The sequence below is a fragment of the Streptomyces sp. NPDC046870 genome (genome assembly GCF_040704595.1).
Classification (GTDB): Bacteria; Actinomycetota; Actinomycetes; order Streptomycetales; family Streptomycetaceae; genus Streptomyces; species Streptomyces argyrophylli.
Genome location: NZ_JBEYXM010000004.1, coordinates 1 through 115,031, shown reverse-complemented (window position 1 = coordinate 115,031; position 115,031 = coordinate 1). Strand labels below are relative to the sequence as shown.

Here is a 115,031-nt window from a genome sequence, read left to right as displayed (position 1 = left end):
TGCCGGTGGAGGCGGGGCCGGGCGGTGCGCCGGTGCCGCCGCAGTTCGTGAACACCGGGCTGCCGGAGTTCGCCCGGTGCCTGGCGCTGCTGGGCCGGATGTGGCGCCTCAGGTACGGGCTGAACCAGGAGCAGGCGGGCCGCTGGACCGTCGACTTCCAGGCGCAGCTGGCCGCGCTCGACCCGGCGGCGCTCGGTTCGCCGGAGAGCTGGTGGTCGGTGCTGCTGGAGCAGATGTGGGACGGGCTGTTGTAGCCCGGCCGCTGCCCGGTCGCCGGGTGTGATCCGTCGGGCCCCGCACGTGCGCGTGCGGGGCCCGACGCGTTGTCCGTGCGGGCGCCGGTGCGTGTCCGTGAGGGGGCCGTTCGGGGTGGTGGCGTGACGTGTCTGCGGAGTGTCGCGTTATGAACCCTTACTTCCCATCCATCAAGATATGCACGAAATCATCCTGTCGTGCAGGTTCGGTGGAGAGGGGTCCCCAGGGTGAGCAGCGCATCGATGCCACCGCACGGCTTCGCGACCGTCCGGGGGCGTGGCTACCGTCCCGACCAGGTCGAGGCGTTCCTGGAGGCCCTGTCAGAGGACCGGGACGCCGCCTGGGAGCGCGCCGCCCGGCTGACCGTGCTCGCCAAGGACATGGGGGCGGAGGCCGCGCTGCTGCGCGAGACCGTCGCCGAGCTCCCGCCGCAGACGTACGAGACGCTCGGGGAGGGCGCCCGCAAGCTGTACCAGTGCGTGCTCGACGAGGCGGCGGACCTGCTGGAACGCACCCGGCGCGAGGCCGCGGAGGAGGTCGCGCGGGCCGAGGCGGACGCCGAGCGCGTCCTGCGGGAGGCGCGGGAGGCGGCGGACGCGATCCGCGCGGAGGCCGACGAACGGGCCCGCCAGTGGCTCCTCGCCGTGGAGACCGAGGTCGAGGGTATCCGCGTGGGGGCCCGGCGCGCGGTGAAGTCGCAGCGCATGGAGGCGCTGGCGGAGTTGCGTGAGGCGCGCCGGCGCACCGACGGCATGCTCGCCGAGCAGTCCCAGAAGCTCGCCGCGCGCTGGGCCCGGGCCGAGCGGGAGGAGGCCGACCGGATGGCGGAGCTGGACGCCGGGTACGCCGAACGCACGAGCCGGGCCGAGGCCGAGCTGGCCGAGGCCGAGCGTGCCCTCGCGGAGGCCGAGGAGTACGAGCGCCGTTCCCCGGAGGAGGCGAGCGCGCGTGCCGAGGAGATCATCGCCGAGGCGCGCGCGCAGGAGGAGCGCATCGCCGGGGAGACGGAACGGGTGCTGCGCGAGCACGGCGAGCTGTGGGACGACATGCAGGCGCACATGGACTCCGTGCGCGAGACCCTGATCTCGCTGACCGGCAGGGTGGTCCTGGAGTAGCCGCGGCCCGGCGCACGCGAACGCGCCGGGCCGCTGTTCCGTCAGCTTCCCTTGCGCACCGCGCCCGCCAGGATCCAGCCCTCCACCGCCTCGTACTGCTGCCGCTGCCGCTCCGCCTTCGCGCGGCCCGACAGCACCGTGCCGAGCCAGCCGAAGAAGAAGCCGGCCGGGATGGAGACGATGCCGGTGGTGGTGAACGGGAACCAGTTGAAGTCGGCGCCGGGGAAGGCGGAGACGGGCGACCCGGAGACGAGGTTGGTGCCCGGCATGAGCAGCAGCACGGTCAGCGAGCCCCCGATCAGCGTGGCCAGCAGCCCGCCGCGGGTGTAGCGGCGCCAGAAGAGGCCGTAGACCAGGGCGGGCGCGAGGGCGGAGGCGCCCAGGCAGAAGGAGAGCGTGACCAGGGGCTGCAGGCTGTGGTGCTGCACCAGGGTGGCGAGCAGGATCGTCGGCACCCCCGTGGCGAGCGCGGAGACGCGGGCCAGGGTCATCTCGCGGCGGGGCGGCATCTCCTGCACCCGGGCGGCGAACACGTCGTGCGCGAGGGAGTTGGCGCAGGCGAGGATCATCCCGGCCACCGAGGCGAGCAGGGTCAGGAAGAGCGCGGTGGTGACCAGGGTGAACAGGAGGCTCTCCGCCGCCGACACGTCGGCGCCGAACACCGCGCGCGAGCCCATCAGGTACGCCGTGTTGCCCTGCGGGTCGGCCGTGGCGATCGCCGTACGTCCGAGCAGCGCCGTGGCGCCGAACCCGACCACCGTGATGACGAGGACGAACAGGGCGACCAGGGAGACCGCCCAGGACATCGAGCGGCGCACCTGGCGGGCGCTGGAGGCGGTGTACATGCGCATGGTGATGTGCGGCAGGCAGGCGCCGCCGAGGACGACGGTCAGCTGTGAGGCGATCATGTCGACGCGGCCCCTGGGGGTGGTGCCGAACTCCAGTCCGGAGCGCAGGAAGTCGGGTCCGGCGCCACTCTGCCGTGCGGCGGCGGTGAACAGGGCGCCCGGGTCCCAGTCGAAGCGGCGCAGGACCAGCAGGGCGAGCACGGCGCCCGATCCGACCAGCAGCACGATCTTCAGGATCTGGATGAGCGCGGTGCCCTTCATGCCGCCGATCGCCGCGTAGGCGATCATGAGCAGGCCGAGGCCCACGACGCATCCGGTCTTCAGGGACTCGTTGGTGAAGCCGAGGATGAAGGCCATCAGCTGTCCGGTCCCGGCCAGTTGGACGAGCATCAGCGGCAGCAGCGCGGCGATGGTCACCGCGCAGGCCGTGATCCGTACGCAGCGCCCCGGCAGCCGGCGGGCGAGGGCGTCGCCCATGGTGAACCGGCCCGCGTTGCGCAGGGGTTCGGCCAGCAGGAACATCAGCAGCATCAGCGACAGGGCCGTGCTGAGGGCGAGGACGACACCGTCGTAGCCGCACAGGGCGATCACCCCGCCGGTGCCGAGGACGGTGGCGGCGGAGATGTAGTCGCCGGCGATGGCGAGACCGTTGCGCAGCGGGGACAGGGAGCCGTAGCCGGTGTAGAACTCGTCCAGGTCGTCGCGGTCGGGGCCGGTCATCACGCACAGCAGCAGGGTCACGGTGGCGGCGGTGGAGAAGGCCACCAGGGACATGGTCTGCGCGGAGTCGCTGAAGCCGGTGGACGCCGCACCGGCGGCGGCCGTCATCGGGCCGCTCCGCGCCGCGCGTCGAGTTCGGCGTGCCTGCGGATGCGGTCGGCGAGCGGATCGACGTACCGGCGGGCGGTGTGCTCGTACAGGGCGATCGCCAGCCAGGTGACCGGGAGTTGCAGCAGGGCGAGCAGCAGCCCGGCGGGGATGCCGTCGGCGACCGTGCGGGTCAGAACGCCGGGCGCGTACGCGGACAGGACGAGGAACAGCGTGAAGTAGCCCAGTGCGGTGAGCGTGGCGGTGCGCCGCTGCCAGCGGTAGGCGCTGCGCAGCAGCCGCAGGTCGCTGTGGCGGCCGAGGGGCGCGCGCGGCGCCCGGCGGACCGGACCCGCCGGGTCGGGCGGCGCGGGCGGCTGCCAGGGGTAGGTCGGCGGCGCCGGGTACGACGGCTGGGGCGGATGTGCCGGGTAGGACGGCTCGGGCGGATGCGGTGAGTACGACGGGTGCGGCGGGTCGTGGGACATCCCGGGGCTCCTTGCGTGGCTCGGGTCCGTGGCGGCGGACCGCAGGGAGGTGGGGGAGCTGAGCCACGCACGCTACTCGCGCGCCGCGGACCGCGCGGCGTTTTCACCAAACTGGCCGGTCGGTATGCGCTTTCCCCGGCACAACGGGTTCCACCTGGGGTGTTACCCGCGTTAACCCGCCGGGGTTCAGTCCTGGAGCACCGGGAACCGGCGGGGCGCCACCACCAGCAGCACCACGAACGCCAGGGCCGCCGCGACCGCCGCGCCGAGGTAGACCGCGTGGACCGCGCCGGCGATGGCCCGCCGGGTCGCCTCGGGAGCCGTGCCGTCGTCCAGCGCGCGCGTGACGGAGTCCAGGTCGCCGGCCCCGCCGAGCCGCGCGGCCAGCACGCCGTTGGCGACGGCGCCGAACAGGGAGGCGCCCAGGGTCTGGCCGGTCTGCCGGCAGAACAGCACCGACGCCGTCGTGGTGCCCCGCTCCGACCAGCCCACGGTCGACTGCACCCCGACGATGAGCGGCAGCTGGAACAGCCCCAGCGCCCCGCCCAGCAGCAGCATCAGCAGCGTCGGCTGCCACCACGACCCCGGATACGGCAGGAACGGGAACGCGAACAGGATCAGCGCCGCCAGGCCGATGCCGAGCAGCGCGGTGTCCCGGAAGCCGATCCGCCGGTAGACGTGCTGGCTCAGCGCGGCCGACACCGGCCAGCTCAGCGTCCACACCGACAGCACGAACCCGGCGGCCACCGGCCCCAGCCCCAGCACCGACTGCGCGTACGTCGGCAGGAACACGCTCGGCGCCACCATCAGCAGCCCCAGCGCGCCCAGCGCCAGGTTGACGGCCGCGATCGTCCGGCGCCGCCACACCCAGCCCGGGATGATGGGCGCCGCGGCCCGCCGCTCCACCCACACCACCACGGCGACCAGCAGCAGGCCCGTGCCGGACAGGGCCAGCGACGGCGCCGACAGCCACGGCCACGCCACCCCGCCCTGCACCAGCGCGGTCAGCAGCACCCCGCCGCACGCGAACACCGCGAGCGCCCCGGCCCAGTCCACGCGCGCGGGACGCGCCCCCTCCCGCTCCGGCTCGTGCAGATGACGGACGATCAGCCACAGGGCGGCGGCGCCGATCGGCAGGTTCACCAGGAAGATCCAGCGCCAGTCGGCGTAGGCGGCGAGCACCCCGCCGAGCCCGGGGCCGGCGACCGCGGAGACCGCCCACACCGTGGAGAGCTTGGACTGGATCTTCGGGCGCTCCGCCAACGGGTACAGATCGGCGGCCAGCGTCTGCACCGTGCCCTGCAGCGCCCCGCCGCCCAGGCCCTGCACGATCCGGAACGCGATCAGCGCCCCCATGTTCCAGGCCGCCGCGCACAGCAGCGAGCCGAGCAGGAACAGGGCCGCGCCCACCACCAGCACCGGCTTGCGGCCGAAGGTGTCGGACAGCTTGCCGTACACGGGCAGCGTCACGGTGACGGCGAGCAGATAGCCGGAGAACAGCCACGAGAAGACGGAGAACCCGCCGAGGTCGCCGACGATCTGCGGTACGGCCGTGGAGACGACGGTGGAGTCGAGCGCGGCCAGTGCCATCGCCAGCATCAGCGCGGCGACCACCGCACCCCGCCGCCGGGTGTCCTGCCGCCGGCCGGCTCCGCCGCGTGTCGCCGGTGTCGTACTCCCCACCGCACACCCCTCCCGTGGCCCCTGTCGGACGCTACCCCGTGCCCCCTGCACGTACCACCGCCGCGCCAGCCTCCCACGGCGGGCCGTGCTTGACCCTGGCGCGGCGGAAGGGTGGAGGCTTCGCACACCGAAGGGTGGAGGCGACCCCGAGAACGGCTCCACCCGGCGGTGGAGCACCCCTAGGGGTTCCTCCGTACTGCGGCTCGGGGAGGGTTCGTCCCGGCGGAGGACGAGACCGGCCGGGGGCGTTCCTTAACCTGGCTTTACGCCGCTGGGGGGCGGCGGACCGCACCGGCGGGGGTGGGGATTTCCCCCGGGAAAGACGGGGCCCCGCACCAGCGCGCGGCACCCCCGCCGACCGCGAGACTCATCGACGTAACCCAGGACGACGACCGGAACACCGGGACATCGACCACGACCTGTCAACCGACATAGGAGACATACCGTGACATCGGCTGTGACCATTCCCAGGCACGGGGGCACTGGCGGGCGGACGGCCGTTGCCGCGCGGGCGCGGCAGGTCGTGAAGGCGTACGGGTCGGGCGAGACCCGTGTCGTCGCCCTGGACCACGTCGACGTGGACATCGCCCGCGGCCAGTTCACCGCGATCATGGGCCCCTCCGGGTCCGGCAAGTCCACCCTGATGCACTGCCTCGCCGGCCTGGACACCGTGACGAGCGGTCAGATCCACCTGGACGAGACCGAGATCACCGGCCTGAAGGACAAGAAGCTCACCCAGCTGCGCCGCGACCGGATCGGCTTCATCTTCCAGGCGTTCAACCTGCTGCCGACGCTGAACGCGATCGAGAACATCACGCTGCCCATGGACATCGCCGGCCGCAAGCCCGACCGGGCCTGGCTGGACCGCGTGGTGGAGACCGTCGGGCTCGCCGGGCGCCTCAAGCACCGCCCCACCCAGCTCTCCGGCGGCCAGCAGCAGCGCGTCGCCGTGGCCCGCGCGCTCGCCGCCCGCCCGGAGATCATCTTCGGGGACGAGCCGACCGGCAACCTCGACTCGCGTGCGGGAGCCGAAGTCCTGGGCTTCCTGCGCCGCTCGGTGGACGAACTCGGCCAGACCATCGTCATGGTCACCCACGACCCCGTGGCCGCCTCCTACGCCGACCGCGTGCTCTACCTCGCCGACGGCCGGATCGTCGACGAGATGTACCAGCCGACGGCCGAACAGGTCCTGGACCGCATGAAGGACTTCGACGCCCGGGGGCGCACGTCATGACCGTGCTGAAGACCTCGATGCGCAACTTCCTCGCGCACAAGGGCCGCATGGCGCTGTCGGCGGTCGCGGTCCTGCTGTCGGTGGCGTTCGTGTGCGGCACGCTCGTGTTCACCGACACCATGAACACCACCTTCGACAAGCTCTTCCAGGCCACGTCCTCGGACGTCCAGGTCAGCGCCAAGGGCTCCTCCGACACCGGGGAGACCACCTCCCGCACCGGCAAGCCGCCCGTGCTGCCCGCCTCCGTGGTCGGCAAGGTCCGCGGGGCCCGGGGGGTCCGCTCGGCCGAGGGCACGGTGTTCTCCACCGCGGTCACCGTCATCGACGCCGGCAAGGACAAGCTGTCGCCCACCAGCGGCGCGCCCACCATCGTCGGCAGCTGGAACGGCAACGACGCCCGCACCATGGAGATCACCTCCGGTACCGCGCCCAAGGGCCCGGACCAGGTGATGGTCGACGCCGACACCGCGAGCAAGCACCATCTGAAGCTCGGCGACGAGATCGGCGTGATCACGGCCATCGGCACGCACCACGCGCGCGTGTCCGGCATCGCCGCCTTCAAGGTCACCAACCCCGGCGCGGCGATCTTCTACCTGGACACGAAGACCGCCCAGCAGACCCTCGTCGGCCGGACCGGCGTCTACACCGACGTCAACGTCATGGCCGCCAAGGGCGTCACCGACGCGCAGCTGAAGAAGAACGTCACCGCCGTCCTCGGGCACGGCTACAAGGTGCAGACCGCCAAGGAGGTCGCCGACGCCAACCAGAAGGACGTCCAGAGCTTCCTGAACGTCATGAAGTACGCGATGCTCGGCTTCGCCGGGATCGCCTTCCTCGTCGGCATCTTCCTGATCATCAACACCTTCTCCATGCTGGTCGCCCAGCGCACCCGCGAGATCGGCCTGCTGCGCGCCATCGGCTCCTCCCGCAAGCAGGTCAACCGCTCCGTACTGGTCGAGGCGCTGCTGCTCGGCGTCCTCGGCTCGGTGCTCGGCGTCGGCGCCGGCGTCGGCATCGCGATCGGCCTGATGGAACTCATGGGCCAGATCGGCATGAACCTGTCCACCGACGACCTCACCGTCGCCTGGACCACCCCCGCGATCGGCCTGCTCCTCGGCGTGGTCGTCACCGTCCTCGCCGCCTACCTGCCCGCCCGGCGCGCCGGCAAGGTCTCCCCGATGGCCGCCCTGCGCGACGCCGGCGCCCCGGCCGACGCCAGGGCCGGTGCCGTCCGGGCCGTGACCGGCCTGCTCCTGACCGCCGCCGGCGGCTGGTGCCTGTACACCGCCGCCACCGCCGACCAGGCCAAGACCGGCTCGGGCTGGCTGGGCCTGGGCGTGGTGGCCACGCTCATCGGCTTCGTCGTCATCGGCCCGCTGCTCGCCGCCGGACTGGTCCGCGTCCTCGGCGCGGTCCTCCTGCGGGTCTTCGGACCCGTGGGCCGCATGGCCGAGCGCAACGCGCTGCGCAACCCGCGCCGCACCGGCGCCACCGGCGCCGCCCTGATGATCGGCCTCGCCCTGGTGGCCTGCCTGTCCGTGGTCGGCTCCTCCATGGTGGCCTCGGCCACCGACCAGCTGGACAAGACCGTGGGCACCGACTTCATCATCCAGGGCGAGCAGGAGTACAACCTGATCAAGCCCCAGATGGTGCAGAAGATCAAGGACACGCCCGGCCTGGAGCGGGTCACCGAGTACAAGCTCCTGGACGCCTCCCTGACCACACCGGACGGCCGGGTCAGCAAGAAGGAGACCATCAACGCGGCCGACGCGACCTACGTCCAGGACCTGCGCACCAAGACCGTCGCCGGTGACCTCGCCGACGCCTACAAGCCCGACTCCATGTCCGTCTTCGAGGGCTTCGCCAAGGACCACGGCATCAAGCTCGGCTCCACCGTCGCCGTCCACTTCGAGGACGGCCGCACGGCGAAGCTGACCGTCCGCGCGATCACCAGCGACGACGTCGTCGTCGACAAGGGCGCGATGTACGTCTCCATCGCCACCGCCGCCAGGTACGTCCCGGCCGACCGCATGCCCCTCGACCAGCTGATGTTCGCCACCGCCAAGGACGGGCAGGAGGCCGCCGCCTACAAGGCGCTGAAGTCGGTGCTGCGCGACGACCCGGCGCTGACCGTGCGCGACCAGACCGACTACAAGCAGGCGCTGAAGGACCAGATCGGCCAGCTGCTGAACATGATCTACGGCCTGCTGGCGCTCGCGATCATCGTCGCGGTCCTCGGTGTGGTGAACACCCTGGCCCTGTCGGTGGTCGAGCGGACCCGGGAGATCGGCCTCATGCGGGCCATCGGCCTCTCCCGCCGCCAGCTGCGCCGGATGATCCGCCTGGAGTCCGTGGTGATCGCCGTCTTCGGCGCCCTGCTCGGCCTGGGGCTCGGCATGGGCTGGGGCGCGACCGCCCAGAAGCTCCTCGCCCTGGAGGGTCTGAACGTCCTGGAGATCCCCTGGCCGACGATCACCGGCGTCTTCGTCGGCTCGGCCTTCGTGGGACTGTTCGCCGCGCTGATCCCGGCGTTCCGCGCGGGCCGCATGAACGTCCTGAACGCCATCGCGACCGACTAGGGTCCTTCGCTCGGATCAGGCCGGACCCCGCGAGCCCGGCACGATCCGAGCGGAAGGCCCTGGCGGACCAGCCGGACGGGCTGGACCGACGGCCACCGCACACGGGGGTTGCGGCGGGCGGACCCGGTGCCGGGGAGTCCTGGGGGACTTCCCGGCACCGGGTCTTCGCGCTGTGCGCCCGCCCGGGGTTGTCCACAGCCCCCGCGCCTTCGCCCACGCCGTCGTACGCTGGACAGCCCCGGCCCGTCGCACGAGTCGGGCCCTTCGTGTTGCCGACCCCCTGGACGGAAAGCCCCTCCATGAGCCTGCACGGTCTGCTCGACGCCGTAGTCAAGGACCCCGCCCTCGCGGAAGCGATCAGGGCGGCGGCGGACGGCAACCGCCCGCACGTCGACCTGGTCGGCCCCCCGGCCGCCCGGCCCTTCGCCATCGCCGCCCTGGCCCGTGAGGCCGGCCGCCCGGTGCTGGCGGTCACCGCGACCGGCCGGGAGGCCGAGGACCTCGCCGCCGCCCTGCGCTCCCTGCTGCCCGAACAGGGCGTCGTGGAGTACCCCTCCTGGGAGACCCTCCCGCACGAGCGGCTCAGCCCCCGCAGCGACACCGTCGGCCGCCGCCTCGCCGTCCTGCGCCGCCTCGCCCACCCCCGCCCCGACGACCCCGAGACCGGCCCGGTCTCCGTCGTCGTGGCCCCCGTGCGCTCCGTGCTCCAGCCGCAGGTCAAGGGTCTCGGCGACCTGGAACCGGTGGCGCTGCGGACCGGCCAGAGCGCCGACCTGAACGACGTCGTCGAAGCCCTCGCGGCCGCCGCCTACGCGCGCGTGGAGCTGGTCGAGAAGCGCGGCGAGTTCGCCGTACGCGGCGGCATCCTGGACGTCTTCCCGCCCACCGAGGAACACCCCCTGCGCATCGAGTTCTGGGGCGACGACGTCGAGGAGATCCGTTACTTCAAGGTCGCCGACCAGCGCTCCCTCGAAGTCGCCGAGCACGGCCTGTGGGCGCCCCCCTGCCGCGAGCTGCTGCTCACCGACGACGTCCGCGCCCGCGCGCGTGCTCTCGCCGAGGAACACCCGGAGCTCGGCGAACTCCTGAACAAGATCGCGGAGGGCATCGCGGTCGAGGGCATGGAATCCCTGGCCCCGGTCCTCGTCGACGACATGGAGCTGCTGCTCGACGTCCTGCCCGAGGGCGCCATGGCCGTCGTCTGCGACCCGGAGCGGGTCCGCACCCGCGCCGCCGACCTCGTCGCCACCAGCCAGGAGTTCCTCCAGGCGTCCTGGGCGGCCACCGCCGGCGGCGGCGAGGCCCCGATCGACGTCGGCGCGGCCTCCCTGTGGTCCATCGCCGACGTCCGCGACCGCGCGCGCGAGCTGGACATGATGTGGTGGTCGGTGTCCCCGTTCGCCGCCGACGAGGAACTGGACGCGGACACCCTCAAGCTCGGCATGCACGCCCCCGAGACCTACCGCGGCGACACCGCGCGGGCCCTCGCCGACACCAAGGGCTGGCTCGCGGACGGCTGGCGCGCGGTGTTCGTCACCGAGGGCCACGGCCCGGCCGCCCGCACGGTGGAGGTCCTCGGCGGCGAGGGCATCGCCGCCCGCCTCGACAACGACCTCGGCGAGCTCAGCCCCTCCGTGGTGCACGTCTCCTGCGGCTCGATCGAGTACGGCTTCGTGGACCCGGCGCTCAGACTCGCCGTGCTCACCGAGACCGACCTGTCCGGGCAGCGCACCGCCACCCGCGACGGCGCCCGGATGCCGGCCCGCCGCCGCAAGACCATCGACCCGCTCACCCTGGAGCCGGGCGACTACATCGTCCACGAGCAGCACGGCGTGGGCCGCTACATCGAGATGGTGCAGCGCACCGTCCAGGGCGCCACCCGCGAGTACCTGGTCGTGGAGTACGCGCCCGCCAAGCGCGGCCAGCCCGGCGACCGGCTGTACATCCCGACCGACCAGCTGGAGCAGATCACCAAGTACGTCGGCGGCGAGGCACCCACCCTGCACCGCCTCGGCGGCGCCGACTGGACGAAGACCAAGGCGCGCGCGAAGAAGGCCGTCAAGGAGATCGCCGCCGACCTGATCAAGCTCTACAGCGCCCGCATGGCCGCCCCCGGCCACGCCTTCGGTGCCGACACCCCCTGGCAGCGCGAGCTGGAGGACGCCTTCCCGTACGCGGAGACCCCGGACCAGCTCACCACCATCGCCGAGGTCAAGGAGGACATGGAGAAGTCGATCCCCATGGACCGCCTCGTCTGCGGCGACGTCGGCTACGGCAAGACCGAGATCGCGGTCCGGGCCGCCTTCAAGGCCGTGCAGGACGGCAAGCAGGTCGCCGTCCTCGTCCCCACGACCCTGCTGGTGCAGCAGCACTTCGGGACGTTCTCCGAGCGGTACGGACAGTTCCCGGTGAACGTGCGGGCACTGTCCCGCTTCCAGACCGACACCGAGGCCAAGGCCGTCCTGGAAGGGCTGAAGGACGGCTCCGTGGACGTCGTCATCGGCACCCACCGCCTGTTCTCCTCGGAGACCAGGTTCAAGGACCTGGGCCTGGTCATCGTCGACGAGGAGCAGCGCTTCGGCGTCGAGCACAAGGAGCAGCTGAAGAAGCTCCGCGCCAACGTCGACGTGCTGACCATGTCCGCCACCCCGATCCCGCGCACCCTGGAGATGGCGGTCACCGGCATCCGCGAGATGTCCACGATCACCACGCCCCCGGAGGAGCGCCACCCGGTGCTCACCTTCGTCGGGCCCTACGAGGAGAGGCAGATCGGCGCCGCCATCCGCCGCGAACTGCTGCGCGAGGGCCAGGTCTTCTACATCCACAACCGCGTCGAGTCCATCGACCGCGCCGCCGCCAGACTCCGCGACATCGTCCCCGAGGCCCGCATCGCGACCGCCCACGGCCAGATGTCGGAGTCCGCGCTGGAGCAGGTGGTCGTCGACTTCTGGGAGAAGAAGTTCGACGTCCTCGTCTCGACCACGATCGTCGAGTCCGGCATCGACATCTCCAACGCCAACACGCTGATCGTGGAGCGCGGCGACACCTTCGGCCTGTCCCAGCTGCACCAGCTGCGCGGCCGCGTCGGCCGGGGCCGCGAGCGCGGCTACGCGTACTTCCTGTACCCGCCGGAGAAGCCGCTGACGGAGACCGCGCACGAGCGCCTGGCCACCATCGCCCAGCACACCGAGATGGGCGCCGGCATGTACGTCGCGATGAAGGACCTGGAGATCCGCGGCGCCGGCAACCTGCTCGGCGGCGAGCAGTCCGGGCACATCGCGGGCGTCGGCTTCGACCTGTACGTCCGCATGGTCGGCGAGGCCGTCGCGGACTACCGGCGCCAGCTGGAGACGGGCGGGATCGAGGAGGAGGCCCCGCTCGAGGTCAAGATCGAGCTGCCGGTCGACGCGCACGTCCCGCACGACTACGCGCCCGGCGAGCGGCTGCGCCTCCAGGCGTACCGTTCGATCGCCTCGGTCAACTCCGAGGAGGACATCAAGGCCGTCCGCGAGGAACTCACCGACCGCTACGGCAAGCTGCCCGAGCCGGTGGAGAACCTGCTGCTGGTCGCCGGGCTGCGCATGCTCGCGCGCGCGTGCGGCGTCGGCGAGGTCGTCCTCCAGGGCACCAACATCCGCTTCGCGCCGGTGGAACTGCGCGAGTCGCAGGAGCTGCGGCTCAAGCGGCTCTACCCGGGCACGGTCATCAAGCCCACCGCCCACCAGGTGCTGGTCCCGCGCCCGAAGACCGCGAGGGTGGGCGGCAAGCCGCTGGTCGGCCGCGAACTGCTGGCCTGGGTCGGTGAGTTCCTCACCTCGGTCCTGGGGTGACGGCGGGGTACACGGGCGGGGCGCGCACGCGGATCGGTGAGCCGGCCGAGGCCACCGGGACACCGCGCGCCCTGCGCCCCTGCGCGCGGCAGGGCCTGATCACGTCCGTGCGCGCGCCCAACGGCTACCGCGCGCCCGCCACCGGTACGGCCGTCCGGGTCCGCGCGTAGCCGAGCGGGGAGTCGGGGGTGACGACCCGGCGGCCCACGTCGACGGCCCGTCACCTCCCCCCTTGGTACCCGGTGTGCTTCCCGATGCCCCCTTCGCGCCGGCATCTGACGGGTGGCAGCGGGAAGTTACGGTGGTGAGCGGAACGATCCGCCCGCGCCTGCGGGGCGGGCCAGGGTGAGGGAGGGAGACGCACTGTGACGCGTCCGAGGGGCGGGGCGGCCATCGCCGTTGCGGTGCTGGTCGCCGTGACCGGCTGCACGGCCGAGCAGACCGAGGGGGCCTCCGGGCCCGCGAAGAGCGGAACCGGGGGCGCGGCCCTGGCCGCCGTCGACTCACTGACCGTCAAGGGGCGCGCGCCGAAGACCGGTTACTCCCGGGAGCGGTTCGGCACCGCCTGGGCGGACACCGACTCCAACTCCTGCGACACCCGCGACGACATCCTCAAACGCGACCTGAAGCAGGTGCGGTTCACCGGCGGCAGGTGCAGGGTCTCCTACGGGCTGCTGGACCCCGACCCCTACTCCGGCAAGGACATCACCTACCGGCGCGGTCGCAGCCAGGTCGACATCGACCACGTCGTCGCCCTCTCCGACGCCTGGCAGAAGGGCGCCAAGTACTGGGACCCCAGCAAGCGCATAGCGCTGGCCAACGACCCCCTGAACCTCATCGCGGTCGACGCGAGCACCAACCGCGGCAAGGGCGACGGCGACGCGGCCACCTGGCTGCCGCCGGACAAGTCCTACCGGTGCGCCTATGTCGCCGCCCAGGTCGCGGTCAAGAAGAAGTACGGCCTGTGGGTCACCGCCGCCGAGCGGAGCGCCATGAGGAAGGTCCTCGCCGGCTGCCCCGGCCAGAAGCTCCCCACCGGTGGCAACCCCACCAAGGCACCCGAGCGCTTCCGGGCCCGGTGACCCGCACGGGCACCGCCCGCACCGCCGTCCCGCCGCCGGGCAATGCGCTGTCCCGCCCGGCCAGGCACCGCCTACCGTGACCGTCATGGACATCAAGGTGAGCAGCCTCGCCGAGCGGCCCGACCGGCTCGGGGCGGTGCTCGGCATGACCGACACCTGGCCCGAGTTCGTCACCCACGACCTGGTGGGCAACGCCCACTACGGCCGCATCCCCACCGAACTGCCGGAGTACACGCTGTTCGCCGAGGACGCGGACGGCCGGGTCGTCGCCCACGCCTACAGCGTGCCCTTCGCCCTCGACCTGGACGGCCGGCGCACCCTGCCGGCCCGGGGCTGGGACCAGGTCCTGGTGTGGGGCTTCGCCGACCTGCGCCACGGCACCCGCCCGGACACCGTCAGCGCCATCGCGGTGACCATCGCCCCGCACGCCCAGGGCCGGGGCCTGTCGTCCGTCATGCTCTCCGCGATGCGCGACAACGCCCGCGCCCGCGGCTTCCGCGAGGTCGTCGCCCCCGTCCGCCCCAACGCCAAGCACCGCGAGCCACGCACCCCGATCGCCGAGTACGCCCACCGGGTCCGCCCCGACGGGCTGCCCGCGGACCCCTGGCTGCGCGTGCACGCCCGGGCCGGCGCCACCTTCGACTCCGTCGCCCCGGCCTCCATGACCGTGACCGGCTCGCTGGAGGACTGGCGCCGCTGGACCGGGCTGCCCTTCGACACGGCGGGCGACGTCGAGGTGCCCGGCGCCCTGGTCCCGGTCCGCTGCGAACCGGAGCACGGGTACGCCGTCTACACCGAGCCCAACGTGTGGATGCGCCACGCCCTGTGACCCCGCGCCGGGCCCCGCCCACCGGCACCGGCCGTTCCGGCGCGTAGGCCTCGCGGCGCGTCGGCTGTTACAGCGCGTCGAGGTCGACGATCTCGCCCGTGGGCTTCCGCGCGGGCACCGGCTTGCCGTAGTCGACGAACGACAGGTGCTCCGGCTGCTTCCCGCCGGACACGCTGTCGACCCGCAGCAGGTACGGCTTGCCCTCGGTCGCCACGTACGCCGTGTAGCGCTCCTTGCCGTCCTTCTCGTGCAGGGTGATCGCGGGCGCGCCGTCGACCTGCGTCGTCTTCCCGCGGGTGGTGCCGGCCGTGCCGCCGCCGCTCATGTCGCCGAGCACCGAGTCCAGGTCGCAGAAGCTCGCGATGTCCTTGGCGTCCTGGCCCTTCACGGCCATCTTGGTCCACTTCCCGGCCAGCATGTCCACGGCCGCCTGCGTGTCCTCCTTGGACTCGCCCTCGCTCTGCGCGCGCAGGAACGCCTCGTCGTACTTCATGTAGACGGTGCTGCCCGTCTTGATCAGGTCGGCCTTGCCCTGCCCGCTCATGCGCATCGTGCCGGCGCACCTGCCCTCGTGGTCGATCGCCATGTCGATGTCGATGACGCCCTTGCTCTCGTCGTCGCTGACCTGGCCCTTCAGCCGCACGGACGAGGCGCCCGTGGTGGCCTTCAGCGCGCGGTCGGCGATCTGACCGCCGCTCAGCCCGGCGAACGGGCCCTTCGGCTTGCTGTCCGCCGAGTCCTGCCCCGGCTGGCAGCCGGTGGTGAGTCCCGCCGTGGCCGCGGCGGCGAGACAGAGGGCGGCGAGTGCGGTACGACGCATGACGGTTTCCTCACTGAGAGAAGTGGGTGATGAGAAGTGGGGGGTGGGAAGTGCGGCGTGAGCGGACGGGTCAGGCCTTCTTCCAGGTGCCGCAGTCGTTCGTCTTGAAGTAGGCGTCCGACGGGCTGATGGTGACGACGGCCGTACCGGTGACGTTGTTGTTCGCGATGATCGAGTCCAGCCCGTGGCCGGCGTCCTTCGTACGCTCCCAGTAGCAGGAGTCGTCGGCGTTGCCGGTCGACCTGTAGGTGCCCGGCGCGATGTCCGTACCGACCTTGAACATGCCCCCGTCCCCGTCCATCGAGGAGGCGGGCGTGCCCTTCGCCTTCGGGTCCACGGCCTCCCAGTCCTCGCAACCGCTGGACTTGAACAGCTTGTCGGTGGCCTTCACGGTCACGTAACTGGTCCCGCTGACGTTGTCGTTGGCGAGCAGGGAGTCGAGTTCACCGGAGGCGTCCTTGGCGCGCTCCCAGTAGCACATGCCGTCGTCGTTGCCGGTCGTGCGGTACGTCCCCGGCTTCACGTCGGTGCCGACCCGGTACTCGCCGTCGCCCCCGAAGGCGGCCTTCTTCTCGGGCTTCGCGCCGGACTTCCCGGCTCCCCCCGAACCCTTCCCGGCGCCGGACCTGTGCTCGGCCGACGCCGAGGACCCCTTGTCCCCACCGCCGGAACCACCGTCCTTGCCGTCGCTGCCGGCGTTGGCGGACACGGCACCGATGACGACGATCCCCACGACGGCACCGAGCGCGACCTTGGCCTTCATCCCCATGGCGAACCCCTCCCCAGACGTTTGCGGCCTCCCCCTCCGGTGGCCGCTCGTTCGCTGGGTCAATAAGACCAGAGCCTGTGAACCGAGTCAACACGATTCACGGAACTACTGGAGTACACGGCGTGAACCGCCATCTCTTGTGTACGTCGGTATGCTCGGTGCTCACACGGGACGAGGGGAGCGGGGCCGGTGCAGGACAACGCGACAGAGGTGACCGCCGCCGGTATCGCGCGGCTGGCCGGGGTGGGCCGCGCCGCCGTCAGCAACTGGCGCCGTCGGCACGCCGACTTCCCGAAACCGGTGGGCGGCACCGAGACCAGCCCGTCCTTCGCGCTCGCCGAGGTCGAGGCCTGGCTGCGCAAGCAGGGGAAACTCGCCGAGGTGCCGTTGCGCGAACGCGTGTGGCAGCAACTCGCGGGGCACCCGGAAGGACCGCTTCCGGCCCTGGTGCAGACCGGCTGTGTGCTGCTGCTGATCCACGAGCGGCCCACCGTCTGGCTCGACGCGAGCGCGGGCTCCGACGCACGGCTGGCCGCGATCCTGTCCGGAGCGCTGGACCAGGTGCTGGTCCCGCGTCTCGGGGGACCGGTGGCAGGGGCGGGGCGCCGGGCGCGGGGCGCGGCTGTGGCAGGGGCCGTGGCAGGGGCTGTCGGTGCCGGGGGTGTGAACCCGGGTGGGGACGCTCTTGGTGTGAACGCCGCTCGTGACGTCGAGGGTGTGAACGCGGGTGTCGGCTCCCCGGACGTGAACGTGGCCGTCGATGCCGCCGGTGTGCACGCCGGCGGTGAGCCCGGCCGTGTGAACCCCGCCCTCACGCCTCCGGCCGTGAACCCCTCACCGACGTCACCGCCTGTGAACGCCGCACAAACGCCCCAGCCCGTGAACGCCCAGTCGGTCACCCACCACACGCGGGCCGTTCACACCGCCCCAGCCGCAACGGCCCTCCCGGCGGCCCCACCCGCCCCGGCACTCCGCGCCCCCACCGGCCCCCAACTCCTCCTCTCCGCCCCCCTCCTGCGCGGTGCCGCCGAACTGGCCGCCGAGATGGGCGCACGGCAGGCGTTCGAGTTCCTGCTGGGCCGGCACCTGGACGCCAACCCCCGCCAGTACACGCTCACCCCGGCCGAACTCGCCGGTCTCATGGCCGACCTCGCCGGACCGGCCCGCACCGTCCTCGACCCGGCCTGCGGCACCGGCGCCCTGCTGCGCGCCGTGGCCACCCGGCCCGACCAGGAGCTGTACGCCCAGGACAGCGCCCCCGAACTGGCCGCGATCAGCGCGCTGCGGCTCGCGCTGCACAGCCGGGCCACCGTGCGCGCCGCCGCCGGTGACACCCTGCGCGCCGACGCGCACCCCGGACTGCGCGCCGACGTCGTCCTGTGCCATCCGCCGTTCAACGAGCGCAACTGGGGCCACGACGAACTCGCCTACGACCCCCGCTGGGAGTACGGCTTCCCGGCCCGCACCGAGTCCGAACTGGCCTGGGTGCAGCACGCGCTGGCCCGGCTGGCCGACGGCGGCACCGCCGTGCTGCTCATGCCGCCGGCCGCCGCGTCCCGCCGTTCCGGGCGCCGGATCCGCGCCGATCTGCTGCGCCGGGGCGCGCTGCGGGCCGTGGTCGCGCTGCCGGTCGGGGCGGCACCGCCGTACAACATCCCGCTGCACCTGTGGGTGCTGCGCCGGCCCGACCGGGCGCCGGTGACGCCGGAGGTGCTGCTCGTGGACACCGGGAGGTTCGCCGGGGAGGGGCGGGGCGGCCCGGACTGGGAGGCGGTGCGGGAGGCCGTGACGGACGCCTGGGGCGCCTTCACGCGCGCGGGGCAGCTCGCGGAGCGGCCCGGGCTCGCCCGTCCGGTGCCGGTCATCGACCTCCTGGACGACGACGTGGACCTGGCTCCCGCCCGCCATCTGCCGCCGGCCGCGGTGGCCGACGGCGCGGAGCAGCTCACGCGGGTGCGTGAGCGCCTCGGCGCCACCCTGCGCCTGACCGCCGACCTCACCCCGCCCCCGGCCGACCCGGCGCCGGCCGCCCGCTGGCCGCTGACCACGGTCGGTGAACTCGCGCGCGCGGGCGCGCTGGTGATGCGGACCGGCGGGAACGGCGGTCACGCGCGCGTGCCGGTGCTCACCGACCACGACGTGCTCGCCGGAACGGCGCCCTCGGGCACGCTCCCGGAGAGCGAGGAGGAGGCCGTACTGACCGAGCCGGGGGACGTCGTCGTACCGGTGGTCGGCGGCGGATCGGTGGCGCGGGTGGTCGACGAGGCGACCGGGGGCGCGGTCCTGGGGCGCAACCTCGTGCTGCTGCGCCCGGACCGGTCGGCCCTCGACCCGTGGTTCCTCGCCGGGTTCCTGCGGGGCACGGCCAACAACCGGCAGGCCAGCAGCTATGCCTCCACGGCGACCCGGCTGGACGTGCGCCGGCTCCAGCTGCCCCGGCTCCCGCTGGAGGAACAGCGGCGCTACGGCGACCGGTTCCGCGCGCTGGACGAGTTCGAGCGGGCGCTCAGGCAGGCGAGCCGGCTCGGGGAACAGCTGGTGCGCGGGATGTACGACGGCCTGACGGACGGCACGGTCGCGCCCGGCTGACCCGGACACGGAACGCGGCCCGGCCGAACGGTTGCGGCCGGACCCCGTGGAACGGCCGGACCACGTGAAGTGATCAGTGCGACAACGGTTCGGTACAACCCGGGACCCGTTGTCCGTGTCGGCCTATACGCTCGGACTCCGACCGGGACACCGTCCCGTCGGCGTCCGTCCCATCGGTCCCACTCGGTCCAGGAGCAGTCATGTACGGCCACGGCGCGGTGCCGCCTCCCCGCAGCGCGGGAAAGGTCATATCCCTGCGCGTGATGTTCGCGGCGGCCGGGGCCCTCACCTGCGGACTGCTGTCGTGCCTGCCGTTGTTCCGGCTGGCCTTCGTGCGGGGCCGCTGGTACGACTGGCTGTCGGCCTGGCTGAGCCTGCCGCTGTCCGTCACCGGGTTCGTGGTGGTCGGTGAACTGCCGGAGGAGGACTGGCGCAGCGACGTCGCCCTGGGCCTGCTCATACTGCTCGGCGTGGCGTCCGCGGCGTACTACCTGGCCGTGGACATCCGGCTGCACCAGCGGCAGCGGTTCGCCGGGTTCCCCCCTGCGCACGCCGCCACCCACGCCCCGCCCGCGCCCGGACCCTACGGCTTCGGGCACGCGGCGGCGCCGTACACCGCGCCCGCGCCGGCCCCGCAGCACCCCGTACCGCCCGCGCACCACACGCCGGTGCCCCGGCCGCACACCCCGATACCCGGGCCGCCGCACACCGCGGCCGTGCCCCCGGCCCCCGCGCCGCCCCAGCGCCCCGCGCCCGCCCGCATCGACCAGGTACGCGCCGAACTGGACGAACTCAGCGACTACCTGCGCCGGCACGACGGACACGAGGGCCACGGCGAGGGCGGACGGTGACCGTGACGACAGGACGCATGGTCGCCGGCCGGTACGAACTGTCCACGCTCATCGGGCAGGGCGGCATGGGCCAGGTCTGGACGGCGTACGACCGCCGGCTCGACCGGCGTGTGGCGGTGAAGCTGCTGCGCCCGGACAAGGTGGCGGGACAGGAGGCGGACGAACTGCGCCGCCGCTTCGTGCGCGAGTGCCGGGTGACCGCGCAGGTGGACCACCCCGGCCTGGTGACGGTGCACGACGCGGGCAGCGAGGGCGAGGAGCTGTTCCTCGTCATGCAGTACGTCGACGGCGCCGACCTCTCCGACCACCTCGCCGAGCACGACCCGTACCCGTGGCAGTGGACGGTCGCGGTGGCCGCGCAACTGTGCGCCGTGCTGAGCGCCGTGCACGCCGTGCCGATCGTGCACCGCGACCTCAAGCCGCGCAATGTGATGGTGAAGCAGGACGGCACGGTCACCGTCCTCGACCTGGGCGTGGCCTCGGTGATGGACACCGACACCACGCGCCTCACGCACACCGGCTCCCCGATCGGCTCGCCCGCCTACATGGCGCCGGAGCAGGCGATGGGCGGCGCGGTCGGCCCGTACACCGACCTGTACGCGCTCGGCGTGCTGATGCACGAACTGCTCAGCGGCGAGGTGCCGTTCGCGGGTTCCACCGCCCTGGGCGTGCTGCACCGGCACCTGTACGAGCCGCCGCTGCCCGTGCGCCGGATCCGCCCGGAGGTCCCCGAGGCGCTCGAGAGGCTGGTGCTGCGGCTGCTCGCCAAGGACCCGCAGCACAGGCCGGCGTCCGCGCAGGAGGTGTACGAGGCCCTGGCGCTGCTCCTGCCCGCGCGCGGGACGCCCACCGGAGCGCCCCTGGACCCCACGCGCCCCTTCCTGCGCCCGCACGCCCCCTGGCCGGACCGCGCACGCACCCCCGCGCCGCAGCCCGCGCCCGTCGCACCGGCGCCGCCGGTGGCCGGGAAGCCCGATGTCGCCGCCGCCGTGGACGACGTCAAGCGCCTGCTGGGCGAGGGCCGCATCACACAGGCCGTCGACATCCTGGGCGCGATCCTGCCGGCCGCCGCCGAGCAGCACGGTGAGCACTCACCGGTCGTACGCACCCTGCGCAAGCAGTACGCGGCCACGCTGATGGACGACGGCCAGTACCGGCGCGCGCTGCCCGAACTGCGCCGGCTCGCCGACGAACGCGCCGCCGAGGCCGGCCAGGCCGACCCGCAGTCGCTGCGCTACCGCTACGAGGCCGCGCAGTGCCTGGAGCAACTGGGCGAACCGGCGGCGGCGCTCGCCGAGTACCGCGCGCTGCTGCCGTACTACGAGAACCAGTACGTCTCCGGGGACCCCCAGCTCGCCCACGAGGTGCGCCGCCGCATCGGCCATCTGCTGCTCGCCCTCGGCGACCGGCCGGCCGCCCACGACACCCTCGCCCGGCTCGTCCTGGACGTCGAACGGCTGCACGGCCCCGGCCATCCGCTGGCCGCGGAGATCCGGCGGACCCTGCAGTGGCTGGGGCAGGTGCGCGGGTAGCCGCGCGGAGACTTCGCCGGGGTCTGGGAGAATCCCGGGCACGCGAGGGGCTCGCGTCTCCCGGCGCCGGACCCGGCGTCCGATGCGTTTCGCTTCGTTTTCGCCAGACACGCACGCGCGTCGACGCGCCGTGCGACGAGCAGGGGTGGGGTTCATGGCCGGTCATCGGCAGTCGAAGAAGCGCAGGTACCTCACCTGGGCGGTGGCCGGCGCGGCCGTCGTCACGGGGGCCGGGATCGCCGCCCAGACCTCCATGGCCGCCACCACCTGGCCGGCCCAGAAGACCTTCACGGGCCGGGCGTTCGACACCTGCACCGCCCCCTCGCTGTCGGCCATGAAGGCCTGGCACACCGGCTTCTACGGCGCCGCCGCCGTCTACGTGGGCGGCAAGAACCGCGGCTGCGCCCAGCCCAACCTCACCGCCTCCTGGGTGAAGTCGGTCAACTCCCTCGGCTGGAAACTGATCCCGATCTACGTCGGCGCCCAGCCGCCCTGCCAGACCGGCTCCAGCCCGGAGAAGCTGTCCGCAGCGACCGCGGCGTCCCTCGGCGTGACCGACGCCAAGGACGCCGTCGCCAAGGCGTCCGCGCTCGGCATGAAGGCGGGCAGCCCCGTGTACCTCGACATGGAGCCGTACGACGTCCAGAACAAGACGTGCAACGACGCCGTGCTCACGTACGTCCGCTCGTTCACGAAGACGCTGCGGTCCAAGACCTACCGCGGCGGCTACTACGGCTTCACCAGCTCCAGCGCCAAGGCCGTCGCCACCGCGAAGGACACGACGGACCTGCCGGGCAACCTCTGGTACGCGCTGTGGGACAAGCAGAACACGACGACCGCGGACTGGCCGTGGGACGCGACCCGGTACACGAACCACAGCCGCGGCCACCAGTACATGGTGAACAGCAAGGAGGCGCACGGCGGGGTCACGCTGACCGTCGACCGGGACGCCTGGGACGCGCCCGTGGCCGTCGTCGGCTGACCCGGCCGGCCCGACGGCCCCTCGGGGAGCGGCGCGGCGGTGCCCGAAGCGCGCGCGAATCGTTGGTCGAATGGGTTGGCCGCAGCCTGCCCACTGCCTACCATCGATCACCGCAAGACTTTGTGCACCGCCGCACAATCTCCCTGGGAGGTCCCCTTGCACCGCCGCCGCACCGCGCTCGTCCTCACCGCCGTGACCGCCGCCGCGGCACCCCTGCTGACCGCCTGCGGAAGCGACGCGCACCCGGGCGCCGCGGCCGTCGTCGGCGGGCAGCGGATCACCGTCGCCCAGCTGGAGGGCCGGGTCAACGAGGTCCGCCGGGCGCAGCGCGCCGCGGTGCCGGACGAGGCGCAGTACCAGCAGGTCGTCTCCTCCACCAGCACCCTGACCCGCGACACCCTGCACAACATGGTGCTCGACCGGGTGCTGCACCGCGCCGCACGGGACGCCGGCATCAGCGTCACCCGCAAGGAGATCCAGCAGATGCGCGGTGAGCTGGAGCGGCAGGCCGGCGGCGGCAAGGGCCTGGAGACGGCCTGGCTGCAGAAGTACGGCATCGCCCCGGCCCGCCTCGACGACAACCTGCGGCTGCAACTGGAGGCGCAGAAGCTGGCCGCGCGGCTCGGCACCGACACGAGCCAGCCCGCCTTCTGGAAGGCGCTGTCCAAGGCGTCGGAGGAGCTCCACGTCGACCTCAACCCGCGCTACGGCTCCTGGGACGTGCAGAAGAGCAGCCGTGTGGACGCCGGGACGCCGTGGGTACGGGAGGTCACGACGGCGGGCGGGGAGCCGGTGACGGCGTAGGCGGGCCACTGACCGGCGCGGCGACGCGTCCGGTCGTACGGTCACATGATCGTGCGGGGCCTGTGGACAACCCGGTCCGCTCCCTCGCCCCGTGGGTTACGTTCGGATCGTGAACGAAACCAGCCCCGAGGCCCGTGGGGGAGCCGCCCCCGGCCGCATCGTCCTGCTCACCACCAGCCACCGCGTCGCCCCCGGTCTGCTGTCCTGGCCCGCCTGGCAGGCCCTGCGCACCGCCGACGACGTGCTGTGCGCGGACGGCGCCCATCCGCAGCTGCCGTATCTGCGCGAGGCCGGGATAGCCGTGGCGGAGGCGTCCCCCACGGCCGAGGAGCTGGTCGGCGCCTGTGCCGGCGGCCGGACGGTGGTGGTCGTGGCCACGGGTGAGGGCGAGCCCGCCCTCACCGACGGCCTCGCCCGGCTGGCGGGCTCCGGCCGGATCGCCATGCCGGAGCTGGAGCTGCTGCCCGCCTCCTACGACCTGCCCGGTGCCCGCCTGCTGGACCTCGTGCAGGTCATGGACCGCATCCGCGCCGAGTGCCCGTGGTCCTCCCGGCAGACCCACGAGGGCCTGGCCAAGTACGGCATCGAGGAGGCCTACGAACTGGTCGAGGCCATCGAGGCCGGCGACCGCGCGGAACTGCGCGAGGAACTGGGTGACGTCCTCCTCCAGGTCGTCTTCCACTCCCGCATCGCCGAGGAGGACCCGGACGCGCCGTTCTCCGTCGACGACGTCGCCGGCGGCATCGTCGCCAAGCTCGTCCACCGGCACCCGCACGTCTTCGGCGACGAGCGGGCCGAGACCCCGGAGGACGTCAAGAAGCACTGGCTTCGCACCAAGGCCGAGGAGAAGCGGCGCGAGTCGGTGACGGACGGCGTCCCGCTCGGCCAGCCCGGCCTGGCCCTCGCCGCCAAGCTGGCCTCCCGCACCCGCACGGCCGGCCTCGACGTCCCGCTGCCGCAGGGGGACGGCATCGGCTACGAGCTGCTGGCGCTGGCGGCCCGCGCCGAGGCGGCGGGCACCGACCCGGAGGCGGCACTGCGCGCGGCGGCCCGGGCCTACCGGGACGCGATACGAGCCGCCGAGGGCCTGCCGGCCTAGCGTCTTTCGTTCGGACGCCGGGCTCGCGGGCCCTGGCACCGCGCCTCGCCGCGCTGTCCCCGAGGCCGGCCTGCCCGGCACTCGCGGCCTCGGGGACGGCGGCCGGGTGTCCCGGGGCGCGTGACGGGCTGCCGAGGGCCTGCCGGCCTGGCACGGCACCGGCGCCGCCGCTGTCCCCCCAGGCGCCTGCCCGTCTGATACCGCCGGCACCGCGCCCCCGCCCCCCCACCTCGCCCCCACCGCGTCCGACGCCCCCGGCGAGCCGGATACGGTCGAGGTGTGACCGACCAGCCCTGCCCCGCCGAGCCGTCCTCCCACCCCGCCCGGCCGTCCTCCCACCCGGGCGAGCCGGCCCCCGCCCTCTTCACCTGGGAGTTCGCCACCGACCCCTATCCCGCCTACGCCTGGCTGCGCGAGCACGCACCCGTGCACCGGACGCGGTTGCCGAGCGGGGTCGAGGCCTGGCTGGTCACCCGGTACGCCGATGCCCGGCAGGCCCTGGCCGACCAGCGGCTCAGCAAGAACCCGGCGCATCACGACGAGCCCGCGCACGCCAAGGGCAAGACCGGTATCCCCGGCGAGCGCAAGGCCGAGCTGATGACGCATCTGCTGAACATCGACCCGCCGGACCACACCCGGCTGCGCCGGCTGGTCAGCAAGGCCTTCACACCCCGCCGCGTCGCCGAGTTCGCGCCCCGGGTGCAGGAGCTGACCGACCACCTCATCGGCCAGTTCGCGCGGCGCGGCTCCGCCGACCTCATCCACGAGTTCGCCTTCCCGCTGCCCATCTACGCCATCTGCGACCTGCTCGGCGTCCCGCGCGAGGACCAGGACGACTTCCGGGACTGGGCGGGCATGATGATCCGGCACGGCGGAGGCCCCCGGGGAGGCGTCGCCCGGTCGGTGAAGAAGATGCGCGGCTACCTCGCCGAGCTCATCCACAAGAAGCGCGAGGCGCTGCCCGCCGAGCCCGCGCCCGGCGAGGACCTGATCTCGGGCCTCATCCGCGCCTCCGACCACGGCGAGCACCTCACCGAGAACGAGGCCGCCGCCATGGCCTTCATCCTTCTGTTCGCCGGCTTCGAGACGACCGTCAACCTCATCGGCAACGGCACCTACGCCCTGCTCACACACCCCGGACAGCGCCGGAGGCTGGAGGAGTCCCTGGCGCGCCGGGAGACGGACCTGCTGGCGACCGGTGTGGAGGAACTGCTGCGCTACGACGGTCCGGTGGAGCTGGCCACCTGGCGGTTCGCCACCGAGCCGCTCACCATCGGCGGACAGCGGATCGCGCCGGGCGATCCGGTGCTCGTGGTCCTCGCCGCCGCCGACCGGGACCCGGAGCGGTTCGCCGACCCGGACGTGCTGGACCTCGCCCGCCGCGACAACCAGCACCTCGGGTACGGCCACGGCATCCACTACTGCCTCGGCGCGCCGCTCGCCCGCCTGGAGGGCCAGACCGCGCTCGCCACCCTGCTCACCCGGCTGCCCGACCTGCGGCTGGCCGCGGACCCGGCCGAACTGCGCTGGCGCGGCGGACTCATCATGCGCGGCCTGCGCACCCTGCCGGTGGAGTTCACGCCCGCCTCCTGAGCACTCGGCGCCTCCCGGGTACACCGTCCGACCTGGTGCGGCGGGACCCCGCACAGCCTCTTCAAGGGAACATGACGAACGTTCAACTCTGTGATCTTCACGTGATCTGTGCGGCATGAACTTGTGACAAGTGATCGTCTGCCGATACGTTCACCCATCAGCGCGGCGACCGGCTCCGTTCGCCGCGCCGGTCCTGCTGTCGCTCGAAAGGCTTCTGCATGCTCTCCGGGAACGGCCGACACCGTCGCCCCCGCCAGGCCCCGGCTCTCCTCGTCGCGGCCGGAGTGACCGGCTCCGCCATCGCCATCCCGCTGCTCGGCGCGGCGAGCGCCAACGCGGCCGACGGCACCACGTGGGACAAGGTGGCCGAGTGCGAGAGCGGCGGCTCCTGGAGCGCGGACACCGGCAACGGGTACTACGGCGGCCTGCAGATCTCGCAGGAGGACTGGAACGCCTACGGCGGCGGGCAGTACGCGGCCAGCCCCGACCAGGCGAGCCGCAACCAGCAGATCGCCGTCGCCGAGAAGATCCTCGCCGACAAGGGCACCACCCCCTGGGCCACCTGTGCCCTGCTGTCCGGTCTCACCGAGGACTCGGGTTCGACACACGTCGACACGGGCGTCGGTGGCTCGGGTGGCTCGGGTGGCTCGGGCAAAGCGGGTGGTTCGGGTAAAACATCCGGATCGGCGGGCAATTCCGGTACATCCGGTTCCTCCGGTGGCTCCGACTCGTCCGGTCTGCCGGATTCGTCGCCCTCCGCCGACGCGGACTCCGACGCCAACTCCGGCTCCGGGGCCGGTTCCTCCTCGGAGGAGACCGCCACCACGCCGAGCGTCAAGCCGGACAAGGCCGCCGGTGCGGACACCGGTTCGGCAGGGACCAACACCCCCAAGTCCGACAAGTCCACCGCGCCGGACGCCGGAAGCCCGCAGGGAACCGGCAGCGCGCCCACCGTCACCCCGGACGCCGGTGTCGCGGACAACCCCCAGCAGGCCGCCGGTTCCTGGAGCCTGGTCGACACCGGGTCCCTCGGCGGCGGACGCCACCGGGGCGTGAGCGCGGACGAGGGCGGCGCGGACGAAAGCATGACAAACGGTCAGAAGCCCGTGTCCTCTGGTCGGCACGCCTCCCGTGAAACGGACACGTACACCGTCCGTCAGGGCGACACCCTCGCCTCCATCGCCGACTCCCTTGAGGTCGACGGCGGATGGCGCGCGCTGTACACCGGCAACAAGAAGGCCATCGGGACCGACCCGAATCACATCAGTGCCGGTCAGACCCTGGAAGTCGGGGGCGAATCGGGCGGGAAGTAGGGGGAGTTGACGTCCCGCTTAACGCCCTAATGTCCGATTTGGCGAAAGTGTGGGATGAGTCTCAGAAGCCCTGATCGTCTTTGAAATTCCGCGGATCGCGTGTCTACGGTCGTGATCGCTCGTCACCACGAGCCCCGGCAGCCGCAACGCCGAATCCTGCCAGCGGTCGCCCGGGAACAGTCGTCGCGTCAAGCGCCGTAGGCAGGAGCGGGGGACCCAAGGTAGGCGCCGGGCCCGGCAGTTGATGCCGGAACCGGCTCGGGGTGAAGCCGCACCCGCGTGAGCGGAGTGCGGCCGGGCAACTCAACCGGCCCGAACCCGACAGCTCACCTCGCAGGCGTCGGTGAGGGGATCGATCCATGCTGTTCTCCAGCAAGGGCAAGCACCGTCGTCCGTCCAAGGCCGTCCGCGCCGTCGCACTCGCCGGTGTCACCGGTGCCGCCGTCGCCGCTCCGCTGATGGCGGCCGGCAACGCCTCCGCGGCCACCGCCTCCCAGTGGGACGCGGTCGCCCAGTGCGAGTCCGGTGGCAACTGGTCCATCAACACCGGCAACGGCTACTACGGCGGTCTGCAGTTCTCCGCCTCCACCTGGGCCGCGTACGGCGGCACGCAGTACGCGGGCACCGCCGACAAGGCGAGCAAGGCGCAGCAGATCGCCGTCGCCGAGAAGGTCCTCGCCGCTCAGGGCAAGGGCGCCTGGCCGGTCTGCGGCACGGGCCTGTCCGGCACCCCGTACAACGGCTCCGCGCCGAGCACCTCCACCCCGAGCACCTCCACCGGCTCGGGCGGCTCCACCGGCTCGGGCGGCTCCACCGCCACCCGCTCCACCGGTGAGCAGGCCGCCTCCCGCTCCGCCGAGCGTCCGGCCGCGAGCGCGAGCAAGGGCCAGAGCAAGACCGTCACCACCCCGACCGGCAAGAAGGTCAAGAAGGGCGACGGCGAGTACAAGGTCGTCACCGGTGACACCCTCAGCTCCATCGCCGTCAAGCAGCACGTGCGGGGCGGCTGGCAGAAGCTGTTCGAGCTGAACAAGGACATCGTCGAGGACGCCAACCTGATCTACCCGGGTCAGCAGCTGCACCTCAAGTAAGACCCCGGCCCGGGCCCGCGTCCGCGCGCGGGCCGCGCCGACGGCCCCGGCGGGCCGTACCCCCGTCCCCACGGGCTCCCCGCCCCGGTGCGTGTTCCCCCGTACGCACCCGGGCGGGGCTTTTTTGCGTCCAGTGGCCCCTGAAGCCTTTGTTTCGGCGAGAAACAAAAGGTACCGTCGGCTTGTCCACGGGACGGTCGGTCGGTGGCCGGCGCCCCCGGGACGGTTAGGCTCTAGTCGCAAGGCACAGCCGTAAGGCACACCGCCCCGCACTTCCAGCGTCACATCCAAGAAGGAGATGCTCGTGCCGTCCATCGACGTCGTCGTAGCCCGGGAAATCCTGGACTCCCGAGGCAACCCCACGGTCGAGGTCGAGGTCGGCCTCGACGACGGCAGCACGGGTCGTGCCGCCGTCCCGTCCGGCGCCTCGACCGGCGCCTTCGAGGCCATCGAGCTCCGCGACGGCGACCCGAACCGCTACCAGGGCAAGGGCGTCGAGAAGGCCGTCCTCGCCGTGATCGAGCAGATCGGCCCGGAGCTGGTCGGTTACGACGCCACCGAGCAGCGCCTGATCGACCAGGCCATGTTCGACCTGGACGCCACCGACAACAAGGGCTCCCTCGGCGCCAACGCCATCCTCGGCGTCTCGCTCGCCGTCGCGCACGCCGCCTCCGAGGCCAGCGACCTCCCCCTCTTCCGCTACCTGGGCGGCCCGAACGCGCACCTGCTGCCGGTGCCGATGATGAACATCCTGAACGGCGGCTCGCACGCCGACTCCAACGTGGACATCCAGGAGTTCATGATCGCCCCGATCGGCGCGGAGTCCTTCTCCGAGGCCCTGCGCTGGGGCACCGAGGTCTACCACACCCTGAAGAAGGTCCTGAAGAGCAAGGGCCTGTCCACCGGCCTCGGCGACGAGGGCGGCTTCGCCCCGAACCTCGGCTCCAACCGTGAGGCCCTCGACCTCATCCTGGAGGCCATCAAGGAGGCCGGCTACATCGCCGGCCAGCAGATCGCCCTCGCGCTCGACGTGGCCGCCTCCGAGTTCTACAAGGACGGCAAGTACCTCTTCGAGGGCAAGGAGCGCTCCGCCGCCGAGATGACGGAGTACTACGAGGAGCTCGTGGCGGCCTACCCGCTCGTCTCCATCGAGGACCCGCTGTTCGAGGACGACTGGGCCGGCTGGAAGGTCATCACCGACAAGCTCGGCGACAAGGTCCAGCTGGTCGGCGACGACCTGTTCGTCACCAACCCCGAGCGCCTCGCCCGCGGCATCGAGGAGGGCGCCGCCAACGCCCTGCTGGTCAAGGTCAACCAGATCGGCTCGCTGACCGAGACCCTGGACGCCGTCGAGCTGGCCCAGCGCAACGGCTTCAAGTGCATGATGTCGCACCGCTCCGGCGAGACCGAGGACGTCACCATCGCCGACCTGGCCGTCGCCACCAACTGCGGCCAGATCAAGACCGGTGCTCCGGCCCGCTCCGAGCGCGTCGCCAAGTACAACCAGCTGCTGCGCATCGAGGAGATCCTCGACGACGCGGCGGTGTACGCGGGCCGCAGCGCGTTCCCGCGTTTCCGCGGCGGGATCTCCAAGGGCTGACCCATCCTGGCGTAAGGCTTAGCCAGTCGTACGTACGTCCCCGTGCCCGGTCCCGTACCGTGTCCGGGGACGTACGCGCGTGTGAAAGGGGAGGCGGAGAGCCAGATGGCCGTGAGGGACCGGGACCGTTTCTCCACCGCGACCAGGCTGCGGCTGCTCGGCGAGCAGACGGCGGCCCGGGTCTACCGTTCCCAGACCAAGCGGCAGGCCCGCCGCTCCCGGCTCACCGGCCGCGCGGCGCTGCTCGCGCTGGTGCTGTGCACGATGATCGTCGCCCTCGCCTACCCGATGCGGCAGTACGTCTCCCAGCGCGAGCAGATCGCCGACCTCGAGCGGCAGCGGGAGCAGGCCCGTGAACGCGTCGAGCAGCTGCGCGACCTGAAGGCGCGCTGGCAGGACGACGCCTACGCCGAGCAGCAGATCCGCCGCCGGCTGCACTACGTGATGCCCGGCGAGACCGGGTACGTGGTCGTCGACCCGGGCGCCGCCAGGCAGTCCCGCGCGGACCTCGGGGCCGCCCGCCGGCCCTGGTACACGAACGTCTGGGAAGGCGTCGACAAGGCCGACGCCTCCGACCAGTGACCGGCCCGTCCGGTCCGGCAACCGACACGAACCCACCTTGAAAGCAGTCATGGAAACCCCTCCGCCGCCCACTCCGCGCACCGAGCCCACCGACGCGGACGTAGAGGCCTTCAAGCAGCAGCTGGGCCGCCCGCCGCGCGGCCTCAGGGCCATCGCGCACCGCTGCCCCTGCGGTCAGCCGGACGTCGTGGAGACGGCACCGCGCCTGCCCGACGGCACGCCCTTCCCGACGCTGTACTACCTGACGTGCCCGAAGGCGTCCTCCGCCATCGGCACGCTGGAGGCGAACGGCGTGATGAAGGAGATGACCGAGCGGCTGGGCCGCGACCCCGAGCTGGCCGCCGCGTACCGGGCCGCGCACGAGGACTACGTGCGCCGCCGGGACGAGATCGAGGTCCTCCAGGGCTTCCCGAGCGCGGGCGGCATGCCGGACCGGGTGAAGTGCCTGCACGTGCTCGTCGCCCACTCGCTGGCCGCCGGCCCGGGCGTGAACCCGCTCGGCGACGAGGCCCTGGCGATGCTGCCGGAGTGGTGGCGCAAGGGGGCGTGCGTGACGCCCGACAGCGCTGGGACGGACGAGCGCGACGACAGCGAGGGGGACGAGAAGTGACCCGCGTGGCCGCCATCGACTGCGGTACCAACTCCATCCGTCTGCTGGTCGCGGACGCCGACCCGGCGACGGGCGAACTGACCGACCTGGACCGCCGGATGACGATCGTGCGGCTCGGCCAGGGGGTCGACCGCACCGGCCGGCTCGCGCCCGAGGCACTGGAGCGCACCTTCGCCGCCTGCCGTGAGTACGCGGAGGTCATCAAGGAGCACGGCGTCGAGCGCCTGCGCTTCGTCGCCACCTCCGCCTCCCGCGACGCCGAGAACCGCGAGGAGTTCGTGCGCGGTGTGCTGGACATCCTCGGGGTCGAGCCGGAGGTCATCACCGGCGACCAGGAGGCCGAGTTCTCCTTCACGGGTGCCACGAAGGAGCTCACGGGCCGTACCGACCTCACCCCGCCCTACCTGGTCGTGGACATCGGCGGCGGCTCCACCGAGTTCGTCGTCGGCGACGACCACGTGCGCGCCGCCCGGTCGGTGGACGTCGGCTGCGTGCGGATGACCGAGCGGCACCTGGTGCACGGCGGCGAGGTGAGCGACCCGCCCACCGAGGAGGAGATCGCCGCCATACGGGCCGACATCGAGGCCGCCCTGGACCTCGCCGAGCAGTCGGTCCCGCTGCGCGAGGCGCACACCCTGGTGGGCCTGGCCGGGTCCGTCACCACAGTGTCCGCCATCGCCCAAGAGCTGCCCGCGTACGACTCCACGCGCATCCACCACTCCCGGGTCCCCCGGGAGCGGGTGCGCGAGATCACCGAGCGGCTGCTGCGCTCCACGCACGCCGAGCGGGCCGCGATCCCGTCCCTGCACCCGGGCCGGGTGGACGTCATCGGCGCGGGCGCCCTCGTCCTGCTCGCGCTCATGGAGCGGATCGGCGCCGAGGAGGTCGTGGTGAGCGAACACGACATCCTCGACGGCATCGCCTGGTCGCTGGCGTGAGGCGTGGCGTGGCTCTCTTTTGTTACCGAGTGGTAGCCACCTGCTGAGCAGGTTGGATAACGTTTGAGCGGTGCCCGGGGCCCCCTTGAGGGGCCCTTGGTCATGCCCCGCCGGAAACCTTCGTGAAGTTCTTCACAAGGAATTCCCTCCCGTCGGGCCCCGGAAGGGGGCCCATTGGCCCTTTCGGGGGTCCGAGAGCTGTTTGAACATGTTCAGACGAGGGGTGCGGGAGGGGTCCGGAGGGGGGTGTTCCGAGGGTGTCACGGTGCCCTCACGGCCACCTCGCCGAGCCGGAGAGGCAGCTCACGCGGCCTTGACAACGGGGCGAAGCGCCCTGCGGTTCCCTCGTGCCGCCATGGTCCGCGTCATGCGAGCCGCGGAGTTTAACACAGGCCTCGTCAGACCTTGTGAAGGGGCGCACGAGCGACCCCCCGGGGGCGGGTGGATACTCGATGCCATGAGCACCACGGAGCGTCCCAGGATCCTCGTAGTAGGCGGTGGGTACGTAGGCCTGTACGCAGCTCGGCGCATCCTCAAGAAGATGCGCTACGGCGAGGCGACCGTCACGGTCGTCGACCCCCGGTCGTACATGACCTACCAGCCCTTCCTCCCCGAAGCCGCCGCCGGCAGCATCTCCCCTCGCCACGTCGTCGTCCCGCTGCGACGCGTGCTGCCGAAGGCGGAGGTCCTCACCGGTCGGGTCACCACCATCGACCAGGACCGCAAGGTCGCCACGATCGCCCCGCTGGTGGGCGAGGCGTACGAGCTGCCGTTCGACTACCTGGTCATCGCCATGGGCGCGGTCTCCCGCACCTTCCCGATCCCCGGCCTCGCCGAGCAGGGCATCGGCATGAAGGGCATCGAGGAGTCCATCGGCCTGCGCAACCACGTCCTGGAGCAGCTGGACAAGGCCGACTCCACGACCGACGAGGAGATCCGCCGCAAGGCGCTCACCTTCGTCTTCATCGGCGGCGGCTTCGCGGGCGCGGAGACCATCGGCGAGGTCGAGGACATGGCCCGGGACGCGGCCAAGTACTACAAGAACGTGTCCCGCGAGGACATGCGCTTCATCCTCGTCGACGCCGCCGACAAGATCCTTCCCGAGGTCGGCCCCAAGCTCGGCCAGTACGGCAAGGAGCACCTGGAGAGCCGGGGCGTGGAGATCTACCTCTCCACCTCCATGGACTCCTGCGTCGACGGCCACGTGGTGCTGAAGAACGGCCTGGAGGTCGACTCCAACACCATCGTGTGGACGGCCGGTGTCAAGCCCAACCCGGCCCTGTCCCGCTTCGGTCTGCCGCTCGGCCCGCGCGGTCACGTCGACTGCGAGCCCACCCTCCAGGTCAAGGGCACGGACTACATCTGGGCCGCCGGCGACAACGCCCAGGTGCCGGACATCGCCGCCCGCAAGGCCGGCGTGGAGAACGCCTGGTGCCCGCCGAACGCCCAGCACGCGCTGCGCCAGGCCAAGGTCCTCGGCGACAACGTGGTCTCCGGCATGCGGGGCTTCCCGCAGAAGGAGTACGAGCACGCCAACAAGGGCGCGGTCGCCGGTCTCGGCCTGCACAAGGGCGTGGCCATGCTCGTCATGGGCAAGATGAAGATCAAGGTCAAGGGCCGCCTCGCCTGGTACATGCACCGTGGCTACCACGGTCTGGCGATGCCGACCTGGAACCGCAAGATCCGCGTCTTCGCCGACTGGACGCTCGGCATGTTCCTCAAGCGCGAGGTCGTCTCCCTCGGCGCCATGGAGAACCCGCGCGAGGAGTTCTACGAGGCCGCCAAGCCGGCGCCGGTCGCCGCCGCGAGCAAGACCGAGGAGAAGGCCAAGGCCTCCTGACGTCGGGTCACCGACAGACCCTCGGGTCACCGAAAGACAGTCCGGTCACCGACAGGTCCTCCTGTCGGTGACCGACCCGGAAGACCTCCTGCCATCCGTGGTGCGGGAGGTCTTCCGGCGTTCCCGGGCACCCATCTGCATGGTTTCTGCAACCGTTTTGCCCAGTCGTAACTCCTTTGCGGGACTGCGCCGAGGCCCTCGCGGTGTTTACGTGGTATCCGGCATCCGGGATCGTCGTCTTGGAGGTGTGCGCCATGGCCGACGCCGCGTCGCGGCTGAGGAGTCTTGCCGAGCAGATGCTGGGAGCCCCGCTCCCGGTACGGCTGAAGGCCTGGGACGGGTCGCAGGCGGGTCCGCCGGACGCGCCGGCACTCGTCGTACGCAACCGCCGAGCCCTGCGCCGCATGCTCTTCAAACCGGGCGAGCTGGGTCTCGCCCGTGCCTGGGTCTCCGGCGACCTGGAGATCGAGGGCGACCTATATACCGTGCTCGACGCCATGGCCGGCCTCGTCTGGGAGCGCGGGGAGGACGCCCGTGGCCTCGTCCAGGCCCTGCGCGACCCCGACGTCCGGGCAGCCGCCCGTGAGCTGCTGAAACTGGCCGGCCCGCCGATCCCGCCCGCCCCGCCGCGCGAGGAGATCCGCCGACCCCGCCGGAAGCTGCACACCCGCCGCACCGACAAGCGGGCCATCAGCCACCACTACGACGTCGGCAACGACTTCTACGAGATCGTCCTCGGCCCCTCCATGGTGTACTCCTGCGCCTACTGGGAGGATGCCGGAACCCTGGAGTCCGCCCAGCGCGACAAGCTCGAACTGGTCTGCGCCAAGCTCGGCCTGAAGGAAGGTCAGCGGCTGCTGGACGTCGGCTGCGGCTGGGGCTCCATGGCCATCCACGCGGCCCGCGAGCACGGCGTCAGCGTCGTCGGCGTCACGCTCTCGCAGGAGCAGGCGGCGTACGCCCGCAAGCGCGTCGCCGACGAGGGGCTGACCGACCGGGTGGAGATCAGGGTCCAGGACTACCGGGACGTCGTGGACGGCCCCTTCGACGCGATCTCCTCCATCGGCATGGCCGAGCACGTCGGCGCCGAGAAGTACCTGGAGTACGCCCGTCAGCTGTACGCCCTGCTCAAGCCGGGCGGCCGGCTGCTCAACCACCAGATCGCCCGCCGCCCGCAGCGGGACGAGTCGGCGTACGAGGTGGACGAGTTCATCGACGCCTACGTCTTCCCCGACGGCGAACTCGCCCCCGTCGGCACCACCGTGACCCAGCTGGAGCGGGCCGGGTTCGAGGTCCGGGACGTGGAGGCCATCCGCGAGCACTACGCGCTCACCCTGCGCCGGTGGGTCGCCAACCTGGAGGCCGACTGGGACCGGGCCGTGCGCCTCACCAGCCCCGGCCGCGCCCGGGTCTGGCAGCTGTACATGGCCGCCTCCGCGCTCGCCTTCGAACGCAACCGCATCGGCGTCAACCAGGTCCTCGCGATCCGCACGCCCGAGTCCGGCGCCTCCGGACTGCCCCTGCGGGCCCGCACCTGGCACGGCTGACAGGGGTACGGCGACACACCCGGCAGCGGTACGACGCGAGGGGGCCCCCTCCCGCGGGGCCCCCTCGCGTCGCACGACCGCCTACTCGGCCTTGATGGCGGTCAGCATGTTCAGCCGGGCCGCGCGCCGGGCCGGCCACAGCGCGGCCAGGACGCCGACCACGCCCGCCAGCAGCAGGAACACCGCCATCCGGCCCCACGGCAGCACCAGTTCGTACGTCGGCATCTTCGTGCCCAGCAGCTCACCCGCCGCCCAGCCGAAGAACACGCCCAGACCGATGCCCAGCACCCCGCCGAACAGGGAGATCACCAGGGACTCCAGGCGGACCATCCGCTTGACCGCCCGGCGGTCCAGACCGATCGCGCGGAGCATGCCGATCTCCTGGGCGCGCTCGAAGACGGACATGGCCAGCGTGTTGACGACGCCGAGCACCGCGACGATCACCGCCATGCCCAGCAGGCCGTAGACCATGTTCAGCATCAGCGTGAACATCTGTGCGATCTCGTGGGAGATGTCCCGCTTGTCCTGGACCTTGATCGCCGGGTTGGAGCCGAGGGCCTTCTCCAGCCCGTCCTTGGCCGCGTCGGACGCCCCGTCCGCCGTCTTCACCATGACCTGCATGTCGGCCGGGTCGGACAGATGAGGGGTGAGGACCTTGTTGTCGAGGATGATCCCGTTGAGCATGTCGTTGCCCTCGTAGACCCCCGCGACCGTCAGCCGCCGGGCCTTGCCGTCCTCGAAGTGCGCGGTGAAGCGGGAACCGGCCTTCCAGCCGAAGTGCCTGGCACGGTCCTCGTCCACGACGACCCGCGTACCGCCCACGGCGAACGAGCCGTCGGTCACCTTCAGGTCCGTCAGCTTGCCGATCGCCGCGCCGTTGACACCGGTCAGGAACTCGGTCTCGCCGTCGACGCGGGACTCGCCGTTGCGCAGCGGGCTGCTCTCGGTGACCCCGTCGGCGGAGGCGAGCTTCTTCTCCACCCCGGGGGAGAGCGGACCGCGGTTGGCCATCGAGACGACGTAGTCGGCGCGGATCGCGGAGGAGGCCATCTTGTCGATGGACGTCTGGAGGCTGCCCGCCATCACCGTCATGCCGGTGATCAGCGTCAGGCCGATCATCAGCGCGGAGGCGGTGGCCGCGGTACGGCGCGGGTTGCGCACCGAGTTCTGCCGGGCCAGCTTGCCCGACACCCCGAAGGCGCGCAGCACCGGCGCGGCGGCGGCGATCAGCGGGCGGGACAGCAGCGGGGTCAGGATGAACACGCCGACGATGAGCAGGACCGCGCCGATGCCCATCGCGCCCTGACCGGTGTCGGCGTTCATCCTCGTGCCGGCGAGGACCACCGCGATGCCGGCCGCCGCGAACAGCGAGCCCAGCGTGTTGCGCAGCACCAGCGACCTGGTGGTGGCCTTGGCGTGCACGCTGCTCATCGCCGCCACCGGCGGGATCTTCGCGGCCCGGCGGCCGGGCAGCCACGCGGCCAGCATGGTGATGAGGACGCCGACGGCGAGGGCGGTGACCACCGTGCCGGGACTGATCACCAGCGGGCCGTCGGGCATGCTCGCGCCGAACGAGCCGAGCAGGGAGCGCAGACCCGCGCCGATGCCGACACCGGCGGCCAGACCGGTCACGCCGGCGACCGCGCCGACGGCGAACGCCTCGATGAGCACCGAGCGGGTGACCTGGCGGCGGGAGGCGCCGACCGCCCGCAGCAGGGCGAGCTCCCGGGTGCGCTGGGCGACCAGCATGGTGAAGGTGTTGGCGATGATGAACGTGCCGACGAACAGCGCGATGCCGGCGAACACCAGCAGGCCCTGCTTGAGGCTGCTCATGGAGGAGGAGATGGCCTCCGCCTGGTCGTCGGCGAGCTGCCTGCCGGTGGTGGTCCTCACCAGCTTCGCGGGCAGGGCCCTGTCGAGCCGGGCCTTGAGCTCCGTCTGGCTGGTGCCGGCCGCGGCCCGCACGTCGATCTCGTCGTACGTGCCCTTCTTGCCGAACAGGGCCTGCGCGGTCGCCGTGTCGAACAGGGTGAGGCTGCCGCCCGCGGCGACGTTGCCGTCGTCGGTGGTGAAGATGCCGCTGACGGTGGGCGTGAGCACCGGGCCGTCGACGGAGAGCCGCACGGTGTCGCCGACCCGGTAGCCGGCCCGCTTCGCGGTCGCCGAGTCGATCAGCACCTCGTCCTCGCCGCGCGGGGCATGGCCGCTGACCAGCGGGTAACGGGGGTCGTCGGGGCCCCAGTAGTTGCCGCCGGCGGACTGCCAGTCGCCGCCGACGAGCTTGCCGTGCTTGTCGGCGACGGCGGTGAAGCCGGTGACGACACCGGTGGCGGAGGCGGCCCCGGGGACCGCGGCGGCCTTGTCGAGCAGGGCCCGGGTCAGCTCGGGCGTCCTGCCGACCTGGTTGCCCTGGGAGTCCTGGTACTCCGGCCGTACGGCGACGTCGACCTGGTCGAAGCCCTTTGCGGAGCTCTTCTGGTAGGCGTCGGAGATGGTGTTGGTGAAGACCAGCGTCCCGGAGACGAACGCCACGCCGAGCATGACGGCGAGCACGGTCATCAGGAGCCGGGCCTTGTGCGCGAGGACGTTGCGCAGGGCGGTGCGGAACATCAGCTGGTACGGCCCTTCGCGTCGAACTGCTTCATCAGGTCGAGGACGGAGTCGGCCGTGGGGCCGTACATCTCGTCGACGATCCGGCCGTCGGCCAGGAAGATCACGCGGTCCGCGTAGGCGGCGGCCACCGGGTCGTGGGTGACCATGACGACGGTCTGGCCCAGTTCGCGCACGGAGTTGCGCAGGAAGCCGAGGACCTCGGCGCCGGAGCGCGAGTCCAGGTTGCCGGTCGGCTCGTCACCGAAGATGATCTCGGGCCGGGAGGCGAGGGCACGGGCGACGGCGACCCGCTGCTGCTGACCGCCGGACAGCTGGGAGGGGCGGTGGCCGAGCCGCCCGGACAGCCCGACCATCTCGATGACCCGGTCCAGCCACGCCTTGTCCGGCTTCCGCCCGGCGATGTCCATCGGCAGGGTGATGTTCTCCAGGGCGGTCAGCGTCGGCAGCAGGTTGAACGCCTGGAAGATGAAGCCGATCTTGTCCCGGCGCAGTTTGGTCAGATGCTTGTCCTTCAGGGACCCCAGCTCGGTGTCCCCGATCCGGACGGACCCGGAGGAGAAGGTGTCCAGCCCGGCCACACAGTGCATCAGCGTGGACTTGCCGGAGCCCGACGGCCCCATGATCGCGGTGAACTCGGCGGCCCGGAAGTCGACGGAGACCCGGTCCAGGGCGACCACCCGGGTCTCACCCTGCCCGTAGATCTTCGACAGCTCCGTGGCGCGTGCGGCCACGGCGGTGGTCCGGCCGGCGGTGGGTGTGGTGGTCACGGGAGGGCGCTCCTGTCGGGACGACGTGTGTTCCTGGGGACCGCTCCATCGTCTCGGTGCGAATCGCGCGTGTAGTCAGTCGCTGTTCCGGTTCCGGAGGGCGACTGGGGTCGGACGGAGCGGCCCGCCGTCATACCTGGGGAGGACGGGGGACCCTGACGCCCTCCGTGTCGGAGGCGGTGCCGGGGAACGCGCCGGGGGATGTGTCGAGAACAGGTGGAACACCCTCGTTCGGACGGTGAAATTCCGTCATTTCGCGTACGCGTGTACAGCCGTCGCGACAGGCTATTGGCAAGTGCGGATGGCGCGTTCCGCGGGCTGATGCACCCTCAGACGTCAATAAAATAAGACAACATCGGTCCACCCGCCCACTGTTCGGGGGATGGCTCCCGATAGGCTCGAACCTCGCAAGCGGAGCCCATGGCCTGCCCGGATGGTGGAATGCAGACACGGCGAGCTTAAACCTCGCTGCCCCTTCGCGGGCGTGCCGGTTCAAGTCCGGCTCCGGGCACCTTCCGCCGTCGGTTTCCCCTCGGAACCGTCCTCTCACCACTCGATCGCCGCACCACCGTTGACAGCGGGGTCCGCGCGGCCGGAGACTCACGCCCGAACATGGTGAAGGAAATTTCACCAGGCGAACGCCTCGATGGGGCGGCGGGAGACCAGGGAGACGACCGATGCGCACCACCGTCGGGATCATCGGGGCGGGGCCGGCCGGGCTGCTGCTCGCGCGGCTGTTGCACCGCGCCGGGATCGAGTCGGTCGTCCTGGAGGGGCGGGACCGGGACTACGTCGAGCAGCGGCAGCGGGCCGGGATCCTGGAGCAGGGGACGGCCGACGTGCTGCGCGCCGCCGGGGCCGGGGAGCGGATGGACCGGGAGGGGCTGCGGCACGACGGGATCGAGCTGCGGTTCGACAGGCGCCGGCACCGCGTCGACTTCCCCGCGCTGACCGGCGGGCGGTCCGTGACCGTCTACGCCCAGACCGAGGTCTGCAAGGACCTCGTCGCGCTCCAGCTGGAGGAGGGCGGGCCGCTGCTGTTCGAGGCCGAGGCGGTGGCCGTGGAGGGCGCGGAGAGCGACCGGCCGCGGGTCGCCTTCCGGCGCCAGGGGCGCGAGGACGTGCTGGAGTGCGACTACGTCGTCGGCTGCGACGGGTTCTGGGGCGTGGCCCGCCGGGCCTTCCCGGCCGGGGTCTCCCGGGTGTTCGAGCGGTCGTACCCCTACGCCTGGCTCGGCATCCTCGCCGACGTCGCGCCCTCGCACGACGAACTCGTCTACGCCCGCCACGAGCGCGGCTTCGCCCTGCTGTCCATGCGGTCGCCGGCCGTCTCCCGGCTCTACCTCCAGGTGCCCGCGGGCACGGACGCCGGGGCGTGGGACGACGAGGCGGTCTGGGACGAGCTGGAGCGGCGGCTCGAGACGGACGACGGCTGGCGGCTCGAGCGCGGGCCCGTCACCCGGAAGTCGGTCACCCCCATGCGCTCCTTCGTGCACGAGCCGATGCGGCACGGCCGGCTCTTCCTCGCCGGCGACGCCGCCCACATCGTGCCGCCGACCGGCGCCAAGGGGCTGAACCTCGCCGTCGGTGACGTCGTCACGCTCGCCCGGGCCCTCGTCCACGAGCGGCGGACCGGCTCCCCGGAGCTCCTCGACGCCTACTCCGCGACCTGTCTGCGCCGGGTCTGGCAGGCCGAGCGGTTCTCCTACGACATGACGACCCTGCTGCACCGCGCCCCGGACGCCACCGGCTTCGACGCCCGCCTCCAGCTGGCCCGGCTGGAGCGGATCGCCTCCTCCCGGGCGGCCGAGACCGACCTGGCCGAGGCGTACACAGGGTTTCCGCTCGGTTAGCCGTCCGTCCATGGCCGGGAATCAGTCGCCCGCGTAGCGTGTTGCGCAGCACGGCAGGGGAAAGATCCTCCTCAAGTATCATGGTCGATCCTTTGCCAATCCATTACTCTTGAGCCAAGGCTGCGCTCGGCAGCCATGGAGGAGTGAAATGAGGAGCAGCAACCCGGTCTTCTCGCGACGGGGGTTCAGCCGCGACAACGGCTACGCCGGCTTCAACACCGCACCGCAGGCCGGGTCCGCCCAGGGCAACCCGTACGCGCAGAACCCGTACGCGCAGAACCCGTACGCGCAGAACCCCTACGCACAGCAGGGCGTCGGCGCCCCGCCCCAGGCCCCGGCCACCACCGACCGGATGACCATGGACGACGTCGTCGTCCGCTCGGCCGTCACGCTCGGCACGGTCGCCGTCGGCGCCGCCCTCGCCTGGGCCCTGCTGCCCGTCTCGGGCACCAGCTACGGCCTGGCCGTCGGCTCCGCGCTGATCGCCTTCGTCCTGGCGATGGTGCAGAGCTTCAAGCGCACCCCGTCACCCGCGCTGATCCTCGGGTACGCCGCCTTCGAAGGCGTCTTCCTCGGCGTCATCAGCGAGATGTACAACAGCCGCTGGAGCGGCGCGCCCTTCCAGGCCGTGCTCGGCACCATGGCCGTCTCGGGCGCGACCCTGCTGATCTACAAGGCCGGCTGGATCCGCGTCACCGCGCGGTACGCCCGCATCGGCCTCGCCATCGCGATGGCGTTCCTGGTGGTCATGGCGGTCAACCTGCTGCTGGTCGCCTTCGGGGTCGCCGATGACGGCGGACTGCGCAGCTTCGGCCCGCTCGGCGCGCTCGTCGGCATCATCGCGATCGTGCTCGGCGCGTTCTTCCTGACCCTCGACTTCAAGCAGATCGAGGACGGCATCGCCTACGGCGCCCCGCGCAACGAGGCATGGCTCGCCGCGTTCGGTCTCACCCTGACCCTGGTGTGGATCTACGTGGAGATGCTGCGGCTGGTGGCGATCTTCAGCAGCAACGACTAGCGCCGGCACGGCTGTCGGCAGGGCCCCGGGCGATCCGCCCGGGGCCCTGTGCCGTTCAGAGCAGCTTGCGCGCCGCCCTCCTCAGGTCGTACTCGTGCACGATCGCCTTCGCGTGGCCGTACGCGAGGTCGTACTCGTGCCGGAGCCAGCTGACCTTCTCCTCGAAGCGGAAGAGTGCCGGGCCTTCTTCGACGGTGCGCAGCCAGTCGGAGACTTCGCGACCGGTGCAGTGCGGGATGCGGGCGAGCAGATTGCGGTGGGTCTCCTCGGAGAAGACGTGGGACATCGGCGCCTCCGAACACAAAGGGGATGTAAGCCGGTCCTTCAGGTCACCGTGCCTGAGCGTTCGCGTATTGGCAACAGTGCGGGGCGTTACGCTCGGCGGGTGGTTGATACGACGCCCTTGACCCAAGCAGTGGATCACTTCGCCGACCGGTTGCGGGCGGCACCGCAGAGCCGGCTCCAACGCAGCGCCGCGGCGGAGGCGTTGGCCCTGGCCCGGGAGCTCTCCCGGCGGGCCCAGCTGATGGAGGAGCCGGGGAGCGAGCCCCGGGAGATGCCGGACGCGGGGATGTTCGCCGCGGCGGACCAGATCCTGGTGGCCGCGCACGACCTCGCGGTCGTGGTGCGCAGCGAGGAACAGGTCGCCGAGGCCGTGCGGCTGGTGGAGGAGGCGCGGCAGCGGGCGGGGGTCTGACGCGGCGTCCGGCGTCGCCCGTCAGAGGGAGGCGATCACCCTGTCGGCCAGGATGTACACCGTCTCCTCGCCGCACGCGAACGTCAGGGTGTACGCGCCGGAGATGCCCGAGCCGCCCAGCAGGTACGGGGCCTCGCCGGACTCCAGGGCCCTCGCCAGGCGCTCCGCCGTCTCACGGTGGCCCGGGGTCATGCACAGGGTGGTGCCGTCGGCGAAGACGTAGACGTCGAGCGTGCCGAGCGGGCCGGGACGGACGTCGGAGAGTTCGACGCGCTCGTCGGCCAGCTCCTCCAGCGTGCTGACGGTGCGCTCGTGGTCGTTCACGACCGGCGACTGCACGGGGACGAAGTCCGGGTGCGAGGGGTGCCGGCGGCGGGCCGCGGCCAGCTCCGGGGACTCCCCGGCGAACTCGTCGGCGTCGGCACCCGGCTCGGCCACCGGCTCCAGCGGCTCCAGGCCCGCGAAGTCCGCCTGGCGGGGCAGGAACACGTCGGCGTCGGGCAGGCCGTACAGCGAGGGCGAGTCGGAGGCGTCACGGGCCTCCTGCGCCGCCCAGAAGGCGCGCGCCTCGGCCAGCTCGCGCTCCCGCTCCTCGGCCAGCGCCTCGGCCACGGCCGCCCGTATCTCGGCGGCGTCCGCGGCGGTACGGGCTTTCGGCAGGAGGGCGCGTGTCGTGGCCGCCTGGCCGTCGGCGAGCTGCGCCGCCAGATCGGTGAGCTGGCGGCGCAGCTTCAGCACGGTGCGCAGGACGGCGACACCCACGGCGCCGGTGGCTGCCGTGGTGAGCAGCAGGGCGATCGGCATGGCGCTCACTGACGTACTCCCGGTTCACAGTCGACCCCCGACTTCCTACATCAGCTTGAAGGGCGGACTAACCAACTGTCAGTGCGTAACGTCACGAAACGGACAGAACTTTGCATGCGTGGCTGTGTCGTGCGTCACGCCGATCCGCGCTGACCAGCAGGGATGTGTCGGGCGAGCGACATAGGTCACATCCTGGGGGAGATTGGATCACGGAAAGGCCCAGAACCGGGGGGTTTCCCGGGTTCCGGGCCCTTCCGTGACGTGACGTGCGCGGCCCGCTACCGACGGTGCGTCAGCTCAGGCGCTCGATGACCATCGCCATGCCCTGACCGCCGCCGACGCACATCGTCTCCAGGCCGAACTGCTTGTCGTGCCACTGCAGCGAGTTGATGAGCGTGCCGGTGATGCGGGCGCCGGTCATGCCGAACGGGTGGCCCACGGCGATGGCGCCGCCGTTGACGTTCAGCTTGTCGATGTCGATGCCGAGTTCCCGGTACGAGGGGATCACCTGGGCGGCGAAGGCCTCGTTGATCTCGACCAGGTCGATGTCGTCGATGGTCAGACCGGCGCGTCGCAGGGCCTGCCTGCTCGCCTCCACCGGGCCGAGGCCCATGATCTCCGGGGAGAGGCCGGAGACGCCGGTGGACACGATCTGGGCGAGCGGGGTCAGGCCCAGCTCGCGGGCCTTGGTGTCGGACATGATGACGAGCGCGGCGGCGCCGTCGTTCAGCGGGCAGCAGTTGCCGGCCGTGACGAGTCCGTCCGGGCGGAAGACCGGCTTCAGGCCCTGCACGGCTTCCAGGGTGACGCCGGCGCGCGGGCCGTCGTCCTTGCTGACCACCGTGCCGTCGGGGAGGGTCACCGGGGTGATCTCGCGCTCCCAGAAGCCGTTCTTGATGGCCTCCTCGGCGAGGTTCTGCGAGCGGACGCCGAACTCGTCCATCTCCTGGCGGGTGACGCCCTTCCAGCGGGCCAGGTTCTCGGCGGTCTGGCCCATCGCGATGTAGGGGTCGGGCAGCAGGCCGTCCTCGCGCGGGTCGTGCCAGGTCGAGCCCTCCTGCCGGGCGACGGACTCGGTGCGGGCCTCGGCCTCGGCGAACAGCGGGTTGTGCGTGTCCGGCAGACCGTCGGAGCTGCCCTTGCGGTAGCGGGAGACCGTCTCGACACCGGCCGAGATGAAGACGTCGCCCTCGCCGGCCTTGATGGCGTGCAGGGCCATGCGGGAGGTCTGCAGGGAGGAGGAGCAGTAGCGGGTGATCGTGCAGCCCGGCAGGTGGTCCATGCCCATCTGCACGGCGACGATCCGGCCGAGGTTGTGACCCTGCTCGCCGCCGGGGAGGCCGCAGCCGAGCATCAGGTCGTCGATGTCCTCGGGGTCCAGCTCGGGGACCTTGGCGAGCGCCGCCTGGATGATCGTGGCGGTGAGGTCGTCGGGGCGCAGGTCCTTCAGGGAGCCCTTGTTCGCGCGGCCGATGGGGGAGCGGGCGGTCGAGACGATCACGGCTTCGGGCATCACGGCTCCAGTGGCGGATTTTTTCGGGCAGGGCAGGTGGGAAGTTACCCGTACGTATGGGCCAGGTCACCGGTGTCGCGGTGTGACACTGACCGCAATTGTCTAAGCGCTTGCTTTGCCCAGGTCGGGTTCGGACGGAGGCGGTCAGAGGGGCCGGCTCGCCGGCTCCGCCTCGGGTACCCGCCGCCGGCGCCTGCGCTTGAGCAGCGCCCACGGTCCCCGCGGCCCCGTCGGCATGGCCGCCGTCACCTCGGTGCCGGCCTCCGACGCGGCCTCGGCCGCCGCGCGGGCCACCGGCAGGAAACCCTCGCGGCGCGACACGTCCGGGCGTTCCTCCTCCGGCCACAGGCCCAGCGCCGCGCACACCGTGGGCAGGACGGCCATGGCCGCGGTCGCGTAGCCCTCGGCCGACGGGTGGTAGTTGTCCGGCCCGAACAGCTCCCGCGGGTTCGCCTCGAACTCGGGCCCGAGCAGATCGCCCAGCGACACCGTGCGCCCGCCCTGCTCCACCACCCCGATCGTCTGGGCCGCCGCCAGCTGCCGGGACGCCCGCCGGGCCAGCCAGCGCAGCGGCTGCTGCACCGGCTCGATCGTGCCCAGGTCGGGACAGGTGCCGACCACCACCTCGGCGCCGGCCGTGCGCAGCCGTCGTACCGCCGCCGACAGGTGCCGAACCGAGCGGGTCGGGTGCATCCGGTGGGTCACGTCGTTCGCGCCGACCATGATCACGCAGATGTCCGGGACGGGACAGGGCGCGGACAGCACCAGCGCGACCTGGCGGTCCAGGTCGTCGGACCGGGCGCCCGGCACCGCCACGTTCCGCAGCTCCACCGGGCGTTCCGCCACCGCCGCCAGCCCGGAGGCCAGCAACGCCCCCGGGGTCTGGCCCGCCCGGTGCACGCCCTGCCCCGCCGCCGTCGAGTCGCCGAGCATGGTCAGCCGCAGCGGTGGTTCGCCGGGAGTGTCGTACGTGTGCCCGTACACGCCGTCGGCCACCGGCACCCGCCCCGCGCCGCCGTTGCCCACATGGCGCCGCGCCAGTCGCACCTCCGCCAGCACCAGACCGACGACGGCCGCGCCGATGAGCCCGGCCCCGCCCCCGCCGTACGCCGCCCCGGCCGCGATGCGCCGGGCCACCCGTGCCCTGGACATCCTCGTCATGCGTCGCCGCCACCTCCTCGTAGCCGTACCCACTCCTTGCCCCGTACGGACCGTGCGCCAATCTCGACGGGGAGTGAACGACCGCGCCCGCCGCACCGCTGGCCTTAGGCTGGCGGCACCACTACGAACAGTTCTTTTGCAGCGACCGGAGACAACGGTGCGATACCACGACTCGATGATCAGCCTCGTCGGCGACACCCCGCTGGTGCGGCTCAACAACGTGACCAAGGGCATCCAGGCGACCGTCCTGGCCAAGGTGGAGTACTTCAACCCGGGCGGTTCCGTGAAGGACCGCATCGCCCTGCGCATGATCGAGGCCGCGGAGCAGAGCGGGGAGCTGAAGCCGGGCGGCACGATCGTCGAGCCGACCAGTGGCAACACCGGCGTGGGACTCGCCATCGTGGCCCAGCAGAAGGGCTACAAGTGCATCTTCGTGTGCCCGGACAAGGTGAGCACCGACAAGATCAACGTGCTGCGCGCGTACGGCGCCGAGGTGGTCGTGTGCCCGACCGCGGTGGCCCCGGAGCACCCGGACTCGTACTACAACGTCTCCGACCGGCTGGTGCGCGAGACGCCCGGCGCCTGGAAGCCCGACCAGTACTCCAACCCCAACAACCCGCTCTCGCACTATCACTCGACCGGCCCCGAGCTGTGGGAGCAGACCGAGGGGCGGATCACCCACTTCGTGGCGGGCGTCGGCACCGGCGGCACCATCTCCGGCACCGGCCGCTACCTGAAGGAGGCCAGCCAGGGCGCGGTCAAGGTCATCGGCGCCGACCCCGAGGGCTCCGTGTACTCGGGCGGCTCCGGGCGGCCGTACCTGGTCGAGGGCGTCGGTGAGGACTTCTGGCCGACCGCCTACGACCGCAGCGTCGCGGACGAGATCGTCGCCGTCTCCGACAAGGACTCCTTCCAGATGACCCGCCGGCTGGCCAAGGAGGAGGGCCTGCTGGTGGGCGGCTCCTGCGGCATGGCCGTCGTGGCCGCGCTGAAGGTCGCCGAGCGGCTCGGCCCGGACGACGTCGTGGTGGTGCTGCTGCCCGACAGCGGTCGCGGCTACCTCAGCAAGATCTTCAACGACGAGTGGATGGCCGACTACGGCTTCCTGGAGGACGAGGGCCCCAGCGCCCGCGTCGGCGACGTCCTGAGCGACAAGGCGGGCGGCTCCATCCCGTCCCTGGTGCACATGCACCCGGAGGAGACCGTCGGCCAGGCCATCGAGGTGCTGCGCGAGTACGGCGTCTCGCAGATGCCCGTCGTCAAGCCGGGCGCCGGTCACCCGGACGTGATGGCCGCCGAGGTCGTCGGCTCGGTCGTGGAACGGGAGCTGCTCGACGCCCTGTTCAGCAAGCGGGCCTCGCTGGAGGACCCGCTGGAGAAGCACATGTGCGCCCCGCTGCCCCAGGTCGGCTCCGGCGAGCCGGTCGGCGACCTGATGCAGGTGCTGGGCTCGGCGGACGCCGCGATCGTGCTGGTCGAGGGCAAGCCGACCGGCGTCGTCAGCCGGCAGGACCTGCTGGCCTTCCTGGCCAAGGGCGGCAGCAGGTAGCCCGCTCGGGCGGGATCCCCGGTTCGCGGAAGTGGTACGAGGGCGTCATGTGCGCGCAGCACCCGCTTAACACGGGTCCGGCAGAGTAGGCGGTGTCGGCAGGGGTGGGAGCGGCTCCCCGCCCAGGCCGGCGCCGAACGGCGCCAAGGAACCTCCGGAGCGGCTCCCGGACCTCCATGGACGCCACGGACGCGTAGGCCCGGCCCTGACCCGGCCCGCGTCCCTCGCGGGGACCGCCGTCGTCCCGCCCCCCGGAAACGGGGGTGCGGCGGTCCCCGCGCAACTCTTCGCGCCCGAACCGGCGCCGCTCTCGCGGACGTGGTCGCCGGCCGTCGTGATTCCTCACTCGCCGGCCGCGGCCGTCGTCGCGTTCCAACTCCCCAGCACGGCCAGGCGCTCCGCCGTCTCCGAGCCCGGCTCGGGGGTGTACACCACGATCGTCTGCTCCGGGTCCGCCGGGACCGTCAGCGTCTCGTACGGCAGGGTCAGCAGACCCGCGACCGGGTGCCGCACCTTCTTCACGCCGAACGCGCACTCGCGGACCTCGTGGTCGGTCCACAGCCGGCGGAAGTCACCGCTCTTCAGGGTCAGTTCGCCGACCAGCGCACACAGCCCGGGGTCGTCGGCGTACCGGCCCGCCAGCAGCCGCAGCTGGGCCACCGTCTGCGCGGCCACCGCCGCCCACTCCGGGTACAGCTCCCGGGAGGCCGGGTCGAGGAAGACCAGCCGCGGGACGTTCCGTTCGGCCGGTGCCAGACGGCTGAAGCCGCCCACCGCGTCGCCGAGCGCGTTCCAGGCGAGCACGTCCATGCGGCGGCCCAGCACGAACGCCGGGCTGCGTTCCATGCCGTCGAGGAGGATCTGCACGCCGGGCCGCACGCGGGGCGCACCGGCCGGCTTCCGCCGCTGCCGGTGGGGGCGCGCCACCGTGCGCAGATACGCGTGCTCCGTCTCGTCCAGGCGCAGCACCCGCGCGACCGCGTCCAGCACGGCGTCGCTGACGCTGGTGCCCCGGCCCTGCTCCAGCCGGATGTAGTAGTCGACGCTCACACCCGCGAGCTGGGCCACCTCCTCGCGGCGCAGACCCGGCACCCGGCGCCGCCCGTGCGCGGGCAGCCCGACGTCCTCCGGCCTGATGCGGGCGCGGCGCGAGCGCAGGAAGTCGCCCACCTCTGCTTCGGTCCAGTCCCCGTCCATGTCCCGATCGTAGGGGAGAGGCGGCCTCCGTTCCTGGTACTGGCAGACCCAGGAAAAGCGCATCCCTGGTTGGGACCGCCGGACGCGACGAGAGTGGTGCCCGCCGCCGGGGAGCAGCCCCGGCCGGCGATCCACGAGGGAGCACCCATGTCGTACGAGAACCTGTCCGGCCGCACCGCCGTGGTCACCGGAGCCGCCAGCGGCATCGGCGAGGCCGTCGCCCTGCACCTGGCCGCCGAGGGGGCCGCGGTGGCGCTGCTCGCCCGGCGCGCGGACCGGCTGGAGGCGCTGGTGGAGAAGATCCGGGCGCAGGGCGGCCGGGCCCTCGCGGTGGCCGCCGACGTCACCGACGACGCGTCCGTGGCCGCCGCCCGGGACCGGGTCCACGAGGCGTTCGGCGCCGTCGACCTCGTCGTCAACAACGCCGGTGTCATGCTGCCGAACCCCGTCGAGGAGGGCCGGCTGGACGAGTGGCAGCGGATGCTGGACACGAACGTCACCGGCGTGCTGCGGATCATCCGCGCCTTCACCGCCGACCTGCTCGCCGCCGCGGCCGAGGGGCGCACCGCCGACCTGGTGAACATCTCCTCCATCGGCGCGCACGTGACCTTCCCGAACTACGCGGTGTACGGGGCGACCAAGGCGGCCGTCACCTACCTGTCGCAGAGCCTGCGCGGCGAACTGGGCCCGCGCGACGTCCGCGTCACCAACATCGAGCCGGGACTGACGGAGACCGAACTGGCGTCGCACGTCGGCAGCGCGGAGCTGTCGGGGCAGCTGGACGAGCTGTTCGGGGCGATCGGGGGACTCTCCGCGGCGGAGGTCGCCGACGTCGTCGCCTACGCCACCAGCCGCCCCCGGCACGTCAACCTGCGCCAGATCATGGTCCTGCCGACCCGCCAGGCGTAACGCCGCCGCCGGGCGACCATCCGGCGCCGAGGAGCCTCCGGTGGGCGGCGGTGTGGTGCGGGTCGTTCGCCCGGCGCCGAGGGCCGCCCTGCCGGGCGGTCGGCCGGCGTCGAGGGGCCCGCGTCGGTCACCCGTCCCCCAGGGCCGTCGCCCCGGCTCGGTCAGTCGTTCCGCGTCGGGCCGGTGGGGTCGGGTCGGCCGGGGAGGAGGTCCGGGTTGAGCCGTACGGCCTGGACCGCGTTGACGCCGACGATGCCCAGCCAGGTGACCACCGTCCCGGACAGGCCGGCCATCGCACCCGCGATGGCGGACAACGGGATGGCCAGGACCAGCGAGATCAGGGCGAAACCGTAGCGCTCGCCCCAGGAGTCGGCCGGTCTGGGCCGCCGGGACTCGCGGGCCGTCGCCATCTGCCGCTCGGCCAGCTGCCGCCGCACCCGCCGGTCCACCGCGTCGTCGATCCGCTGCTCCACCTTCTCCAGGAAGGATTCCACCAGCGCGGAGTCGTAGTCGTCGCCCAGTTCCCGGCGGGCGCGCACGGTCGCGTCCAGGTCCTTCCGGAGGTTCGGGTCCGCCCGGAGGCCGGCGTCCCGGGGATCGAGTGTGCTCATGCCGGTCAGCCTAAGGAGCGGCCGGCTGGACGGCACTGGGGTTAGCCCCCGGTCCGGGTTCGGGCTGCCCACCGCCACCAGCGCGTCCCGGCGGGCGACCGGCGCGTACGGCGGCGGCGGACGCGGGGCTGTATAACGGTATGCAGTGAATCGCTGTCTGAATGGCAGACCCGTGTTCGCCGACGCCCAGGCGCTGTACTCTCCCGGGGCGTCGAGGAATCCGGAGGGGGAGTACGTGATGAGCGGGACCGACAGCCCTGCCAACCGATTGCAGGCGCTCTTCGAGGGCCACCGGCTCACGCCGACCCAGCGCCGCATCGCGCACAGCATGGTGCGCCGGGCCGCCGACGTGCCCTTCCTGTCCAGCGTGGAACTGGCCGAACTGGCCGGGGTCAGCCAGCCGTCGGTGACCCGGTTCGCGGTCGCCCTCGGCTTCGACGGCTATCCGGCCCTGCGCAAGCACCTGCGCGAGGTCGTCCCGGCCGAACCCGCCGCCGAGGTCTCGGCCTACAACGAGTACCAGCAGGCCGTCGAGGCCGAGATCGAGAACCTGAGGCACCTCGCCGAAGCGCTCGCCGACCCCCGCCCGGTGCAGCGCGCCGGCCGGATCCTCGCCGCCTCCCGCCCGCTGCCGGTGCTCGGACTGCGCGCGGCCGCCTCCCAGGCGTACGGCTTCGCCTACTTCGCCGCCAAGGTGCACCCGGACGTCCGGCTGCTCCACGAGGGCGGCACGATGATCCACGACCGCATCGACGCCGCCGTCCGCGCGGGCGCCACCGCCCTGCTGTGCTTCGCGCTGCCCCGGCACCCGCGCGAGGTCGTGGACACTCTCGCCTACGCCAAGAAAGCCGGCCTGACCGTGGTCACCGTCGCCGACTCCGCGTTCGCGCCCGTCGCCAAGCACTCCGACCTGCTGCTGCCCGCCGCCGTCGGCACCGGGCTCGCCTTCGACACCGCGTGCGCCCCGATGCTGCTCGGCCGGGTGCTGCTGGAGGCGCTCTGCGACGACCTGCCGGACGCCCAGGCCCGTCTGGAGGAGTTCGACGCGAAGGCGGCGGCCCAGGGCCTGTTCGTGGAATGACCGGGCCGCGCCGCTCTCAGATTCGTCTCACGTTCTGCTGTTAGCTTCCTGCGGGACACATGCGCTGTGGACACGTGACACGGGAGGCTGACGTGGCGCGCGGAGGACTGGGACTGGCTCGGGTGGCCGTCGTCGTACGGGCCGGGGCCGCACCGCTGTGGTGGCTGGGAGTGGTCGCCGCGGGGATCGGGGTCGTGCCGGAGGGGGTGACCGGGCGGCGGATCGGCGTGCTGGCCGGGACCGCGCTGTTCCTGATCGGCGCGGCCGTCGTGGCACTCGTCCGGCGGGGCCGGTACGCCGCCCTCGCCCGCGGGGCGGCCCGTGCGGGCAAGTACGACGTGCTGCAGGACCGGGCGGTGACCGTGCGCGTCTGGCGCCGGGGCCACCGCTGGTGGCTGCTGTTGGGCTGGGCGGTCGCGCTCGGTTCCGCCTTCGCCGTGCCCGCGGCCGGCGGCATGCTGCTGGCCGGGCTCGGCACCGGGCTGCGGCTGAAGGCCGCGTGGCTCGGCCGGCTCGAGCGGACCCGGGAGACGCTGCTGTGGGTGCGCGTCGACTGGCTGGACCGGCGCGGCGGGCGCCCCGCGGGCAAGGCCGTCAAGGGCCTGCGCGGTACGGGTGTCGCGGCCGGCGACGCGGCCCCGGGCGGGGCCCGCCGCCGTACCGCCGCACTGGTCTGAGCCCTCGTCAGACCTCCAGCTCCTCCTCGATCCGTTTCAGCTGGTGCCGGGCCATCGCCAGGTTGGCCCGGCTGGAGTCGAGGACCAGGTACAGGAACAGCCCGTTGCCGCCGCGACTGCTGAGCAGGCGGATCAGGTGGTACTGGTCGGACAGGGTGATCAGGATGTCCTCGATGCCGGCTTTGAGGCCGAGCATCTCCATCGTGCGCATCTTGGCGCGGATGACGTCCGTGTTGCCGGCGGCGGCCACGTTCAGGTCGAAGTCCTTGCTGCCGCCCATCGTGCCCAGCGCCATTCCGCTGGTGTAGTCGACGAGCGCGACACCGGTCGCTCCCTCTATGGAGGTGAGGGCTTCCTTCAGCGCGGTCTCGGTGTTGGCCATGGTGGTCCTTTCAGCTGTCGGTTGCGGTGCGCGCCTCGGCGGCCGTGGTGCGGGGCGCGCGGGGAGTGCGGGTCCGTGCGGGGCTGGTCCTCGGGAGCGGGCGTACGGCCTCGGCGGCGTCCAGCAGCGCCCCGATGCGGGCGCCGGCCCGGCGCCCCTCCAGGTGCAGCCGGCCGACGTTGACCCGGTCCTGCGCGAGCAGGGTCAGGACGGCGGTACGGCCGGCCGCGTAGGTGGCGACGTAGCCGCGCTCGCCGCGCACCAGCAGTTCCCGGAAGCCGCCGTGCCCGGTGGCGTCGGTGACCCGCACGGCGACGCCGAGCGCGGCGGCGGTGAGCGCGGCCAGGCCTTCCGGGTCGACCCCGGGGGTGTCGTGGGCGACGACGAGACCGTCGACGCCGGCCGCCAGGGCGCCGGTGAGCTGCGGTACCCGGGTGCGCAGCCGCAGCAGCTCCTCCAGGACGGTCCGCAGGTCCTCTTCGGCCACCATCAGGTCTCTCCTCTCGGCGGGGCGGTGCCGTTCAAAGCGCCTCCAGCGCATCCCTGAGCCTCTTCAGCAGCGCGATGTCGGGGTCGGTGGTGACCTGGTAGGGCGGCGGTGGTGGCGGGGCGGGTGCCGTGGGCGCGGGTGCGATCTGCCCGGCCGCCGTCAGCCGGCGCACGTCGACCAGCGTGTGGAACGCCTGCCGGCCCAGGTTCCGGGCGATGTCGGCGGCCGTGCGAACCCCGTCCACGCGGTCCAGCACGGCCCGCTGCCGGGGTGTCACCGGCGTGACGGGCCCCGCCGGGCGGGCCGGGTCCGCCGGGGTGCGGCCGGTGGCCGGGTCCGCGCGGATCAGCGGGGCGGTGTCGGCGGCCGGGTCGGGCCACAGCCGGTGCAGCAGCAGCCGGCGGCGCAGCGTCTCGCGTTCCAGCGCGACCACCGGCACCGAGGGCAGCGGGCCGAGCCGGGGCGCGGAGTCGTACCGGAACCGTCCCGGCGTGCTGCTGGGCGCCAGCGTGAAGTACCCGGCGTCGTACACCGCGTCCAGGTGGCACAGCTCCAGCGCGCCGGTGGGCAGCACCCCCGAGCGCAGCAGGAGTTCGGCCGCGTGCAGGGGGCCCGTGGTCCGTGCCGCCGCCTGCTGCCAGGCGGTGGCCGCGAGGGTGCCGTGGGCCGTGAGGAGCACGTCGAGACCGGGGGCGAGGGGGCTCTCGGCGTGCACCACCCGGCCCTCGGCGAGGTGCAGGACGCCGTGCTCGCGGACCAGGACGCCGGTGGCCCGCTCCTCGGCGAGCCGGGTGAGCATCGGGGACAGGGCGCGCCCGGCCCCCTTGTCCCGGACCGGGAGGGGCGGCTGCGGGGTGCTGACCACGGTCATCCCAGCACCAGCCGGGCGGCCATCTCACCGAGCCGGATCCGGGCGAGCGCGAGGTTGCCCTCCTCGCGGCCGAGCCAGAGGTGCAGGAACACGCTGCTGTCGAAGGACGTGTCCACGAAGCGCAGCAGGTGGTAGCTGTCCCCGTTGCTGATGATCACGTCCTCCACGGGTGGCAGGCCGTCGCCGCCCGCCGCGAAGGTGCCGTGCTCGGCGGCCATCCGGGCGAGTTCGGCGGCCTCGGCGGCGGTCGTCTCGTGGTCACCGCCGGGCGCCTCCCCGACCGTGCCGAGGGCCAGTCCGCTCGTCCAGTCCACCAGCGCGGCTCCCCGGGCACCGGGCAACCGCATCGCTTCCAGCAAGCACTCGTCGATTCCGGGCACCGTGGCTCCCCTCCCGCCTGGGACTCCGGTTGAGTGACGCCGACACTACGCAACGTGTGTGCGACAGGTGAGGCCTTTGGCATTTTCCGTTGGAACATGCGGCGGGCGTACTAGTGTGGGTCAACTGACCTGTGCCGCGCGGGAGTTGATCACCAGGGCGAGGGGTGTGCGCCGTTGGCGCCCGGGAGGCCGGTCAGCGCGGACGCGTGCGCCCCTCCCGACTCCGCCACCACCTCCGCGACGGTCTGCGGTTCCCGTACCGTAGCGAAGGCGACGCCCCCCTCGCCGTCCGGCGCGTAGCCGTAGACGCCCGGCCGGGCGAGGGAGTTGTACGCGTAGTGGTGGGCGAAGTAGTACGCGCCCGTGTCCAGCGCCGCCGCGTAGTCGCCCTGCTCCAGCAGCGGCAGCGCGCGCCCCTCGGCGAGCAGGTCGCCCGAGAAGCAGGCAGGCCCGGCCACGTCCTGCACCACCTCCGGCCCCGCCTTCGGATGCCCCCCGGCGTCGTACGCGGCGATCCGCAGCGGCCACGCCCCCGGCACGTACACCGTCCGCGTCGCCACCTGCACGCCCGCGTGCGTCACCGCGATCCGCCGGCCGCCCGCGCTCTTGGCGTACTCCACCCGGGCCACCACCGTCCCGTACTTGGCCAGCAGCGACCGCCCGAACTCGGTCACCAGCCCGTACCGCCCGTCGAACAGCCCCGGCACCCGCTCGGCCAGCAGCCGCGCGTACGCGGCGTACGACGGCGTCGTCTCCTCCGACGCGAGGTTCACCGGCAGCCCGCCGCCGATGTCGATCGTGTCGACCTGCCGCCGCCCGGCGACCGCGTTGATCTCCTCCGCGAGCGCGTAGACCTCCGCCGCGCCCTGCGCCAGCAGCGGCAGCGGGATGCCCTGCGAGCCGGTGTGCGCGTGCAGCCGGGTCAGCCACGGCCGCTCCGCGTACGCCCGGACGACCCAGTCGCGCGCCCCCTCGTCCCTGAGCGCCACCCCGAACTTCGAGGTCCGCGTCGCCGTGGAGGTCGCCCCGATGGTGCCGCCGCCGATCTGCGGGTTGACCCGGAGCCCGAGCGGGGACCGGGTGGGCGTGGCGCGCACGAGGGCGTCGAGCCGGTCCAGCTCCTGCGCGTTGTCCGCGTTCACGGCGATGCCCAGGGCCAGCGCCTCGCGCAGCTCGGCCGGGGTCTTGGCCGGCGAGTCCAGCACCGTCCGGTCGGGCGGCACCCCGGCGGCGCGGGCCAGCGCCAGCTCGCCGGGGCTCGCCACCTCCGCGCCGATGCCCGCCTCGCGCAGCAGCCGCACCACGGGCACCAGCGGGGTCGCCTTCACGGCGAAGGCGTGCAGCACGGGTGTGCCGGGCGGTACGACCGCGTCGAACGCCGCCCGCAGCGCCGCCGCCGACTCCCGGATGCCGACGACGTCCAGCAGGCCCACCACGGCCGCGTCCGGGCCCAGCAGTCCCCGCTCGACGGCGGCCCGCACGGCCCGGTCCCGGCGGGCCGCCCGCCCCCGCGCCTCGCTCCCGACGTCCCCGACCGTCTCGATCTCCGCCACGGCTCCTCCGTCCTACTCCCGGCTACCGGTGCTTCCAGCCAAACACCCGCCGCGCGCGGACGGGGCCGTCCCGATGTATTGACTAGCTCTATTCAGACCTACAGGATGTGAATAGACGTAGGCACAGGAGGAGGCAGACGATGTCGGGACCCCGCCCCGTACGAGCACCGCGCGGCACGGAACTGAGCGCCCTGGGATGGCAGCAGGAAGCCGCCCTGCGCATGCTGCAGAACAACCTCGACCCCGAGGTCGCCGAGCACCCCGACAAGCTCGTCGTCTACGGCGGCACCGGCAAGGCCGCCCGCGACTGGCGCTCCTTCGATGCCATGGTCCGCACCCTGAGGACCCTCAAGCAGGACGAGACCATGCTGGTCCAGTCCGGCCGGCCGGTCGGCGTGATGCAGACCCACGAGTGGGCCCCGCGCGTCCTCATCGCCAACTCCAACCTGGTCGGCGACTGGGCCAACTGGGAGGAGTTCCGCCGCCTGGAGGCCCTCGGCCTGACCATGTACGGCCAGATGACCGCCGGCTCCTGGATCTACATCGGTACCCAGGGCATCCTCCAGGGCACCTACGAGACCTTCGCCGCCGTCGCCGCCAAGAAGTTCGGCGGCACCCTGGCCGGCACCATCACCCTGACCGCCGGCCTCGGCGGCATGGGCGGCGCACAGCCGCTCGCCGTCACCATGAACGACGGCGTCGCGATCTGCATCGACTGCGACCCGCGCGCCATCGAGCGCCGCATCGAGCACCGCTACCTGGACGTGAGGGCCGACTCCCTCGACCACGCGCTCCAGCTGGCCACCGAGGCGCGGGACGCCCGTCGTCCGCTGTCCATCGGCGTCCTCGGCAACGCTGCCGAACTGGTACCGCAGCTCCTCGCGATGAACGCCCCCGTCGACATCGTCACCGACCAGACCTCCGCCCACGACCCGCTGTCGTACCTCCCGGTGGGCGTGGCCTTCGAGGACATGGCCGCCGAGGCGGCCAAGGACCCGGCCGGCTTCACCACCCGCGCCCGTGAGTCCATGGCGCGGCACGTGGAGGCCATGGTCGGCTTCATGGACGCCGGCGCCGAGGTCTTCGACTACGGCAACTCCATCCGCGGCGAGGCCCGGCTCGCCGGCTACGACCGGGCGTTCGCCTTCCCCGGCTTCGTCCCCGCCTACATCCGCCCGCTGTTCTGCGAGGGCAAGGGCCCCTTCCGCTGGGCGGCCCTGTCCGGCGATCCGGCCGACATCGCCAAGACCGACAAGGCGATCCTGGAGCTGTTCCCCGAGAACGAGTCCCTCGCCCGCTGGATCAAGATGGCCGGTGAGCGTGTCCACTTCCAGGGCCTGCCCGCCCGCATCTGCTGGCTCGGCTACGGCGAGCGCGACAAGGCCGGCGAGCGGTTCAACGACATGGTCGCGAGCGGTGAGCTGGCCGCGCCGCTGGCCATCGGCCGCGACCACCTCGACTGCGGGTCCGTCGCCTCGCCGTACCGGGAGACCGAGGCCATGCTCGACGGGTCCGACGCGATCGCCGACTGGCCGCTGCTGAACGCGATGGTCAACGTGGCCTCGGGCGCCTCCTGGGTGTCCATCCACCACGGTGGCGGCGTGGGCATGGGGCGGTCCATCCACGCCGGCCAGGTCACCGTGGCCGACGGCACGAAGCTCGGCGGCGAGAAGATCCGGCGCGTCCTCACCAACGACCCCGGGATGGGCGTCATCCGGCACGTGGACGCCGGGTACGACAGCGCGGAGTCGGTCGCGGCCGAGCGGGGGGTCCGGGTGCCCATGCGTGAGGGTGACGAGGCGTGACGGTCGGCGAGGCCGGGCACGGCCACCCTCCCGCCCGGCGGAACGGCAGCCCCCGGCCCGGGACGTCCTTCCAGCAGATGTGGCGCGAGCTGCTCCCCGTCGGCCGGCACGCCGGCTCCGGCGGCTACCGGCGCTACGCCTGGACCGGGGCGGACGCCGAGTGCCGGGCCTGGTTCCGGCAGCAGGCCGAGGACCGCGGGCTCGCCTACGAGGTCGACCGGAACGGGAACCAGTGGGCCTGGCTGGGGGACCCGGCCGCCGGTGACGCCGTCGTCACCGGGTCGCACCTGGACTCCGTGCCGGACGGCGGGGCCTTCGACGGCCCCCTCGGGGTCGTGTCCTCCTTCGCCGCCCTGGACGAACTGCGCGGCCGGGGCGTGGAGTTCGCCAAACCACTCGCCATCGTCAACTTCGGGGACGAGGAGGGCGCCCGGTTCGGGCTCGCCTGCGTCGGCTCCCGCCTCACCGCCGGACAGCTCACCGTGGAGCAGGCCCACCGGCTCACCGACGGGGACGGGATCAGCCTGCCCCGGGCCATGGAGGCGGCCGGCTACGACCCCGACGCCATCGGGCCCGACCCCGGGCGGCTGGCCCGGATCGGCGCCTTCGTGGAACTGCACGTCGAACAGGGCCGCGCGCTGGACCTGTCCGGCGACCGGGTCGGCATCGCCAGCGCCATCTGGCCGCACGGGCGGTGGCGGTTCGACTTCCGGGGCGAGGCCAACCACGCCGGCACCACCCGGCTCGTGGACCGCCGCGACCCGATGCTGTCGTACGCCGAGACCGTGCTCGCCGCCCGCCGCGAGGCCGAACTCGCCGGTGCCGTCGCCACGTTCGGGAAGATCGCCGTCGAACCCAACGGGGTGAACGCGATCCCGTCCCTCGTGCGCGGGTGGCTCGACTCCCGCGCCGCCGACCAGGACACCCTGGACACGGTGGTGGGCGGCATCGAGAAGGCGGCCCGGGAGTACGCCGACGCCCACGGCATCGACCTCGACGTCGTCCGGGAGTCCTTCACCCCGGTCGTGGAGTTCGACCACACCCTGCGGGACGAACTCGGCCGCATCCTGGGCAAGGACACCGGCCTGAAGGTGCCCGTCCTCGGGACCGGTGCGGGACACGACGCCGGAATCCTCTCCGGGAGCGTCCCGACCGCCATGCTGTTCGTGCGCAACCCCACCGGTGTCTCGCACTCCCCGGCCGAGTCCGCCGCCGAGGACGACTGCGTGGCCGGGGTGCGCGCACTCGCCGACGTACTGGAAGGACTGGTCCGCAGGTGACCAAGGGGACCTACTGGCTGGAGCACGCCTGGCTCGGCACCTATGTCGAGCCGGGGGTCACGGTGGAGGTGACGGACGGCCGGATCGGTGCCGTCCGCACCGGGACGCCCACTCCGCCGCCCGGCGCCGAGGTGCTGCGCGGGCTCACCCTGCCCGGGCTCGCCAACGCCCACAGCCACGCCTTCCACCGGGCGCTGCGCGGCACCGTCCAGGTCGGCTCCGGGACCTTCTGGACCTGGCGCGAGGTGATGTACTCCGTCGCCGACCGTCTGACGCCGGAGACCTACCACGCCCTGGCCCGCGCGGTGTACGCCGAGATGGCCCTCGCCGGCATCACCTGCGTCGGCGAGTTCCACTACGTGCACCACGCTCCCGGCGGCACCGCCTACGCCGACCCCAACGCCATGGGGGAGGCGCTGATCGCCGCCGCCGCCGAGGCCGGCGTCCGCATCACCCTCCTCGACACCTGCTACCTCTCCGCCGGCTTCGGCGAGCCGCCCACCGCCCACCAGCTGCGCTTCTCCGACGGCAGCGCGGAGGCCTGGGCCGAACGCTGTTCAGTTCTCAAGGAACGGGACCACGCGCGGATCGGAGCGGCGATCCACTCCGTACGGGCCGTGCCCGCCGGGCAGCTGGCGACCGTGGCACGCTGGGCCGGGGAGCGGCGGGCCCCGCTGCACGTGCACCTGTCGGAGCAGACCGCCGAGAACGACGCCTGCCTCGCCGCCCACGGCCGCACGCCCACCCGGCTCCTCGCCGACCACGGCGTCCTCGGGCCGCGCACCACCGGGGTGCACAACACCCACCTCACCGACGAGGACATCGCCCTGCTCGGCGACTCGGGAACCGGCACCTGCATGTGCCCGACGACCGAACGGGACCTGGCCGACGGCATCGGCCCGGCCGTCGCCCTCCAGCGGGCCGGCTCCCCGCTCTCGCTCGGCTCCGACAGCCACGCCGTCATCGACCTGCTCGAAGAGGCACGCGCCATGGAACTGAACGAGCGGCTGCGCAGCCGCACCCGGGGCCACTGGACGGCCGCCGCCCTGCTGCGGGCCGCCACCGCCGACGGCCACGCCGCCCTCGGCTGGGACGACGCCGGCACCATCGAGCCGGGCGCGCTCGCCGACCTGACGACGATCGCGCTGGACTCGGTCAGGACGGCCGGGACACTGCCCAGACTGGGCGCCGAGACGGCCGTATTCGCGGCGGGCGCGGCGGACGTACGGCACACGGTCGTGGGCGGCCGGCACGTCGTACGCGACGGCGTGCACACGCTCGTACCCCATGTGCCGCAGGCGCTGGCCGCCGCCGTCGAAGCCCTGCGCGGCTGAGCAACGCCGACCCCCACGAGGACGACACCATGAGCAGCAGCACCGTCATCACCAACATCGCCACGCTGGTCACCAACGACCCCTCCCTGGGGGACCGGTCCCCCCTCGGTCTGCTCCAGGACGCGGCCGTCGTCATCGACGGCGACCGCATCGCGTGGACCGGTGAATCCAGCAAAGCACCCGCCACTGACAACCGGGTCGACGCGGGCGGCCGGGCGGTGCTGCCGGGCTTCGTGGACTCCCACTCCCACCTGGTCTTCGCCGGCGACCGGACCCAGGAGTTCAACGCCCGCATGTCCGGCCGCTCCTACACGGCCGGCGGCATCCGCACCACGGTCGCGGCCACCCGGGCCGCGAGCGACGCGGAACTGGAGGCGAACCTCACCCGTTACCTCGGAGAGGCCCTCCGCCAGGGCACCACCACCTTCGAGACCAAGTCGGGCTACGGCCTCACCGTCGAGGACGAGTCCCGCGCCCTGCGCCTCGCGGCGCGGCACACCGACGAGGTGACGTACCTCGGCGCGCACATCGTCTCCCCGGACTACGCCGACGACCCGGCGGCCTACGTCGCCCTGGTCACCGGCGAGATGCTGGACGCGTGCGCTCCGCACGCCCGCTGGATCGACGTCTTCTGCGAGAAGGGCGCCTTCGACGGCGACCAGGCCCGCGCGATCCTCACGGCCGGCAAGGCCAGGGGCCTGCACCCGCGCATCCACGCCAACCAGCTCTCCCACGGCCCCGGCGTCCAGCTCGCCGTGGAACTGGACGCGGCCAGCGCCGACCACTGCACCCACCTCACGGACGCGGACGTGGACGCCCTGGCCGACGGCTCGACGGTCGCCACCCTGCTCCCCGGCGCGGAGTTCTCCACCCGGGCCGAGTGGCCGGACGCCCGCCGTCTGCTGGACGCGGGCGTGACGGTCGCCCTCTCCACCGACTGCAACCCCGGCTCGTCCTTCACCTCCTCCCTCCCCTTCTGCATCGCCCTGGCCGTCCGCGACATGCGGATGACACCCGACGAGGCGGTCTGGTCGGCCACGGCGGGCGGCGCGGCGGCCCTGCGCCGCACGGACATCGGCCGGCTCACCCCCGGCGCCTACGCCGACCTGACCCTCCTGGACGCCCCCAGCCACGTACACCTGGCCTACCGCCCGGGCGTACCGCTGGTCAGCGGCGTGTGGCGGCGCGGGGTGCGGGTGGTGTGAGCGCGGGGCACGCTCACCGCGCCCCCGCCCGCCACCGCTGCTCACGGCCGTCGGACAGGGCGCGCAGGGACACGCCGTCGCCGTCGTCGGGGGTCACCGCCGTCTCGATGGCGATGGCCGGGCGGATCGTGCCGTCGGGGTCGACGGTGAAGCGGAGGTTCTCGCCGTTGCGGCCGTGGACCGAGTCGCACTCCCAGATGCCCACGCCCCGGTCGACCGAGCCCCGGCTGTCCAGGCAGAAGTCGTCGTCGGCCGCCGAGCGGAGCACGCCCAGGGAGGCGTCGACGCTCCAGCGCTGGGTCGCGGAGGAGTCGCAGGGGGCCGTGACGACGTCGGTGCCCTTCGCCAGGTCGCCGTCGCGGATGTCCAGGCAACGGCCCGTGGCGAGGTTGACCACCTGGGCGTAGGAGGCGCCCGGCGGGGCGGGCGGGGGCGTCGGACTCGGGCTCTCGCGGCGGGGCGGCGCCGACGTCGGGCGGTGCGACGCCGGGGAGGGGGAGGGGCGCCCGGACGTGGCGGACGGGGACGGGGAAGGGGGGTGTGACGGGGGGAGCGAGACCGTCGCCGTCACCGTCACCGGGGAGGGTGCGGGGGTCGCCGCCGCCGGGCGGCGGTCGGTGGAGTGCGCGGTGCCGAACAGGAAGACCAGCAGCGGGGTCAACGCCACGCCCAGGGCCGCCGAGCCCAGCAGGACGCGGCCCCGGGGCGGCCGGCCCGCCGTGCCGGCGGCCGCGGGCACGGCGGCGGGTGCGGGGCGCTCGTCCCCGCGCAGGTACGCCGTTCCGCGCCACGGCAGCAGACCCTCGGCCAGGGTCTGCCGGGGCGCGTCCCGCAGCGCCCGCAGCTCCTCGAACGCGGCCGTGCAGTGCGGGCAGCGCGCCATGTGGGTGTCCAGGTCGGCGCTGCGGCGCGGGGCGTCCGGCCGTACCGCCTCCTCGATCAGCCGCCGGAAGTCCGCGCAGCGCGGGTCCTCGGAGGCGGCCAGCCGGTGCCGCAGACAGGCCTGGGCCAGGGCGGTGAGGGCCCGCGGGGTGTCGTGGGAGACGTCCGTCCGGCCGAGGCCGAGGAAGGCGGCCGTGCGCTCCTCCGGCTCCGCTTCGAGGACGCCGTACCAGAGCAGCCCCTGGGCGCGGGACGGCAGTGACCGGAAGGCCGGGAGCAGGGGCGGGGTCGGACCCTCGGGCTGGCCGGCCGTGGTCAGCACCAGCAGCAGGCCGGGGTCGACGCCGGCGGAGCGTTCGTCGCGCGCCCAGTCGGCCGCCAGCCGCACGGTGAGCAGCAGCAGCCGGTGGCGCAGGGGGAGGGGCGGTTCGACACCCCGGGCCGTCTCGCGGGCCGCCGTGGTGAACGTCTCCGCCGCCAGCCGGCGGGCCGCGGACCCGCTCGCCGCGCACAGCCGGGCGTAGGCGAGGACCGCCGGGTGGTGCCGGCGGCGCAGCTCCTGCAACGCCGGGTAGGCCGTGGGCGTGGGGGAGCGCAGCAGTTCGGTCAGCCGTGCGTCCGGCGCGTCGTCGTGGTCCCCCTCAGCCATGCAACACCCTCCGTCCCGAGAAGGCCGCTGACATACCAGCCAGTTTGGGGACCCATAGTGGTGGACGGTGGCGGTCGCGGAAAGAGGTTTCTGTGAGGAACCGCATAACGGTTGGGCCGCCGGGCACCCGGCACATCGGTGGAGTGCGCGGCGGGGACGGCGGAGCGGCCCGGCGTTCCGGCCGGGCCGCTCACCGCAGTGCGGGGGGGTCGCGGGCGGAGGTCACTCCTCCAGCGTCAGCCCCTTGCGCAGCCGTACCAGCGTGCGCGACAGCAGCCGGGACACGTGCATCTGGGAGATGCCGAGTTCCTCGCCGATCTCCGACTGCGTCATGTTCGCCACGAACCGCAGGGAGAGGATCTTGCGGTCCCGGGGCGCGAGTTCGGCGATCAGCGGCTTGAGCGACTCGATGTACTCGATGCCCTCGAGGCCGTGGTCCTCGTACCCGATGCGGTCCGCGAGCGCGCCCTCGGACTCGTCCTCCTCCGGCTGGGCGTCCAGCGAGGAGGCGGTGTAGGCGTTCGAGGCGGCCATGCCCTCGACGACCTCGTCCTTGGAGATGCCGAGCCGCTCGGCCAGTTCCGCGACCGTGGGGGCGCGGTCCAGCTGCTGCGCCAGCTCGTCGCCGGCCTTGGCCAGGTCGAGCCGCAGCTCCTGGAGCCGGCGCGGAACGCGCACGGACCACGAGGTGTCACGGAAGAACCGCTTGATCTCGCCGATGATGGTCGGCATCGCGAAGGTGGGGAACTCGACGCCGCGCGAGAGTTCGAACCGGTCGATCGCCTTGATCAGGCCGATGGTGCCGACCTGGATGATGTCCTCCATCGGTTCGCTGCGGGAGCGGAAGCGGGAGGCGGCGAACTTGACGAGCGCGAGGTTGAGCTCGACGAGGGTGTTGCGGACGTACGCGTGCTCGTGCGTCCCCTCCTCCAGCGACTCCAGGCGCTCGAAGAGGGTCTTGGACAGGGCCCGCGCGTCGACCGGGGCGATCTCGTCGTACGGGGGGATCTCCGGGAGTCCCTCGAAGGGATCGAGGGGGTCGATGGGATGATCCAGTTGTTCCGGTGGGGGTGTCGACGTCGCGGTCGGGGTAGGCGATGCGTCGAGCCGGGGTGACATGGGTGTCCTCCATCGTTCTCGGCATATGGCTGCCGAAGCCAGTACGTGCACTGCGGTGTGCGGCGCCTCCGAAGCCGGCGTGTAGGTCTGTGTGTCCTTACTAGCCCTACCCGCTGCACCGAGCGAGTCGCAAGTGCGTTCTGTAGCTATATGTCCGTTTCTGTGCGGATGTTCGGGTGTCGGAGTGCGCATGGAAGGCGTAATGTTCGAGGGCATCAGCAGCCACGACCTCGGGAGAGAGACGGCATGGACCACGGGACGGTCGGCAGCGCACAGTCGGGCCGGCTTCTGGTGGAGGTGCGGGAAGAGGGCTCCAGCGCCGTAGTGACACCGGCGGGTGAGCTCGACCACCACACCGCCGATCTTTTGCGTGAGCCCCTCGACGACCTCTTGGACAAGGGCTTCACGCGGCTTGTCGTGGACTGCTCACGCCTGGAGTTCTGCGACTCCACAGGGCTGAACGTCCTGCTCGGCGCCCGCCTGAAGGCCGAGGCGGCCGGGGGCGGGGTCCATCTGGCAGGGATGCTGCCGGTGGTCGCCCGCGTGTTCGAGATCACCGGGGCCGAGGCGGTCTTCACCGTCCACGACTCCCTGGAGGCGGCCCTGGCCGACGGTGCCGACTGACCCGGCGCCCCGGTGTCCGGTCCGTCGCGGCTTCCCATGGGAGTTACACACATCCTGCCCGAAACGGGGGGTGTTCCGCCGGATCGGCCGGGCAGGAGTGGGCAGAAGAAAGCGGGAGGCGTTCCGCCGACTGCCGGCCACCGGCGCCGGTGGCCGGCAGTCGGTCACCGGAAATCCCGGAGGCGGGCGGGCGCCCTGGACGGAGCGTGCGTCCGGCGGACGGGCGGGTACGGATGACCGGCCGGGCGGCGTGCGGACGACCACCGGGCGGTGTGCGGACGGCGTTCGGACGGCGTTCGGACTTCCGGCCGGACGGCACCCGGGGTGCCGACGGAGGCCAGGCCTCCGACATGACCGACCGGCCGGAGACCACCGGCCGGACTTTTGACCGGATTATTGAATCGTGAACTGGTGAATCGGTGAGGTGAAGCGCTGATGAGCACCACCCGGCCTTACTCGCCGGGCGACCGCGGCCCGGAGCCCAGCGGCGCTTCCGGGGCGTCCGAGGGGGCTGCGTCGACCGTCGGCGCGGCCACGGGGGCAGCCGCGCCGTCCGTGCCGTCCGGGCCGCCGGGCCCGGCCGACGGCACTCAGCAGACCCGGGGCCGGCAGGTCCGCAGGCTGCGCCTGGAAGGGGAGAGCGGGGTCGTCCCGCTCGCCCGCGACTTCACCCGCCAGGCGCTGTACGCGTGGGGCTGGCTGCCCGCCGCCACCGCCGACCAGCGGGCCGCCGCCGAGGACGTGCTGCTCGTGGTCTCCGAACTGGTGACCAACGCCTGCCTGCACGCCGAGGGCCCCGACGAACTGATCCTCGCCTGCGACAACAAGGTGATCCGGCTGGAGGTCTCCGACCGGGGCCCCGGGGAGCCGGCCCCGCGCACCCCGCACCGTGCCGGCCGGCCCGGCGGGCACGGCATGTTCATCGTGCAGCGGCTGTGCCTGGACTGGGGCGTGGTCCGCGCCCCCGGCACGCCGGGCAAGACGGTCTGGGCGGAGCTGGGCGCTCCCGCCTGAACGCCGGCGGAGGCCGTCCGGGTCCCCGCCTTCCCTCCGGCACCGCCCGGCGCACGCCGGATCACCACGACTCCGGCGTGTGACGCGTCTTCCTTCCTGGCCGGCTCGGCGGTGCTGCCGGCACCCACGCCGACGTCGTCGAGGTCGGCTACCGCTGTCCGACGCCGGCCGGCGACAAGGGCGTCATCGCCCGCGCGGTTCGCGAAGGGTGCTGGGCGGCGCCGGCAAGGGCACACTGCTGCGGAGGGGCCGACGAACGCGAGCCCCGTCAGATCCGGCCACCCTCATCGAGATCCCCGACCCCACCGGTACCTCGGCGCCGTCTCCCTCACCCCGGACCCGACGGAGCGGCCGGGCGCACGTGGGCGTCCGGCGGGTCCCGGGGCTCCGCCACGACCGGCGCCGGCGCCCACAGGGCCCGGGCCTGGACGGTGCTGCCAGGGCGCAGGACGCGGCAGCCGGCCAAGGGGCGCGGGGCGTTCAGCGCCCGCGCGAAGAGGGCCGCCACACCCACCCGGGTGTGGCGGCCCTCCAGGCCAAGGCCCCGTGGACTCAGTGCACGTCGCCCATCATCTTCTTCACCTTGCCGCGGTACATCCACACCGCGACGCCCGCGAGCACGGCGAGCACGGCCTCCAGGGCGACGAAGCCCATCTTGTCGAGGTTGACGCCACCGACGGCCGGGTTCGACAGCAGGGCGGTGACGGAGTCGCCCGCGGTCACCGCGAGGAACCAGACGCCCATCATCTGCGAGGCGTACTTCTTCGGCGCCATCTTCGTCGTCACCGACAGACCCACCGGCGACAGCGTCAGCTCACCGACGGTCTGCGCGAAGTAGATCGCGACCAGCCACAGCGCCGCGGCCTTGTGACCGCCCTCGGCGATCGACAGCGGGGCGAGGAAGACGAAGAAGGACGCGCCGACCAGCACCAGACCGGAGGAGAACTTCACGATCGTGCTGGGCTCCTTGCCCCGCTTGTTCAGCCACAGCCACAGCCAGGCGAAGACCGGCGCGAGGGCCATGATCATGACCGGGTTGACCGACTGGTACCAGGAGACCGGGAACTCCCAGCCGAAGATGGTGTTGTCGGCGCTCTTCTCGGCGAACAGCGAGAGGGTGGAGCCGCCCTGGTCGTAGATCATCCAGAAGACGGCGGCGGCCACGAAGAACCAGATGTACGCGGACACCTTGGAGCGCTCGGCGGGCTCCAGGTCCTTGTCGCGCAGGATCCGGGAGATGACCAGGATCGGCACGATCAGGCCGATGAGGGTGAGCGGGATCAGCGCCCAGTTCAGGGTGAAGTGGCCGGTGCCGCCGACGATGCCGTAGAAGACCACGGCGACGGCCAGCCAGATCAGGCCCTTGCGCAGGGTGGACGCCTTCTCGGCGGGCGTCAGCGGGGTGGGGACCTCGCTGCTCCTGGCGTCCAGGTGGCGGCCGCCGAGCAGGTACTGGGCGAGACCCAGCGCCATGCCGAGCGCGGCCAGCGCGAAGCCCAGGTGCCAGTTGACGTTCTCACCGACGGTGCCGATGACCAGCGGGGCGACGAAGGCACCGAGGTTGATGCCGATGTAGAAGAGCGTGAAGCCACCGTCCCGGCGCGGGTCCTGCGGACCGTCGTAGAGGTGGCCGACCATCGTGGAGATGTTGGCCTTCAGCAGACCGGAGCCGATGGCGACGAGGACCAGGCCGACGAAGAAGCTCGCGGCGGCGGGCAGCGCCAGGCACAGGTGACCGAGCATGATGACCAGGCCCGCGACGGCGACCGTCTTGCGGGGGCCGAGGACGCGGTCGGCGAACCAGCCGCCGGGCAGGGCCAGCAGGTACACGAGCGACAGGTACACGGAGTAGATCGCCGTCGCCGTGCCCGCGCTCAGGTGCAGGCCACCCGGGGCCACCAGGTACAGCGGGAGAAGGGCCCTCATGCCGTAGTAGGAGAAGCGCTCCCACATCTCGGTCATGAAGAGAGTGGCCAGTCCGCGGGGGTGGCCGAAGAAGGTCTTCTCGGAACCGGGGGTGCCCGGTCGGGCCGAGTCCTTCGTCAGGCTGGACGCCATGGTCGTTCCTTGCTGGTCGGGGCGTGCGGTGGGGCTCCCCCCGGCTCTGGCGAAGCCGAGAGCCGGGGAGTTGCGCGCCCGAGAGGGTGTCGGCCGGCACCGGCGGGGTCGGCCGCCCACCCCCACGCCCAGGGGGAGTCCGCCCCGGATCGCGGAGCGGCGGACGGCGACCACCGGGATCCACGCCCCCGACGCGTCGCTGCGTCCGGAGCCCGGCCAGAGGTCGTTCCTTTCAAGGCTGGTCTCGGCCAGCCCGCACACAAAGAAGACCCTCAGCGTCACATGCGCGCCAAAGGTCCCCGGTGTACTACAGGCGTTCAGGTCACCATACGGCAGGACACCGCCGGATATGGAAGGACTTGAGACGCGGATCACAGGTGTCGCGGGAACCACGGAACCTGATTCGAAGGTCTCTCCTACGATCGCATCTCCAGGTCAATGGTTCGTACCAGCAGCATACGAAGGTAAGAAGCCCGGGTGCCGATCACACCCCGGCACCGCACGCGGGCGGTCTACCATCACCTCATGACCCGTGTACTGCTCGCCGAGGACGACGCGTCCATCTCGGAGCCGCTGGCCCGCGCCCTGCGCCGGGAAGGTTACGAGGTCGAGGTGCGCGAGGACGGACCCGCCGCGCTCGACGCCGGAATGCAGGGCGGCGTGGACCTGGTCGTGCTGGACCTCGGCCTGCCCGGCATGGACGGCCTGGAGGTCGCCCGCCGGCTGCGCTCCGACGGTCACACCGTGCCGATCCTCATCCTGACCGCGCGGGCCGACGAGGTGGACACCGTCGTCGGTCTGGACGCGGGCGCCGACGACTACGTCACCAAGCCGTTCCGGCTCGCCGAACTGCTCGCCCGGGTGCGCGCCCTGCTCCGGCGCGGCGCCGCCGAACCGCAGCAGCCGCCGGCCACGCACGGGGTGCGGATCGACGTCGAGTCGCACCGGGCCTGGATGGGCGACGAGGAACTCCAGCTGACCGCCAAGGAGTTCGACCTGCTGCGGGTGCTGGTGCGGGACGCGGGCCGGGTGGTGACCCGGGACCAGCTGATGCGCGAGGTCTGGGACACCACGTGGTGGTCGTCCACCAAGACCCTGGACATGCACATCTCCTGGCTGCGCAAGAAGCTGGGCGACGACGCGGCGAACCCCCGGTACATCGCGACGGTGCGTGGCGTGGGCTTCCGGTTCGAGAAGAGCTGAGTCCGGGCCCCAGCGAGCACCCCAGGTAACGGAGCATGCGCCGACGTCTCATCCAGTCCACTCTCGCCGTCGTCCTCGTGGTGATCGCGGTCTTCGGCGTGTCCCTGGTGATCGTCGAGACACGGACGATCAGCAACAGCGCCCAGGAACGGGTGGAGTCGGAGGCGGTGCGGCTGGCCAGCATCGTGGACAGCCGCATCCTCGCCGCGGAGAACGTCAACGCGGACGTGCTGCGCAACCCGGTCAGCAAGGACCAGTACGCGGTCATCCGGATGCCCGGCAAGCCGCCCATCGAGATCGGCGACAGGCCCGAGGGCGACACCATCCACTCCACCCAGCACGGCGAGGAGGGCGAGACGGTCACCGTGCAGGAGCCGCGCTCCGCGGTGACCCGCGAGGTCGGCCGGACCCTGCTGATCATCGGGCTGGTCGCGCTGCTCGCCGTGGTGGCGGCGGTGCTGCTGGCCGTACGGCAGGCCAACCGGCTCGCCTCCCCGCTGACCGACCTCGCCGAGACCGCCGAACGCCTCGGCTCCGGCGACCCGCGCCCCCGGCACAAGCGGTACGGCGTCCCCGAGCTGGACCGGGTCGCCGACGTGCTGGACGCCTCCGCCGAGCGGATCGGGCGCATGCTGACGGCCGAGCGGCGTCTCGCGGCCGACGCCTCCCACCAGCTCCGTACACCGCTGACCGCGCTGTCCATGCGCCTGGAGGAGATCACCCTCACCGACGACCCGGACACGGTGAAGGAGGAGGCGACCATCGCGCTGACGCAGGTCGAGCGGCTGACGGACGTCGTGCAGCGGCTGCTGACGAACTCGCGGGACCCGCGGACCGGCTCCGCCGTCACCTTCGACCTGGACGAGGTCATCCAGCAGCAGCTCGCCGAGTGGCGGCCCGCCTACCGCAGCGTCGGCCGGGCCATCGTCAGCTCCGGCAAGCGGCACCTCCAGGCGGTCGGCACCCCGGGCGCGGTCGCCCAGGTGCTGGCCGCGCTGATCGAGAACTCGCTGATGCACGGCGGCGGCACCGTCGCCCTGCGCACCCGGGTCACCGGCAACCAGGCCGTGATCGAGGTCACCGACGAGGGGCCGGGGGTGCCGGCCGACCTCGGCGCGCGGATCTTCGAGCGCACGATCAGCGGGCGGAACTCCACGGGGATCGGCCTGGCCGTCGCCCGTGACCTCGCGGAGGCCGACGGCGGACGCCTCGAGCTGCTCCAGGCGCAGCCCCCGGTCTTCGGCCTGTTCCTCTCGCGCACGCCCCCGGCGCGCACCCTGGACGACGACCAGCCGACGGTCCGCTAGGGCCTCTCGCCTGGATCATGCCGGGCTCGCCTGGTCTGACGAAGGACCCTGGGGCGCCACCCGGCCGGCCCGCGCGGCTACGGCACGCGCTGCTTGGGCGCCCGCTTCGCCGGTTCCCGCCCGAGGATCGATTCCGCGCTCGCCACGGTCTCCCGGGCGGGCAGCGCCCGGAACACCCAGGTGCGGTACGACCAGAACCGGAACAGGGTCGCGACGCCGATGCCGACGAACTTGAAGACGTTGCTCTGCAGCGGGCTGTCCCAGCCGAAGCCGTAGGTCGCCAGGTACAGCACGCCGTTCTCGATCACCAGGCCGATCGCGCTGAACAGCAGGAACAGCGTCAGTTCCTTGGTGCGCCCGTTCTTGTCGCGGTCCCGGTACGTCCAGTAGCGGAAGCCGACGTAGTTGAAGACGATGGCCACGACGGTCGCGATGATGCTGGCCCGCACCACCGGGAGGTCCGAGACGTGCCGGACCAGGTTGAACACGCCGAGATTGACGAGGACGCCGGCACCGCCCACGGCACCGAACTTGGCCACCTCGCGTACGAGCCGTTGCAGCCCCGAGGAACGAGGTTCCATGGCTGTGCAGCTCCCGTCGCTAGGTTTCCTCAACCCCGCCATGCTAGCCGGGCGGGCCCGCCGCTGCCCGTGGACCGGGCCACGCTGTGGAAACGGGTCGGGAAGAGGCGGGGAAGCACCGGGTAAGAGTCCGTGAGAGGGACGCGATCCGGCCGCCGCCGCGTGGCCGATACGCTAGGGGTGTGACGTTCCCGGTAGTCGGCATGGTCGGCGGGGGTCAGCTCGCGCGTATGACGCACGAGGCGGGCATCCCGCTGGGCATCAGGTTCAAGCTCCTCAGTGACACTCCTCAGGATTCCGCGGCGCAGGTCGTGAACGATGTCGTCATCGGCGACTATCGCGACCTCGACACGCTGCGCGAGTTCGCGCGCGGCTGCGACGTGATCACCTTCGACCACGAGCACGTGCCCACCGAGCACCTGCGTGCCCTGGAGGCGGACGGCATTCCCGTGCGCCCCGGGCCGGACGCGCTGGTGCACGCCCAGGACAAGGGGGTGATGCGTGCGAAGCTCGACGCGATCGGCATCCCGTGCCCGCGGCACCGGATCGTGAGCGACCCGGAGGACGTGGTCCGGTTCGCCGAGGAGGGCGACGGCTTCCCGGTCGTCCTCAAGACGGTCCGCGGCGGCTACGACGGCAAGGGCGTGTGGGTCGTGGACGACGCCGAGGAGGCGGCCGAGCCGTTCCGCGCCGGCGTGCCCGTCCTCGCCGAGGAGAAGGTCGACTACGTCCGCGAGCTGGCCGCCAACGTCGTACGCTCCCCGCACGGCCAGGCCGTCGCCTACCCGGTGGTGGAGTCGCAGCAGGTCAACGGCGTCTGCGACACGGTCATAGCCCCCGCGCCCGACCTGGACGAGGACCTGGCGCTGCACGCCGAGCGGCTGGCGCTGACCATCGCCAAGGAACTCGGCGTCGTCGGGCACCTCGCCGTCGAGCTGTTCCAGACCCGCGACGGCCGCATCCTCGTCAACGAACTGGCCATGCGCCCGCACAACTCCGGCCACTGGAGCATGGACGGCGCGATCACCTCGCAGTTCGCCAACCACGTCCGCGCGGTCCTCGACCTGCCGCTGGGCGACCCGCGCCCGCGCGCCAAGTGGACCGTGATGGTCAACGTCCTGGGGGGCGACTTCCCGGACATGTACTCCGCGTACTTGCACTGCATGGCCCGCGACCCCAAGCTCAAGATCCACATGTACGGCAAGGACGTGAAGCCGGGCCGCAAGGTCGGACACGTCAACACCTACGGCGACGACCTGGACGACGTGCTGGAGCGCGCGCGTCACGCAGCCGGCTACCTGAGAGGCACCATCACCGAATGAGCCCCGTTGTTGGCATCGTCATGGGGTCGGACTCCGACTGGCCCGTCATGGAAGCCGCCGCCAAGGCCCTGGACGAGTTCGAGATCCCCTACGAGGTCGACGTCGTCTCCGCGCACCGCATGCCCCGCGAGATGGTCACGTACGGCGAGCAGGCCGCCGACCGCGGCCTGAAGGTGATCATCGCGGGTGCGGGCGGCGCCGCCCACCTGCCCGGCATGCTCGCCTCCGTGACCCCGCTGCCGGTCATCGGCGTGCCGGTGCCGCTGAAGTACCTGGACGGCATGGACTCCCTGCTCTCCATCGTGCAGATGCCGGCCGGTGTCCCGGTCGCCACGGTCTCCGTCGCCGGTGCCCGCAACGCCGGTCTCCTGGCCGCCCGCATCCTCGCCGCGCACGACGAGGAGCTGCTGCACCGGATGCGCGACTTCCAGCAGGACCTCAACGACCAGGCCACCGAGAAGGGCAAGCGGCTGCGCTCCAAGGTCGAGGGCGCGGGCAGCGGCTTCGGCTTCGGGAAGTGACCGCCGTGGCCGCCCTGGACGAAGCACACGCGCTGCTGCGCGAGTTCCCCGTGGTCGACGGGCACAACGACCTGCCCTGGGCGCTGCGCGAGCAGGTGGGCTACGACCTGGACGCCCTGGACATCGCCGGTGACCGGCGCGAGCGGCTGCACACCGACCTGCCGCGGCTGCGCGCGGGCGGGGTCGGCGCCCAGTACTGGTCGGTGTACGTGCCGTGCGAGCAGCCGGACCCGGTCGCGGCGACGCTGGAGCAGATCGACTGCGTCCGGCAGCTGCTGGCCCGCTACCCCGCCGAGCTGGCGCCCGCGCTGACCGCCGCCGACCTGGAGGAGGCGCGCGGGCAGGGCCGTATCGCCTCTCTCATGGGCGCCGAGGGCGGCCACTCCATCGCCAACTCGATGGGCACCCTGCGCGGCCTGTACGCGCTCGGCGTGCGCTACATGACGCTCACCCACAACGACAACGTGGACTGGGCCGACTCCGCGACCGACGAGCCGCGGGTGGGCGGGCTGTCCGCCTTCGGCCGCGAGGTCGTCGCGGAGATGAACCGCCTCGGCATGCTCGTCGACCTGTCCCATGTGGCGGCGACGACGATGCGGGACGCGCTGGACGCCACGTCCGCGCCGGTGATCTTCTCCCACTCCTCCTCGCGCGCGGTGTGCGACCACCCCCGCAACATCCCCGACGACGTCCTGGAACGCCTGCCCGCCAACGGCGGCGTGGCGATGGTGACGTTCGTGCCCAAGTTCGTGCTCCAGGCCGCCGTCGACTGGACGGCCGCCGCCGGCGAGAACCTGCGCGCCCACGGTCTGCACCCCCTGGACACCAGCCCCGAGGCCATGAAGATCCACCGGGCCTTCGAGGAGCGCACCCCGCGCCCGGTCGCCACGGTGTCCACGGTCGCCGACCACCTGGACCACATGCGCGAGGTCGCCGGCATCGACCATCTGGGCATCGGCGGCGACTACGACGGCACCGCGTTCACCCCGGACGGCCTGAACGACGTCTCCGGCTACCCGAACCTGCTCGCCGAACTGCTGGACCGCGGCTGGTCCAAGGCCGACCTGGCCAAGCTGACCTGGCAGAACGCGGTACGCGTGCTCGGCGCGGCGGAGGACGTCGCCCGGGACCTCCAGGCCACCCGCACGCCGTCCCTCGCCACGATCGAGTCGCTGGACGGCACGCGCGACGGGAACTGACCGGGGGACGCCGGCCCGGCGAAGGGCCGGATCACCGGGCCGGGCGTTCCCGGGACGTCACGGCCGTTCGTCGATCCGGCACAGGCAGAACGGATGCCCGGCCGGGTCGGCGTACACCTGGTAGTCCTTCGTCTCGCGGTCCTCCAGGTCCAGCGGGCGGGCGCCGAGCGCCAGCACTTGCTCGTGCGCCGCGTCGAGGTCCGCCCAGGTCGGCCCCGCGTCGAAGTCGAGGTGGAGCTGCTGGCCGTTGCGGTCCGCGCGCGGCCACTCCGGCGGCGTGTGTCCCTCGGCCCGCTGGAAGGCGATCCGCGGCCCGTCCGGCACCTGGAGCACGACCCAGTCGTCGTCCTCGGGCCGTGGGGTGCCCCCGGCGACCGCCGCGTAGAAGGCGGCCAGCGCGTGCGGATCGGGGCAGTCGAGAACGACGTTGCGGAAACGGGCCACGGACGCCATGGAATCCTCCTCCGGGACGGGTCAGCAGGCGCACAGACAGAACGGGTGCCCCGCCGGGTCGGCGTAGACACGGAAGGTCCGCTCCCGGTCCCGCGTGTCCAGCGGCTTGGCGCCCAGCGCCAGCACGCCCTTCTCCGCCGCGTCCAGGTCCTCCACCACCAGATCCAGGTGGAACTGCTGCGACCGGTCCGCCGCGGGCCACTGCGGCGGCACGAACCCCGGCGCCCGCTGGAAGGCCAGGGCCGTCCCGCCGGGCACCTTCAGGTCCACCCACGCGCTGTCCTCGGGGTCCTCCTCGACCGTGCCGCCCAGCACACCGGCGTAGAAACCGGCCAGCGCGCGCGGGTCGGGACAGTCCAGGACGACGATGTCGAGCTTGGCGAGAGCCATGACTTCCTCCTCGTGGAGTTACCTGTAAGGACGGGTAACCAGTAACGGTTACCGCATGCTCCCGCATCGGAGGTAACGTCACAAGCATGAGCGAGAGATCGGCGGCCCCCGGCGGCCTGGCCCTGGTCGAGTCCCTGGTGAACACCCTGGACATCGAGGCGGGCACGGACGCGCTGGACACGCCGGAGGGCCGCGCCCGCCTCGGGATCACCGAGGACGGGCTGGCCGGGGCCCGGGAGCTGCGCGAGTCGCTGCGGGCCGCGCTGCTCGCGCACGCCGGGCACCCGCCGCACCGCCCGGTGACACCGCTGGGCACCCTGCTGGCCGGGGCCCCGCTGTACGTCGCCGTCGACGGCCACGACGGCTCGGCCCGCCTCGCCCCGGCCGACGCCGGGCCGCTGCTGTCCCGGGTCGCCGCCGCCGTCGCCGAGGCGCTCGTCGCGGGCACCTGGACCCGGCTCAAGGCGTGCGAGGCCGACACCTGCCACTGGGCGTACTACGACCGCAGCCCCGCCGGACGCGGGCGCTGGTGCTCGATGCAGGTGTGCGGGGCGCGCGCGAAGATGCGCCGGTACCGGGCGAAGGGCGCGTGAGCGGCGACGGTTTGGTGCAGAATGCGGACAGACGCCGGTTCGGCCGACTGAGCCTCGGCCGAACCGGCGTCGCCACACGGGCCCCGGCGTGGGGCCCTACGCCTTGGGGCGGCCCATCGCGCGGTACGTCCAGCCGGCCCGGCGCCACAGCTCCGGGTCGAGGGTGTTGCGGCCGTCGAGGATCACCCGGGCCGCCGCCGCCTCGCCGAGCGCCACCGGGTCCAGCTCACGGAACTCCCGCCACTCGGTCAGGTGCAGGACGACGTCGGCGCCCCGGGCGGCCTCCAGCGCGGAACCGGCGTAGCCCAGGGTCGGGAAGACCTTGCGGGCGTTCTCCATGCCCTTCGGGTCGTACACGGTCACCTGACCGCCCTGGAGGTGGATCTGGCCGGCCACGTTCAGCGCGGGCGAGTCGCGGACGTCGTCCGAGTCCGGCTTGAAGGTGGCGCCGAGCACCGCGACCCGCTTGCCGAGGAAGGACCCGCCGCCCAGCGCCTCCCGGGTCATCTCCACCATCTGGCCGCGCCGGCGCATGTTGATCGAGTCGATCTCGCGCAGGAACGTCAGAGCCTGGTCGGCGCCCAGCTCACCCGCCCGGGCCATGAACGCCCGGATGTCCTTGGGCAGGCAGCCACCGCCGAAGCCGATGCCGGCGCGCAGGAACTTGCGGCCGATCCGGTCGTCGTGGCCGATGGCCTCCGCGAGCTTCGCCACGTCACCGCCGGCGGCCTCGCACACCTCCGCCATCGCGTTGATGAACGAGATCTTGGTCGCGAGGAAGGAGTTCGCGGCCGTCTTCACCAGTTCGGCGGTCGGGAAGTCGGTGACCACGAACGGGGCGCCCTCGCCGACCGGGCCGGCGTACACCTCGCGCAGCAGCTTCTCCGCGCGCTCGCTGCGCACGCCGACGACGATCCGGTCCGGGTGCAGGGTGTCCTGGACGGCGAAGCCCTCGCGCAGGAACTCCGGGTTCCAGGCCAGCTCGGCGTCGCCGCCCGCCGGGGCGTGCTCGGCCAGGTAGGCGGCCAGCCGGTCGGCGGAACCCACCGGCACGGTCGACTTGCCGACGACCAGGGCCGGGCCGCGCAGGTGCGGGGCGAGGGAGGCCACGGCGGAGTCGACGTAGCTCATGTCGCAGGCGTACTCGCCGTGCTTCTGCGGGGTGTTCACGCACACGAAGTGCACATCGCCGAAGGCGCCGACCTCGGCCCAGTCCGTGGTGAACCGCAGCCGCCCGGTGGACCCCTCGATCCCGGCCACGTGGCGGCGCAGCAGCTCTTCCAGTCCGGGCTCGTACATCGGGGTCTCGCCGCGCTCCAGCATGGCGATCTTCTCGGGTACGACGTCCAGGCCCAGCACCTCGAAGCCCAGTTCGGCCATGGCCGCGGCGTGCGTGGCGCCGAGGTAACCGGTGCCGATCACGGTGATCTTCAGGCTCATGGGGTGCGCTCCAGCTCCGGTCCGTCGGTCCTGCTCGGTCATGCGGTGCCTGAGCATAGTCGGGCCGCCCCGCGGGCAATTTCCCCGCTGTCACCAAGCTCACGTAGGCGGGTTCACACGGGGGCTCTAAAATTCAGTTACTTAACGGTAATTAGCGTCAGTATCAGTGCGTCTTTGGAGCGTGAGAGACCGTGGCCGGATCGGCTGACTTCGACCTGTACCGCCCGTCCGAGGAGCACGACATGCTCCGGGACGCCGTCCGTTCCCTGGTCGAGGCGAAGATCGCGCCGTACGCCGCGGCGGTGGACGAGGAGGCCCGTTTCCCGCAGGAGGCCCTCGACGCCCTGGTGGCCAACGACCTGCACGCCGTGCACGTCCCCGAGGAGTACGGCGGCGCCGGCGCCGACGCGCTCGCCACGGTCATCGTGATCGAGGAGGTGGCCCGCGCCTGCGTCTCCTCCTCCCTCATCCCCGCCGTGAACAAGCTGGGCTCGCTCCCGGTGATCCTCTCCGGCGGCGAGGAGCTGAAGAAGAAGTACCTGACGCCGCTCGCCAAGGGCGACGCCATGTTCTCGTACTGCCTCTCCGAGCCGGAGGCCGGCTCGGACGCGGCCGGCATGAAGACCAAGGCGGTCCGCGACGGCGACCACTGGGTGCTCAACGGGGTGAAGCGCTGGATCACCAACGCGGGCGTCTCCGAGTACTACACGGTGATGGCCGTGACGGACCCCTCGAAGCGCTCGAAGGGCATCTCCGCCTTCGTCGTGGAGAAGTCGGACGAGGGCGTCTCCTTCGGCGCCCCGGAGAAGAAGCTCGGCATCAAGGGCTCCCCGACCCGCGAGGTCTACTTCGACAACGTCCGCATCCCCGCCGACCGCATGATCGGCGAGGAGGGCACCGGCTTCATGACGGCCATGAAGACCCTCGACCACACCCGCATCACCATCGCCGCCCAGGCCCTCGGCTGCGCCCAGGGCGCCCTGGACTACGCCAAGGGCTACGTCCAGGAGCGCAAGCAGTTCGGCAAGCCGATCGCCGACTTCCAGGGCATCCAGTTCATGCTCGCCGACATGTCCATGAAGATCTCGGCGGCCCGCGCCCTCACCTACCAGGCCGCCGCCGCCTCCGAGCGCGGCGACGCCGACCTCACCTACCTGGGCGCCGCCGCCAAGTGCTTCGCCTCCGACGTCGCCATGGAGGTCACCACCGACGCCGTCCAGCTCCTCGGCGGCTACGGCTACACCCGTGACTACCCGGTGGAGCGCATGATGCGCGACGCCAAGATCACGCAGATCTACGAGGGCACGAACCAGGTCCAGCGCATCGTCATGGCCCGCAACCTGCCGTAATCCGACATGCGGGACACCGCTCCCCGGCGTACTACGGAAGCACACGGGACCCCTCCCGGGTCCCACCTGCCTCCGTGGAGGAGCCATGACCCAGTCCCAGTCCGGAATGATGCCCGCCCTCACGCAGCAGATGCAGGACTGCATCGACGCCTGCATGAACTGCCACAACATCTGCGAGGAGGCCATGAGCTCCTGCATGCAGCAGGGCGGCCAGGCGCAGATGCAGATCATGCGCGCGCTCATGGACTGCTCCGAGACGACCCGGATGTGCGCCGACATGATGATGCGGCGCTCGCCCATGGCCGGCGAGATGTGCGCCGTCTGCGCGCGGGCCTGTGACATGTGCGCCGAGGCGTGTATGTCCATGCCCGACGACCAGATGATGATGCGCTGCGCCGAGGCGTGTCGCCGCTGCGCGGAGACCTGCCGGGCGATGGCGGGCGCCAGCATGTGAGCCACCCCCGGCATGGCCGAGGGCACCCCGCGGGGTGCCCTCGGACCGGTGCGTGACGGCCTCAGTTGCCGGAGACGGTGACCTTCTCGTCGTTGTTCAGCTCGTTGACCAGGGTCTTCACCTTGGCCTTGTCCCAGACGAGGTTGCCGCCCACGGAGCCGGAGATCGGCATGTTCATCGAGGTGCCGTCACCGCCGCTGACGCCCTTCATCGCCCAGAACATCGAGCCCAGGTCCCACAGCGACATGTCCTTGTCGACGATCAGGGAGTCCAGGCCCGCGCCCATGGTCGGGTAGAACTTGAACGGGTTGAGGATCGTCGACGGGGTCGCCACCTGGTGGGCCAGCGCGGCCAGGAACTTCTGCTGGTTCTTGGTGCGCTGGAGGTCGGACGCGGCGAACGCGTGCCGGGTACGGACGAACGCGAGCGCCTGCTGGCCGTTCAGGATCTGCTTGCCGGCCTTGAAGTCGGCGCCCGACCACTTGTCCTTGAAGCCCTTGTCGATGGTGATGTCGACGCCGCCCACCGCGTCCACGATGCTGGCGAAGCCCTGGAAGCCGATCTCGACGTAGTGGTCGATGCGCAGCCCGGTGTTGGCCTCGATCGTGCGGACGAGCAGCGTCGGCCCGTCCTCGGCGTAGGTGGCGTTCAGCTTGGTGTGCCGCCCCTGCGCCGGGTAGGTCTTCCCGGACGTCGAGCCCTGGTACGACGGGACCACCACGTCCGAGTCGCGCGGCAGCGAGATCAGCGTGTCGCCGTTGCCGCCGACGTGCAGGATCATCATCGAGTCCGTGCGCTTGCCCTCGGCGCCGCCGGTGTGCAGCTTCTTCTCGTCCTCCTTGGACAGGCCCTCACGGCTGTCCGAGCCGACGATCAGGTAGTTCGTGCCGTCGCCGCCCTCCGGCCGGTCGATGACCTTCGACAGGTCCACCTCGCGGCGCAGCTTGGAGTCGGCCCAGAAGTAGGTCGCGATCGAGGTGACGACCAGCACGGTCGCCAGGGTGATCGCCGTCCACTTGATGCGGCGCCGCCAGTTCGGCGCGGGGCGCGGTGCCCGGGTGGGCGCCCCCGCCGTGCCGCCCGGGCCCCGGCCGCCGGAGCCGCCGTAGACCTGGCCGGTGTTGTAGCCGCTGTCGTAGTCGCCGTAGCCGGCGCCCTCCTCGTGCCCCTGGCCGTCGACGTACGACGGCTGCCGCGGCACACCGGCCCCGTACGGCGGCGCCGCCGGGCCGGGGTCGCCGTACGCCGAGCGCGGTCCGGGCGGTACCGCCGGGCCGCGCTGCACCTGACGCATCACGCGGGCCCCCTCCGGCTGTGCGCCGGCACTGCCGCGTCCGTAGCGCGGGCCGCGGTTGTCGTCGGACCATCCCTCGGGCCAGTCATTCATGCGCCCCAGTGTGCAGGGCCCGGCCATGTGCTCGACAAGGGATGTGGGGAAATCAGGGCCTCGCTGTTGCGAACCCGACACAAAGTCCGCGAAAGAGGCTTCGGCATAAGGTAGGGGGCATGACAGACCAGGTCACGGACACGGATCCGGCGATGGAACCGGACATCCCGGGCAAGCCCACGTCCGCCTCGCGCACCACCCTCAGCCACATCATGACCCACAACGACACCAACCTGCTGGGGACCGTGCACGGTGGCGTGATCATGAAGCTCGTCGACGACGCGGCGGGCGCCGTGGCGGGCCGGCACTCCGGCGGTCCCGCCGTCACCGCGTCCATGGACGAGATGGTGTTCCTCGAGCCGGTCCGCGTCGGCGACCTGGTCCACGTCAAGGCGCAGGTGAACTGGACCGGCCGGACCTCGATGGAGATCGGCGTCCGGGTCCTCGCCGAGCGCTGGAACGAGTCGGACCCGGCCACCCAGGTGGGCTCCGCCTACCTGGTCTTCACGGCCGTCGACGCCGACGGCAAGCCGCGCCGGGTGCCGCCGGTGATACCCGAGACCGACCGCGACCGCCGCCGCTACCAGGAGGCCCAGATCCGCCGCACCCACCGCCTGGCCCGCCGCCGGGCGATCAGGGAGCTGCGCGAGAAGCGGGCCGCGGAGGGCTTCGAGGACTGAGGACCGGTCCAGGCAGGACTGGAGACGGCCTCAGCAGGTGACCTCGTTGCCCCGCACGACACTCTGCTCCGGCTGCGCCGGGTCGTCGAACCGCACCTTCCGCACGTTCGTGAACTCCGCCCCGGCCGTCACCTTCAGCAGCGGTCCCTGGCCCGGCACGGCCCGCAGCTCGCTGCCCGGCAGCGCCGCGGCCAGGGACCGGGCGGAGCGGTCCCAGCGGGGGTCGTAGAAGACGACCGTGCGCGCCACCCGGGCGGGCGCGGTCACCGGCCGGCGGGTGGTGGCGAAGCCGGTCGCCGCGAGCTCCGCGTCGACGCGCTTGGCCAGCCCCACGGTGCCGCTGCCGTTCGCCACCTGGACCCGGATGGTGTCCGGGGACACCTCCACCGGCACCGGGGTGCGTGCCGGGTCACGGCGCGGCTGCTCCCCGGCGAGCGACTTGTCGTCCCGCAGCGCCCCGAACAGCCGCTCCGCCTTGGCCGGGTCCCACTTCAGGGTCGAGCCGATGCCCTTGACCGGGTAGTCCATCCGGCCGATCGGGACGGTGGTGAACTCCGACGAGGACGGCGAGAAGTTCCGCATCGCGCGGCCGAGGTCGAGCAGTTCGTCGGTGCCGAAGCCCGCGTCGGCGCGGACGGAGCCGAGCACCGCCCGGGTCACGTCCCGGAACCGCATCGGGTTCAGCAGCACCCCGGAGGAGGTCGCCTTGTCCAGCAGGGCGGCCAGGAACCGCTGCTGCCGCTTCATCCGGCCCAGGTCGCTGGCCGCGTCGACGTGCCGGGCCCGTACGTACTGCAGCGCCTGCCCGCCCCGGAGGGTGTAGGTGCCGGGCGCGAGGTCGAGCCCGGTGTACCGGTCCTTCAGCGGCGTGGGCGTGCACACCTTGACCCCGCCGAGCACGTCCACGGTCTTCATGAAGCTGGTGAAGTCGACCTCCAGATAGTGGTCGATCTTCACGTGGGTCATGCTCTCGACCGTGCGGATGGTCAGCTGGGGCCCGCCCTCGGCGTAGGCCGCGTTGAGCCTGACCGGGTGCGGACCGTGCCGTTGCCCCGTGTTCTGGTCGACGTGCGCGGGCATCTCGGCGTAGGAGTCGCGCGGCAGGCTGACCACGGTGGCCCGCTCCCGGTCTTCCGCGATGTGCACGATCATCATGGTGTCGGTGCAGTGACAGGGGGCCCCGCCCAGCCGGTAGGCCCGCCGGTCCGCCTCGCTGAGCTTGTCGCGGCCGTCGGTGCCGACCAGCAGGACGTTCATGCCGTGCCCGGCCCGGGGCCGGTTCTTCATGTCCTTGAAGGCGTCGATCCGGGCGATGCCCGCGTCCAGGCTGGCGACCACCGCGTGCCCGATCCCGGCGGAGGCGAGCACCACGACCGACAGCGTGGTGACCGCCCGCATGGCCCAGCGGGGCCGCCGCGGCGGCCGGACCGTCCGTACCTGCCGCTCGGGCGGGCGCGGCACCCGGCGGGGCGGCCGCGGGCGGCGCTGCGGGCTGGGAGCCCCTCCCACGCTTCTGGTGGTGGAGGAGGGGGACCGGGGCGGGCTGGGCAAAGGGGACACCTCCGGACGAGGCCGTACGTGGGATCCGTGAGCACAGTAGGCCGATACGATCTCCAGCCCGCGCCGCAGGCCCGGCGGCGCGCACCCGTATCCCCCGTTCGCGGTAACGTGAGGCCCCTATGAACGCCAAGCCCGACGTGCGGCTCCCCGCAGTGTCCGTGATCATGCCCGTCCTCAACGAGGAGCGGCATCTGCGCGGGGCCGTCCAAGCGATCCTCGCGCAGGAGTACGCCGGCGAGATGGAGGTCGTGATCGCCCTCGGTCCGTCCACGGACCGCACGGACGAGATCGCCGCCGAGCTGGTCGCCGAAGACCCGCGCGTGCACACCGTCCCGAACCCCACCGGCCGCACGCCCGCGGCGCTGAACGCGGCGATCAAGGCCTCCCGGCACCCGATCGTGGTCCGCGTCGACGGCCACGGCATGCTCTCGCCGAACTACATCGCGACCGCCGTACGGCTCCTGGAGGAGACCGGCGCGCAGAACGTCGGCGGCATCATGCACGCCGAGGGCGAGACCGACTGGGAGCACGCGGTGGCCGCCGCGATGACCTCGAAGATCGGCGTCGGCAACGCGGCGTTCCACACCGGCGGCCAGGCCGGCCCCGCCGAGACGGTCTACCTCGGCGTCTTCCGCCGCGAGGCGCTGGAGCAGCAGGGCGGCTACAACGAGGAGTTCATCCGCGCCCAGGACTGGGAGCTGAACTTCCGCATCCGTGAGGCGGGCGGGCTCATCTGGTTCTCGCCCGAGCTGAGGGTGTCGTACCGGCCGCGGCCGTCGGTGCGGGCGCTGGCCAAGCAGTACAAGGACTACGGCCGCTGGCGGCACGTCGTCGCCCGCTACCACTCCGGCTCGATCAACCTGCGCTACCTGGCGCCGCCCACGGCGGTGTGCGCGATAGCCGCGGGCCTGGTCGTCGGCGCCGCGCTGACCCCGTGGGGCTTCGTGATCCCCGGTGGCTACCTGGCCGCGATCGTCGCGGGCTCCCTCCCGGCCGGCAGGGGGCTGCCGGCGAAGGCCCGGCTGCAGATCCCGGTGGCCCTCGCCACCATGCACATGTCGTGGGGCTGGGGCTTCCTGACCAGTCCGAAGTCCCTGGCGAAGAGGGTCATCGCCTCCCGGCGGCCCGCGGTCGTGGACGCCGCCGCCTGACGCACGCACGAAGGGGCCCCTCCCGGCGCGGGAGGGGCCCCTTCGTTGCGTGCCGGGACGTCGCTACCACTGATAGGGGCCGTACACGTCCATGCAGTCCCCCTTGTCCGAGGCGTTGACGGCGTCGGTGCCCTCGGGCAGGTCGCCCGCCTTCGGCGCGGACTGCTTGGGGTAGCCGCTGCCCGAGCGCCAGTCCGCGCCGACGACGACGGTGACCCCCGACACGTCGGTCGACTTCTTGACCGCGCTCATCGGGATGCCCAGCGCCTTGGCCACCGCCTGGGCGTCACCCTCCAGGTCCGCGCTCGGGTACCGCACCACCGTCTTGTCCTCGGCCAGGCTCCCGGAGGTGTCGGCCTGCGCCCGTGTGTAGCCCTTCTGCACGAGCACCTGGCCGATCGCCGACGCCCGCTGCTGCACCGGGGCCTCGGTGTCGGTACGGGTGGCGTTCTGCACCAGCACCCCGAGCCGGCCCGGGTCGAGCGAGGGCTTCCTGGCGGGCTCGTCGTCGCCCGTGTCCTTCTTCGGCCCGGACTCCCCGCCGTTCTTGTCGAGCGGCACGTCGTCCTGGAGCATCCGCCACACCTTGGCGGCCTTGTCGTCGTCGGGTACGACGTGGTTGTCCGGGTCGTGCGGGTCGGGGATGTTGGGCATCGTCAGGCTGGTGATGCGGTCGGTCGGCACCGACTTCATCTCCATGCCCAGGTCGTACAGCTTCTTGACCGTGCCGATCTCCTCCGAGACCTTGAGGGACTTGGTGGCCGCGTCGGCCAGGTCCATCAGCCGGCCGGTGTCGGTGAACACGTTCTGCTGCTTCAGCGTGCGGACCATCGAGTTCAGGTACATGTGCTGGGCGCGGGCCCGCATCAGGTCGCTGCCCCAGGCGTGCCGGGTGCGCAGCCACTGGAGTGCCTTCTCGCCCTTCACCTTGTGCGAGCCCCTGGTCAGCTTCAGACCGGAGCCGCCGCGCTGACGGGGCGTGGAGTGGTCCCAGACGTTCTGCTTCACGCACACCTCGACGCCCCCGATGGCGTCCGCCATCCGCACCACGCCCGCGAAGTCGATCGTCATCCAGTGGTCGATGTAGACCCCGGTGAGGTTCTCCCAGGTGAGCAGGGTGCAGCCGGCCCCACCGCGGGCCAGGCTGACGTTGATGATGTCGTTCGTCGCCGGATAGACGTGGTCGGTCTTGGGGTCCGTGCACTCGGGGATGTCCACCCGGGTGTCCCGCGGGATGCTCACCATGGCGGCGCTCTTGCGGTCCGCCGAGAGGTGGATGAGCATCTGCACGTCACCGAGCGGCGGGTCGCCGACGTGGTCCTTGCTGCCGCCGAGCTTCAGGTTCTCCTTGGAGTTCCGGCTGTCGGAGCCGATCAGCAGGATGTTCAGTGGGGTCTGGCCGGCCGCGTTCGGGCGGGTCCGGTGCGCCTTGGAGTCGTCGCCGTTGGCCCGCTTGCCCTTCTGGATGTTGCTGTTGAGATGCTGGTAGTAGAGGTATCCGGCACCGGCCGTGCCGAGTATCACCACCGCCAGCACGGTGGCCGACCAGCGCAGCACGCGCCGTCTGCGCCGCCGCGCGGTCTTCGGACCGCCCGCCCGCCGTCCGCCGCCGCGCCCGCCGCCGTGCCGGCCGGAACGCGCCGGCGCGTCCGAGTTCCTCGGCGCGAGCGACTTCGTGTCCTCGACCGCCGGAGCCTCCCCGCGCACCTCGCTCTGCGCCAAACTCCCTGCCCTCCCCACCCTTGCGCCAAGCAACGGGCCCGTCCCGCGTCCGGTTAGACGCTTGACGGGCCCCTAGGGTTACCTACGCGGCGCACTTCACCTTGTCTGCCGTCGACTTGTCGACGTCCGGGGCCTTCGTCGGCGCCGTCAGGGAGACCCCCGCTCCCTTGAAGTCCTTGCCCAGGGTCAGCGTCATCGCCGGCAGTCCCTGGGAGTTGGTCACGCTCTCGCCCGGCTTCAGCGCGGCACCGGACAGGCCCATGATCGCGGCCAGCCGGCGTGCCTGGGCCGCCTGGTCGGGCGCGTACTCCAGCGTGGTCTTGGCCAACTGGTCAGGCGCGTTGCCCGCGTTCTCCGACTTGGTGACGCCCTCGTCGTTCTGCAGCCAGTTGAGCACCGCCTGGGCGCTGCCGGCCTGGGCCCCGCCGTTGAGGATGCGCACCCGCACCTCGGAGGCGGGCGCCTTGGTGCCCTTCAGCCGGGCGGCCTGCGCGTCCTTCGCCGCCTTCTCCTTCTTCTTCACGTCGGTGAAGGAGACGTCGTTCCTGATGGCGTCGAAGACCGCCGGGGCCTTCGCGTCGTTGAGCACGACCGTGGCGTGGACCTTCTCGGCCGGGTTGTCCACGACCGGCACCGTGGTGAAGGCCAGGTTCTTCGGGTTGAGCTTGCCCAGCTCCAGACCCAGGTCCTTCAGCTTGCCGATGCTCTTGAGCTTGTCGTCGACGGTGAGCGCCTTGGTGCCCGCCTCCGCCAGCTTCACCATCTTCGTCGGGCTGGTGAGCGTGTCGTTGCCCTTCAGCTTGCGCATCAGCGCGCCCAGGAACTGCTGCTGGAGCCCGATCCGGCTCAGGTCGCCGCCGAAGCCGACGGAGTGCCGGGTGCGCACGAACGCCAGCGCCTGCTCGCCGGAGATCCGGTGCGTGCCCTTGGACAGCTTCAGGTGCGACTTCGGGTCGTCGATGTCCTTGGCCAGACAGACGTCGACACCGTCGACCGCCTCGGTCAGCGTCTTGACCGCGTTGAAGTCGGCGACCATGAAGTCGTCCGGCTTGATCCCGGTCAGCTCGGTCACCGTGCGCATGGTGCAGCTGGGCGTACGGTCGTCCTGGCCGAGGCTCGTGTTGAAGCGGACGCCCTGCGAGCCCGGGATGACCTTCTTGGTGCCGTCCTCCTGCTCGGTCGGGCAGTCCGGGACGTTCACGATCAGGTCGCGCGGGATGCTCAGCGCCGTGGCGTTGGAGCGGTCCTTGGAGACGTGCAGCAGGATCGTGGTGTCGGCGTGCCCGACGCTGCCCGAGTCGCCGTAGCCCTCGTTGCCCGCGCCCGTGCGCTTGTCCGTGCCGATCAGCAGGATGTTGATCGCCTCGTCCTTGCGGAAGCCGCCGGTGCTGGCGCCGTCGTCGGACACGGACGTGATGTTGTCGTTCAGGTGCTTGATGTAGAGGTAGCCGGCGGCCGACACGGCGACCAGCACGAACGCCATGGACCCGCCGGTCCACAGCAGCGCCTTCTTCGCCGTCGACTTCTTCTTCACCGGCCGCCGGGAGGCGCGCCTGCCCTGCGGTGCCTCCGGCTCGGCGCCCCGGCGCCGGGCCGAGCGCGGGGCAGGCACGTTGGTGCCGCGGGCCCGGGGCGTCTGCGGAGTCTCGCCGGGCGTCTGCCGCGCCCGGCCACCCTTCGCGTCACCGCCGTCGGGAGGAGACGGTCTGCGCGGTCCGGGAACCGGCGGCTGCGCTGCGGAAGGGCTCAGTCGCAGTTCGTATTCGCCGGTGTTCGGATTGAGTACCCACTGGTCTGCGGGGTCGATGTTGTCCGCCCGCCCACGGCCTTGCGCGTCCACGGTTGTCCGAATCCTCCGTCGGGGCCACGCGGCGCCTTCCCCCTGCAAGGCGCTCGGGTCTCGCTGAAACAGTGCACGGCCCCGACAAAGCCCGTCGGACCTCGCGGCCAGGTGCACCGGATCGCTCACACTATCCGCCCAGTTCAACGTCGGGCGACGCTGGTGACAAATTCGACATGCCTACAACCGGGCAATCCACCTCATTTTCTGAACGGATTTTCCGAACGACGGTTCACCACCCCGGTGCGCGGCTCACTCACAGGTCTGTTCGGCGGCGGTCCTCCCGCGGAACGTCGGGGCGGGCGAGGGGCCGTCCGCCGCACCCGACCCTGTGTCCTGGCCAGGAACTTCCTGTGCGTTCTCCTGCGTCACCACCACCGGCTGGTCGGCCCGCAGCCGGGCGAACAGCCTCTCGGCCTCCGGCTCCACGAGCTGATCACGGTTGGCGTCGTAGACGTACGACTCCCTCGGCACCGTCAGGAACTGGACACGTTCGATGGGGATGTCGCGCAACCCGCGGACCAACTGGTACAAACCGCGCAGACTCGCCAGTTCCGGATCGGTGGTCAGTGAGGAGGTCGCCGCGTCCAGCACCGGATACAGCTTCACCGGGTTCAGCAGGACGTCACTGCCCCGGACCTTGTTGACGAGCGCGCCGAGGAACCGCTGCTGCCGCTCCATGCGCTCGGTGTCGCTGCCGTTCCCCAGCGACTTGCGGGCGCGCACGAACCCGAGCGCCTGTTCCCCGTCCAGCCTGACCTTCCCCGCGGGCAGCTTCAGCTTCGCCGCCTTGTCGTCCACCGGCTCCTTCAGGCACACCTCCACGCCGTCGACGGCGTCCACCATCTCCTTGAACCCGCTGAAGTCCAGGACCATGTGGTGGTCGACCCGGATACCGGTCAGCTTCTCGACGGTCCGGATCGTGCACGCCGAACCGCCCACCTGGAAGGCGTGGTTGAACATCGCGAACACCGGGTCGCTGCGCCTTCCGTCCTGCTGCCCGCAGGCGGGGATGTCCACCATCAGGTCCCGCGGCAGTGAGACGGCGGTGGCGCTTCGCCGGTCGGCGGCCAGGTGCAGCAGGATCGTGGTGTCCGACCGCTCGGTACCGGCGTCCTTCCCGTACTTGCCGTTGCCGTCCCCGGCCCGGGTGTCGGACCCGATCAGCAGGATGTTCTGCGCGTCCCGCACCAGCGCGGTCGGCCGCTCCCGCTCGTACCGGGCCAGTTCGGCCGCGGCGGCCTCGTCGGCGGTGATGTTGGCGCTGAGCCTGGCGTAGACGGCCCACCCGGCACCGGTGCCCACGACGAGGAGTACGGCCGCCCCCAGCGCGGAGTTCCGCCCCCACCGCCGCCGCCGGCGCCGTACCAGCCCGTCCCCGGTGGCGGAGGCCCCCGCCCCGGGACCGGGACCGACGGGCTTGCCTGCGGTGTCGGTCACGGTAGGGCCATCCCCTCGTGGCGTGCGAGCGTCGCGTCCTGCACTTACGACGATGGCGGGGAGGGGGAGGCGGAGGCGTCCTTTGCTGCTCCAGTCGGGTGACGTCTAGCGCCTTACCGCGGTCACCCTCTCGCTCTCGACCCGCTTGGCGAGCGCCTCCTCGTCCAGCCGGTCCAGGTTCCGGCACAGCACCACCGACCCCCCGACGGCCAGCGGCGAGAACAGCCCCGCGGCTAGCCCGTCCCAGGTGTCGTACGGCAGCCCCGACAGCAACCGGGACCCGGGGCCCGTGAGGCCGAGCGCCCCCGCTTCGGAAACGGCCCGCTCGACGACCTCCGCCCCGCTGGACTCCCGCCCGGCGACGATGAGCGCCGGCTCCTGCGGATCCACCGGAGCGAACGGGACGAACCGGTCGCCCTGGCCCGGGACTTCCACGGCGTAGTCGATGAACCCGGGCGGAGTCTGCGGGAAGCGCCCGCCCAACGGCCGCAGCGCCAGCGCCACTCGCTCACCGGTGCAGGCGCGCGCCGCGTCGAGCGAGTCCGGTCCGCTCACGACGACGTCGGCCGCCGCCGGGTCCCCGGCGACGTCCGCGACCGCGCCCACCGACGAACAGGCCAGCAGCCACACCGCCGTCTGCCAGTGCGCGGGCAGCAGCAGCGCCACCCGGTCACCGGGTCCGGCGGCGAGGTCGCCCTGGAGGAGGTTGGCGGTCTTGGCCACCCAATTGGCGAAGGTGGCCACGGACAGTTCGACGCGTTCGCCCGTGGCGTCGTCGTAGAAGGTCACCAGCGGGCGGCCGGGGTCCGCGGCGAGCGCGGAAGTCAGCAGGTCGGCAGGGGTGCGATCGGTGGCGTTCACCCGGGACAGGGTACGCGCGGGCGAGTGTGCGCGGCGGGCGGCGGGGCCACCGGTTCGGCGGAACGCCTCCCGACAGGCCGCCAGTTCATCGATGGACAGGTATGTACGACTATGTCCAAGATCATGCCCATGCGTGGATTCCTCACCTCCTCTTCTGCCGCCTCCCCGCTCGCCGTCCGTTCGCTCGGCCTCGCCTTCGCCACGGCCCTCGTGCTCGCTCCCGCCCCGCCCGCGTCCGCCGCGACCGTCGCCGCCGCGGCCACTGCGACCCCCGCGGCCGTCCGGGACCAGGCCGCGGTCCCGGGCAGCACGCGGTCGCTGCCGCTCGTCCCGCTCTCCCGCGAGCGGGTCCCCGGCACGGCCCCGGAGCAGGGGCTGTACCGGGCCGGCCTCGAACGGTTCTCGCTGCTCGGCGTGGTCTGGGACGACCCGGACACCGAGCTGCGGGGAGGGGTGCGGGTGCGCACCCGGTCCGCCGTGACGGGGCAGTGGTCCGGCTGGCAGGACGTCGAGACGCACAACGCCGACCACCGGGCCGACCCCGGTACGGCGGAGGGCTCGTCCCGGCGGGTGCGCGGGGCGACGGCGCCGCTGTGGGTGGGGGACTCCGACGGTGTGGAGGTGCGGGTGCGGGCGGCGGGGCCGGGCGGCGGGGACGGCACCGGGCTGCCCTCCGGCAAGCGGGCCGGCAGCGCGGGCGCGTCGCTGCCGCCGGGGCTGCGGCTGGAGCTGGTGGACCCGGGAGCCGGGCCGGCCGCCGGGGAGCGCGGGGGGACCGGACAAGGGCTGCCCCGCAGCCCGCGCGACGACGACCCGCCCCGCACCGCCCTCGACACGGAGGCCGCGCTGGCCGCCTCGGCCGCCAACGCGGACATCACCGCGTTCGGCGCCACCGCGATCCCGGAACTGGACCGGGCGGCCACCGAGCAGGAGCTGACCCGCCTGCAGGGGCCGGTGCGGGGGAAGCCGTACATCGGGCCACGCCCGCGGATCGTCACGCGCCGGGGCTGGGGCGCGGACGAGTCGCTGCGCGAGCGGGGGTTCGTCTACACCAAGAAGATCAAGGCGGCCTTCGTCCACCACACCGCCACGGGCAACGCGTACACCTGCGCCCAGGCCCCCTCCGTCATCCGCGGTATCTACCGCTACCACGTCAAGAGCATGGGCTGGCGGGACATCGGCTACAACTTCCTCGTCGACAAGTGCGGAACCCTCTACGAGGGCCGGGCCGGGGGCGTCGCCAAGGCGGTGCTGGGCGCGCACACCCTCGGTTTCAACACCAACAGCATGGGCATCGCCGTGATCGGCACCTACGGCGCGGCCAAGCCGTCGAGCGCCGCGGTGACGGCCGTCGCCCGGCTCACCGCGTGGAAGCTCGGGCTCTACGGGGCCGACCCGAACGGAAGGACATATCTCACGTCGGGCGGTGGCAACCTCTACCCCAAGGGGAAGAACGTACGACTGCACGTGATCTCCGGCCATCGCGACGGGTTCGCCACGGAGTGCCCCGGCAAACGGCTCTACGCCAAGCTCGGCACGGCCCGCTCAAGCGCGGCGAGGTACCAGGGGCGCTGAGGCCGGAGCGGGGCGGCCGGAGCGGGGGCGGCCGGGGGAAACCGCACGCCGATCTCGCGGTTCACCGCGCGGCCATCGAAGGCGTCGTCGCACGGTCTGCATACACTGACCGGCCGAAACGAGTGTGACGAGTGGTTCGACCGGTCCCGGCAGGAAGCAGAGACGACAGGTGACAGAAGCGATCCTCCTGGTCGGCGGCAAAGGCACCCGGCTGCGGCCGCTCACGGTGCACACACCCAAGCCGATGGTCCCGGCCGCAGGGGTGCCGTTCCTCACCCACCAGCTGGCGCGCGCCCGGGCGGCGGGCGTCGAGCACATCGTCCTCGCCACCAGCTATCTGGCCGAGGTCTTCGAGCCGTACTTCGGCGACGGCTCCGCGCTGGGCCTGCACATCGAGTACGTGACCGAGGAGGAGCCGCTCGGCACGGGCGGAGCCATCCGCAACGTCGCCGCCCGTCTGCACTCCGGTCCCGACGACCCGGTGCTGATCTTCAACGGGGACATCCTGACGGGGCTGGACATCGGGGCCCTCGTGGACACCCACGAGTCGACGGGAGCGGACGTCTCCCTCCATCTGACGCAGGTGACGGACCCGCGTGCCTACGGCCTCGTGCCGACCGACGGGACCGGCCGCGTCCTGGCCTTCCTGGAGAAGCCGCAGACGCCGGAGGAGATCGTCACCGACCAGATCAACGCGGGGGCGTACGTCTTCCGCCGCTCGGTCATCGACACCATCCCGGCGGGCCGGCCGGTGTCCGTGGAACGCGAGACCTTCCCCGGCCTCCTGGCGGCCGGCGCGCATCTGCAGGGCATGGTCGACTCCACCTACTGGCTCGACCTCGGCACCCCGGCCGCGTTCGTCCGCGGCTCGGCCGACCTCGTCCTGGGCCGGGCCCCCTCCCCGGCGGTCCCCGGCCGCTGCGGCGACCGGCTCGTACTGCCGACGGCCACGGTGGCGCCCGACGCCAAGCTGACCGGCGGCACCGTGGTGGGCGAGGGCGCGTTCGTGGCGCAGGGCGCGCGGATCTTCGGCTCCACGATCCTGCCGGGCGCCGTCATCGAACCCGGAGCCGTCATCACCGACTCCCTCATCGGCGCCCGGGCCCGCGTCGGCGAACGCTCCGTCCTGACCGGGACGGTCATCGGCGACGGCGCGGTCGTGGGCGCCGACAACGAACTCCGGGACGGCGCGCGGGTCTGGTGCGATGCCCGTATCCCGGCGGGAGCGGTGCGTTTCTCCTCCGACCAGTAAGGCACGGAGCCGACGCGCCACCGGATGCCGTCCGCGGCCCGTGGCGGGTCGCCCGCTCAGCACCCCGCGCCCCCGGGGAACGGCGGCGCCGTCGGCCGCACAGTGCCGCTCGCACCCGCGCAGCCGCGGGCAGTCGTGCCGCTGGGGGGTACCCCCTCCGGGGGAGGCACCCGGCCGGCGCCGGTGAACTGACCCCAGGCCCGGCGGCAGCCCCGGCACCGGCAGGCGCGAGCGACATCGCCGTCCAGCCCGGCGCCAGCCCAACGCGGGTCAGAGCAACCCGATGTCCACCCGCCGCATCTTCGGCGTCCGCCGCGCCGGTACACGCCCGCTCAGCAGGATCAACCGAGCCGCCCGGTGCCGCTGCCCGGCATACGGTTCGAGCAGGCGCAGCATCTCCGCGTCGTCGGCCTCCCGGTTCCCGTCCAGCGCCCACCCCACGATCCCGGGCAGGTGCAGGTCCCCGACGGTCACCGCGTCCGCCGCCCCATGACTGCGCTGCACCACTTCCGCCGACGTCCACGGCCCCACCCCCGGCACGACCTCCAACCGCGCCCGGGCCTCAGCCGCCGGCATCCCCACGGCCTGCTCCAGCCGCGCGGCGACCCGCACGGCCCGCAGGATCGTGGACGCCCGCTTGTCGTCGACCCCGGCCCGGTGCCACTCCCAGGACGGGATCAGCGCCCAGGTCCGCGGCGCCGGCATCACCCACATCGGCCGTTCACCGACGCCCGCCGGGCCCGGCGCAGGCTCCCCGAACCTGCGGACGAGGCGCCGCCACGCCCGGTACGCCTCGTCGGTGGTGACCTTCTGCTCCAGCACGGACGGGATCAGCGACTCCAGCACCAGCCCCGTCCGGGTCAGTCTCAGCCCCGGCCGCCGGTGCCGCGCCAGCGCGACCACCCGGTGCCGCGGCACGAACGCCCCGGGATCGTCACCGGCACCGAGCAGCTCCGGCAACTGCTCCAGCAGCCACGCGGCACCCGGTCCCCACGCCTCGCCGAACACCTCGCCGCCGTACGCCCGCACCCGCAGCGTCCCCGGCCCGGCGGGCGTACGGCAGGCCCGCCACACGGACCCGTCGGCCGTGGCCCGGAAGGTCGGGTCGGCGGGGCCGCGCCGGAGCGGCCCGAGGGTCAGCCCGAGGTCCAGCGGCCCGTCCGGCACCCACCGCCGTACCCGCGCGGGCACCGCACCCTGCCGCGGTATCCCGGCGGCGGCCCCCGCCGGCACGGCGACATGCCCGCCGCGCACGGTCGTGCGCGTGGGCCGCTGGGGGAAACGTCCTGCCACGAGGGGTCCTCTGTGTCCAAAGGGGTGCGGTGCCGCCTACGAGACTAGGGCCTCCCGGTCGGATCATGCCGGGCTCGCGGTGCCAGACCCCGCTCCCTGATCCGGCCTGATCCGAACGAAAGACCCCAGGCGGTCGGCGCGCCCACGGTGCCGCCTCGGACGGGCCGAGACGGACCGGGCCGCGTCGGACTCACCGCACCTCCACGAACGCCTCCGCGTCCCGCGCCGGCCGCGGTCTCGGCTCCTCCGCCGGGTGGCCGACCGCCACCGCGCCCATCGGGTCCCAGTCCGCCGGCAGCCCGAGCACCTCGCGCACCACGTCCCGGCAGAACATCGTGGACGACACCCACGCCGAGCCCAGCCGCTCCCCGGCGAGCGCGACCAGCAGGTTCTGCACGCCCGCGCCCATCGCGACGACGAACATCTCCCGCTCGGCGGCGTCCCGCCGGGCGTCTCCGTAGGTGTGCGAGCCGTCCATGACGAGGCACGGCACGACCAGGTACGGCGCGTTGCGCAGCACGTCACCGCGCCGGATCCGCTTCGCGATGGACTCCTCCGCCTTGCCGTCCCGGCGCAGGTCCTCGATCCAGGCGTCCCGCATCGCGTCGAGCAGCCGTACCCGCGACTCCTCCGACTCCAGCAGCACGAACCGCCACGGTGTGGTGTGGTGCGGGGCGGGCGCGGTGACGGCGGCGGCCACCGCGCGCCGGACCGCGCCGGGGTCCACCGGCTCGTCGGTGAACGCCCGCACGGTACGGCGCTGGGTCACGGCCTCCCGCACGGCCTCGGAGGTGCCGAGCCGGAACATGTCGTCCCGTGCGCCGCGCACCAGGGCCCGGGCCCCGTCCCCGTGCTCGTCGGCCACGGCATGCGGCAGCCCGCGCACCACGGCCACCGGCAGGCCCGCCGCCTTGCCCTTGACCAGGTCGCCGGCGGCGGCCAGCTCGTCCGCCGTGGCGACGACGGTCGCGCTCAGCGGGTTGCCGTGCGCGTCCGCACCCCCGCGCAGGTCGTCCAGCACGCGCACCCCGGCGGCGCCGATCGCGACGTCGGTGAGCCCCGCGCGCCAGGGTCGCCCGAACGTGTCACTGACGACGACGCCGACGTCGACCCCGAGGGCGGCGCGCAGGCCCGCCCGGATCGCGCGCGCGGACGCGTCCGGGTCCTCGGGCAGCAGGAGTACGGTCCCGGCGGGGGTGTTCGAGGCGTCGACCCCGGCGGCGGCCATGACCAGACCCTGCCGGTTCTCCACGATGCGCAGCGGGCCGCGCCGCGCCACGACCCGGACCGTCTCGGCGTCGATCGCGGCCTCCCGGTCGGCCGCCCGCACGACCCGGCCCTCGGCCTTGGAGACGATCTTCGAGGTGACGATCAGCACGTCCCCGTCGGCCAGCCCCGGCTCGGTCGCGGCGATCAGCTTGGCGAGGTCGTCACCCGGCTGCACCTCGGGGATGCCGGGCAGGGCCCAGACGCGGTACCCGGGGCGCCCGGCCCCGGCGGACGCGGTGTCGCTCACGCCCCCCGCACCTCCTCGGCCAGCGCCAGCGCCTCCCGTGCCATCCGCGCGGCCGCGTCCACGTCTGTCATCATCAGCGGCACGGCCCGGCAGCGGATGCCGTCCGCCTCGACCCGCTCGATCGCGCCCGCGTCGACGGTGTCGACCAGCCAGCCGTCCAGCAGCCCGGAGCCGTAGTGCTCGGCGACCGCGGCGGCCGTGGACTCCACGCCGACGGCGGCCAGCACCTTGTCGGCCATGCCCCGCACGGGCGCGTCCCCGACGATCGGGGACAGGCCGACCACGGGCACGCCCGCCTCGGCGATGGCCTCGCGGATGCCGGGCACGGCGAGGATCGTGCCGATGGACACGACCGGGTTGGACGGCGGGAAGAGGATCACGTCCGCCCCGGCGATGGCCTCCAGCACGCCCGGGGCCGGCTTGGACTGCTCGGCGCCGACCGGGACGACCGCCTCGGCCGGGACGGAGGCCCGCAGCCTCACCCAGTACTCCTGGAAGTGGATCGCCTTGCGCTCCCCGTCCAGCTCGACGGCCACGTGCGTCTCGACGCGGTCGTCGGTCATCGGGATCAGCCGCACGCCCGGCTTCCAGCGGTCGCACAGCGCCTCGGTGACCGCGCTCAGCGGATAGCCGGCGCTCAGCATCTGCGTCCGCACGATGTGCGTGGCGAAGTCCCGGTCGCCGAGCCCGAACCACTCCGGGCCGACGCCGTAGGCCGCCAGCTCCTCCTTGAGGTGGAAGGTCTCGTCCGTCCGCCCCCAGCCCTGCTCCTCGTTGATGCCGCCGCCCAGCGTGTACATCACCGTGTCCAGGTCCGGGCAGACCTTGAGACCGAAGAGGTGGATGTCGTCGCCGGTGTTGCCGATGACCGTGACGTCCGCGTCCGGCACGGCCTGCTTCAGACCGCGCAGGAAACGGGCACCGCCGATGCCGCCTGCCAGAACCACAATGCGCATGCGACCAAGTCTTGCAGGCGAGTCCGACAACGCGTCAGGCAGTCACCGGACGCGCCTCGCCGCGCGCCTCGCAGTGGGGGGAGGTGTGCATGGGCATCTCGGTCAGGCCGGGGTAGTACACGTGCAGGCTGACCGCCGGTTCCAGCGCGTCGTTGACGACCTCGTGGACGTACCCCGGCGCGAACACCCGCTGCGCGCCCGCCGCCAGCGCGCGCGTGCCGCGTTCGGTGCGCTCGGTGAGGGTGCCCTCCAGGACGGTGAGGACACCGGAGGAGCGCCCGTGGTCGTGCCGTCCGCTGCCCTGCCCGGGGACCCAGGACAGCAGCCAGACCTCGTAACCGGGGCCGGTGCGCAGCCGGTGGTACCAGCGGGTGGTGGCGTCGTAGCGGACGAGGTGCGCCCACTGGGCGCGGTCGGCGGCGATCGAGCGGGCCAGGCCCGCGAACTCGGCGACGGTGGCCGGGTGCTCGCGCGGCGGCTGGAGCAGGTGCGGGACTTCGAGGATGTCGCCGGCGATCTGGAGGTCGTTGTCGCTGTTCATCGGGGTCGGTGGTCCTCGGTGAAGAGTGGGGGGCCGGAGCCGGGGTGTGGTGCTGGGTGACGCGTACGGTCCGCCCGGGTCACGGGCGGGCGGGGTGCCCTGGATCAGGGATCACGCAGCGTGGGGACGCGGCCGGGCCGGGATGGGCCCGGGGACAGCCGGAGCGGCTTGGCTCAACAGCTGGAACAGCAACAACAGCTACAGCGCGCGCGGGCGGCACCGAGGGACCCGGCGGTGCGGGTCGAGGTGGGTGCCAAGTTCGCGAGCATGCCCACTAGGACATCGGTTCACACTCGCACTGTCAACTCGACGCCCGGTATGTGGGACATGTTTCACCTCATCCGGTTCTTCTGAAAGGTGAAAGGTTTGCTCACCGGGAGGCCGGGACACATGGGGCACATCCGAGCGCTCGAGCCATGCGGAACGGGATCGAACACGGAGGCGTCTTTCTTCGTACAGAGATCTGTACGGGGTCGCGACCGCCCCGTGGCGTCCTGCTGTGTGTCAAGGTTTATGCCGATTTGAACACTTTCCGCACGGCCTTGGTTCCGCAGAGTGAATAACGGACCCAATAGCAGATCTCGGCTTGACTCGCCCGGAGCAGCACACTTGTAATTTCACTCGTGTCGTTCAGCCGAAATCGGTAACGGCTACGCACGGGGACGCGAAAGACAGACGAGGGGCGCACATGACCGAGCTGGTGCAGCAACTGCTGGTCGACGACGCGGACGAGGAACTCGGCTGGCAGGAGCGCGCGCTGTGCGCCCAGACCGACCCCGAGTCCTTCTTCCCCGAGAAGGGCGGCTCCACCAGAGAGGCCAAGAAGGTCTGCCTCGCCTGCGAGGTCCGCTCCGAGTGCCTCGAGTACGCCCTCGCCAACGACGAGCGCTTCGGCATCTGGGGCGGCCTGTCCGAGCGCGAACGCCGCCGTCTGAAGAAGGCCGCCGTGTGACCGCACGGCCGGCCGCCGACCTCGCGAACGGCCCGTCGCCAGTGGGTTGTCCACAGGCGGCGGGCCGTCGTCATGCCCAGCCGATAGTGTGGTCGCTCGTCCGAGACGCCCCGCTGTCCCCTCGACGCACTCGATCCGCTCGACGCACGGGGAGGCAGAGGCGTCCACCGCAGTCCACCGAACCGGGGCCCGTACCTCAGTGTCCGTGCACAGCCATACGGCGGCCCAGAGCGGCACCGCCACAGCAGCGTTCGACCCAGCCCGCCCGCCCGAGTTCCCGCGCCATGTGGTGACCGCGGTCCTCGTCTCCCACGACGGCGCCCGCTGGCTGCCCGACGCGCTCGCCGGACTGCTCGGCCAGGAGCGCCCCGTCCAGTACGCGGTGGCCGCCGACACCGGCAGCGCGGACGACTCCGCCCGGCTGCTCACCGACGCCCTCGGCGACGCCAACGTGCTGCACCTGGCCCGCCGTACCGGCTTCGGCCAGGCGGTGGAGGAGGCGAGCCGCACCGCGCCCCTCCTCACCCCGGAGGACCTGCCGTACCTCAAGCGCCCCAGCGGCTGGGACCCCGTCACGCGCACCTGGCGCGACGACGCCTACGACCTGCCCGACCTGCCGCACGGCGAGCCCGTCCAGTGGCTGTGGCTGCTGCACGACGACTGCGCCCCCGAACCCGACGCCCTCGCCCAGCTGCTGCGGGTCGTCGACAACGAACTCGACCTCGGCCGCGACGACGTCGCGGTCGTCGGCCCCAAGCTGCGCGGCTGGTACGACCGCCGCCAGCTGCTGGAGGTCGGCGTCTCCATCGCCAACTCCGGCCGCCGCTGGACCGGTCTGGACCGCCGCGAGCAGGACCAGGGCCAGCACGACCACGTCCGCACGGTGCTGTCCGTCTCCTCCGCCGGCATGCTCGTCCGCCGCGACGTCTTCGAACAGCTCGGCGGCTTCGACCGCCGGCTGCCCCTCATGCGCGACGACGTCGACCTGTGCTGGCGCGCCCACACGGCCGGCCACCGCGTCCTCGTCGCCCCCGACGCCGTCGTCCGGCACGCCGAGGCCGCCTCCCGCGAGCGCCGCACGGTCGACTGCGCCGGCCGTACCACCGCCTCCCCGCACAAGGTCGACAAGGCGGGCGCCGTCTACACCCTGCTGGTCAACACCCGTACGGCCGCGCTGCCCTGGGTCCTGCTCCGGCTCGTCCTCGGCACCGTCCTGCGCACGCTCGCCTACCTCGTCGGGAAGGTCCCCGGCCAGGCCGTCGACGAGATCCGCGGCCTGCTGAGCGTCCTGCTGCGGCCCGAGCGGATCATCGCCGCCCGGCGCACCCGCGGCCCCGCCCGGATCGACAAGGGCGAGCTGCGCCCGCTGTTCCCGCCGCCCGGCGCCACCGTCCGGGCCACCGTGGAACAGATCGCGGGCAACTTCTCCGGCGGCACCGACGGCGACACCGCCTCGGCCGGCCGGCACGGCGGCGCCGTGGAGTCCGGGCCCGGCGGCGACGACGCCGAGTTCCTGGAGGTCGAGCAGTTCGCCCGGCTCAAGCGGATCGCCCGCAGACCGGGCCCGGTGCTCTTCCTCGCCCTGCTGCTCATCTCCCTCGCCGCCTGCCGCGCCCTGCTCGCCGGCGGCGCGCTCGCCGGCGGCGCCCTGCTGCCCGTCCCGGTCGGCGCCGGCGACCTGTGGTCCCGCTACCTGGACGCCTGGCACCCGGTCGGCGCCGGCGGCAGCCCGTCCGCGCCCCCCTATCTGGCGATCGTCGCCACCTTCGCCTCGATCCTGTTCGGCTCCACCGGACTCACCGTCACCGTCCTGCTCGTCTGCTCGGTGCCGCTCGCCGGCATCACCGCCTACTTCGCCTCCCGCCCCCTGGTCACCTCCCGGCTGCTGCGCGCCTGGGCGGCCATCGCCTACGCCTTCCTGCCCGCCACCACCGGCGCCCTGGCCGGCGGCCGCGTCGGCACCGCCGTCCTCGCCGTGCTGCTGCCGCTCATCGCCCGCGCGGGCATCGCCGCGAGCGGCCTGGCCGGCCGCACCGGCGCGCGCGGCAGCTGGCGCGCCACCTGGGCGTACGCGCTGCTGCTGACCATCACCACCGCCTTCACCCCGATCGTCTGGCCCATCGCCCTGCTGCTCGGCCTCGGCGTGCTGGTGCTGCGCCGCCGCGACCTCGTCGCCCACGGCCTGCGCTTCCTCGTCCAGCTCGGCACCCCGCTGCTGCTCCTCGCCCCCTGGTCGCTGACGCTCCTGCCGACCGGCTTCTTCCGCGAGGCCGGCCTGGAGTACGGCCCCTCGGCCGCCTCCGCGCTCGACCTGCTCGGTGCCGCGCCCGGCGGCCCCGGCACCGTGCACGGCCTGATGCTCATCGGCATCGTGCTCGCCGCGCTCGCCGCCCTGCTGCGCTCCGAGCGGCAGCTCGGCATCCGCACGGCCTGGGCCGTCGCCCTGACCGGCCTCGTCTTCGCCGTCCTGTCCAACAAGTCCGCCTGGGCCGGACCGGCCACCCTCGTCTACGGCATCGCCCTGCTGGCCGCCGCCGCCCTCGGCGCCGACGGCGCACGCGCGCGCGTGGCCGAGCAGAGCTTCGGCTGGCGCCAGCCCGTCGCCGCCCTGATCGCGTTCGCCTCGGCCGCCGGCCCCCTGCTCGTCGCCGCCGGCTGGATGATCCGCGGCGCCGACGGCCCGCTGGAGCGCCGCGACCCGGCCCAGGTGCCCGCGTTCGTCGCCGAGGACTCCCGCGGCGGCGACCAGGCCCGCACCCTGATCCTCGACAGCGACTCCACCGCGCGCGTGCGCTACAGCCTGGTCCGCGGCTCCGGCGCCCGCATGGGCGACGCCGAACTCACCGCGGCCGACGGCTACAACGCCCGCCTGGACAAGACCGTCGCCAACCTCGTCGCCGGCTCCGGCGCCGACCAGGCCGACGAACTCGGCGGCTTCGCCGTGCGCTACGTCCTCGTCCACAAGGGCGCCCCGCGCGACATCACCCGCGTCCTCGACGCCACCCCCGGCCTGACCCGGCTCAGTCAGCAGCACGGCAGCGCCCTGTGGCGCGTCGACCAGGAGGTCGGCCGCGCGGCCATCGTGCCCGGCTCCGGCTCGGGCAAGGCCCAGCCGGTCAGCGCGGGACCGGTGGAGATCCACACGACGATCCCCGCCGGCTCCGGCAGCCGCGTCCTGCGCCTCGCCGACAGCGCCGACGACGGCTGGACGGCCACCCTCGACGGCAAGCCGCTCACCCGGACGACGGTCGACGGCTGGGCCCAGGGCTTCCAACTCCCCCCGGGCGGCGGCAGGCTGGACGTCACCTACGACACCCCGATCGCCCACACGGCCTGGCTGTGGGCACAGGGCGCGCTCGCCGTCGTCCTCGTCGTCCTCGCCCTGCCCGGCCGCCGCCGCGACGTCGACGACGACCTGCCCGAGGAACAGCCCCTGCCCGTCCAGGCCACCGCGGGCGAGGGCCGTCGCGCCCGCCGTCTGCGCGCCCAGGCCGAGGAGAGCGCCGCCGAGGAACAGCCCGGCACGCCCGCGTGGCCCGAGCAGCCCCCGGCCGCCGTACCGCACCAGCAGGCGTACGACACGGGGGTACCCGCGGCCGAGCCGGGCCAGGACTGGGAGGGGGACCCGGCCGCCTACGGCAACGCCGAGAACGCCGGGTACACCGAGTACGGCACGGACCCGTACCGGACCGCGACCGGCTACGACCAGCAGCCGTACCAGCACGACCCCTACCAGACGGCCCCGTACGACCCGTACGCCTACGGCGGCACCCCCGACCAGATGCCGTACGACCCGGCGGCCTACCAGCAGGGCTACGACCCGGCGTACGACCCCGACCGGCAGGGTTACGACCCCGGCCGGCAGGGTTACGACGCCGACCGGCAGGGTTACGACGCCGACCGGCAGGGCTACGACCCCGACCGGCAGGGCTATGACCCGGCCCAGCACCCCCACGGCACCGGCAGCCAGCGCCCCGACGGGAGCCAGCAGTGAACCGCACCACCCTGTCCCTGATCGCCGGCACGGCCGCGCTGGCCGCCGTCACCGCCTTCGCCGCGTTCGACCCGCCGTCGGCCTCCGGTGCCGCCGCGCCCCGGGCGGCGGCCCGGCTGCCCGTGGAGCGCACCAGCCTGCTGTGCCCGGCGCCGAGCATGTCGGACATCGCCGACACGGCGTACACGTCGTTCACGCCGGTCACCAAGGGCGCCGGGAGCGGCGGCAGGGCCCGGCTCCAGGCGGCCGCCGGGCAGTCGGCCGACGGTACGGACGGCGGGAAGGGCAAGGGCGGCAAGGGCACCGGGAAGAAGGCCGACGAGCCGGTGGTCAGCCCGAAGGCTCCGGGCACGCCGGCCACCGGCGAGACCTCCGGAGCCGAGACGCCCGCGCTCGTCGGCACCGCGGACGGCGGATTCGCGTCCGGCTGGACCGTCCAGGAGACCACCGAGGTCGCCGCGGGCACCGGCAGGGGCCTGCTGGGGGTCAACTGCACCGGTGCGGACACCGAGTTCTGGTTCCCGGGCGCCAGCACGGCCACCGGCCGCACCGACTACGTCCACCTGACCAACCCCGACGACTCGGCCGCCGTGGTCGACATCGAGCTGTACGGCAAGGACGGCCCGGTCAAGTCCCCGCTGGGGGAGAACCTCACCGTCAAACCGCACGCGAGCGAGCCCATCCTGCTCTCCACGCTCACCGACGAGCGGCAGACCGACCTGACCGTGCACGTCAGCGTGCGCAGCGGCCGGGTCGGCGCGGCCGTGCAGGCGCTGGACGACAAGGAGGGCGGCGACTGGCTGGCCGCCGCCGGCGACCCGGCCGACAGCCAGGTCCTGCCCGGCATCCCGAAGGACGCCACCGCCGTCCGCCTGGTCGCCTTCACGCCCGGCGACGACGACGCCGACCTGAAGATCCGTCTGGCCACGCCCAGCGGCCTGATCACCCCGGCCGGCCACGAGACGCTGCACGTCAAGTCCGGCATGACCACGGCGGTCGATCTCGGCGACGTCACGCGCGGCGAGGCCGGCTCGCTGTTCCTCACCCCCACCGACCGGAGCGTCCCGGTCGTCGCGGCGCTCCAGGTGGTGCGCGGCAAGGGCGGCAGCAAGGAGATGGCGTTCATCCCGGCCACGGCCGCCGTCGGCGCGCGCGCGACCTCGGCCGACAACAGCGCGAAGGGCACGACACTCGCCCTGACGGCCCCCACCGGCACGGCCACGGTCAGGGTGACGGCGTCGGCGGGCAGCGAGGGCGGGACCGCGGTGACCAAGACGTACACGCTCAAGTCCGGCACCACCCAGAACGTCGACGTACCGGTACCGGCGGGCCTGAAGGGCACGTACGCCCTCACGGTCGAACCCGTCTCCGGCGCCCCCGTCTACGCCTCCCGTACCCTCGCGGCCACCGAGGGGGGCGTCCCCGCCTTCACCGTCCAGACCCTCCCGGACGACCGCGGAACGGTGTCGGTACCACACACGGAGCAGGACCTGTCGATCCTGCAGAAGTGAGGGGCCGGGGCGGCCGATCGCCTTCAGGCGAACCCGCCCCGCCCAGCACCGGGACCGGCGCCGGCGCCCTAGTCCTCTCCGTACCGGGGGTCCACGGTCTCCGGCGTCAGCCCCAGCAGCTCGGCCACCTGCTCCACGACCACCTCGTGCACCAGCGCGGCCCGCTCGTCCCGCCCCTTGGTCCGGATCTCCACCGGCCGCCGGTACACGACCACCCGGGCTCGCCGCCCGTCCCGCGAAGGGATGACCCCGCCGAGCGGGACAGCGTCGTCCGTCCATGCCGCCTGATCCCCGCCCCCCTCCAGCCGGGGCACCTCCAGCACCAGGAAGTCGATGTCGGCCAGTTGCGGCCACCGCCGCTCGAGACGCTCCACGGAGTCCTGCACCAGGTCCGCGAACACCTCGGCGCGGCTGGCCGCCAGCGGCACCTGCGGCGGCGCGATCGGCCCTCGCATGCCCCGCCCGTGGCGATCACGGCGACGGGGCCCGGGGCCGGCGGTACGGGGCGGTACACGGTTGTCCATCACTGGTGAAGGGTAGTCCCCGTGCCCTCCGCGCGTCCGGCTCCGCGCGGCAACCGGCCCCTGCCCGCGCGTGTCACAGGATGACCATTTCAGCCAAGGTCTGGCTCGTTTCCGTAACTCTCCGAGACCGCCGAACTCAAGGCAATTGATGGCGTTTGTACCGGCTCCTGATCGGACGTGATCCCGTCCGGTACCCGCCCGGCATGCGTCCATGCAGGTCAACGAAGTCCGCTCGAAGGGGTGTGTGGGGCGTTTCACAACCCGACACGGGGGAGTGACCTGGTGGAGAGTCGTCGCGGCCCGCTCAAGAGTGCGGTACCGTCCAACGTCGTGAGCCCTGTACGTCGCTGTTCGCGCACCGCCTGCGGCCGACCCGCCGTCGCGACGCTGACGTACGTCTACGCCGACTCGACCGCGGTCCTCGGCCCGCTCGCCACCTACGCCGAACCCCACTGCTACGACCTGTGCGCCGAGCACTCCGAGCGCCTCACCGCCCCGCGCGGCTGGGAGGTCGTACGGCTCCTCGACGGCTCCGCGCCCGCGCGGCCCAGCGGGGACGATCTGGAGGCGCTCGCCAACGCCGTGCGCGAGGCGGCCCGCCCGCAGGAACGCGCGGCCGAGGCGGGCGGCGGCGGATCGCGCGCCGCCGACCCCATGGAGGTCGCCCGCCGCGGCCACCTGAGGGTCCTGCGCTCCCCGGACAACTGAGACCGTTCCGGACCTCGCCTGCCCGGCCGTGCGCCACGGCTGAACGCCACCCCACGCCATCCCCGCCCCGCGTGACGGCCCGGTCCTCCGGGCGTTACGCAAGGGGGTCCACCGGGCGTCCGGCCGGTGTCCGCGCGGGCGCCCCCGCTCCCGGCGGGTAGTTTGTGGGCACCCATAGGACTTCAGGAGGGTTGGCCGTGACTGCTGATCTGTCGCAGATCGTGAAGGCGTACGACGTGCGCGGAGTGGTCCCGGACCAGTGGGACGAGGCACTGGCCGCCCTCTTCGGCGCCGCCTTCGCCGAGGTGACGGCGGCCACGGCCATCGTCGTCGGCCACGACATGCGGCCCTCGTCCCCCGGCCTCTCCCGCGCCTTCGCGCGCGGCGCGGCGGACCGCGGTGCCGACGTCACCGAGATCGGCCTGTGCTCCACGGACCAGCTGTACTACGCCTCCGGCGCGCTGAACCTGCCGGGAGCGATGTTCACGGCCTCCCACAACCCGGCCCAGTACAACGGCATCAAGCTCTGCCGCGCGGGCGCCGCCCCCGTCGGCCAGGACACGGGCCTCGCGCAGATCCGCGAACTCGTCGAGCGCTGGCTGGCGGAGGGCGCCCCGGACCCCGTGGCCCGGCCGGGAACCCTCCTGGCGCGCGAGACGTTGGAGGACTACGCGGCGCATCTGCGCTCCCTGGTCGACCTCACCGCCATCCGCCCCCTGAAGGTCGTGGTCGACGCCGGCAACGGCATGGGCGGCCACACGGTCCCGTCGGTCTTCGCCGGCCTGCCCCTGACCCTCGTCCCGATGTACTTCGAACTGGACGGCACCTTCCCCAACCACGAGGCCAACCCGCTCGACCCGGCCAACCTCGTGGACCTGCAGAAGCGGGTCCCGGTGGAGGGCGCCGACCTGGGCATCGCCTTCGACGGCGACGCCGACCGCTGCTTCGTCGTCGACGAGCACGGCGACCCGGTCTCCCCGTCCGCGGTCACCGCGCTGGTCGCAGCCCGTGAACTGGCCCGCAACGGCGGCAAGGGCACGGTCATCCACAATCTGATCACGTCCCGCACGGTCCCGGAGGTGGTGAAGGAGAACGGCGGCACCCCCGTCCGCACCCGCGTCGGCCACTCCTTCATCAAGGCGGAGATGGCCCGCAACGGCGCGATCTTCGGCGGCGAGCACTCCGCCCACTACTACTTCAAGGACTTCTGGAACGCCGACACGGGCATGCTGGCCGCCCTGCACGTCCTCGCCGCCCTCGGCGGCCAGGAGGGCCCGCTGTCCGCCCTGGTCGCCCAGTACGACCGCTACACCGGCTCCGGCGAGATCAACTCCACCGTCGCCGACCAGTCCGCCCGACTCGCCGCGATCCGCACCGCGTATGAGGGCCGTCCCGGCATCACCCTCGACGACCTCGACGGCCTCACGGTCGCCGCGGCCGACTGGTGGTTCAACGTCCGCCCGTCCAACACCGAGCCGCTCCTGCGCCTGAACGCCGAGGCGAAGGACGAGGCCACCATGACGAAGATCCGCGACGAGGCACTGGCGATCATCAGGGGCTGAGCGGCCTGCCCATGAGCGGTACGCTGACCAGGCATATGCACAGACACCCACACGCCCTCCGAAGGGACAGCCCATGCCGCTCGAAGCCGGTCTCCTGGAGATCCTCGCCTGCCCGGCCTGCCATGCCCCTCTGAAGGAGCAGGACACCGAGCTGATCTGCACGGGCCAGGACTGCGGCCTCGCCTACCCGGTCCGCGACGGCATCCCGGTCCTGCTGGTCGACGAGGCCCGCCGCCCCGAGTGACGAGGCCCGTCACCTCGTAGCACCCCAGGATCCCGGCGATCGGAGGCTGCCGCCCATGCTGGACGAATCGCTGCTCGACACCCCGGAGGGCCTTGCCGAGGCCGACCACCGGGGTCTGCTCCGCGGCGCGGCGGAGGCCGGCGCCCGCGTCCGCACCGCCGCCCGGCACGCCACCGAGGCCGGCGTCGGCGAACTCAAGCCCGACGGCCGCCCCCGCGCGGTCCTCATCGCGGGCCCCGGCGCCGCCGCCACCCACACCGCCGACCTGCTCGGCACCCTGGCCGGCCCCGGCAGCCCCGTCGTCCGGCTCGCCCCCACCGGCGTCGCCCCGGCCGCGGGCGCCCTGCGCTGGGAACTCCCCGGCTGGGCCGGCTCCGTGGACCTGCTGCTGATCGCCACCCCGGACGGCACCGAACCGAGCCTGTCCCTCCTCGCCGACCAGGCCTACCGCCGCGGCTGCTCGGTCGTCGCCGTGGCCCCGCCCGGCACCCCGCTCGCCGAAGCGGTCGCCGGCGCGCACGGCCTGTTCGTACCGATGGCGACGGCGCCGTACGACCAGGAGGAACCGCTCGCCGCGTCCTCCCCGGGCGTCTTCTGGGCGCTGCTGACCCCGCTGCTCGCGCTCCTCGACCGGATCGGCCTGATCGCCGCACCGCCGGACGCCCTGGAAAAGGTCGCCGACCGCCTCGACCAGATCGCGGAGCGCTGCGGCCCCGCCATCGCGACCTACAGCAACGCGGCGAAGACCCTCGCCGCCGAACTCGCCGACGCGCTGCCCCTGGTGTGGACGGAAGGGGCCTCGGCCGGCCCGGCGGGCCGCCGCTTCGCCGCCGCGCTCGCCGAACTCGCCGGCCGCCCCGCCCTGGTCGCCGAACTTCCCGAGGCGCTCGCCGCGCACGGCGCCCTGCTGGCCGGCCCGCTCGCCGCCAGCGCCGACCCGGAGGACTTCTTCCGCGACCGTGTCGAGGAGCCCCCCGCGCTGCACGCGCGCGTGGTGCTGCTCCGCGACCGCCCGATCGGCGGCCTCACCGCCGCCCCCGCGGCCCGTGACGTCGCCCTCGGCCACGACACGGCGATCAGTGAACTCGAACCGGAGGAGGGCGGCGAACTGGAGACCCTCGCGGAACTGATCGCCGTCACGGATTTCGCCGCTGTTTACCTGGCGCTCGCTTCCGGCGCCTGATCCTGCTCCGGGCCGGGGTGACCCGAGCCCACCCCCGGCGCCGGCGACCGGCACGGTCGCCGGCGCCGCCGAGCGCGTACGTACGGAGACAGAGAAGACACATGGACCGCCTCGACAACACCATCCGCCCCTACGCCTGGGGCTCTCCCACCGCCATACCGCACCTCCTCGGCGTCGAGCCGACCGGAGAACCCCAGGCGGAGATGTGGATGGGCGCGCACCCGGGCGCCCCGTCGCGCACCGCGCGCGGCACCCTGGTCGAGGTCATCGATGCCGACCCGGAGCGGGAACTCGGCGCCCGCGCGGTCGCGAAGTTCGGCCCCCGCCTGCCGTTCCTGCTCAAGATCCTCGCCGCCGGCGCACCCCTGTCCCTCCAGGTGCACCCCGACCTGAAGCAGGCCGAGGAGGGATACGCCGACGAGGAGCGGCGCGGCATCCCGGCCGACGCCCCGTACCGCAACTACAAGGACGCCAACCACAAGCCCGAACTGATCTGCGCCCTCACCGAGTTCGACGGCCTGTGCGGTTTCCGCGACCCGGTCCGGGCCGCCGATCTGCTCGACGGGCTCGGCGTCGACTCCCTCAAGCCGTACGTCGACCTGCTGCACGCCCACCCGAAGGAAGCGGCCCTGCGCGAGGTCCTCACCGCGATCCTCAGCGCCGACCCGGAGGAGATGGCCCACACGGTCGCCGAGGCCGCCGCCGCCTGCACCCGCCTCGGCGGTGCCTACGCGCCCTACGCCGACATCGCCCACCACTACCCGGGCGACCCCGGCGTCATCGCGGCCATGCTGCTCAACCACGTGCGGCTCCAGCCCGGCGAGGCCCTGTTCCTCGGCGCCGGCATCCCGCACGCCTACCTCAACGGCCTCGGCGTCGAGATCATGGCCAACTCCGACAACGTCCTGCGCTGCGGCCTGACGCCCAAGCACGTCGACGTCCCCGAACTCCTGCGGATCGTCCGCTTCGAGCCGAGCGACCCCGGCGTGCTGCGCCCTGAGGCGTCGCCGGAGGGCGAGGAGGTCTACGAGACCCCGATCGACGAGTTCCGGCTCTCCCGGTACGTCCTGCCCGAGGGCGGCGCCGCCCACGACCTCACCCGGGACACCCCGCAGATCCTGCTCTGCACGGCCGGCACCGTCCGGGCGGGCGAGTACGAGCTGGGTCCGGGCCGGTCGGTCTTCGTCCCGGCCGGCGAGCGGGCGGAGATCTCGGGCGCGGGCACGGTCTTCCGCGCCACCGTCATCGTGTGACCAAGACCGTGGACGGTCTGTGGATCATATGACCGGAGTTGTGGATACCTGACGCACCAGTGCCCGGCCGGGCTGCAAGAATGATCCATCGGCAAAGGCCGGGCAAAGCCGGGCACTCGTCCGGACGGAACGCACCAGGACGACAGAGGCGAAGGGACAACGCGACCACATGAGCGCGTCAGGCGGTACCAGGGCGATCGTGGCGGCACTCGGCGCCAATCTCGCCATCGCGGCATCGAAGTTCGTGGCGTTCGCGTTCAGCGGCTCCTCCTCGATGCTCGCCGAGGGCGTCCACTCGCTCGCCGACTCCGGCAACCAGTTCCTGCTGCTCGTCGGCGGCAAGAAGGCGCAGCGACAGGCGAGCCCCCAGCACCCCTTCGGCTACGGCCGCGAGCGGTTCATCTACGCCTTCCTCGTCTCGATCGTCCTCTTCTCCATCGGCGGCATGTTCGCCATCTACGAGGGCTACGAGAAGATCCGCCACCCGCACGACCTGGAGCACTGGTACTGGCCGGTCGGCGTGCTCGTCTTCGCCATCATCGCCGAGGGCTTCTCCTTCCGCACGGCCATCAAGGAGTCCAACGGCCTGCGCGGCACGCTCTCCTGGAAGGAGTTCATCCGCCGCGCCAAGGCCCCCGAGCTGCCCGTCGTCCTGCTGGAGGACTTCGGCGCCCTCATCGGCCTGGTCCTCGCCCTCGGCGGCGTCGGCCTCTCCCTGCTCACCGGCGACGGCGTCTGGGACGGCATCGGCACCCTCTGCATCGGTGTCCTGCTCGTCCTGATCGCCCTCGTCCTGGCCGCCGAGACCAAGTCGCTGCTGCTCGGCGAGGCCGCCGGCGCCGACGACATAAAGAAGATCGAGGCCGCGATCGTCGACGGCGACACGGTCCCCCGCATCATCCACATGCGCACCCTCCACCTCGGCCCGGAGGAACTGCTGATCGCCGCCAAGATCGCCGTGCGGCACGACGACACGGCCACCGAGGTCGCGAACGCCATCAACGCCGCCGAGGCCCGCATCCGCGCCGCCGTCCCCATCGCCCGCGTCATCTACCTGGAACCGGACATCTACAGCGAGGCCGAGGCCGCCAAGGGCCCCGACCCGGCGGCGACCCCGGGCGGCCCGACCCCGCACCCCGTGGGCCACTGAGAAGCCGCGCGGTGAGCCCTCAGCCCTGAACCGGCTGCATGGGCCAGGGCGCCGGCGGCACCGTCGGCGCCTTCCGCCGCCGCACCACCAGGGCGGCGATGCCCAGCCCGGCACCGGTGAGCACCAGCAGACCGCCCACCAGCAGGGCCGTACCCAGCAGGACCGGGCCCGTACGGTCGCCCGTCACCCGCCCCCGCACGGCGTCCACCGGAACGGTCCCGCCGTGATCGGCGGCGAAGAAGCGGGAGTCCACCGAGTCGGCCCGGCGGTCACCCATCAGGAACAGCCGGCCCTGCGGCACCTTCACGTCGTACGGCCGGTGCACCCCGTCGGCGTCACCCCCGTAGACGTACGGCTCCTCGACCGGCTTGCCGTTCACGGTGACCCGCTCCTCGGAGCCCACGGTCGTGCAGCACGCCACACGGTCCCCGCCCACCCCGATCACCCGCTGCATGAAAACTCCCTCGGCCCGGTAGCGCCCCGGCATCGAGAACACCACGACGTCACCGCGCCGCACCTCGTTCCCGTCCACCCGCTCCCAGATGATCCGGTCGCCCCGCTGGTACGTCGGCTCCATGCTCCGGCTGGGCTGCGTGCCCGTGCCGTACGCGCCGCGCCCGTAGACGAAGGCGCCGCCGGCCAGCACCACACCCAGCAGCCCCACCACGAGCGCCGCGATTCCCAGTCCCCGCCCTCTGCCCGCCATGTCCGATCCTCCCCGCGCGGCCCGTCCGCGGCGCGGAGAATAGCGGTCCTTCCTGAACACTCCGTGTCCCGGGCCCACCGTGACCGCCCGGCGCACCCTCCTCCGCCACCGGCACCGGCCGACGAGACGCCCCCCCACACGACCCGTCGAATGCTCAGGCGGACTGGGGCCGACCGGGCCGACCGTGTAGCTTGGGACGGAGCCAGACGTCGCTGCTGATGGCGGTCGGGCGGTCCACGCGGACCGACCGAGGGAGAGAGGGCCTCCGACGGACTGCGCTGCGCGTACGCGGGCATGCCTGTGCCCTCTTCTCGGGCACCCCTGTGTCCGCCGCCGCGCAGACCAGCCGTACCCACCTCGAACCAACCCCGAGGAGCAGCCCGTAATGACGACTGTCGAGAACCGACAGGACTTCAAGGTCGCCGACCTCTCGCTGGCCGAGTTCGGCCGCAAGGAGATCACCCTCGCCGAGCACGAGATGCCCGGCCTGATGGCGATCCGCAAGGAGTACGCCGAGGCCCAGCCGCTCGCCGGCGCCCGCGTCACCGGCTCGCTGCACATGACCGTGCAGACCGCCGTGCTCATCGAGACCCTGGTCGCCCTCGGCGCCCGGGTCCGCTGGGCCTCCTGCAACATCTTCTCCACCCAGGACCACGCCGCCGCCGCCATCGCCGTCGGCCCGAACGGCACGCCGGACAATCCGCAGGGCGTCCCGGTCTTCGCCTGGAAGGGCGAGACCCTGGAGGAGTACTGGTGGTGCACCGAGCAGGCGCTGACCTGGCCGGACAGCCCCACCGGCGGCCCCAACATGATCCTGGACGACGGCGGCGACGCCACCCTGCTCGTCCACAAGGGCGTCGAGTACGAGAAGGCCGGTGAGGTCCCCGCCCTCGACACCGCCGAGTCCGACGAGCACCGCGTCATCCTCCAGCTGCTGCACCGCACCCTGGGCGAGAACCCCCAGAAGTGGACCCAGCTGGCCTCGGAGATCCGCGGCGTCACCGAGGAGACCACCACCGGTGTCCACCGCCTGTACGAGATGCAGCGCGACGGCGTCCTCCTCTTCCCGGCGATCAACGTCAACGACGCCGTCACCAAGTCGAAGTTCGACAACAAGTACGGCTGCCGCCACTCCCTGGTCGACGGCATCAACCGCGCCACCGACGTCCTGATCGGCGGCAAGACCGCCGTCGTCTGCGGCTACGGTGACGTGGGCAAGGGCTGCGCCGAGTCCCTGCGCGGCCAGGGTGCCCGCGTGATCGTCACCGAGATCGACCCGATCTGCGCCCTGCAGGCCGCGATGGACGGCTACCAGGTCACGACCCTCGACGAGGTCGTCGACAAGGCCGACATCTTCATCACCACGACCGGCAACAAGGACATCATCATGGCCTCGGACATGGCCAAGATGAAGCACCAGGCCATCGTCGGCAACATCGGTCATTTCGACAACGAGATCGACATGGCCGGCCTCGCCAAGGTCCCCGGCATCGTCAAGGACGAGGTCAAGCCGCAGGTCCACACCTGGACCTTCCCGGACGGCAAGAAGATCATCGTGCTGTCCGAGGGCCGCCTGCTGAACCTGGGCAACGCCACCGGCCACCCGTCGTTCGTGATGTCCAACTCCTTCGCGGACCAGACCCTGGCCCAGATCGAGCTGTTCACCAAGCCCGACGCGTATCCGATCGGCGTCTACGTGCTGCCCAAGCACCTCGACGAGAAGGTCGCCCGTCTCCACCTGGACGCGCTCGGCGTCAAGCTCACCAAGCTGCGCCCGGAGCAGGCCGCGTACATCGGCGTGGAGGTCGACGGCCCGTACAAGCCGGACCACTACCGCTACTGATCCACCGATCCCGTAGCCCGGCCCGCCGGGGGAGTGCGCCGGTGCACCGACGCACCCTCCCCGGCAGCGGGTCCACCGAGGCAGGCCCCCCGCACCCCCGTGCCGGGGGCCTGCCCTTTGGCTCTCCGAGGGCGTGCCGGGTTCCCGGGGGGCCGGGATTCTCCGGCGCCTCTCGCCGCATCGCCCGGACCACACCTGCCGGCCGGATCAGCCCGTCAAGACCCAGGACCCCCATGCCCCGCGGCCGTTATTCGCTCCACGATCCGCACGATCACACCCCCCTCGCGGACGAACACTTCCAGTGCGCCCCCGGCCCGTCCGGCTGGCGCTACGTCTCCCGGCTGACCGGCCCCGCCGGCGACCACCGCGGCTCGGTCGACCTCGCCCTGGACGACCTCGGCCGTCCCCTCCGCCTCGAACTCCACTCGGGTGACTGGCAGGTGCGCGGCGCCGCCCTCGAAGGCGTCACCTGGGTCCGCACCGACCCCACCGGCACCGAGGCCACCGAAGGCAATGTGCGCGCCCACGCCTTCACCGGCACGTCCCCCGCGTTCCTCGTCGCCACCGCCCGGCTGCTGCGCCTCACCCCCTCGTCCGCCGCGACCCGCGTACGCCTCGTGGCCTTCACCGACCCCGTCCTCGCCCCCCGCACCGTGGACCAGTCCTGGGCCCTGGTGAACAGCGAAGCACACGCCACCGACAACGGGCCGCTGACCGTGGACGAATACCAGGTCACGGCCCTGGACACCGGTGAACAGCACACCGTCCACATCGCCGGTGACGTCGTCCTCGCCGCACCCGGGATCGAACTGGAAGACCTCGAGTCACCGCCGTCGCGATTCGGCTGAACCCGGTACCCCCGGCGGCCCCGGAGGCAGGTGAGCGCGAGGGGACACGCTCCGCGCTACGCCGGCGGCGCGAACCCCGTGACCGGCCGGTCGGCGGCCTGCGGCTCGGGGGCGAGGGGGGCCCGCGGCGGTTGAGGTGTGCTTCCGTGCGCCACCGGCCGGGCTGCGGGCGCCGCCACCGGCTGTACCGCGGGTACCGCCATCGACGGAGCCAAGCCGTCGGACGGCATGCCTCCGCCCGCCCCGAACGCCTGCCGGGCCTCACGGGACTGCCGCTCGTGCACCACGGCCGCCAGGAAGGCGGCGGGAGGCAGATCCCCCGGCACCGGCGTCCCGGTCCGCTCCGCGAGGTCGGCCGCGAGCCGCTGCGCCATACCCGCCGCGACCTGCGGATCGAGCTGCTGCATCCGGGTCAGGTACTGCCGGACGGCGAGCCACAGTCCGTCCGGGACGGCAGACAGGTCCAGCCCGGCGAACCGTCCCGCGAGCCACGGCGGCGGAGGCGGAACGAATCCGGTCCGCCCGGCGGGTATCCGTTCCCGCACGACCAGGGTGCCCGCGAAGACGTCCCCGAGCCGCCGCCCCCGCGCCGAGACCAGCGAGGCGACACAGGCCACCACGCCGAACGTCATCAGGATCTCCACCACTCCGATCGCACCCCGCACCAACGCGTGCCGGAAGCGGATCGGCCCGCCGTCGTCCCGCACCACCCGGAGCCCGCACGCCAGCTTCCCCAGCGAACGCCCGTGACTGAGCGTCTCGACGGCTATCGGCCCGCCGACCAGCACCAGCAGGAACGTCGCGATCGACAGCGCCAGCTGCGCGGCCTCGTCCAGCGAAGCCGTCGACACGGCCAGCACCATCATCACGACGACGTAGGCGACCACCGCCACGACCAGGTCGAGCAACACGGCCAGCGCCCTGCTCGGCAGCTTCGCGGGCCGCAGTTCGAGCGCCACCGCCTCGCCCGTCACCAGCTCACTCATGCCCGCCGCCCTTCCCTGGTCCGCTCCCTGCACCGCAAGTCTGCCAAGCTGAGGGCGCATCGCACCGCGGTACGACAAGCTGACAGCAAGCACGAGCACCCGCCAGTACGCACGAGCACCCACGACCAGCCGTGGACGATCAGCCGAGGAGCACGCAGACCCGATGGACCTGGACGTCTTCGTCTCCGTACACCGAGCCGAATGGGACCGTCTCGACGCACTGCTCGGCCGCCGACGCCGGCTCACCGGCGCGGAAGCAGACGAACTCGTCGTCCTCTACCAGCGAACTGCCACCCACCTGTCCCTCATCCAGTCCAGTGCTCCGGACCCGCAGCTGACCGGGTGGCTCAGCAGGCTCGTGGCACGGGCGCGCAGCACCGTCGCCGGCACCAGACGCGCCTCATGGCGTGACGTCACGCGCTTCCTCGGCCGGGGCTTCCCGGCCGCCGTCTACCGCACCCGGCACTGGTGGGTGCCCACGGCGCTGGTCTCCACCGCCGTCGCCGTCCTCCTCGGCTGGTGGATCGGCACCCATCCAGAGGTGCAGTCGTCCATCGCGGCCCCCAGCCAGCTGCGCGAGCTGACCCGGCCCGGCGGTGAGTACGAGACCTACTACTCCAGCCACCCGGCAGCCGCCTTCGCGGCCCAGGTGTGGACGAACAACGCCCAAGCGGCGGCGATGTGCCTGGTCCTGGGCGTCTTCCTCGGACTGCCCGTCCTCTGGATCCTCTTCCAGAACATGCTCAACCTGGGGGTCGGCTTCGGCCTCATGTCCTCGGCGGGCCGCCTCGACACCTTCCTCGGCCTGGTCCTCCCGCACGGCCTGCTCGAACTGACCGCGGTGTTCGTCGCCGCCGGTACCGGCCTGCGCCTCGGCTGGACGGTTATCGACCCCGGCCCGCGCACCCGGCGCGGAGCGCTCGCGGAGGAGGGACGGGCCGCCGTGGGCATGGCGATCGGCCTCGCCCTGGTCCTGTTCGTCTCCGGCGCCATCGAAGGCTTCGTCACCCCCTCCGGCCTGCCGACCTGGGCCCGCATCGGCATCGGGGTCGCGGCCGAGCTGGCGTTCCTGGCGTACGTCTATGTGCTGGGCGGGCGCGCGGCACGCGCAGGTGAGACGGGTGATCTCGAAGCGATGGACCGCAGCGCCTCGGTCCCCACGGCCGCCTGAGGCCCGGCGGATGTGCACTTGGCCCCTGTGACCTGCTAATCTCCTCTTCGCCCCGCAAGAGCCGTTGACACGGAGGGAGTGGGGAGGTAGATTCAAACAGTTGCCCGGAGCTGGACAAGCTCCCTGGCGGCCGATAGAATCTATGAGCTTCCTCCGGAAGTCCCGAGTGACATTCCGAGAAGCAACCCCCCGATTACTCAGAAATGAGTGGCTGGTTCGGCCGGCCAAGAACTTCTGATAAAGTCGGAACCGCCGGAAAGGGAAACGCGAGAGCGGGAACCTGGAAAGCACCGAGGAAATCGGATCGAAAAAAGATCTGATAGAGTCGGAAACGCAAGACCGAAGGGAAGCGCCCGGAGGAAAGCCCGAGAGGGTGAGTACAAAGGAAGCGACCGTTCCTTGAG

98 protein-coding genes, 1 tRNA gene and 1 riboswitch (1 of these 100 running past the window's edge) are annotated in these 115,031 nt (G+C 72.6%); of the genes, 61 read left to right on the top strand and 38 right to left on the bottom strand.

Features of this window, described 5'->3' with window-relative positions:
* Both AB0946_RS11600 and AB0946_RS11595 read left to right on the top strand, forming a co-directional pair.
* Positions 1-254: the end of an SUKH-4 family immunity protein gene (locus AB0946_RS11600; RefSeq protein WP_366760379.1), read on the top strand. 2,626 nt of this gene lie to the left of the window's left edge; the window shows 254 of its 2,880 coding nt (coding positions 2,627-2,880); the start codon falls outside the window, past its left edge; it ends in the stop codon at positions 252-254.
* 228 nt (positions 255-482) lie between these two features.
* On the top strand, positions 483-1,370 hold the full coding sequence (locus tag AB0946_RS11595; RefSeq protein ID WP_366760377.1) for a DivIVA domain-containing protein: 888 nt from the start codon (positions 483-485) through the stop codon (positions 1,368-1,370).
* A 41-nt stretch (positions 1,371-1,411) separates the two neighbouring features.
* On the opposite strand, the gene AB0946_RS11590 is transcribed toward AB0946_RS11595, so the two are convergent.
* The 3 genes from AB0946_RS11590 to AB0946_RS11580 form a co-directional block, all read right to left on the bottom strand.
* Positions 1,412-3,046: a cation acetate symporter gene (locus AB0946_RS11590; RefSeq protein WP_366760376.1), complete on the bottom strand. Its 1,635-nt coding sequence runs from the start codon at positions 3,044-3,046 to the stop codon at positions 1,412-1,414.
* Positions 3,043-3,513, bottom strand: coding sequence for a DUF485 domain-containing protein (locus tag AB0946_RS11585; RefSeq protein WP_366760375.1), 471 nt, complete (start codon positions 3,511-3,513; stop codon positions 3,043-3,045). The genes AB0946_RS11590 and AB0946_RS11585 overlap by 4 nt, the downstream gene beginning before the upstream one ends.
* A 186-nt stretch (positions 3,514-3,699) precedes the next feature.
* On the bottom strand, positions 3,700-5,196 hold the full coding sequence (locus AB0946_RS11580) for an MFS transporter (RefSeq protein ID WP_366760374.1): 1,497 nt from the start codon (positions 5,194-5,196) through the stop codon (positions 3,700-3,702).
* 445 nt (positions 5,197-5,641) lie between these two features.
* Here AB0946_RS11580 and AB0946_RS11575 point away from each other — a divergent pair, with 445 nt between their 5' ends.
* The 6 genes from AB0946_RS11575 (at position 5,642) to AB0946_RS11550 (ending at position 14,750) form a co-directional block, all read left to right on the top strand.
* Positions 5,642-6,430 carry an ABC transporter ATP-binding protein gene (locus AB0946_RS11575; RefSeq protein ID WP_171155529.1) on the top strand — a complete coding sequence of 263 codons (789 nt, stop codon included), beginning with the start codon at positions 5,642-5,644 and terminating at the stop codon, positions 6,428-6,430.
* Positions 6,427-9,009 (top strand): FtsX-like permease family protein, encoded by a 2,583-nt coding sequence (locus AB0946_RS11570; protein WP_366760373.1) that lies wholly within the window; start codon positions 6,427-6,429, stop codon positions 9,007-9,009. Before AB0946_RS11575 ends, AB0946_RS11570 begins: the two co-directional genes overlap by 4 nt.
* Positions 9,010-9,308: 299 nt before the next feature.
* Entirely contained in the window at positions 9,309-12,839 is a 3,531-nt protein-coding gene (gene mfd, locus AB0946_RS11565) for a transcription-repair coupling factor (RefSeq protein WP_366760372.1), read from the top strand.
* Positions 12,836-13,009: a hypothetical protein gene (locus AB0946_RS11560; protein WP_366760711.1), complete on the top strand. Its 174-nt coding sequence runs from the start codon at positions 12,836-12,838 to the stop codon at positions 13,007-13,009. Before mfd ends, AB0946_RS11560 begins: the two co-directional genes overlap by 4 nt.
* A 195-nt stretch (positions 13,010-13,204) precedes the next feature.
* On the top strand, positions 13,205-13,921 hold the full coding sequence (locus AB0946_RS11555) for an HNH endonuclease family protein (RefSeq protein WP_366760371.1): 717 nt from the start codon (positions 13,205-13,207) through the stop codon (positions 13,919-13,921).
* Between the two features lie 85 nt (positions 13,922-14,006).
* On the top strand, positions 14,007-14,750 hold the full coding sequence (locus tag AB0946_RS11550; protein WP_366760370.1) for a GNAT family N-acetyltransferase: 744 nt from the start codon (positions 14,007-14,009) through the stop codon (positions 14,748-14,750).
* A gap of 67 nt (positions 14,751-14,817) precedes the next feature.
* Here the strand turns inward: AB0946_RS11550 and AB0946_RS11545 are convergent, their stop codons facing one another.
* A complete protein-coding gene (locus tag AB0946_RS11545; protein ID WP_366760369.1) occupies positions 14,818-15,570 on the bottom strand; it encodes a hypothetical protein in 753 nt (250 codons plus the stop codon).
* A 70-nt stretch (positions 15,571-15,640) separates the two neighbouring features.
* Positions 15,641-16,339 (bottom strand): hypothetical protein, encoded by a 699-nt coding sequence (locus tag AB0946_RS11540; protein WP_366760368.1) that lies wholly within the window; start codon positions 16,337-16,339, stop codon positions 15,641-15,643.
* A gap of 189 nt (positions 16,340-16,528) precedes the next feature.
* Here AB0946_RS11540 and AB0946_RS11535 point away from each other — a divergent pair, with 189 nt between their 5' ends.
* The 15 genes from AB0946_RS11535 to AB0946_RS11465 all read left to right on the top strand — a co-directional run bounded on the left by AB0946_RS11535 (position 16,529) and on the right by AB0946_RS11465 (position 35,310).
* Positions 16,529-18,928: an N-6 DNA methylase gene (locus tag AB0946_RS11535; protein ID WP_366760367.1), complete on the top strand. Its 2,400-nt coding sequence runs from the start codon at positions 16,529-16,531 to the stop codon at positions 18,926-18,928.
* Positions 18,929-19,128: 200 nt separating this feature from the next.
* Entirely contained in the window at positions 19,129-19,779 is a 651-nt protein-coding gene (locus AB0946_RS11530; protein WP_366760366.1) for a hypothetical protein, read from the top strand.
* A 17-nt stretch (positions 19,780-19,796) separates the two neighbouring features.
* On the top strand, positions 19,797-21,311 hold the full coding sequence (locus AB0946_RS11525; RefSeq protein ID WP_366760693.1) for a serine/threonine-protein kinase: 1,515 nt from the start codon (positions 19,797-19,799) through the stop codon (positions 21,309-21,311).
* 154 nt (positions 21,312-21,465) lie between these two features.
* On the top strand, positions 21,466-22,293 hold the full coding sequence (locus AB0946_RS11520) for a glycoside hydrolase domain-containing protein (protein ID WP_366760365.1): 828 nt from the start codon (positions 21,466-21,468) through the stop codon (positions 22,291-22,293).
* 156 nt (positions 22,294-22,449) lie between these two features.
* Positions 22,450-23,097, top strand: coding sequence for a SurA N-terminal domain-containing protein (locus tag AB0946_RS11515; RefSeq protein ID WP_366760364.1), 648 nt, complete (start codon positions 22,450-22,452; stop codon positions 23,095-23,097).
* A gap of 109 nt (positions 23,098-23,206) precedes the next feature.
* The gene (locus AB0946_RS11510) at positions 23,207-24,196 is read left to right on the top strand and encodes a nucleoside triphosphate pyrophosphohydrolase (protein ID WP_366760363.1); all 990 of its coding nucleotides are present in this window, start codon (positions 23,207-23,209) and stop codon (positions 24,194-24,196) included.
* A gap of 279 nt (positions 24,197-24,475) precedes the next feature.
* A complete protein-coding gene (locus tag AB0946_RS11505; protein ID WP_366760362.1) occupies positions 24,476-25,789 on the top strand; it encodes a cytochrome P450 in 1,314 nt (437 codons plus the stop codon).
* Positions 25,790-26,007: 218 nt separating this feature from the next.
* The gene (locus tag AB0946_RS11500; RefSeq protein ID WP_366760361.1) at positions 26,008-27,102 is read left to right on the top strand and encodes a transglycosylase family protein; all 1,095 of its coding nucleotides are present in this window, start codon (positions 26,008-26,010) and stop codon (positions 27,100-27,102) included.
* 183 nt (positions 27,103-27,285) lie between these two features.
* Positions 27,286-27,457: riboswitch (cyclic di-AMP (ydaO/yuaA leader) on the top strand.
* 4 nt (positions 27,458-27,461) lie between these two features.
* Positions 27,462-28,193: a transglycosylase family protein gene (locus AB0946_RS11495; RefSeq protein WP_366760360.1), complete on the top strand. Its 732-nt coding sequence runs from the start codon at positions 27,462-27,464 to the stop codon at positions 28,191-28,193.
* 298 nt (positions 28,194-28,491) lie between these two features.
* Positions 28,492-29,793: a phosphopyruvate hydratase gene (gene eno, locus AB0946_RS11490; protein WP_041665249.1), complete on the top strand. Its 1,302-nt coding sequence runs from the start codon at positions 28,492-28,494 to the stop codon at positions 29,791-29,793.
* A gap of 105 nt (positions 29,794-29,898) precedes the next feature.
* Entirely contained in the window at positions 29,899-30,375 is a 477-nt protein-coding gene (locus AB0946_RS11485; protein WP_171155557.1) for a septum formation initiator family protein, read from the top strand.
* Between the two features lie 49 nt (positions 30,376-30,424).
* Positions 30,425-30,985, top strand: a complete 561-nt coding sequence (locus tag AB0946_RS11480) for a DUF501 domain-containing protein (RefSeq protein ID WP_366760359.1) — start codon at positions 30,425-30,427, stop codon at positions 30,983-30,985.
* Positions 30,982-31,923 (top strand): Ppx/GppA phosphatase family protein, encoded by a 942-nt coding sequence (locus AB0946_RS11475; protein ID WP_366760358.1) that lies wholly within the window; start codon positions 30,982-30,984, stop codon positions 31,921-31,923. The genes AB0946_RS11480 and AB0946_RS11475 overlap by 4 nt, the downstream gene beginning before the upstream one ends.
* Positions 31,924-32,380: 457 nt before the next feature.
* Positions 32,381-33,763 carry an NAD(P)/FAD-dependent oxidoreductase gene (locus AB0946_RS11470; protein WP_366760357.1) on the top strand — a complete coding sequence of 461 codons (1,383 nt, stop codon included), beginning with the start codon at positions 32,381-32,383 and terminating at the stop codon, positions 33,761-33,763.
* A 254-nt stretch (positions 33,764-34,017) separates the two neighbouring features.
* Positions 34,018-35,310 carry a cyclopropane-fatty-acyl-phospholipid synthase family protein gene (locus AB0946_RS11465; RefSeq protein WP_366760356.1) on the top strand — a complete coding sequence of 431 codons (1,293 nt, stop codon included), beginning with the start codon at positions 34,018-34,020 and terminating at the stop codon, positions 35,308-35,310.
* An 81-nt stretch (positions 35,311-35,391) separates the two neighbouring features.
* On the opposite strand, the gene AB0946_RS11460 is transcribed toward AB0946_RS11465, so the two are convergent.
* On the bottom strand, positions 35,392-37,920 hold the full coding sequence (locus AB0946_RS11460; protein WP_366760354.1) for an FtsX-like permease family protein: 2,529 nt from the start codon (positions 37,918-37,920) through the stop codon (positions 35,392-35,394).
* Positions 37,920-38,690 carry an ABC transporter ATP-binding protein gene (locus tag AB0946_RS11455; protein WP_366760352.1) on the bottom strand — a complete coding sequence of 257 codons (771 nt, stop codon included), beginning with the start codon at positions 38,688-38,690 and terminating at the stop codon, positions 37,920-37,922. The genes AB0946_RS11460 and AB0946_RS11455 overlap by 1 nt, the downstream gene beginning before the upstream one ends.
* A 427-nt stretch (positions 38,691-39,117) precedes the next feature.
* Between AB0946_RS11455 and AB0946_RS11450 the strand changes: the two genes are divergently transcribed.
* The 3 genes from AB0946_RS11450 (at position 39,118) to AB0946_RS11440 (ending at position 41,561) form a co-directional block, all read left to right on the top strand.
* Positions 39,118-39,201 (top strand) — tRNA-Leu (locus AB0946_RS11450).
* Between the two features lie 166 nt (positions 39,202-39,367).
* Positions 39,368-40,543, top strand: a complete 1,176-nt coding sequence (locus tag AB0946_RS11445) for a 4-hydroxybenzoate 3-monooxygenase (protein WP_366760351.1) — start codon at positions 39,368-39,370, stop codon at positions 40,541-40,543.
* A 148-nt stretch (positions 40,544-40,691) separates the two neighbouring features.
* A complete protein-coding gene (locus AB0946_RS11440; RefSeq protein ID WP_366760350.1) occupies positions 40,692-41,561 on the top strand; it encodes a Bax inhibitor-1/YccA family protein in 870 nt (289 codons plus the stop codon).
* Positions 41,562-41,616: 55 nt separating this feature from the next.
* On the opposite strand, the gene AB0946_RS11435 is transcribed toward AB0946_RS11440, so the two are convergent.
* The gene (locus tag AB0946_RS11435) at positions 41,617-41,847 is read right to left on the bottom strand and encodes a DUF4287 domain-containing protein (RefSeq protein ID WP_030653267.1); all 231 of its coding nucleotides are present in this window, start codon (positions 41,845-41,847) and stop codon (positions 41,617-41,619) included.
* A gap of 129 nt (positions 41,848-41,976) precedes the next feature.
* Here AB0946_RS11435 and AB0946_RS11430 point away from each other — a divergent pair, with 129 nt between their 5' ends.
* The gene (locus AB0946_RS11430; RefSeq protein WP_366760692.1) at positions 41,977-42,258 is read left to right on the top strand and encodes a hypothetical protein; all 282 of its coding nucleotides are present in this window, start codon (positions 41,977-41,979) and stop codon (positions 42,256-42,258) included.
* A 21-nt stretch (positions 42,259-42,279) separates the two neighbouring features.
* Here AB0946_RS11430 and AB0946_RS11425 read toward each other — a convergent pair whose 3' ends face one another.
* The 3 genes from AB0946_RS11425 to AB0946_RS11415 form a co-directional block, all read right to left on the bottom strand.
* Positions 42,280-43,071 carry a hypothetical protein gene (locus AB0946_RS11425; protein WP_366760349.1) on the bottom strand — a complete coding sequence of 264 codons (792 nt, stop codon included), beginning with the start codon at positions 43,069-43,071 and terminating at the stop codon, positions 42,280-42,282.
* Positions 43,072-43,354: 283 nt separating this feature from the next.
* The gene (locus tag AB0946_RS11420) at positions 43,355-44,575 is read right to left on the bottom strand and encodes an acetyl-CoA C-acetyltransferase (RefSeq protein ID WP_366760348.1); all 1,221 of its coding nucleotides are present in this window, start codon (positions 44,573-44,575) and stop codon (positions 43,355-43,357) included.
* Between the two features lie 144 nt (positions 44,576-44,719).
* Positions 44,720-45,736: an SGNH/GDSL hydrolase family protein gene (locus AB0946_RS11415; RefSeq protein WP_366760347.1), complete on the bottom strand. Its 1,017-nt coding sequence runs from the start codon at positions 45,734-45,736 to the stop codon at positions 44,720-44,722.
* 157 nt (positions 45,737-45,893) lie between these two features.
* Here AB0946_RS11415 and AB0946_RS11410 point away from each other — a divergent pair, with 157 nt between their 5' ends.
* Positions 45,894-47,285 (top strand): cystathionine beta-synthase, encoded by a 1,392-nt coding sequence (locus AB0946_RS11410; RefSeq protein ID WP_366760346.1) that lies wholly within the window; start codon positions 45,894-45,896, stop codon positions 47,283-47,285.
* A 342-nt stretch (positions 47,286-47,627) separates the two neighbouring features.
* Here the strand turns inward: AB0946_RS11410 and AB0946_RS11405 are convergent, their stop codons facing one another.
* Positions 47,628-48,482 (bottom strand): helix-turn-helix transcriptional regulator, encoded by an 855-nt coding sequence (locus AB0946_RS11405; RefSeq protein ID WP_366760345.1) that lies wholly within the window; start codon positions 48,480-48,482, stop codon positions 47,628-47,630.
* A 147-nt stretch (positions 48,483-48,629) separates the two neighbouring features.
* On the opposite strand from AB0946_RS11405, the gene AB0946_RS11400 reads away from it, so the two are divergent.
* On the top strand, positions 48,630-49,391 hold the full coding sequence (locus AB0946_RS11400; protein WP_366760344.1) for an SDR family oxidoreductase: 762 nt from the start codon (positions 48,630-48,632) through the stop codon (positions 49,389-49,391).
* Positions 49,392-49,552: 161 nt separating this feature from the next.
* Here AB0946_RS11400 and AB0946_RS11395 read toward each other — a convergent pair whose 3' ends face one another.
* Positions 49,553-50,002, bottom strand: coding sequence for a hypothetical protein (locus tag AB0946_RS11395; RefSeq protein ID WP_366760343.1), 450 nt, complete (start codon positions 50,000-50,002; stop codon positions 49,553-49,555).
* Positions 50,003-50,240: 238 nt separating this feature from the next.
* Here AB0946_RS11395 and AB0946_RS11390 point away from each other — a divergent pair, with 238 nt between their 5' ends.
* Together AB0946_RS11390 and AB0946_RS11385 are read left to right on the top strand one after the other, a co-directional pair.
* Complete coding sequence (locus AB0946_RS11390) at positions 50,241-51,083, top strand: MurR/RpiR family transcriptional regulator (RefSeq protein WP_366760342.1); 843 nt, start codon at positions 50,241-50,243, stop codon at positions 51,081-51,083.
* A 92-nt stretch (positions 51,084-51,175) separates the two neighbouring features.
* Positions 51,176-51,760: a hypothetical protein gene (locus AB0946_RS11385; protein WP_366760341.1), complete on the top strand. Its 585-nt coding sequence runs from the start codon at positions 51,176-51,178 to the stop codon at positions 51,758-51,760.
* 7 nt (positions 51,761-51,767) lie between these two features.
* Here AB0946_RS11385 and AB0946_RS11380 read toward each other — a convergent pair whose 3' ends face one another.
* The 5 genes from AB0946_RS11380 to AB0946_RS11360 all read right to left on the bottom strand — a co-directional run bounded on the left by AB0946_RS11380 (position 51,768) and on the right by AB0946_RS11360 (position 55,436).
* A complete protein-coding gene (locus AB0946_RS11380) occupies positions 51,768-52,142 on the bottom strand; it encodes a hypothetical protein (RefSeq protein ID WP_366760340.1) in 375 nt (124 codons plus the stop codon).
* A 10-nt stretch (positions 52,143-52,152) separates the two neighbouring features.
* Positions 52,153-52,632 carry a roadblock/LC7 domain-containing protein gene (locus AB0946_RS11375; protein ID WP_366760339.1) on the bottom strand — a complete coding sequence of 160 codons (480 nt, stop codon included), beginning with the start codon at positions 52,630-52,632 and terminating at the stop codon, positions 52,153-52,155.
* A gap of 31 nt (positions 52,633-52,663) precedes the next feature.
* The gene (locus tag AB0946_RS11370; RefSeq protein ID WP_366760338.1) at positions 52,664-53,503 is read right to left on the bottom strand and encodes a transcriptional regulator; all 840 of its coding nucleotides are present in this window, start codon (positions 53,501-53,503) and stop codon (positions 52,664-52,666) included.
* Positions 53,500-53,883 carry a hypothetical protein gene (locus AB0946_RS11365; RefSeq protein ID WP_366760337.1) on the bottom strand — a complete coding sequence of 128 codons (384 nt, stop codon included), beginning with the start codon at positions 53,881-53,883 and terminating at the stop codon, positions 53,500-53,502. The genes AB0946_RS11370 and AB0946_RS11365 overlap by 4 nt, the downstream gene beginning before the upstream one ends.
* 149 nt (positions 53,884-54,032) lie before the next feature.
* Positions 54,033-55,436, bottom strand: coding sequence for a diaminopimelate decarboxylase (locus AB0946_RS11360; protein WP_366760336.1), 1,404 nt, complete (start codon positions 55,434-55,436; stop codon positions 54,033-54,035).
* 140 nt (positions 55,437-55,576) lie between these two features.
* On the opposite strand from AB0946_RS11360, the gene hutU reads away from it, so the two are divergent.
* The 4 genes from hutU to hutI all read left to right on the top strand — a co-directional run bounded on the left by hutU (position 55,577) and on the right by hutI (position 61,060).
* On the top strand, positions 55,577-57,241 hold the full coding sequence (gene hutU, locus AB0946_RS11355) for a urocanate hydratase (RefSeq protein WP_366760335.1): 1,665 nt from the start codon (positions 55,577-55,579) through the stop codon (positions 57,239-57,241).
* A 77-nt stretch (positions 57,242-57,318) separates the two neighbouring features.
* Positions 57,319-58,521: an allantoate amidohydrolase gene (locus tag AB0946_RS11350; RefSeq protein ID WP_366760691.1), complete on the top strand. Its 1,203-nt coding sequence runs from the start codon at positions 57,319-57,321 to the stop codon at positions 58,519-58,521.
* Complete coding sequence (locus tag AB0946_RS11345; RefSeq protein ID WP_366760334.1) at positions 58,518-59,855, top strand: formimidoylglutamate deiminase; 1,338 nt, start codon at positions 58,518-58,520, stop codon at positions 59,853-59,855. The genes AB0946_RS11350 and AB0946_RS11345 overlap by 4 nt, the downstream gene beginning before the upstream one ends.
* 29 nt (positions 59,856-59,884) lie before the next feature.
* Positions 59,885-61,060 (top strand): imidazolonepropionase, encoded by a 1,176-nt coding sequence (gene hutI, locus AB0946_RS11340; protein WP_366760333.1) that lies wholly within the window; start codon positions 59,885-59,887, stop codon positions 61,058-61,060.
* Positions 61,061-61,073: 13 nt separating this feature from the next.
* Here hutI and AB0946_RS11335 read toward each other — a convergent pair whose 3' ends face one another.
* Together AB0946_RS11335 and AB0946_RS11330 are read right to left on the bottom strand one after the other, a co-directional pair.
* Complete coding sequence (locus AB0946_RS11335; protein ID WP_366760332.1) at positions 61,074-62,591, bottom strand: RICIN domain-containing protein; 1,518 nt, start codon at positions 62,589-62,591, stop codon at positions 61,074-61,076.
* Positions 62,592-62,813: 222 nt separating this feature from the next.
* A complete protein-coding gene (locus tag AB0946_RS11330; RefSeq protein WP_366760331.1) occupies positions 62,814-63,710 on the bottom strand; it encodes an RNA polymerase sigma factor SigF in 897 nt (298 codons plus the stop codon).
* A 246-nt stretch (positions 63,711-63,956) separates the two neighbouring features.
* Here AB0946_RS11330 and AB0946_RS11325 point away from each other — a divergent pair, with 246 nt between their 5' ends.
* Together AB0946_RS11325 and AB0946_RS11320 are read left to right on the top strand one after the other, a co-directional pair.
* Positions 63,957-64,334, top strand: a complete 378-nt coding sequence (locus AB0946_RS11325; protein WP_171155630.1) for an STAS domain-containing protein — start codon at positions 63,957-63,959, stop codon at positions 64,332-64,334.
* A 435-nt stretch (positions 64,335-64,769) separates the two neighbouring features.
* Positions 64,770-65,348 (top strand): ATP-binding protein, encoded by a 579-nt coding sequence (locus AB0946_RS11320; RefSeq protein WP_366760330.1) that lies wholly within the window; start codon positions 64,770-64,772, stop codon positions 65,346-65,348.
* Between the two features lie 552 nt (positions 65,349-65,900).
* On the opposite strand, the gene AB0946_RS11315 is transcribed toward AB0946_RS11320, so the two are convergent.
* On the bottom strand, positions 65,901-67,406 hold the full coding sequence (locus AB0946_RS11315) for an oligopeptide:H+ symporter (protein WP_366760329.1): 1,506 nt from the start codon (positions 67,404-67,406) through the stop codon (positions 65,901-65,903).
* A 525-nt stretch (positions 67,407-67,931) separates the two neighbouring features.
* Here AB0946_RS11315 and AB0946_RS11310 point away from each other — a divergent pair.
* Both AB0946_RS11310 and AB0946_RS11305 read left to right on the top strand, forming a co-directional pair.
* A complete protein-coding gene (locus tag AB0946_RS11310) occupies positions 67,932-68,609 on the top strand; it encodes a response regulator transcription factor (protein ID WP_100571005.1) in 678 nt (225 codons plus the stop codon).
* 35 nt (positions 68,610-68,644) lie between these two features.
* A complete protein-coding gene (locus AB0946_RS11305; RefSeq protein ID WP_366760328.1) occupies positions 68,645-69,916 on the top strand; it encodes an ATP-binding protein in 1,272 nt (423 codons plus the stop codon).
* A gap of 77 nt (positions 69,917-69,993) precedes the next feature.
* On the opposite strand, the gene AB0946_RS11300 is transcribed toward AB0946_RS11305, so the two are convergent.
* On the bottom strand, positions 69,994-70,497 hold the full coding sequence (locus AB0946_RS11300) for a GtrA family protein (protein ID WP_366760327.1): 504 nt from the start codon (positions 70,495-70,497) through the stop codon (positions 69,994-69,996).
* A 182-nt stretch (positions 70,498-70,679) separates the two neighbouring features.
* Here AB0946_RS11300 and AB0946_RS11295 point away from each other — a divergent pair, with 182 nt between their 5' ends.
* Genes AB0946_RS11295 through AB0946_RS11285 form a run of 3 tightly spaced genes read left to right on the top strand, consistent with a single transcriptional unit; the run spans position 70,680 to position 73,539 of the window.
* Positions 70,680-71,819 (top strand): 5-(carboxyamino)imidazole ribonucleotide synthase, encoded by a 1,140-nt coding sequence (locus AB0946_RS11295; protein WP_359272672.1) that lies wholly within the window; start codon positions 70,680-70,682, stop codon positions 71,817-71,819.
* Positions 71,816-72,340 carry a 5-(carboxyamino)imidazole ribonucleotide mutase gene (gene purE, locus AB0946_RS11290; protein WP_366760326.1) on the top strand — a complete coding sequence of 175 codons (525 nt, stop codon included), beginning with the start codon at positions 71,816-71,818 and terminating at the stop codon, positions 72,338-72,340. The genes AB0946_RS11295 and purE overlap by 4 nt, the downstream gene beginning before the upstream one ends.
* Before the next feature lie 5 nt (positions 72,341-72,345).
* Complete coding sequence (locus tag AB0946_RS11285) at positions 72,346-73,539, top strand: dipeptidase (RefSeq protein WP_366760689.1); 1,194 nt, start codon at positions 72,346-72,348, stop codon at positions 73,537-73,539.
* 57 nt (positions 73,540-73,596) lie between these two features.
* On the opposite strand, the gene AB0946_RS11280 is transcribed toward AB0946_RS11285, so the two are convergent.
* On the bottom strand, positions 73,597-73,992 hold the full coding sequence (locus tag AB0946_RS11280) for a VOC family protein (RefSeq protein ID WP_366760325.1): 396 nt from the start codon (positions 73,990-73,992) through the stop codon (positions 73,597-73,599).
* Between the two features lie 21 nt (positions 73,993-74,013).
* On the bottom strand, positions 74,014-74,382 hold the full coding sequence (locus AB0946_RS11275) for a VOC family protein (protein WP_366760324.1): 369 nt from the start codon (positions 74,380-74,382) through the stop codon (positions 74,014-74,016).
* An 86-nt stretch (positions 74,383-74,468) separates the two neighbouring features.
* Here AB0946_RS11275 and AB0946_RS11270 point away from each other — a divergent pair, with 86 nt between their 5' ends.
* Positions 74,469-74,975, top strand: coding sequence for a CGNR zinc finger domain-containing protein (locus tag AB0946_RS11270; RefSeq protein WP_366760323.1), 507 nt, complete (start codon positions 74,469-74,471; stop codon positions 74,973-74,975).
* 96 nt (positions 74,976-75,071) lie between these two features.
* On the opposite strand, the gene AB0946_RS11265 is transcribed toward AB0946_RS11270, so the two are convergent.
* Positions 75,072-76,415 carry a UDP-glucose/GDP-mannose dehydrogenase family protein gene (locus AB0946_RS11265; protein WP_366760322.1) on the bottom strand — a complete coding sequence of 448 codons (1,344 nt, stop codon included), beginning with the start codon at positions 76,413-76,415 and terminating at the stop codon, positions 75,072-75,074.
* Positions 76,416-76,606: 191 nt separating this feature from the next.
* On the opposite strand from AB0946_RS11265, the gene AB0946_RS11260 reads away from it, so the two are divergent.
* Both AB0946_RS11260 and AB0946_RS11255 read left to right on the top strand, forming a co-directional pair.
* Positions 76,607-77,764, top strand: a complete 1,158-nt coding sequence (locus tag AB0946_RS11260) for an acyl-CoA dehydrogenase (protein ID WP_366760320.1) — start codon at positions 76,607-76,609, stop codon at positions 77,762-77,764.
* An 85-nt stretch (positions 77,765-77,849) separates the two neighbouring features.
* The gene (locus tag AB0946_RS11255; protein WP_103809988.1) at positions 77,850-78,218 is read left to right on the top strand and encodes a four-helix bundle copper-binding protein; all 369 of its coding nucleotides are present in this window, start codon (positions 77,850-77,852) and stop codon (positions 78,216-78,218) included.
* Between the two features lie 61 nt (positions 78,219-78,279).
* Here the strand turns inward: AB0946_RS11255 and AB0946_RS11250 are convergent, their stop codons facing one another.
* Positions 78,280-79,605 carry an LCP family protein gene (locus tag AB0946_RS11250; RefSeq protein WP_366760319.1) on the bottom strand — a complete coding sequence of 442 codons (1,326 nt, stop codon included), beginning with the start codon at positions 79,603-79,605 and terminating at the stop codon, positions 78,280-78,282.
* Between the two features lie 119 nt (positions 79,606-79,724).
* On the opposite strand from AB0946_RS11250, the gene AB0946_RS11245 reads away from it, so the two are divergent.
* Positions 79,725-80,285 carry an acyl-CoA thioesterase gene (locus tag AB0946_RS11245; RefSeq protein ID WP_366760318.1) on the top strand — a complete coding sequence of 187 codons (561 nt, stop codon included), beginning with the start codon at positions 79,725-79,727 and terminating at the stop codon, positions 80,283-80,285.
* A gap of 30 nt (positions 80,286-80,315) precedes the next feature.
* On the opposite strand, the gene AB0946_RS11240 is transcribed toward AB0946_RS11245, so the two are convergent.
* Entirely contained in the window at positions 80,316-81,683 is a 1,368-nt protein-coding gene (locus AB0946_RS11240; protein WP_366760688.1) for an LCP family protein, read from the bottom strand.
* Positions 81,684-81,964: 281 nt separating this feature from the next.
* Between AB0946_RS11240 and AB0946_RS11235 the strand changes: the two genes are divergently transcribed.
* A complete protein-coding gene (locus AB0946_RS11235) occupies positions 81,965-82,996 on the top strand; it encodes a glycosyltransferase family 2 protein (RefSeq protein WP_366760317.1) in 1,032 nt (343 codons plus the stop codon).
* 63 nt (positions 82,997-83,059) lie between these two features.
* On the opposite strand, the gene AB0946_RS11230 is transcribed toward AB0946_RS11235, so the two are convergent.
* The 4 genes from AB0946_RS11230 to AB0946_RS11215 form a co-directional block, all read right to left on the bottom strand.
* On the bottom strand, positions 83,060-84,718 hold the full coding sequence (locus AB0946_RS11230; protein ID WP_366760316.1) for an LCP family protein: 1,659 nt from the start codon (positions 84,716-84,718) through the stop codon (positions 83,060-83,062).
* Between the two features lie 82 nt (positions 84,719-84,800).
* Positions 84,801-86,558 (bottom strand): LCP family protein, encoded by a 1,758-nt coding sequence (locus AB0946_RS11225; protein ID WP_366760315.1) that lies wholly within the window; start codon positions 86,556-86,558, stop codon positions 84,801-84,803.
* Between the two features lie 252 nt (positions 86,559-86,810).
* Complete coding sequence (locus AB0946_RS11220) at positions 86,811-87,998, bottom strand: LCP family protein (RefSeq protein ID WP_366760314.1); 1,188 nt, start codon at positions 87,996-87,998, stop codon at positions 86,811-86,813.
* A 105-nt stretch (positions 87,999-88,103) separates the two neighbouring features.
* On the bottom strand, positions 88,104-88,859 hold the full coding sequence (locus AB0946_RS11215; protein WP_366760313.1) for a TIGR03089 family protein: 756 nt from the start codon (positions 88,857-88,859) through the stop codon (positions 88,104-88,106).
* Positions 88,860-88,970: 111 nt separating this feature from the next.
* Between AB0946_RS11215 and AB0946_RS11210 the strand changes: the two genes are divergently transcribed.
* Both AB0946_RS11210 and AB0946_RS11205 read left to right on the top strand, forming a co-directional pair.
* The gene (locus tag AB0946_RS11210) at positions 88,971-90,434 is read left to right on the top strand and encodes a peptidoglycan recognition protein (protein ID WP_366760312.1); all 1,464 of its coding nucleotides are present in this window, start codon (positions 88,971-88,973) and stop codon (positions 90,432-90,434) included.
* Between the two features lie 169 nt (positions 90,435-90,603).
* Entirely contained in the window at positions 90,604-91,686 is a 1,083-nt protein-coding gene (locus AB0946_RS11205; RefSeq protein ID WP_366760311.1) for an NDP-sugar synthase, read from the top strand.
* Between the two features lie 270 nt (positions 91,687-91,956).
* On the opposite strand, the gene AB0946_RS11200 is transcribed toward AB0946_RS11205, so the two are convergent.
* From AB0946_RS11200 to AB0946_RS11185, 4 genes are all read right to left on the bottom strand, one after another.
* Positions 91,957-92,979, bottom strand: coding sequence for a DNA-3-methyladenine glycosylase 2 family protein (locus AB0946_RS11200; RefSeq protein ID WP_366760310.1), 1,023 nt, complete (start codon positions 92,977-92,979; stop codon positions 91,957-91,959).
* Between the two features lie 190 nt (positions 92,980-93,169).
* Entirely contained in the window at positions 93,170-94,495 is a 1,326-nt protein-coding gene (locus AB0946_RS11195) for a coenzyme F420-0:L-glutamate ligase (protein WP_366760309.1), read from the bottom strand.
* Complete coding sequence (cofD, locus tag AB0946_RS11190) at positions 94,492-95,451, bottom strand: 2-phospho-L-lactate transferase (RefSeq protein WP_366760308.1); 960 nt, start codon at positions 95,449-95,451, stop codon at positions 94,492-94,494. Before cofD ends, AB0946_RS11195 begins: the two co-directional genes overlap by 4 nt.
* Positions 95,452-95,485: 34 nt before the next feature.
* Positions 95,486-95,992, bottom strand: coding sequence for a cysteine dioxygenase family protein (locus AB0946_RS11185; RefSeq protein ID WP_366760307.1), 507 nt, complete (start codon positions 95,990-95,992; stop codon positions 95,486-95,488).
* 688 nt (positions 95,993-96,680) lie between these two features.
* Here AB0946_RS11185 and AB0946_RS11180 point away from each other — a divergent pair.
* The 3 genes from AB0946_RS11180 (at position 96,681) to AB0946_RS11170 (ending at position 102,449) form a co-directional block, all read left to right on the top strand.
* A complete protein-coding gene (locus AB0946_RS11180) occupies positions 96,681-96,944 on the top strand; it encodes a WhiB family transcriptional regulator (RefSeq protein WP_003975777.1) in 264 nt (87 codons plus the stop codon).
* 286 nt (positions 96,945-97,230) lie between these two features.
* A complete protein-coding gene (locus tag AB0946_RS11175) occupies positions 97,231-100,938 on the top strand; it encodes a glycosyltransferase (protein WP_366760687.1) in 3,708 nt (1,235 codons plus the stop codon).
* A complete protein-coding gene (locus AB0946_RS11170) occupies positions 100,935-102,449 on the top strand; it encodes a DUF5719 family protein (protein ID WP_366760306.1) in 1,515 nt (504 codons plus the stop codon). The genes AB0946_RS11175 and AB0946_RS11170 overlap by 4 nt, the downstream gene beginning before the upstream one ends.
* 68 nt (positions 102,450-102,517) lie before the next feature.
* Here the strand turns inward: AB0946_RS11170 and AB0946_RS11165 are convergent, their stop codons facing one another.
* Positions 102,518-102,904 carry a metallopeptidase family protein gene (locus AB0946_RS11165; RefSeq protein WP_366760305.1) on the bottom strand — a complete coding sequence of 129 codons (387 nt, stop codon included), beginning with the start codon at positions 102,902-102,904 and terminating at the stop codon, positions 102,518-102,520.
* A gap of 351 nt (positions 102,905-103,255) precedes the next feature.
* Here AB0946_RS11165 and AB0946_RS11160 point away from each other — a divergent pair, with 351 nt between their 5' ends.
* The 6 genes from AB0946_RS11160 to AB0946_RS11135 all read left to right on the top strand — a co-directional run bounded on the left by AB0946_RS11160 (position 103,256) and on the right by AB0946_RS11135 (position 109,073).
* Entirely contained in the window at positions 103,256-103,681 is a 426-nt protein-coding gene (locus AB0946_RS11160) for a DUF3499 domain-containing protein (protein ID WP_030658212.1), read from the top strand.
* 197 nt (positions 103,682-103,878) lie between these two features.
* A complete protein-coding gene (locus tag AB0946_RS11155) occupies positions 103,879-105,243 on the top strand; it encodes a phosphomannomutase/phosphoglucomutase (RefSeq protein WP_366760304.1) in 1,365 nt (454 codons plus the stop codon).
* Between the two features lie 73 nt (positions 105,244-105,316).
* Complete coding sequence (locus tag AB0946_RS11150) at positions 105,317-105,487, top strand: Trm112 family protein (RefSeq protein ID WP_014673093.1); 171 nt, start codon at positions 105,317-105,319, stop codon at positions 105,485-105,487.
* A gap of 55 nt (positions 105,488-105,542) precedes the next feature.
* Positions 105,543-106,670 (top strand): SIS domain-containing protein, encoded by a 1,128-nt coding sequence (locus AB0946_RS11145; RefSeq protein ID WP_366760303.1) that lies wholly within the window; start codon positions 105,543-105,545, stop codon positions 106,668-106,670.
* A gap of 101 nt (positions 106,671-106,771) precedes the next feature.
* Positions 106,772-107,923: a mannose-6-phosphate isomerase, class I gene (gene manA / locus AB0946_RS11140; RefSeq protein WP_366760302.1), complete on the top strand. Its 1,152-nt coding sequence runs from the start codon at positions 106,772-106,774 to the stop codon at positions 107,921-107,923.
* Between the two features lie 169 nt (positions 107,924-108,092).
* The gene (locus tag AB0946_RS11135; RefSeq protein WP_366760301.1) at positions 108,093-109,073 is read left to right on the top strand and encodes a cation diffusion facilitator family transporter; all 981 of its coding nucleotides are present in this window, start codon (positions 108,093-108,095) and stop codon (positions 109,071-109,073) included.
* Between the two features lie 19 nt (positions 109,074-109,092).
* Here AB0946_RS11135 and lepB read toward each other — a convergent pair whose 3' ends face one another.
* Positions 109,093-109,779, bottom strand: a complete 687-nt coding sequence (lepB, locus tag AB0946_RS11130; protein WP_366760300.1) for a signal peptidase I — start codon at positions 109,777-109,779, stop codon at positions 109,093-109,095.
* Positions 109,780-110,164: 385 nt separating this feature from the next.
* On the opposite strand from lepB, the gene ahcY reads away from it, so the two are divergent.
* The gene (gene ahcY / locus AB0946_RS11125) at positions 110,165-111,622 is read left to right on the top strand and encodes an adenosylhomocysteinase (protein WP_366760299.1); all 1,458 of its coding nucleotides are present in this window, start codon (positions 110,165-110,167) and stop codon (positions 111,620-111,622) included.
* A gap of 233 nt (positions 111,623-111,855) precedes the next feature.
* Positions 111,856-112,470, top strand: coding sequence for a hypothetical protein (locus AB0946_RS11120; protein ID WP_366760298.1), 615 nt, complete (start codon positions 111,856-111,858; stop codon positions 112,468-112,470).
* Positions 112,471-112,526: 56 nt separating this feature from the next.
* On the opposite strand, the gene AB0946_RS11115 is transcribed toward AB0946_RS11120, so the two are convergent.
* Positions 112,527-113,456 (bottom strand): RDD family protein, encoded by a 930-nt coding sequence (locus AB0946_RS11115; protein WP_366760297.1) that lies wholly within the window; start codon positions 113,454-113,456, stop codon positions 112,527-112,529.
* A 163-nt stretch (positions 113,457-113,619) separates the two neighbouring features.
* Between AB0946_RS11115 and AB0946_RS11110 the strand changes: the two genes are divergently transcribed.
* Positions 113,620-114,627 (top strand): stage II sporulation protein M, encoded by a 1,008-nt coding sequence (locus AB0946_RS11110; RefSeq protein ID WP_366760296.1) that lies wholly within the window; start codon positions 113,620-113,622, stop codon positions 114,625-114,627.
* Positions 114,628-115,031 lie beyond the last annotated feature (404 nt).

Excerpts from the sequence above, each read along its gene's own strand:
- AB0946_RS11495 (WP_366760360.1), top strand. The coding sequence starts at position 27,462 with ATGCTGTTCTCCAGCAAGGGCAAGCACCGTCGTCCGTCCAAGGCCGTC.
- AB0946_RS11520 (WP_366760365.1), top strand. The coding sequence starts at position 21,466 with ATGGCCGGTCATCGGCAGTCGAAGAAGCGCAGGTACCTCACCTGGGCG.
- AB0946_RS11370 (WP_366760338.1), bottom strand. The coding sequence starts at position 53,503 with ATGACCGTGGTCAGCACCCCGCAGCCGCCCCTCCCGGTCCGGGACAAG.
- AB0946_RS11305 (WP_366760328.1), top strand. The coding sequence starts at position 68,645 with ATGCGCCGACGTCTCATCCAGTCCACTCTCGCCGTCGTCCTCGTGGTG.
- AB0946_RS11165 (WP_366760305.1), bottom strand. The coding sequence starts at position 102,904 with ATGCGAGGGCCGATCGCGCCGCCGCAGGTGCCGCTGGCGGCCAGCCGC.
- cofD (WP_366760308.1), bottom strand. The coding sequence starts at position 95,451 with ATGCGCATTGTGGTTCTGGCAGGCGGCATCGGCGGTGCCCGTTTCCTG.
- AB0946_RS11185 (WP_366760307.1), bottom strand. The coding sequence starts at position 95,992 with ATGAACAGCGACAACGACCTCCAGATCGCCGGCGACATCCTCGAAGTC.
- AB0946_RS11415 (WP_366760347.1), bottom strand. The coding sequence starts at position 45,736 with ATGACGAGGATGTCCAGGGCACGGGTGGCCCGGCGCATCGCGGCCGGG.
- AB0946_RS11445 (WP_366760351.1), top strand. The coding sequence starts at position 39,368 with ATGCGCACCACCGTCGGGATCATCGGGGCGGGGCCGGCCGGGCTGCTG.
- AB0946_RS11460 (WP_366760354.1), bottom strand. The coding sequence starts at position 37,920 with ATGTTCCGCACCGCCCTGCGCAACGTCCTCGCGCACAAGGCCCGGCTC.
- AB0946_RS11435 (WP_030653267.1), bottom strand. The coding sequence starts at position 41,847 with ATGTCCCACGTCTTCTCCGAGGAGACCCACCGCAATCTGCTCGCCCGC.
- AB0946_RS11500 (WP_366760361.1), top strand. The coding sequence starts at position 26,008 with ATGCTCTCCGGGAACGGCCGACACCGTCGCCCCCGCCAGGCCCCGGCT.
- eno (WP_041665249.1), top strand. The coding sequence starts at position 28,492 with ATGCTCGTGCCGTCCATCGACGTCGTCGTAGCCCGGGAAATCCTGGAC.
- AB0946_RS11255 (WP_103809988.1), top strand. The coding sequence starts at position 77,850 with ATGACCCAGTCCCAGTCCGGAATGATGCCCGCCCTCACGCAGCAGATG.
- AB0946_RS11330 (WP_366760331.1), bottom strand. The coding sequence starts at position 63,710 with ATGTCACCCCGGCTCGACGCATCGCCTACCCCGACCGCGACGTCGACA.
- AB0946_RS11545 (WP_366760369.1), bottom strand. The coding sequence starts at position 15,570 with ATGCGTCGTACCGCACTCGCCGCCCTCTGTCTCGCCGCCGCGGCCACG.
- AB0946_RS11400 (WP_366760344.1), top strand. The coding sequence starts at position 48,630 with ATGTCGTACGAGAACCTGTCCGGCCGCACCGCCGTGGTCACCGGAGCC.
- AB0946_RS11525 (WP_366760693.1), top strand. The coding sequence starts at position 19,797 with ATGGTCGCCGGCCGGTACGAACTGTCCACGCTCATCGGGCAGGGCGGC.
- AB0946_RS11265 (WP_366760322.1), bottom strand. The coding sequence starts at position 76,415 with ATGAGCCTGAAGATCACCGTGATCGGCACCGGTTACCTCGGCGCCACG.
- mfd (WP_366760372.1), top strand. The coding sequence starts at position 9,309 with ATGAGCCTGCACGGTCTGCTCGACGCCGTAGTCAAGGACCCCGCCCTC.
- AB0946_RS11440 (WP_366760350.1), top strand. The coding sequence starts at position 40,692 with ATGAGGAGCAGCAACCCGGTCTTCTCGCGACGGGGGTTCAGCCGCGAC.
- AB0946_RS11485 (WP_171155557.1), top strand. The coding sequence starts at position 29,899 with ATGGCCGTGAGGGACCGGGACCGTTTCTCCACCGCGACCAGGCTGCGG.
- hutI (WP_366760333.1), top strand. The coding sequence starts at position 59,885 with ATGAGCAGCAGCACCGTCATCACCAACATCGCCACGCTGGTCACCAAC.
- AB0946_RS11110 (WP_366760296.1), top strand. The coding sequence starts at position 113,620 with ATGGACCTGGACGTCTTCGTCTCCGTACACCGAGCCGAATGGGACCGT.
- purE (WP_366760326.1), top strand. The coding sequence starts at position 71,816 with ATGAGCCCCGTTGTTGGCATCGTCATGGGGTCGGACTCCGACTGGCCC.
- manA (WP_366760302.1), top strand. The coding sequence starts at position 106,772 with ATGGACCGCCTCGACAACACCATCCGCCCCTACGCCTGGGGCTCTCCC.
- AB0946_RS11405 (WP_366760345.1), bottom strand. The coding sequence starts at position 48,482 with ATGGACGGGGACTGGACCGAAGCAGAGGTGGGCGACTTCCTGCGCTCG.
- AB0946_RS11115 (WP_366760297.1), bottom strand. The coding sequence starts at position 113,456 with ATGAGTGAGCTGGTGACGGGCGAGGCGGTGGCGCTCGAACTGCGGCCC.
- AB0946_RS11465 (WP_366760356.1), top strand. The coding sequence starts at position 34,018 with ATGGCCGACGCCGCGTCGCGGCTGAGGAGTCTTGCCGAGCAGATGCTG.
- AB0946_RS11245 (WP_366760318.1), top strand. The coding sequence starts at position 79,725 with ATGACAGACCAGGTCACGGACACGGATCCGGCGATGGAACCGGACATC.
- AB0946_RS11250 (WP_366760319.1), bottom strand. The coding sequence starts at position 79,605 with ATGAATGACTGGCCCGAGGGATGGTCCGACGACAACCGCGGCCCGCGC.
- AB0946_RS11180 (WP_003975777.1), top strand. The coding sequence starts at position 96,681 with ATGACCGAGCTGGTGCAGCAACTGCTGGTCGACGACGCGGACGAGGAA.
- AB0946_RS11390 (WP_366760342.1), top strand. The coding sequence starts at position 50,241 with ATGAGCGGGACCGACAGCCCTGCCAACCGATTGCAGGCGCTCTTCGAG.
- AB0946_RS11275 (WP_366760324.1), bottom strand. The coding sequence starts at position 74,382 with ATGGCTCTCGCCAAGCTCGACATCGTCGTCCTGGACTGTCCCGACCCG.
- AB0946_RS11530 (WP_366760366.1), top strand. The coding sequence starts at position 19,129 with ATGTACGGCCACGGCGCGGTGCCGCCTCCCCGCAGCGCGGGAAAGGTC.
- AB0946_RS11320 (WP_366760330.1), top strand. The coding sequence starts at position 64,770 with ATGAGCACCACCCGGCCTTACTCGCCGGGCGACCGCGGCCCGGAGCCC.
- AB0946_RS11300 (WP_366760327.1), bottom strand. The coding sequence starts at position 70,497 with ATGGAACCTCGTTCCTCGGGGCTGCAACGGCTCGTACGCGAGGTGGCC.
- AB0946_RS11150 (WP_014673093.1), top strand. The coding sequence starts at position 105,317 with ATGCCGCTCGAAGCCGGTCTCCTGGAGATCCTCGCCTGCCCGGCCTGC.
- lepB (WP_366760300.1), bottom strand. The coding sequence starts at position 109,779 with ATGGCGGGCAGAGGGCGGGGACTGGGAATCGCGGCGCTCGTGGTGGGG.
- AB0946_RS11145 (WP_366760303.1), top strand. The coding sequence starts at position 105,543 with ATGCTGGACGAATCGCTGCTCGACACCCCGGAGGGCCTTGCCGAGGCC.
- AB0946_RS11120 (WP_366760298.1), top strand. The coding sequence starts at position 111,856 with ATGCCCCGCGGCCGTTATTCGCTCCACGATCCGCACGATCACACCCCC.
- AB0946_RS11135 (WP_366760301.1), top strand. The coding sequence starts at position 108,093 with ATGAGCGCGTCAGGCGGTACCAGGGCGATCGTGGCGGCACTCGGCGCC.
- AB0946_RS11585 (WP_366760375.1), bottom strand. The coding sequence starts at position 3,513 with ATGTCCCACGACCCGCCGCACCCGTCGTACTCACCGCATCCGCCCGAG.
- AB0946_RS11240 (WP_366760688.1), bottom strand. The coding sequence starts at position 81,683 with ATGCGGGCGGTCACCACGCTGTCGGTCGTGGTGCTCGCCTCCGCCGGG.
- AB0946_RS11470 (WP_366760357.1), top strand. The coding sequence starts at position 32,381 with ATGAGCACCACGGAGCGTCCCAGGATCCTCGTAGTAGGCGGTGGGTAC.
- AB0946_RS11570 (WP_366760373.1), top strand. The coding sequence starts at position 6,427 with ATGACCGTGCTGAAGACCTCGATGCGCAACTTCCTCGCGCACAAGGGC.
- AB0946_RS11280 (WP_366760325.1), bottom strand. The coding sequence starts at position 73,992 with ATGGCGTCCGTGGCCCGTTTCCGCAACGTCGTTCTCGACTGCCCCGAT.
- AB0946_RS11540 (WP_366760368.1), bottom strand. The coding sequence starts at position 16,339 with ATGGGGATGAAGGCCAAGGTCGCGCTCGGTGCCGTCGTGGGGATCGTC.
- AB0946_RS11590 (WP_366760376.1), bottom strand. The coding sequence starts at position 3,046 with ATGACGGCCGCCGCCGGTGCGGCGTCCACCGGCTTCAGCGACTCCGCG.
- AB0946_RS11395 (WP_366760343.1), bottom strand. The coding sequence starts at position 50,002 with ATGAGCACACTCGATCCCCGGGACGCCGGCCTCCGGGCGGACCCGAAC.
- hutU (WP_366760335.1), top strand. The coding sequence starts at position 55,577 with ATGTCGGGACCCCGCCCCGTACGAGCACCGCGCGGCACGGAACTGAGC.
- AB0946_RS11325 (WP_171155630.1), top strand. The coding sequence starts at position 63,957 with ATGGACCACGGGACGGTCGGCAGCGCACAGTCGGGCCGGCTTCTGGTG.
- AB0946_RS11315 (WP_366760329.1), bottom strand. The coding sequence starts at position 67,406 with ATGGCGTCCAGCCTGACGAAGGACTCGGCCCGACCGGGCACCCCCGGT.
- AB0946_RS11350 (WP_366760691.1), top strand. The coding sequence starts at position 57,319 with ATGTGGCGCGAGCTGCTCCCCGTCGGCCGGCACGCCGGCTCCGGCGGC.
- AB0946_RS11335 (WP_366760332.1), bottom strand. The coding sequence starts at position 62,591 with ATGGCTGAGGGGGACCACGACGACGCGCCGGACGCACGGCTGACCGAA.
- AB0946_RS11420 (WP_366760348.1), bottom strand. The coding sequence starts at position 44,575 with ATGCCCGAAGCCGTGATCGTCTCGACCGCCCGCTCCCCCATCGGCCGC.
- AB0946_RS11270 (WP_366760323.1), top strand. The coding sequence starts at position 74,469 with ATGAGCGAGAGATCGGCGGCCCCCGGCGGCCTGGCCCTGGTCGAGTCC.
- AB0946_RS11310 (WP_100571005.1), top strand. The coding sequence starts at position 67,932 with ATGACCCGTGTACTGCTCGCCGAGGACGACGCGTCCATCTCGGAGCCG.
- AB0946_RS11375 (WP_366760339.1), bottom strand. The coding sequence starts at position 52,632 with ATGGTGGCCGAAGAGGACCTGCGGACCGTCCTGGAGGAGCTGCTGCGG.
- AB0946_RS11550 (WP_366760370.1), top strand. The coding sequence starts at position 14,007 with ATGGACATCAAGGTGAGCAGCCTCGCCGAGCGGCCCGACCGGCTCGGG.
- AB0946_RS11480 (WP_366760359.1), top strand. The coding sequence starts at position 30,425 with ATGGAAACCCCTCCGCCGCCCACTCCGCGCACCGAGCCCACCGACGCG.
- AB0946_RS11380 (WP_366760340.1), bottom strand. The coding sequence starts at position 52,142 with ATGGCCAACACCGAGACCGCGCTGAAGGAAGCCCTCACCTCCATAGAG.
- AB0946_RS11235 (WP_366760317.1), top strand. The coding sequence starts at position 81,965 with ATGAACGCCAAGCCCGACGTGCGGCTCCCCGCAGTGTCCGTGATCATG.
- ahcY (WP_366760299.1), top strand. The coding sequence starts at position 110,165 with ATGACGACTGTCGAGAACCGACAGGACTTCAAGGTCGCCGACCTCTCG.
- AB0946_RS11210 (WP_366760312.1), top strand. The coding sequence starts at position 88,971 with ATGTCCAAGATCATGCCCATGCGTGGATTCCTCACCTCCTCTTCTGCC.